116 protein-coding genes and 2 tRNA genes (2 of these 118 cut by a window edge) are annotated in these 115,343 nt (G+C 44.0%); 69 read left to right on the forward strand and 49 right to left on the reverse strand.

All coding sequences use genetic code 11. From position 1 onward, the window contains the following. The 5 genes from G457_RS0108550 to G457_RS0108570 form a co-directional block, all read right to left on the reverse strand. Positions 1 to 12, reverse strand: the beginning of a protein-coding gene (locus tag G457_RS0108550; protein ID WP_035483545.1) for a DUF4221 family protein. Its footprint begins 1,146 nt before the window's first position; only the first 12 of its 1,158 coding nucleotides appear in the window; the start codon lies at positions 10 to 12; its stop codon lies off the left edge, out of view. An 11-nt stretch (positions 13 to 23) separates the two neighbouring features. Beyond that, complete coding sequence (locus G457_RS0108555) at positions 24 to 1,184, reverse strand: DUF4221 family protein (protein WP_026946111.1); 1,161 nt, start codon at positions 1,182 to 1,184, stop codon at positions 24 to 26. Positions 1,185 to 1,187: 3 nt separating this feature from the next. Next, positions 1,188 to 2,321, reverse strand: coding sequence for a DUF4221 family protein (locus tag G457_RS0108560; protein WP_026946112.1), 1,134 nt, complete (start codon positions 2,319 to 2,321; stop codon positions 1,188 to 1,190). A gap of 284 nt (positions 2,322 to 2,605) precedes the next feature. Then, a complete protein-coding gene (locus G457_RS0108565; protein ID WP_026946113.1) occupies positions 2,606 to 3,070 on the reverse strand; it encodes a TspO/MBR family protein in 465 nt (154 codons plus the stop codon). A gap of 2 nt (positions 3,071 to 3,072) precedes the next feature. Beyond that, positions 3,073 to 3,375: a DUF4286 family protein gene (locus G457_RS0108570; protein ID WP_024284161.1), complete on the reverse strand. Its 303-nt coding sequence runs from the start codon at positions 3,373 to 3,375 to the stop codon at positions 3,073 to 3,075. A gap of 91 nt (positions 3,376 to 3,466) precedes the next feature. Here G457_RS0108570 and G457_RS0108575 point away from each other — a divergent pair, with 91 nt between their 5' ends. From G457_RS0108575 to G457_RS0108620, 10 genes are all read left to right on the forward strand, one after another. Further along, entirely contained in the window at positions 3,467 to 4,129 is a 663-nt protein-coding gene (locus G457_RS0108575) for a carotenoid biosynthesis protein (protein WP_026946114.1), read from the forward strand. 99 nt (positions 4,130 to 4,228) lie between these two features. Continuing rightward, positions 4,229 to 4,675 (forward strand): sterol desaturase family protein, encoded by a 447-nt coding sequence (locus G457_RS0108580; RefSeq protein ID WP_026946115.1) that lies wholly within the window; start codon positions 4,229 to 4,231, stop codon positions 4,673 to 4,675. Next, positions 4,672 to 5,568: a MerR family transcriptional regulator gene (locus G457_RS0108585; protein WP_026946116.1), complete on the forward strand. Its 897-nt coding sequence runs from the start codon at positions 4,672 to 4,674 to the stop codon at positions 5,566 to 5,568. Before G457_RS0108580 ends, G457_RS0108585 begins: the two co-directional genes overlap by 4 nt. 213 nt (positions 5,569 to 5,781) lie before the next feature. Then, a complete protein-coding gene (locus G457_RS0108590; RefSeq protein WP_024284165.1) occupies positions 5,782 to 6,294 on the forward strand; it encodes an RNA polymerase sigma factor in 513 nt (170 codons plus the stop codon). A 4-nt stretch (positions 6,295 to 6,298) separates the two neighbouring features. After that, positions 6,299 to 7,783 (forward strand): phytoene desaturase family protein, encoded by a 1,485-nt coding sequence (locus G457_RS0108595; RefSeq protein WP_026946117.1) that lies wholly within the window; start codon positions 6,299 to 6,301, stop codon positions 7,781 to 7,783. 21 nt (positions 7,784 to 7,804) lie between these two features. Further along, the gene (locus G457_RS0108600; RefSeq protein WP_026946118.1) at positions 7,805 to 8,647 is read left to right on the forward strand and encodes a phytoene/squalene synthase family protein; all 843 of its coding nucleotides are present in this window, start codon (positions 7,805 to 7,807) and stop codon (positions 8,645 to 8,647) included. Continuing rightward, positions 8,647 to 9,354 carry a lycopene cyclase domain-containing protein gene (locus G457_RS0108605; RefSeq protein WP_026946119.1) on the forward strand — a complete coding sequence of 236 codons (708 nt, stop codon included), beginning with the start codon at positions 8,647 to 8,649 and terminating at the stop codon, positions 9,352 to 9,354. The genes G457_RS0108600 and G457_RS0108605 overlap by 1 nt, the downstream gene beginning before the upstream one ends. A gap of 121 nt (positions 9,355 to 9,475) precedes the next feature. Then, positions 9,476 to 10,321 carry a 4-hydroxy-3-methylbut-2-enyl diphosphate reductase gene (locus tag G457_RS0108610; RefSeq protein ID WP_026946120.1) on the forward strand — a complete coding sequence of 282 codons (846 nt, stop codon included), beginning with the start codon at positions 9,476 to 9,478 and terminating at the stop codon, positions 10,319 to 10,321. Between the two features lie 53 nt (positions 10,322 to 10,374). After that, on the forward strand, positions 10,375 to 11,091 hold the full coding sequence (locus G457_RS0108615; RefSeq protein ID WP_026946121.1) for a fatty acid desaturase: 717 nt from the start codon (positions 10,375 to 10,377) through the stop codon (positions 11,089 to 11,091). A gap of 75 nt (positions 11,092 to 11,166) precedes the next feature. Continuing rightward, complete coding sequence (locus G457_RS0108620) at positions 11,167 to 13,569, forward strand: TonB-dependent receptor (protein WP_026946122.1); 2,403 nt, start codon at positions 11,167 to 11,169, stop codon at positions 13,567 to 13,569. 43 nt (positions 13,570 to 13,612) lie between these two features. On the opposite strand, the gene G457_RS0108625 is transcribed toward G457_RS0108620, so the two are convergent. From G457_RS0108625 to G457_RS0108635, 3 genes are read right to left on the reverse strand one after another with little or no spacing between them, the layout of a single operon-like run. Continuing rightward, positions 13,613 to 14,059 (reverse strand): hypothetical protein, encoded by a 447-nt coding sequence (locus tag G457_RS0108625; RefSeq protein WP_026946123.1) that lies wholly within the window; start codon positions 14,057 to 14,059, stop codon positions 13,613 to 13,615. A gap of 33 nt (positions 14,060 to 14,092) precedes the next feature. Further along, positions 14,093 to 15,589, reverse strand: coding sequence for a pyridoxal phosphate-dependent decarboxylase family protein (locus tag G457_RS21245; RefSeq protein WP_051260765.1), 1,497 nt, complete (start codon positions 15,587 to 15,589; stop codon positions 14,093 to 14,095). Positions 15,590 to 15,623: 34 nt separating this feature from the next. Continuing rightward, positions 15,624 to 16,706 (reverse strand): lipid II:glycine glycyltransferase FemX, encoded by a 1,083-nt coding sequence (locus G457_RS0108635; RefSeq protein WP_026946124.1) that lies wholly within the window; start codon positions 16,704 to 16,706, stop codon positions 15,624 to 15,626. 158 nt (positions 16,707 to 16,864) lie between these two features. Here G457_RS0108635 and G457_RS0108640 point away from each other — a divergent pair, with 158 nt between their 5' ends. Both G457_RS0108640 and G457_RS0108645 read left to right on the forward strand, forming a co-directional pair. Further along, entirely contained in the window at positions 16,865 to 17,854 is a 990-nt protein-coding gene (locus G457_RS0108640; RefSeq protein WP_162142697.1) for a TlpA family protein disulfide reductase, read from the forward strand. A gap of 90 nt (positions 17,855 to 17,944) precedes the next feature. Next, on the forward strand, positions 17,945 to 18,505 hold the full coding sequence (locus tag G457_RS0108645) for a pentapeptide repeat-containing protein (protein WP_026946126.1): 561 nt from the start codon (positions 17,945 to 17,947) through the stop codon (positions 18,503 to 18,505). Between the two features lie 57 nt (positions 18,506 to 18,562). Here the strand turns inward: G457_RS0108645 and G457_RS0108650 are convergent, their stop codons facing one another. The 5 genes from G457_RS0108650 to G457_RS0108670 all read right to left on the reverse strand — a co-directional run bounded on the left by G457_RS0108650 (position 18,563) and on the right by G457_RS0108670 (position 23,134). Next, the gene (locus G457_RS0108650) at positions 18,563 to 20,773 is read right to left on the reverse strand and encodes a DUF5916 domain-containing protein (RefSeq protein ID WP_026946127.1); all 2,211 of its coding nucleotides are present in this window, start codon (positions 20,771 to 20,773) and stop codon (positions 18,563 to 18,565) included. 65 nt (positions 20,774 to 20,838) lie between these two features. Continuing rightward, on the reverse strand, positions 20,839 to 21,279 hold the full coding sequence (locus G457_RS0108655; RefSeq protein WP_026946128.1) for a secondary thiamine-phosphate synthase enzyme YjbQ: 441 nt from the start codon (positions 21,277 to 21,279) through the stop codon (positions 20,839 to 20,841). A gap of 71 nt (positions 21,280 to 21,350) precedes the next feature. After that, entirely contained in the window at positions 21,351 to 21,794 is a 444-nt protein-coding gene (locus tag G457_RS0108660) for a hypothetical protein (protein ID WP_155847118.1), read from the reverse strand. Between the two features lie 59 nt (positions 21,795 to 21,853). Beyond that, positions 21,854 to 22,696 (reverse strand): fumarylacetoacetate hydrolase family protein, encoded by an 843-nt coding sequence (locus G457_RS0108665; RefSeq protein WP_026946130.1) that lies wholly within the window; start codon positions 22,694 to 22,696, stop codon positions 21,854 to 21,856. 81 nt (positions 22,697 to 22,777) lie between these two features. After that, entirely contained in the window at positions 22,778 to 23,134 is a 357-nt protein-coding gene (locus tag G457_RS0108670) for a DUF1304 domain-containing protein (protein WP_026946131.1), read from the reverse strand. A gap of 77 nt (positions 23,135 to 23,211) precedes the next feature. Here G457_RS0108670 and G457_RS0108675 point away from each other — a divergent pair, with 77 nt between their 5' ends. Then, positions 23,212 to 24,588 (forward strand): methyltransferase RsmF C-terminal domain-like protein, encoded by a 1,377-nt coding sequence (locus G457_RS0108675; protein WP_026946132.1) that lies wholly within the window; start codon positions 23,212 to 23,214, stop codon positions 24,586 to 24,588. A gap of 8 nt (positions 24,589 to 24,596) precedes the next feature. Here the strand turns inward: G457_RS0108675 and G457_RS0108680 are convergent, their stop codons facing one another. The 8 genes from G457_RS0108680 to dapF all read right to left on the reverse strand — a co-directional run bounded on the left by G457_RS0108680 (position 24,597) and on the right by dapF (position 33,356). After that, a complete protein-coding gene (locus tag G457_RS0108680; RefSeq protein WP_248602840.1) occupies positions 24,597 to 25,046 on the reverse strand; it encodes an RES family NAD+ phosphorylase in 450 nt (149 codons plus the stop codon). A 17-nt stretch (positions 25,047 to 25,063) separates the two neighbouring features. Next, positions 25,064 to 25,564, reverse strand: coding sequence for a type II RES/Xre toxin-antitoxin system antitoxin (gene parS, locus G457_RS0108685; RefSeq protein ID WP_026946134.1), 501 nt, complete (start codon positions 25,562 to 25,564; stop codon positions 25,064 to 25,066). Between the two features lie 84 nt (positions 25,565 to 25,648). Continuing rightward, entirely contained in the window at positions 25,649 to 26,293 is a 645-nt protein-coding gene (locus G457_RS0108690) for a response regulator transcription factor (RefSeq protein WP_026946135.1), read from the reverse strand. 265 nt (positions 26,294 to 26,558) lie between these two features. Continuing rightward, positions 26,559 to 27,332, reverse strand: a complete 774-nt coding sequence (locus tag G457_RS0108695) for a S1/P1 nuclease (RefSeq protein ID WP_026946136.1) — start codon at positions 27,330 to 27,332, stop codon at positions 26,559 to 26,561. Between the two features lie 58 nt (positions 27,333 to 27,390). After that, on the reverse strand, positions 27,391 to 28,581 hold the full coding sequence (locus G457_RS0108700; protein ID WP_026946137.1) for a M20 metallopeptidase family protein: 1,191 nt from the start codon (positions 28,579 to 28,581) through the stop codon (positions 27,391 to 27,393). Then, positions 28,562 to 29,101 carry a hypothetical protein gene (locus G457_RS22220; protein WP_051260766.1) on the reverse strand — a complete coding sequence of 180 codons (540 nt, stop codon included), beginning with the start codon at positions 29,099 to 29,101 and terminating at the stop codon, positions 28,562 to 28,564. The genes G457_RS0108700 and G457_RS22220 overlap by 20 nt, the downstream gene beginning before the upstream one ends. 3 nt (positions 29,102 to 29,104) lie before the next feature. After that, positions 29,105 to 32,485 carry a preprotein translocase subunit SecA gene (gene secA, locus G457_RS0108710; RefSeq protein ID WP_026946138.1) on the reverse strand — a complete coding sequence of 1,127 codons (3,381 nt, stop codon included), beginning with the start codon at positions 32,483 to 32,485 and terminating at the stop codon, positions 29,105 to 29,107. 97 nt (positions 32,486 to 32,582) lie between these two features. After that, on the reverse strand, positions 32,583 to 33,356 hold the full coding sequence (gene dapF, locus G457_RS0108715; RefSeq protein WP_026946139.1) for a diaminopimelate epimerase: 774 nt from the start codon (positions 33,354 to 33,356) through the stop codon (positions 32,583 to 32,585). A gap of 171 nt (positions 33,357 to 33,527) precedes the next feature. Here dapF and G457_RS0108720 point away from each other — a divergent pair, with 171 nt between their 5' ends. After that, a complete protein-coding gene (locus G457_RS0108720; RefSeq protein ID WP_026946140.1) occupies positions 33,528 to 34,283 on the forward strand; it encodes a superoxide dismutase in 756 nt (251 codons plus the stop codon). Between the two features lie 77 nt (positions 34,284 to 34,360). Further along, complete coding sequence (locus G457_RS0108725) at positions 34,361 to 34,840, forward strand: pyrophosphohydrolase domain-containing protein (protein WP_026946141.1); 480 nt, start codon at positions 34,361 to 34,363, stop codon at positions 34,838 to 34,840. Positions 34,841 to 34,856: 16 nt separating this feature from the next. Here G457_RS0108725 and G457_RS0108730 read toward each other — a convergent pair whose 3' ends face one another. The 7 genes from G457_RS0108730 to G457_RS0108765 form a co-directional block, all read right to left on the reverse strand. After that, positions 34,857 to 36,065, reverse strand: a complete 1,209-nt coding sequence (locus tag G457_RS0108730; protein WP_026946142.1) for a PorV/PorQ family protein — start codon at positions 36,063 to 36,065, stop codon at positions 34,857 to 34,859. A 109-nt stretch (positions 36,066 to 36,174) separates the two neighbouring features. Next, positions 36,175 to 38,688: a hypothetical protein gene (locus G457_RS0108735; RefSeq protein ID WP_026946143.1), complete on the reverse strand. Its 2,514-nt coding sequence runs from the start codon at positions 38,686 to 38,688 to the stop codon at positions 36,175 to 36,177. 68 nt (positions 38,689 to 38,756) lie between these two features. Beyond that, the gene (locus tag G457_RS0108740; RefSeq protein WP_026946144.1) at positions 38,757 to 39,488 is read right to left on the reverse strand and encodes a tetratricopeptide repeat protein; all 732 of its coding nucleotides are present in this window, start codon (positions 39,486 to 39,488) and stop codon (positions 38,757 to 38,759) included. Beyond that, complete coding sequence (locus G457_RS0108745) at positions 39,488 to 40,045, reverse strand: RNA polymerase sigma factor (protein WP_026946145.1); 558 nt, start codon at positions 40,043 to 40,045, stop codon at positions 39,488 to 39,490. Before G457_RS0108745 ends, G457_RS0108740 begins: the two co-directional genes overlap by 1 nt. Positions 40,046 to 40,115: 70 nt before the next feature. Then, positions 40,116 to 41,306, reverse strand: coding sequence for a serine hydrolase domain-containing protein (locus G457_RS0108750; protein ID WP_248602841.1), 1,191 nt, complete (start codon positions 41,304 to 41,306; stop codon positions 40,116 to 40,118). Positions 41,307 to 41,370: 64 nt separating this feature from the next. Further along, complete coding sequence (locus tag G457_RS0108755; protein ID WP_026946147.1) at positions 41,371 to 44,568, reverse strand: CHAT domain-containing protein; 3,198 nt, start codon at positions 44,566 to 44,568, stop codon at positions 41,371 to 41,373. 223 nt (positions 44,569 to 44,791) lie between these two features. After that, positions 44,792 to 45,178, reverse strand: a complete 387-nt coding sequence (locus tag G457_RS0108765) for a hypothetical protein (protein ID WP_026946148.1) — start codon at positions 45,176 to 45,178, stop codon at positions 44,792 to 44,794. A gap of 64 nt (positions 45,179 to 45,242) precedes the next feature. Here G457_RS0108765 and G457_RS0108770 point away from each other — a divergent pair, with 64 nt between their 5' ends. The 11 genes from G457_RS0108770 (at position 45,243) to G457_RS0108820 (ending at position 51,450) form a co-directional block, all read left to right on the forward strand. Then, positions 45,243 to 45,533: a hypothetical protein gene (locus tag G457_RS0108770; protein ID WP_155847119.1), complete on the forward strand. Its 291-nt coding sequence runs from the start codon at positions 45,243 to 45,245 to the stop codon at positions 45,531 to 45,533. After that, complete coding sequence (locus G457_RS22225) at positions 45,523 to 46,116, forward strand: helix-turn-helix transcriptional regulator (protein WP_051260767.1); 594 nt, start codon at positions 45,523 to 45,525, stop codon at positions 46,114 to 46,116. The genes G457_RS0108770 and G457_RS22225 overlap by 11 nt, the downstream gene beginning before the upstream one ends. Continuing rightward, complete coding sequence (locus G457_RS0108780) at positions 46,113 to 46,457, forward strand: hypothetical protein (protein WP_026946150.1); 345 nt, start codon at positions 46,113 to 46,115, stop codon at positions 46,455 to 46,457. The genes G457_RS22225 and G457_RS0108780 overlap by 4 nt, the downstream gene beginning before the upstream one ends. Continuing rightward, positions 46,444 to 46,680 carry a hypothetical protein gene (locus G457_RS0108785; RefSeq protein WP_026946151.1) on the forward strand — a complete coding sequence of 79 codons (237 nt, stop codon included), beginning with the start codon at positions 46,444 to 46,446 and terminating at the stop codon, positions 46,678 to 46,680. The genes G457_RS0108780 and G457_RS0108785 overlap by 14 nt, the downstream gene beginning before the upstream one ends. Further along, on the forward strand, positions 46,670 to 46,909 hold the full coding sequence (locus G457_RS22780; RefSeq protein WP_155847120.1) for a hypothetical protein: 240 nt from the start codon (positions 46,670 to 46,672) through the stop codon (positions 46,907 to 46,909). The genes G457_RS0108785 and G457_RS22780 overlap by 11 nt, the downstream gene beginning before the upstream one ends. Before the next feature lie 190 nt (positions 46,910 to 47,099). Beyond that, positions 47,100 to 50,021, forward strand: a complete 2,922-nt coding sequence (locus tag G457_RS0108795) for a hypothetical protein (protein ID WP_026946153.1) — start codon at positions 47,100 to 47,102, stop codon at positions 50,019 to 50,021. A gap of 11 nt (positions 50,022 to 50,032) precedes the next feature. Next, positions 50,033 to 50,266 (forward strand): hypothetical protein, encoded by a 234-nt coding sequence (locus tag G457_RS0108800; RefSeq protein WP_026946154.1) that lies wholly within the window; start codon positions 50,033 to 50,035, stop codon positions 50,264 to 50,266. Then, positions 50,263 to 50,550, forward strand: a complete 288-nt coding sequence (locus tag G457_RS0108805; RefSeq protein ID WP_026946155.1) for a hypothetical protein — start codon at positions 50,263 to 50,265, stop codon at positions 50,548 to 50,550. The genes G457_RS0108800 and G457_RS0108805 overlap by 4 nt, the downstream gene beginning before the upstream one ends. Further along, positions 50,543 to 50,950, forward strand: a complete 408-nt coding sequence (locus tag G457_RS0108810; protein ID WP_026946156.1) for a hypothetical protein — start codon at positions 50,543 to 50,545, stop codon at positions 50,948 to 50,950. The genes G457_RS0108805 and G457_RS0108810 overlap by 8 nt, the downstream gene beginning before the upstream one ends. Beyond that, positions 50,943 to 51,269: a hypothetical protein gene (locus G457_RS0108815; RefSeq protein ID WP_026946157.1), complete on the forward strand. Its 327-nt coding sequence runs from the start codon at positions 50,943 to 50,945 to the stop codon at positions 51,267 to 51,269. Before G457_RS0108810 ends, G457_RS0108815 begins: the two co-directional genes overlap by 8 nt. Next, a complete protein-coding gene (locus G457_RS0108820; protein WP_026946158.1) occupies positions 51,262 to 51,450 on the forward strand; it encodes a hypothetical protein in 189 nt (62 codons plus the stop codon). The genes G457_RS0108815 and G457_RS0108820 overlap by 8 nt, the downstream gene beginning before the upstream one ends. Here the strand turns inward: G457_RS0108820 and G457_RS0108825 are convergent. From G457_RS0108825 to G457_RS0108835, 3 genes are read right to left on the reverse strand one after another with little or no spacing between them, the layout of a single operon-like run. Then, entirely contained in the window at positions 51,434 to 51,880 is a 447-nt protein-coding gene (locus G457_RS0108825; protein WP_026946159.1) for a hypothetical protein, read from the reverse strand. The genes G457_RS0108820 and G457_RS0108825 overlap by 17 nt on opposite strands. A 32-nt stretch (positions 51,881 to 51,912) precedes the next feature. Beyond that, on the reverse strand, positions 51,913 to 55,098 hold the full coding sequence (locus G457_RS0108830) for a type ISP restriction/modification enzyme (protein WP_211230224.1): 3,186 nt from the start codon (positions 55,096 to 55,098) through the stop codon (positions 51,913 to 51,915). 38 nt (positions 55,099 to 55,136) lie between these two features. Continuing rightward, positions 55,137 to 55,754, reverse strand: coding sequence for a hypothetical protein (locus tag G457_RS0108835; RefSeq protein WP_026946161.1), 618 nt, complete (start codon positions 55,752 to 55,754; stop codon positions 55,137 to 55,139). Positions 55,755 to 56,444: 690 nt separating this feature from the next. On the opposite strand from G457_RS0108835, the gene G457_RS0108840 reads away from it, so the two are divergent. The 10 genes from G457_RS0108840 (at position 56,445) to G457_RS23050 (ending at position 65,913) form a co-directional block, all read left to right on the forward strand. Continuing rightward, a complete protein-coding gene (locus tag G457_RS0108840; RefSeq protein WP_026946162.1) occupies positions 56,445 to 56,978 on the forward strand; it encodes a hypothetical protein in 534 nt (177 codons plus the stop codon). A 42-nt stretch (positions 56,979 to 57,020) separates the two neighbouring features. Beyond that, on the forward strand, positions 57,021 to 57,806 hold the full coding sequence (locus G457_RS0108845) for a hypothetical protein (RefSeq protein WP_026946163.1): 786 nt from the start codon (positions 57,021 to 57,023) through the stop codon (positions 57,804 to 57,806). Positions 57,807 to 57,902: 96 nt separating this feature from the next. After that, the gene (locus tag G457_RS0108850; RefSeq protein ID WP_026946164.1) at positions 57,903 to 58,859 is read left to right on the forward strand and encodes a S49 family peptidase; all 957 of its coding nucleotides are present in this window, start codon (positions 57,903 to 57,905) and stop codon (positions 58,857 to 58,859) included. A gap of 18 nt (positions 58,860 to 58,877) precedes the next feature. Further along, a complete protein-coding gene (locus tag G457_RS21260) occupies positions 58,878 to 60,458 on the forward strand; it encodes a hypothetical protein (RefSeq protein ID WP_051260768.1) in 1,581 nt (526 codons plus the stop codon). Between the two features lie 13 nt (positions 60,459 to 60,471). Continuing rightward, entirely contained in the window at positions 60,472 to 61,032 is a 561-nt protein-coding gene (locus G457_RS0108860; protein ID WP_026946165.1) for a hypothetical protein, read from the forward strand. Between the two features lie 13 nt (positions 61,033 to 61,045). Then, entirely contained in the window at positions 61,046 to 62,002 is a 957-nt protein-coding gene (locus G457_RS0108865; protein WP_026946166.1) for a hypothetical protein, read from the forward strand. Further along, a complete protein-coding gene (locus tag G457_RS22230; RefSeq protein ID WP_051260769.1) occupies positions 61,999 to 62,661 on the forward strand; it encodes a hypothetical protein in 663 nt (220 codons plus the stop codon). Before G457_RS0108865 ends, G457_RS22230 begins: the two co-directional genes overlap by 4 nt. Further along, positions 62,658 to 63,254 carry a phospholipase D-like domain-containing protein gene (locus G457_RS21265; RefSeq protein ID WP_051260770.1) on the forward strand — a complete coding sequence of 199 codons (597 nt, stop codon included), beginning with the start codon at positions 62,658 to 62,660 and terminating at the stop codon, positions 63,252 to 63,254. The genes G457_RS22230 and G457_RS21265 overlap by 4 nt, the downstream gene beginning before the upstream one ends. A 9-nt stretch (positions 63,255 to 63,263) precedes the next feature. Continuing rightward, positions 63,264 to 64,199 carry a hypothetical protein gene (locus G457_RS0108880; RefSeq protein WP_051260771.1) on the forward strand — a complete coding sequence of 312 codons (936 nt, stop codon included), beginning with the start codon at positions 63,264 to 63,266 and terminating at the stop codon, positions 64,197 to 64,199. Between the two features lie 652 nt (positions 64,200 to 64,851). Further along, on the forward strand, positions 64,852 to 65,913 hold the full coding sequence (locus G457_RS23050) for a hypothetical protein (RefSeq protein WP_248602842.1): 1,062 nt from the start codon (positions 64,852 to 64,854) through the stop codon (positions 65,911 to 65,913). Here G457_RS23050 and G457_RS0108890 read toward each other — a convergent pair. Continuing rightward, positions 65,906 to 66,370, reverse strand: coding sequence for a hypothetical protein (locus tag G457_RS0108890; RefSeq protein ID WP_026946170.1), 465 nt, complete (start codon positions 66,368 to 66,370; stop codon positions 65,906 to 65,908). The genes G457_RS23050 and G457_RS0108890 overlap by 8 nt on opposite strands. Before the next feature lie 86 nt (positions 66,371 to 66,456). On the opposite strand from G457_RS0108890, the gene G457_RS0108895 reads away from it, so the two are divergent. The 8 genes from G457_RS0108895 to G457_RS22790 all read left to right on the forward strand — a co-directional run bounded on the left by G457_RS0108895 (position 66,457) and on the right by G457_RS22790 (position 71,284). Beyond that, a complete protein-coding gene (locus tag G457_RS0108895; protein WP_026946171.1) occupies positions 66,457 to 66,738 on the forward strand; it encodes a hypothetical protein in 282 nt (93 codons plus the stop codon). Then, entirely contained in the window at positions 66,735 to 68,108 is a 1,374-nt protein-coding gene (locus tag G457_RS0108900; protein ID WP_026946172.1) for a hypothetical protein, read from the forward strand. The genes G457_RS0108895 and G457_RS0108900 overlap by 4 nt, the downstream gene beginning before the upstream one ends. A gap of 2 nt (positions 68,109 to 68,110) precedes the next feature. Next, positions 68,111 to 69,148: a DUF6712 family protein gene (locus G457_RS0108905; RefSeq protein ID WP_026946173.1), complete on the forward strand. Its 1,038-nt coding sequence runs from the start codon at positions 68,111 to 68,113 to the stop codon at positions 69,146 to 69,148. Next, entirely contained in the window at positions 69,145 to 70,077 is a 933-nt protein-coding gene (locus tag G457_RS0108910; RefSeq protein WP_026946174.1) for a hypothetical protein, read from the forward strand. The genes G457_RS0108905 and G457_RS0108910 overlap by 4 nt, the downstream gene beginning before the upstream one ends. Further along, positions 70,074 to 70,499, forward strand: a complete 426-nt coding sequence (locus G457_RS0108915; RefSeq protein WP_026946175.1) for a hypothetical protein — start codon at positions 70,074 to 70,076, stop codon at positions 70,497 to 70,499. Before G457_RS0108910 ends, G457_RS0108915 begins: the two co-directional genes overlap by 4 nt. Positions 70,500 to 70,532: 33 nt before the next feature. Then, positions 70,533 to 70,721: a hypothetical protein gene (locus G457_RS22785; RefSeq protein WP_155847121.1), complete on the forward strand. Its 189-nt coding sequence runs from the start codon at positions 70,533 to 70,535 to the stop codon at positions 70,719 to 70,721. Then, complete coding sequence (locus G457_RS0108925) at positions 70,705 to 71,040, forward strand: hypothetical protein (RefSeq protein ID WP_026946176.1); 336 nt, start codon at positions 70,705 to 70,707, stop codon at positions 71,038 to 71,040. The genes G457_RS22785 and G457_RS0108925 overlap by 17 nt, the downstream gene beginning before the upstream one ends. Positions 71,041 to 71,116: 76 nt before the next feature. Continuing rightward, complete coding sequence (locus G457_RS22790) at positions 71,117 to 71,284, forward strand: hypothetical protein (protein ID WP_155847122.1); 168 nt, start codon at positions 71,117 to 71,119, stop codon at positions 71,282 to 71,284. A 335-nt stretch (positions 71,285 to 71,619) separates the two neighbouring features. Here G457_RS22790 and G457_RS0108935 read toward each other — a convergent pair whose 3' ends face one another. Genes G457_RS0108935 through G457_RS0108945 form a run of 3 tightly spaced genes read right to left on the reverse strand, consistent with a single transcriptional unit; the run spans position 71,620 to position 72,797 of the window. Continuing rightward, positions 71,620 to 71,838: a hypothetical protein gene (locus tag G457_RS0108935; protein ID WP_026946177.1), complete on the reverse strand. Its 219-nt coding sequence runs from the start codon at positions 71,836 to 71,838 to the stop codon at positions 71,620 to 71,622. Continuing rightward, entirely contained in the window at positions 71,838 to 72,356 is a 519-nt protein-coding gene (locus tag G457_RS0108940; protein WP_155847123.1) for a zincin-like metallopeptidase domain-containing protein, read from the reverse strand. The genes G457_RS0108935 and G457_RS0108940 overlap by 1 nt, the downstream gene beginning before the upstream one ends. Positions 72,357 to 72,359: 3 nt before the next feature. After that, positions 72,360 to 72,797 carry a hypothetical protein gene (locus tag G457_RS0108945; protein ID WP_026946179.1) on the reverse strand — a complete coding sequence of 146 codons (438 nt, stop codon included), beginning with the start codon at positions 72,795 to 72,797 and terminating at the stop codon, positions 72,360 to 72,362. A 1,178-nt stretch (positions 72,798 to 73,975) separates the two neighbouring features. Between G457_RS0108945 and G457_RS0108960 the strand changes: the two genes are divergently transcribed. The 11 genes from G457_RS0108960 (at position 73,976) to G457_RS0109010 (ending at position 88,317) form a co-directional block, all read left to right on the forward strand. Continuing rightward, positions 73,976 to 74,353: a hypothetical protein gene (locus tag G457_RS0108960; RefSeq protein WP_026946180.1), complete on the forward strand. Its 378-nt coding sequence runs from the start codon at positions 73,976 to 73,978 to the stop codon at positions 74,351 to 74,353. Positions 74,354 to 74,355: 2 nt separating this feature from the next. Further along, positions 74,356 to 78,567 carry a phage tail tape measure protein gene (locus G457_RS0108965; RefSeq protein WP_026946181.1) on the forward strand — a complete coding sequence of 1,404 codons (4,212 nt, stop codon included), beginning with the start codon at positions 74,356 to 74,358 and terminating at the stop codon, positions 78,565 to 78,567. Beyond that, on the forward strand, positions 78,564 to 80,753 hold the full coding sequence (locus G457_RS0108970; RefSeq protein ID WP_026946182.1) for a hypothetical protein: 2,190 nt from the start codon (positions 78,564 to 78,566) through the stop codon (positions 80,751 to 80,753). The genes G457_RS0108965 and G457_RS0108970 overlap by 4 nt, the downstream gene beginning before the upstream one ends. Before the next feature lie 56 nt (positions 80,754 to 80,809). Then, entirely contained in the window at positions 80,810 to 81,433 is a 624-nt protein-coding gene (locus tag G457_RS0108975) for a phage holin family protein (RefSeq protein WP_211230225.1), read from the forward strand. Next, the gene (locus G457_RS0108980; protein ID WP_051260781.1) at positions 81,417 to 81,788 is read left to right on the forward strand and encodes a YcbK family protein; all 372 of its coding nucleotides are present in this window, start codon (positions 81,417 to 81,419) and stop codon (positions 81,786 to 81,788) included. Before G457_RS0108975 ends, G457_RS0108980 begins: the two co-directional genes overlap by 17 nt. Next, on the forward strand, positions 81,782 to 82,282 hold the full coding sequence (locus G457_RS0108985) for a hypothetical protein (protein ID WP_026946185.1): 501 nt from the start codon (positions 81,782 to 81,784) through the stop codon (positions 82,280 to 82,282). Before G457_RS0108980 ends, G457_RS0108985 begins: the two co-directional genes overlap by 7 nt. Positions 82,283 to 82,294: 12 nt before the next feature. Then, on the forward strand, positions 82,295 to 82,735 hold the full coding sequence (locus tag G457_RS0108990; protein ID WP_026946186.1) for a hypothetical protein: 441 nt from the start codon (positions 82,295 to 82,297) through the stop codon (positions 82,733 to 82,735). Between the two features lie 9 nt (positions 82,736 to 82,744). Further along, entirely contained in the window at positions 82,745 to 85,069 is a 2,325-nt protein-coding gene (locus G457_RS0108995) for a hypothetical protein (RefSeq protein WP_026946187.1), read from the forward strand. Continuing rightward, positions 85,066 to 85,656, forward strand: coding sequence for a hyaluronate lyase N-terminal domain-containing protein (locus G457_RS0109000; protein ID WP_026946188.1), 591 nt, complete (start codon positions 85,066 to 85,068; stop codon positions 85,654 to 85,656). Before G457_RS0108995 ends, G457_RS0109000 begins: the two co-directional genes overlap by 4 nt. Positions 85,657 to 85,663: 7 nt before the next feature. Next, positions 85,664 to 87,556, forward strand: coding sequence for a hyaluronate lyase N-terminal domain-containing protein (locus tag G457_RS0109005; RefSeq protein ID WP_026946189.1), 1,893 nt, complete (start codon positions 85,664 to 85,666; stop codon positions 87,554 to 87,556). 176 nt (positions 87,557 to 87,732) lie between these two features. Further along, the gene (locus G457_RS0109010; RefSeq protein WP_155847125.1) at positions 87,733 to 88,317 is read left to right on the forward strand and encodes a hypothetical protein; all 585 of its coding nucleotides are present in this window, start codon (positions 87,733 to 87,735) and stop codon (positions 88,315 to 88,317) included. Between the two features lie 21 nt (positions 88,318 to 88,338). Here G457_RS0109010 and G457_RS0109015 read toward each other — a convergent pair whose 3' ends face one another. The 6 genes from G457_RS0109015 to mutS all read right to left on the reverse strand — a co-directional run bounded on the left by G457_RS0109015 (position 88,339) and on the right by mutS (position 94,098). Beyond that, positions 88,339 to 88,590: a hypothetical protein gene (locus G457_RS0109015; protein WP_026946191.1), complete on the reverse strand. Its 252-nt coding sequence runs from the start codon at positions 88,588 to 88,590 to the stop codon at positions 88,339 to 88,341. 408 nt (positions 88,591 to 88,998) lie between these two features. After that, positions 88,999 to 90,153 (reverse strand): site-specific integrase, encoded by a 1,155-nt coding sequence (locus tag G457_RS0109030; protein WP_162142698.1) that lies wholly within the window; start codon positions 90,151 to 90,153, stop codon positions 88,999 to 89,001. A gap of 145 nt (positions 90,154 to 90,298) precedes the next feature. Then, a tRNA-Leu gene (locus G457_RS0109035) sits at positions 90,299 to 90,382 on the reverse strand. 69 nt (positions 90,383 to 90,451) lie between these two features. Then, positions 90,452 to 90,524: transfer RNA gene (locus G457_RS0109040), tRNA-Gly, on the reverse strand. A 124-nt stretch (positions 90,525 to 90,648) separates the two neighbouring features. Beyond that, entirely contained in the window at positions 90,649 to 91,446 is a 798-nt protein-coding gene (locus G457_RS0109050) for a LuxR C-terminal-related transcriptional regulator (protein ID WP_026946194.1), read from the reverse strand. A 48-nt stretch (positions 91,447 to 91,494) separates the two neighbouring features. Continuing rightward, positions 91,495 to 94,098: a DNA mismatch repair protein MutS gene (gene mutS / locus G457_RS0109055; protein ID WP_026946195.1), complete on the reverse strand. Its 2,604-nt coding sequence runs from the start codon at positions 94,096 to 94,098 to the stop codon at positions 91,495 to 91,497. Between the two features lie 78 nt (positions 94,099 to 94,176). Between mutS and G457_RS0109060 the strand changes: the two genes are divergently transcribed. Next, complete coding sequence (locus tag G457_RS0109060) at positions 94,177 to 94,716, forward strand: RNA methyltransferase (RefSeq protein ID WP_026946196.1); 540 nt, start codon at positions 94,177 to 94,179, stop codon at positions 94,714 to 94,716. Here G457_RS0109060 and G457_RS0109065 read toward each other — a convergent pair. From G457_RS0109065 to G457_RS23125, 7 genes are read right to left on the reverse strand one after another with little or no spacing between them, the layout of a single operon-like run. Continuing rightward, entirely contained in the window at positions 94,706 to 95,110 is a 405-nt protein-coding gene (locus G457_RS0109065; protein WP_026946197.1) for a hypothetical protein, read from the reverse strand. The two genes, G457_RS0109060 and G457_RS0109065, sit on opposite strands and share 11 nt — an antisense overlap. A 23-nt stretch (positions 95,111 to 95,133) precedes the next feature. Beyond that, entirely contained in the window at positions 95,134 to 95,586 is a 453-nt protein-coding gene (locus tag G457_RS0109070) for a PaaI family thioesterase (protein ID WP_035483554.1), read from the reverse strand. An 8-nt stretch (positions 95,587 to 95,594) separates the two neighbouring features. Continuing rightward, positions 95,595 to 96,173 (reverse strand): hypothetical protein, encoded by a 579-nt coding sequence (locus G457_RS0109075; protein WP_026946199.1) that lies wholly within the window; start codon positions 96,171 to 96,173, stop codon positions 95,595 to 95,597. Between the two features lie 3 nt (positions 96,174 to 96,176). Beyond that, on the reverse strand, positions 96,177 to 97,601 hold the full coding sequence (locus G457_RS0109080) for a pyridoxal phosphate-dependent decarboxylase family protein (protein ID WP_026946200.1): 1,425 nt from the start codon (positions 97,599 to 97,601) through the stop codon (positions 96,177 to 96,179). Between the two features lie 8 nt (positions 97,602 to 97,609). After that, positions 97,610 to 98,368 (reverse strand): SDR family NAD(P)-dependent oxidoreductase, encoded by a 759-nt coding sequence (locus tag G457_RS0109085; RefSeq protein WP_026946201.1) that lies wholly within the window; start codon positions 98,366 to 98,368, stop codon positions 97,610 to 97,612. A 12-nt stretch (positions 98,369 to 98,380) separates the two neighbouring features. Further along, positions 98,381 to 98,905, reverse strand: a complete 525-nt coding sequence (locus tag G457_RS0109090) for a YfiT family bacillithiol transferase (protein WP_026946202.1) — start codon at positions 98,903 to 98,905, stop codon at positions 98,381 to 98,383. A 3-nt stretch (positions 98,906 to 98,908) separates the two neighbouring features. Further along, positions 98,909 to 99,376 carry a ComF family protein gene (locus tag G457_RS23125; RefSeq protein ID WP_322786336.1) on the reverse strand — a complete coding sequence of 156 codons (468 nt, stop codon included), beginning with the start codon at positions 99,374 to 99,376 and terminating at the stop codon, positions 98,909 to 98,911. A 310-nt stretch (positions 99,377 to 99,686) separates the two neighbouring features. Between G457_RS23125 and G457_RS0109100 the strand changes: the two genes are divergently transcribed. The 13 genes from G457_RS0109100 to G457_RS0109160 all read left to right on the forward strand — a co-directional run bounded on the left by G457_RS0109100 (position 99,687) and on the right by G457_RS0109160 (position 115,126). Further along, complete coding sequence (locus G457_RS0109100) at positions 99,687 to 100,028, forward strand: carboxymuconolactone decarboxylase family protein (protein ID WP_026946204.1); 342 nt, start codon at positions 99,687 to 99,689, stop codon at positions 100,026 to 100,028. 6 nt (positions 100,029 to 100,034) lie between these two features. Further along, entirely contained in the window at positions 100,035 to 100,397 is a 363-nt protein-coding gene (locus G457_RS0109105) for a hypothetical protein (RefSeq protein ID WP_024284208.1), read from the forward strand. 1 nt (position 100,398) lies between these two features. Beyond that, positions 100,399 to 101,166 carry an exodeoxyribonuclease III gene (locus G457_RS0109110; protein ID WP_026946205.1) on the forward strand — a complete coding sequence of 256 codons (768 nt, stop codon included), beginning with the start codon at positions 100,399 to 100,401 and terminating at the stop codon, positions 101,164 to 101,166. A 31-nt stretch (positions 101,167 to 101,197) separates the two neighbouring features. Further along, on the forward strand, positions 101,198 to 101,599 hold the full coding sequence (locus tag G457_RS0109115; protein ID WP_024284210.1) for an ATP-binding protein: 402 nt from the start codon (positions 101,198 to 101,200) through the stop codon (positions 101,597 to 101,599). 1 nt (position 101,600) lies between these two features. Beyond that, on the forward strand, positions 101,601 to 102,050 hold the full coding sequence (gene ybeY / locus G457_RS21270; protein ID WP_035483557.1) for an rRNA maturation RNase YbeY: 450 nt from the start codon (positions 101,601 to 101,603) through the stop codon (positions 102,048 to 102,050). A 39-nt stretch (positions 102,051 to 102,089) separates the two neighbouring features. Continuing rightward, entirely contained in the window at positions 102,090 to 103,955 is a 1,866-nt protein-coding gene (mnmG, locus tag G457_RS0109125) for a tRNA uridine-5-carboxymethylaminomethyl(34) synthesis enzyme MnmG (protein ID WP_026946206.1), read from the forward strand. A 1-nt stretch (position 103,956) separates the two neighbouring features. Beyond that, entirely contained in the window at positions 103,957 to 104,850 is an 894-nt protein-coding gene (locus G457_RS0109130) for a class I SAM-dependent methyltransferase (protein WP_026946207.1), read from the forward strand. Then, the gene (locus G457_RS21275) at positions 104,847 to 106,505 is read left to right on the forward strand and encodes an Ig-like domain-containing domain (RefSeq protein WP_051260773.1); all 1,659 of its coding nucleotides are present in this window, start codon (positions 104,847 to 104,849) and stop codon (positions 106,503 to 106,505) included. Before G457_RS0109130 ends, G457_RS21275 begins: the two co-directional genes overlap by 4 nt. 474 nt (positions 106,506 to 106,979) lie before the next feature. Then, entirely contained in the window at positions 106,980 to 108,725 is a 1,746-nt protein-coding gene (locus G457_RS0109140; protein WP_026946208.1) for an AMP-dependent synthetase/ligase, read from the forward strand. 272 nt (positions 108,726 to 108,997) lie between these two features. Next, positions 108,998 to 109,459 (forward strand): MarR family winged helix-turn-helix transcriptional regulator, encoded by a 462-nt coding sequence (locus G457_RS0109145; protein ID WP_024284217.1) that lies wholly within the window; start codon positions 108,998 to 109,000, stop codon positions 109,457 to 109,459. A 27-nt stretch (positions 109,460 to 109,486) separates the two neighbouring features. Continuing rightward, positions 109,487 to 111,892 (forward strand): 3-hydroxyacyl-CoA dehydrogenase/enoyl-CoA hydratase family protein, encoded by a 2,406-nt coding sequence (locus G457_RS0109150; protein ID WP_026946209.1) that lies wholly within the window; start codon positions 109,487 to 109,489, stop codon positions 111,890 to 111,892. A 160-nt stretch (positions 111,893 to 112,052) separates the two neighbouring features. Continuing rightward, positions 112,053 to 113,228 carry a thiolase family protein gene (locus tag G457_RS0109155; RefSeq protein WP_026946210.1) on the forward strand — a complete coding sequence of 392 codons (1,176 nt, stop codon included), beginning with the start codon at positions 112,053 to 112,055 and terminating at the stop codon, positions 113,226 to 113,228. A 104-nt stretch (positions 113,229 to 113,332) separates the two neighbouring features. Continuing rightward, positions 113,333 to 115,126, forward strand: coding sequence for an acyl-CoA dehydrogenase family protein (locus G457_RS0109160; RefSeq protein WP_026946211.1), 1,794 nt, complete (start codon positions 113,333 to 113,335; stop codon positions 115,124 to 115,126). 54 nt (positions 115,127 to 115,180) lie between these two features. On the opposite strand, the gene G457_RS0109165 is transcribed toward G457_RS0109160, so the two are convergent. Then, positions 115,181 to 115,343: the end of a DmpA family aminopeptidase gene (locus G457_RS0109165; RefSeq protein ID WP_026946212.1), read on the reverse strand. The gene runs 962 nt beyond the window's last position; the window shows 163 of its 1,125 coding nt (coding positions 963-1,125); its start codon lies beyond the right edge, outside the window; its stop codon occupies positions 115,181 to 115,183.

Genomic DNA, 115,343 nt, shown 5'->3' on the forward strand with positions numbered 1-115,343 from the left:
GAATTTTTTCATAAAAGGTTTTTTCAAAATTCTAAAGTCATTACTACAAAGCCCGGGTCTTCATCCACGGGTCTGTAATTGTATATCTTTCCGTCAAAGAAGAAGCCGTTGAAAAAAACATTGGAAAGCTCTTCGATTTTCTTTTCTCCCAATAGATTGAAATCCGGATCATAGCTGAAGAGATACACATCGTCAGGCAATGGTTCTCCGGTTTCGCGAAGACCATTTTTCTTGACCCCAAAGCGGAAATACTGCTGTCTGCTTTCATCCCAAATGAATCCATAAAAGCTAATTTGCTTTTGAATCTGTGCCGAAATTTCTATTCGCTCTTCCTGTGATCCGGCTTGCGTTTTGAATGTTCCTGTTTTGTTGTTTTCGGCCAGACGATGATTGAACTGTATATGCTTTAAGGAATCACTCTGCATATCATATAGGTAGATGTCGGAGGTACTCCCAGAATATATGACAAGTTGATCTTTAATTTTTTCCATGCGAATCATATCGCCAGAAGTAGTCATGCCTCCATTTTGAGAAAAAGTGACCCGGAAATTTTGGGTCAGATCCAATGCTGGAAGTTTGATTAATTTTCCAGTCCGGTTCTCCAAGTTCAAAACAGCGAGGCCCTCGGTAAATTCCCCAAAAGGAGCAGGAAGGGAAAAAGCCTTTTTCTTATCCGGGCTCACTGCCAAGGAAGAATAAAGTCCTCCGAGAGATTCATCGATCCCGTCGTATTCCTCGGCTTGGAGTTTGAGATCAAAGATTTTTTCAGCCTCTTCGTTGAAAATCGCCTGAACGGCATAGTTGGCAAGTAAAAACTCATTATTGGGCAGCACGTCAAAGCTTTCTACAAAATCAGGAGCGCGATTCGGTCCATCCTTTTCAAAAGGTATTCGGCGCAAGAGTTTCAACTCAGCCAGATCGATCTCATGAATTTCAGAACTTTGGCTTTCGGAGAAAAAGATAGACTTGCCATCCTCGCTAAGTCCAAAACCATAGTAGGCGCTAGAAATCACCAATTCCTCTCCCACATCGACTTTGAGGGTATCTATAGTGATTTGGAGGTTTTCGAGTTGGTTTTCGGTGTAGGTTTGAGTTTGGATGGCTCCTTGTTCATTTTTCTCCGATACCTTTTCCGAACAGGAAAAAAGTAGAAAAAGCAACGTGATTAAGTTGAATCTATTCATCGATTAGAAATTAAATTGAAATCTGACAAAGCCGGCCTCATCTCCCATGGGCCAATAGCTGTAAAAATCACCATTCATGAAATAACCGAAATAAGGGACTCTGGTCAAGTCTGGTAAAAATTTCTCGCCGACTAACTGAAATTCTTCATCATAGGCAAAGAGGTAGCAATCCGCTTTCCGTTCTTTGCCATCAGGAGAAACTTGGTAGTTTTTGGTACCAAAGCGGAAGTAGAGATTTCGGCTATCATCCCAATAAATCTTTTCGAAGCTGATTTGCTGACGGATTTGGTTGGCCACTTCTTGTTGTCTTTCGCGGGAATCGACTTCCGTGGGAAAAGTCCCGGTTTTTTGATTTTCGACGAGTTGATGTTCGAAAGCAATGAGCTCTAAAGAATCCTGCTTAGAATCATAGCGATAAATTTGGGCCGTAGAGTTACAAAAGATTAGTACCTGGTCATTGATCAGTTGTAAGCGAACGCCATCTCCGAAAAAGGAGGCCATATTTCCCTGCTGAAAAATCACCTGAAAACCAGAAACTAAATCAAAAGCTGGAAGCTTGTAGACTTTTCCAGTTTCCTTTTGGACATCAAATACCGCCAAACCTAAAATGGGTTTCCCAAATTCGGCAGGAAGAGAAAAAAAGTAATTCAGATCCTTGCTAATTTGCATATTGTTGGGAAGAGAAAAGGGGCTATCTGGCTCGAAATCAATCATTTTTGCGAAGTCAAGTTCATAGGTTTTGACCTTGGTCCCATCCAGGCTAAAAATGTTAGGACTGACCTGATCGTAAATCATGATTTGATTTTCCGGTAGGGCTTGAAAAATACTGACCCAACCTTTGATTCCATCTGGACCCTCTCGCTGGAAAGGATGACGCTGGATCAGCTTCATCTCCTTCAAAGAAATTTCAAAAACCTCAAAATCTGGCTCATAGAAGGCAAATACCCGCTCTCCATCAGGGCTCAGGTCTTGAAAAAATAACATATCTGGCACAAAGATTTCTTCACCGGAGTCGACAGCCAAACTGTCAATACTTAGGCTCAGATTTGTCAATAAATTGGTGGATTTGCTTTTTTCTTTGGATTCCGAGCAAGCAAAGAGAACCAAGAGGGGAAGCACCCGAAAAATTATTTTCATACAAAGGCCATTTATTCTAAACTCTAAAACTAAAATAAATAAGCTAAAATTCTAGTGAAAAAATGTTAATGCTATCTAAATAAGAAAATGGCATCTTTAAATTCGTTTTTTCCGCAGGATGGAAAGGTGATTGGCTATTAATAAATTTAAAATTCAAAGTCCGGAAGCTCCTCTCTCCCTACTTCCAGCACTTGCGCTGAGCGAAGTCGAAGTGTCCAGCTAGGTAATTGAAGAGAAACTGTCTACTCGTGCTTTGAAGATTATCACTTAAACTTATTCTCCCCTCAATTCAACCACCAAATCGAAAAGTTCAAAACAGTCGCAAAGCTTACCCAAGCCAAATAGGGAATCATCAGCCAGGAAGCCCAATGTGAAATGATCCTGAATTTTTTGACACAGACAGCGATCAAAGCCAGAAGCGGAATAATCACCACCAAACCCATAATCGGAGACTCCATCCCAAAGAAAGCCGGCGACCAAAGGGCATTGAGGCCGAGCTGCGTGAAGTAAAGAATGAGTAGCGGCTTTTTCTGCGGATGATCACTCTTCCAGATCAAGTAGCAAGCGATTCCCATCAAAAGATAGAGTGTGGTCCAGACCGGGCCGAAAAGCCAACCCGGAGGATTGAAGCTGGGTTTATTGATCGTCTGATACCAGCTTTCGATGGAGGTGATGGTGAAATAAGCACCTGTACCCCCAGCTACTTGGGGTAGGATTAGGCTGATGATTAGTTTGAGCCAATTGGGCATGCTTACAGGATCTCAAGTAAAGTGCGAAAGGCTAAGGCCTTATCTTTATAGCGCTCTTGAGTTTTTGCACGGAGTGCATTTGCATGCTTGGATTCGTATTCCTGCATTTTGGCCATGCTCTCGGTAAAGTATTGAATGGCATAATTGGTACTGCCGTCATCTGACTGATGGATCAGTCGGCAGAACTTGTGTTCGGTAAATATTCCTGTGGCCATCACTTCCGGAATATGGGTTTCACGCATCCACTGAAGGAAGTCTTCTTCGATGTCCGGGGACACATTAATGGTCACATTATATAATATCATCCTGTTTTTGATTTAATTTTTGTTTTTTTGCCAACAAATTTGAAGACTCAAAGTTACGAATCCCAAGTTAAAAACCTTTCCCCAGCTAGCTATGCATCAAGTAGTACCTGAGCGAGGCTCCGGCTATACCCTTCGATTGACTATTGCCCGAATCGTCATTTTGGTGCTTCATGGTGTGGGAATCCTGGGATTATCACTTCCGGAATACCAAGATTGGTTTTTGGCTCTCACGCCGGTACAGCTATTGAGTAGCTTATTGATCATTTTACTTTTTCACCGAGGGTGGAATGATTCCTTTCCCATTTTTGCGGCAGCAGCCTTCTGGATTGGATTTGGCGCTGAGCTGATTGGGATTCATACCGGCTATTTATTTGGAGACTATGTTTATGGACCTACTTTAGGGCCCAAGCTTTGGGATGTCCCGATTATCATTGGGGTCAATTGGTTTATTCTCGCCTACTTGACGGGGTCAGTATTCCGTAAGGTTCCCAATGACTATTACGCGGCCTTTCTTGGGGCATTGGCAATGACCGCGTTGGATTACATCATTGAGCCGGTAGCCGTTGCTTTGGATTTCTGGTATTGGAAGTTTGATGTGATTCCGGTAGAAAATTATTTAGGATGGTTTGGGGTGTCTTTTGTGGTTCATTTGATATTCCGGAAGGCCAATTTTGAAAAATTCAACCCGATTGCACTCCTTTTATTATTGACATTAATCGTATTTTTCACAGTTTTGAATTTTACTGTAGTCTGAATTCTGATTTAAATCATAAAATTAAAACACTGATTCTCAAAACACATTGGTCTCAAATCAGCTTATACTATAAGCAAAAACCTGTCAGTTGAAAGCATTATGATAGAAGCAATAGGTTTTACTATACTGGGTTTCCTCCTCATGGAGCTGTCTGGGTGGTTTATCCACAAGTATTTGATGCATGGCCCACTCTGGATGATTCACAAGACCCATCATCAGCCTTCTAACTCGTTTTTCGAACTCAATGATCTATTTTCCTTGCTGTTCGGAAGTATCGCGGTGGTTTTGATTTTGCTTGGATTGGAAAATCTTGATTACCGATTTTGGATAGGAATGGGAATCAGTCTCTACGGCGTTCTCTATTTTGTCCTTCACGATGTATTGGTTCATCGGCGATTGAAATGGTTTGAACGTCCGAAAAATTCTTTTTTGCTGGGAATTTTTCGAGCACATCAAGCTCATCATCGCACCAACAAAAAGGATGATGCCATATCATTTGGTTTATTTATAGTACCCAAGGAGTTCTTTAAAAAAGAAGAAAAGTGAGCACGTATTCAATCAAAGATCTCGAACAACTATCCGGCATAAAAGCCCATACGCTTCGTATATGGGAACAGCGATACAATTTGCTGAGCCCCAAGCGTACCGATACAAATATCCGCTACTATGATGATGCGGATTTGAAGCTGATTCTTAACGTGGCCTTGCTTAATGACAATGGCTTCAAAATTAGTAAAATAGCGTCCATGGAGCATCAAGAGCTCCGAGATGAGGTGATGAAGCTGACTGAGCGATCACTTACACACGATGATCAGATACATGCCCTGACGATCAGTATGATCGAAATGGATGAAGAGCGATTCGACAAGATTCTTTCTTCGAACATCCTAAAATTGGGCTTTGAGCAGACCATGCTCAATATTATCTATCCATTTATGTCCAAGATCGGAGTGCTATGGCAGACGGGAGCAATCAATCCTGCGCAGGAGCACTTTATCTCCAACCTTGTTCGTCAAAAACTCATCGTAGCAATAGACGGTCAAGTGACAAATGGAGGTGGCAAGAAGTTTCTACTTTATTTACCGGCAGGCGAACTTCATGAGATTTCGCTACTATTTGCCTGCTACCTGATCAAAAGCAAAGGGCATAAGGTCATCTACCTTGGTCAAAATACTCCGAACGAAGACTTAAACTCCGTCTATGCTATGCATCAGCCGGACTACTTGATGACAGTGGTCACGACTTCTCCAAGTGCAGAGCAGATTCAGGAATACCTAGACAACTTATCCGAAAGGTTCAGCGAAGCTACGATTTTGGTATCTGGATATCAGGTCATCGGACAAGATTTGAGACTTCCTTCTAATGTAGAGCAACTAAATTACATACGGGATATTAAGGAAAGACTTGAGGAAATAGAGCGCGTTCCACAGGAAAAATAATTAAGTATAACATTTTCTGAAAAAGCTTAAACAAGGGCAATCTTCACAGGTTGCCATTTTTTTGCCTTTTATCCCCATTATTGGCCATATAGCCCAAGAATAGTCTTCAGAATTTTATTTTGTTTAATATATTTTTAAAAAAATTAGACAAAATGTTTGGATACTGTTTAATCCTTGCTACATTTGATTAAACAAAAACACAAACCGACAACCATGACGACTCTAGAATTCAGTTACTCGCTAAACAAATTGTCCAGTACCTTGAAGCCTTTTGCGCTCAAGTTGACTCGGGACATGGATGATGCTAATGATCTACTGCAAGATACAATGGTCAAAGCTTTTACCAACCGGGATAAATTCACGGAAGGAACCAACCTGAAGGCCTGGTTATATACCATTATGAAAAACACCTTTATCACCAATTATCAGCGAATGGTGAGAAGAGGAACATTCGTCGATACCACTGACAACCTACATTATATCAACTCCAGTGATTCTCAAATTGAGAATGGAGCCTACGGAAATTTCGCTATGGACGATATCCAGTATGCAATCCAGAAATTGGACGATGTGTATAAGACTCCATTCATGATGCACTTCCGAGGTTTCAAATACCATGAAATCGCAGATAAGCTTCAAATTCCGATTGGAACTGTCAAAAATCGGATCCATATTGCCAGAAAGCTACTAAAAGAGGATTTGGTAGTATATAGACACAAAAATTGATCAAATGAACCAAAAGCATGTGGTGGTTATCGGTTCGGGATTTGCCGGACTGTCAGCAGCTACCCACTTAGCAGTCAATAAAAGTTGTAGAGTCACCCTTTTAGAAAAGAACAGTACCCCCGGTGGGCGAGCACGTAAGTTCGAACATCAGGGGTTTGTTTTTGATATGGGGCCAAGTTGGTATTGGATGCCAGATGTATTCGAGGACTATTTTGCCAAGTTTGGGAAAAAACCTTCTGATTACTACGATTTACAAAGGCTTGACCCTTCCTATGCCGTGATATATGGTAAGGACAAGGTTTTGGATATCCCGGCCAACTTAGAGGAATTCAAAAAAATGCTTGATGGAATCGAGCCTGGCGCAGGCAAGCAGCTCGATGAATTTTTGGCACAAGCCAAATACAAATATGAGGTCGGCATTCATGACTTGGTCAAAAGACCTAGCCGATCGCTCCTTGAATTTGCTTCTCCGGGGCTTCTCGTAGATATGGTACGGATGGATATTTTCCAATCCATGGCTAAGCACGTACGAAAATTCTTCAAGTCTGAAGAAATCATCCGACTGATGGAATTCCCTGTATTGTTTTTGGGCGAGACGGCTGAAAACATTCCTGCACTTTATTCCCTCATGAACTATGCAGACATAGCTTTGGGAACCTGGTATCCCAAAAAAGGAATGCATGAAATCATTAAGGGAATGGTCAGTCTAGCCGAAGAAAAAGGTGTAAGCATCCGATACGATGCGGAAGTCGAAGAAATCGAAATTGAAAATGGGGTAGCCAAAAGAATACGCCTGGTCAACGGGGAAAAAATCGAGGCTGATATCGTGGTAGCAGGTGCTGACTATCATCACGTAGACAAGCACCTAGTCAATCCAAAATATAGCAACTACTCCGAAGAATATTGGGATAAGCGTGTGATGGCTCCGTCGAGTTTGCTCTTTTATTTGGGAATTGATAAAAAGCTGGACAATCTGCGCCATCATAATTTATTCTTTGATGAGCCGCTTGGACCACATGCAGATGCTATTTACAAAAATCCAAGATGGCCCGAGCGACCGCTTTTCTATGCTTCGCTTCCTTCCATTACCGACCCGACAGTGGCTCCCGAAGGAAAGGAAAACATGTTTCTATTGATTCCTTTGGCTCCAGATTTGGAGGATAGTGAGGAGATGCGGGAGAAATACTACCATATCATCATGGACAGGCTGGAAACCATCACAGGTCAGGAAGTTCGATCTCATGTAATTTACAAGCGCTCCTATGGACATGCGGACTTCAAGGCTGACTACCATGCCTTCAAGGGAAATGCTTATGGACTTGCAAATACCTTGACCCAAACGGCGATTTTGAAGCCAGCCTTGAAAAACAAAAAAGTCGGAAATTTGTATTACACAGGTCAACTCACCGTCCCTGGACCAGGGGTACCACCTTCACTCATTTCGGGAGGAGTGGTAGCAAATGAGGTGATGAAAGAAAACAATCTGTAAATAAATGGGTATATTATAGCGATGGATGCTAAAGAACTTTTTGACCAAACTACCCTTGAGTGCAGTAGACTGATTACTCAGCGATACAGTACTAGCTTTACTTTAGGGATCAAAACACTGGACAAGAAATTCCACTTGCCCATCTATGCTATTTATGGGTTTGTACGCTATGCGGATGAAATCGTAGATACCTTTCACGATCAGGATAAAGCAAGTCTTCTAGAACGCTTCAAAGCTGACACCTATGAGGCTATCGAAAAAAAAATCTCGCTTAATCCAGTTCTACACGCATTTCAACTCATCGTCAATCAGTATAAGATTGATTTGGATCTGATCGAGGCTTTTCTCCACAGTATGGAAATGGACTTGGATTTCAAAAAATACAACGATTCCAAATACAAAGAATATATCTACGGTTCGGCCGAAGTAGTCGGGCTGATGTGTCTGAAAGTCTTTTGCGGTGAGGACACCGCCTATTACGATAGACTCAAAGATCCCGCCTGTAAGCTGGGAGCCGCATTTCAGAAAGTAAACTTCTTGCGAGATCTGAAAAGTGACTATGAAGAGCGAGGCCGGGTGTATTTTCCGGGGGTAGATTTTCAGCTTTTCGATCAATTGGTGAAAACAGAAATTGAAAAGGACATACAACAGGATTTTGATGAAGCACTAGTAGGGATTGAAGCCTTACCGGATGGTGCAAAACTTGGGGTAAAAGTCGCCTATTTGTACTATCAAAAGCTTTTTGATAAAATAAAGGGCCTATCCCCTGAGGTAATCACCCAGCGCCGTATTCGGATTCCAAATTCTCAAAAGCTTTCCCTCTTGGTTGGAACTTATTTCGGAACCAAACTTGGAATTAGTTAATGGAAAAGTACCTGTATTTCGGTGTTTTGCTATTTGCAATTTCCTACCCCTTAGCTCAGTCTTTTGAGCACAGGATCCGCTATGCGAGTAAATGGGGAATGATTCTACCGGGGATGCTCATTACTGCCGCCTTCTTTTTGATTTGGGATGTCTGGTTTACCAATATGGGCGTGTGGGAATTTAATCCCACCTACATTTCTGGACTTTATCTGATAAATTTACCCGTAGAAGAATGGCTATTCTTTCTGGTAATTCCCTTTGCCTGTATCTTCATTTATGAAGTGCTTATTTACTTTTTCCCTTCCGATCCTTTGCAGGATTTGGGCAAGCCCTTTGTCTACATTATGGTACCATTCCTGATTGGTTTTGGTCTTCTGCATTTGGACAAGTGGTATACCTCTGTAAACTTTCTTGTAGGAGGCCTTGCCTTATTGATTCATTTTCTGATATTTAATGATAAGTATTTAGGCAAATTTATATTTGCTTACTTCGTCCATTTAATTCCCTTTTTTCTTTGCAATGGTATTTTGACTGGGGGAGTAACTGAAGAGCCTGTAGTGATCTACAACAATGCAGAGAACTTAGGAATTCGCATCTGGACTGTGCCCATCGAGGACAGTATTTACTCGATGACCCTATTGCTGATGAATATTAGCTTCTTTGAGGGTATTCGTAGTCAAAAAACAATTCAACCGATCTCAAGTTAATTGCTTATGAAATCGAGCAGGTTAGGTTCAAAAAACACCAATATGGATGATAAATTTGCGAGATTCTCCCGAATTAGATTCGGGACCAGCTATGTAGCCAATAAAAGAAAATCATAAACACATGAAAAATCTCCATGTAGAAATCGACCAACACTCAGGCTTTTGTTTTGGAGTCGTCTACGCTATTGAAATGGCAGAGGAGATTTTGGACGAACAGGGCTATCTATACTGCCTCGGAGATATTGTCCACAATGATGAAGAAGTCAATCGACTGACCAGAAAAGGCCTCAAAATCATTGATCATGAAGAACTCAAAAATCTTCGCAACGAAAAGGTCCTGATTCGGGCACACGGAGAACCGCCATCCACTTACGAACTATCCATACAAAACAACCTCACCCTGATAGATGCTTCTTGTCCCGTAGTTTTGAAGTTGCAAAACCGTATCAAAAACTCTTTTGACAAGGATGAGACCATTTATATCTACGGAAAGCATGGGCATGCGGAGGTAATTGGACTACTAGGTCAGACAAATAACAAAGCGGTGGTATTTCAGGATATTTCTGAGCTTGACATTGCCACACTTCCGAAAAATATGACGCTCTACAGTCAGACGACCAAGAGTACAGATAAATTCTACGAAATCAATCAAATCCTTCGGGAAAACGGTATCACGGTCAACACCAATGATACTATTTGTCGTCAAGTATCGAATAGAGACAAGGAGCTCCGGGAATTTGCAGACAAATACAACAAAATTGTTTTTGTAAGCGGAACCAAGTCTTCCAATGGCAAGGTCTTGTACAATGTCTGCAAGGAAAAAAACCCAAACACGTATTTTGTCTCCAATCCAGACCAAATCGAACCTTCTTGGTTTGACACCAATGATACGGTCGGTATTTGCGGCGCTACCTCCACACCCATGTGGCTAATGGAGCAAGTTCGGGAACGAATTCTTACCTATTGATCGTTTTAGCGTAGATTCACTCTACCAATTCAATTGCTAATCAAGCCTTATTCATGGCTAGTACTCAATCAATTTCCAGAAAAATAGACCCCCTTGGACTGATCATCGCTTGGTCAATCATTATTCTTTGGGCTATTAGCTTGGTCTTTTGGATGAATTTTGAGTTAAGCTGGACAAGCCCCTGGACCTACCTCGGAATCCTACTACAGACACATCTTTACACAGGACTATTTATCACAGCCCATGATGCCATGCACGGGATCGTCTCTTCTGACAAGCGCTGGAACCATTTGACAGGTTGGGTTTCTGCCCTTTTATTCTCTTACAACTTCTATTGGAAGCTTTTCCCAAAGCATCACGAGCATCATCGCTATGTGGCCACTGACAAGGATCCGGACTACCACGCTTCCGGCAACTTCTTTCTTTGGTACTTATCCTTCATCCGGCAATACGTGACTATTTGGCAAATACTCCTGATGGCAGTGACTTTCAATATTCTGAAGCTTTTTCTCCCAACCGAAAATCTGATTGTTTTCTGGATGTTGCCGGCGATTCTTTCCACCTTACAGCTTTTTTATTTTGGAACCTATCTCCCACATCGGGGTGAAAGTACCAATGAGCATCACTCACATTCCCAGTCCAAAAACCATCTTTGGGCCTTCCTGAGCTGTTACTTTTTTGGATATCATTACGAGCATCATGACTCACCGGGCACGCCTTGGTGGAGGCTTTGGCAGGTAAAAGAAAAACAAACTGCTGATTTTCGATGATTTTTGTCAAAATCTGAATGATTTCTGAAACCATCTTTGATAAAATTGATTTTCATAGTAGTCATAAAACCAACTATGAAAACAAAACTACTTTCACTGCTTTTTATTTTTCTATCCGGCACTATCCTAGCCCAAGGCGTGGTCAAAGGAAGAATTTTCAATCCTGTAAACAATGAGCCAGTAGCTTTTGCCAACGTTCTCATCTTGGAAACGGAATTAGGAGCCATTTCAGATGTGGATGGAAACTACGAAATCCAAAATGTACCTCCGGGACTTTACAACATCCGTGCAAGCTTTGTAGGTTATAAAACTGTCACCAAGTATGAAATCCAGGTCAGTCAGGCCAAAGCCATACAGCTGGATTTTGAACTACAGGAAGATGCTTCCGAGTTGAGTGAAGTGGTGGTAAGTTCAGAGTTTACCCGATCAGAAGAAACTCCGCTTTCCGTCAGAAGACTTAATACCAATGAGATTGAGCGCTATCCGGGAGGAAACCGGGACATCTCTCGAGTTATTCAATCTTTGCCGGGTGTAGCCAGCACAGCGAGTTTCCGAAATGATATTTTGATCCGGGGAGGAGCGCCAAACGAGAATAAGTTTTTCATCGATGAAATAGAGGTTCCTGTTATCAACCACTTTGCTACCCAAGGTTCCTCCGGCGGGCCAGTCGGAATTCTCAATGTCAACCTGATCAAAAATGTAGATGTCATCACGGGAGGTTTTCCAGCCAATCGAATGAACTCTTTGAGCTCCTTCTTCGAATTTGAGTTGAAGGAAGGAAGAAGAGACGAGATGTTTACCCAATTGACCGTGGGAGCATCCGAGCTAACTCTTTCCAACGAAGGGCCCATAGGGGATAAAACCACCTACCTTTTCTCTGCCAGAAGATCCTATTTGCAGGGGTTATTTCGGCTTTTGGGTCTGCCTTTTCTACCGACATTCAATGATTTTCAGGTAAAAACCACAACCAAACTGAATGATAAGACGGAGTTGACATTTTTGGGGGTAGGAGCCATCGATAATTTTGTGCTCAATCAGGATATCCCAGATGATGAAACTGAAGAAGAACGGGAAAACCGATTGTATCTCCTTGGAGTATTGCCTATTCAAGAACAGTGGAATTACACAACTGGACTAAAGCTTAAGCGCTTTAGAGAGAATGGTTTTTGGACTTTTGTACTTAGCCGAAATATGCTAAACAACCGCTCTTTCAAATATGCCAACAATGATGAAAGCTCAGAGGACAATTTGATTTTTGACTACCTCTCTCAAGAGTCAGAGAATAAATTCAGGGCGGAAAACTCCATTTTTGGAACTGGATACACGCTGAAATACGGTGTAAATTATGAGTACTCGAGATACCTAATCGAAAACTTTGATCGGGCTACACTTTCCAGCACGGGTCAGGTCATTGACATCAGCTCCATTAATAATTTCAATTCCTACGGTGCCTTTGTATCAGGAAGCAAGACATTTGACGGAGAGCGCCTGCTATTGACAGGCGGAATTCGGATGGATGGTTCCGATTTTGGTCGGACTGCCCAAAATCCACTGAATCAAATAAGCCCACGAATCTCTGTTTCCTATCAGCTCAAACCAAATTTATTTGCAACTGCCAATGCAGGAATCTATTACCAACGCCCACCATATACAGTCCTAGGATTCCGAAATAATGAAGGGGAATTGATCAATCAGCAAAATGATGTTCGTTTTATTCGCAACAATCAACTGATTGCAGGAATCGAATTATTACAGCCTGAGAAAAACCGAAGATTCACTGCCGAGGCATTTTACAAGCGCTATTCGAATTATCCTTCCTCTGTACTCAATGGAATTTCCCTCGCCAATTTGGGGGCTGACTTTGGTGTAATTGGTAATGAAGCAGTGATATCTAACTCAGATGGACGTGCTTACGGAATTGAATTTTTGGCTCAGCAGCGTTTATTTAATGACTTTTATGGAATTGCGGCTTTGACTTTGGTACGAAGTGAATTTACCAATCCAAATACCGAGGGTTTCATTCCTTCCTCTTGGGACAATCGGATCATTCTAAGTCTTACCGCTGGAAAACGATTTAAGAAAAACTGGGAAATCGGTGCGAGATGGAGATTTTTAGGAGGAACGCCTTATACACCATTTGATGTAGAAGAGTCTGCACTGATCAGTAATTGGGATCTACGGAATCAAGGAATTTTGGACTTTACTCAAATCAACGGCGAGCGTCTTCCGGCTTTCCATCAGCTCGATCTGCGGGTAGACAAAAAGTATTATTTCAAAAACTGGAACCTTAACTGGTATTTTGATATTCAAAATGCCTACAACTTCGAGGCACAACAGGCTCCACTGCTAGTTCCGGAGCGAGATGATGCGGGAGACTTGATCGTCAATCCAAATGACCCAAGTCGATATCAATTGAAATTGATTGAAAATACGGCAGGGAATATTCTTCCTACCATTGGCTTGATCATTGAATTTTAAAAATAAAGCCAGATCGTAAAATTCCGATCTGGCTTCATTTAAATTATTTCAGTCGCCAACGTACGTTTAATCCAAAGCCACCGGCGTCAAAATTGGTGTTTTCTACCAAAATAAAGTAGGGCCTCCAATCCAATCCAATCACTAGCGGAACGTCCGCAAAAGCATATTCAGCTCCGATTTCACCTGCTGCTCCAAGTCTAAAGGGATCGCCGAGAAATAAGGAAGGACCAAAGCCCAAATAATAATTAAACTCTGAATCTGCTATTGGACGATAGATTGGATTCCAGAGCAGGTCAATTCCGACTCCACCGCCTCCAAAGCTAAGGTCACCGTGCAGTCTACTAAAGTCTCCTAAGGAAAAGACCGCATCCAATGCTACATTATTTCCATTGACATTTCCGAATCGGAGACCCAATTCCTGACCGTGAGATTCTACTATTGCAAAGGTTCCTATGAAGAACATTGCGAGCATGAGTTTTTTGAAATTCATATGCTGAAAATTTAGGTTTAGATAAAAGTTACTTTAATTACATCGAAAATCAGACCAATTTTGATCTTTTCCCTTTTTTGATAGAATTTCATTTCCGATTCGAAGGACCTCATCTACTAGTAAATCCATGTCTTCAAATCTTGTACGTTGATTGACATTGGCAACTCGAAGCGTATATTTTCCATTCAAAATAGTAGAACTCGGAGAGGCAATCCCTTCCTCCTGAATCCGGACAAGAATCTCCCTATTTAAGTCTCGAATTTCTTCCTCGCTCATTCCTTGTTGAACCATTCGAAAGCAGGTGATACTCATGGAAACTGGCGCCATTAATTCCAGCTGTGCATGTGAATCAACCAATCGGCCCAAGTATTCAGCCTGCCGATTATTCTGAGCAATCATTTGGGCATACTTTTTCCAGCCATGCTCCTTCAAAGACATCCAGATTTTAAGTGCTTTAAATCCTCTTGAAAGCTCAAAACCATAATGACTGATCGGATCGGGACCACCTGAAAGCCCCCGCATCTCCTGTAGTAGGTAATTTGGAGTCATAGCAAACGCATCTCTATGCTTCTTGGCATCCCGAATTAAAGTGCATCCCACTTCATAAGGAACATAAAGCCACTTATGCAAATCGAATGCTACCGAATCTGCCTCTTCCAAAGCCACAAGCCGACTTGCATATATCGGATCTAGCCTGGCCAAAGCACCGTATGCTCCATCCACATGAAACCAAAGATTGTACTTCTTAGCTAATTCCAGTAACTCATCCAAGGGATCAATCGCTCCAGTATTGACAGTCCCGGCCGTACCCACTATAGCGAAGGGACTCAGTCCTGCAGCCAAATCGGCTTGAATTTGCTCTTTCAGTAGATCTGCCTTCATTTCAAAATTGGCATTCACAGGAATTTTTCGGACTGAATCAGTTCCTAAGCCCAAAATCTCGGCTGCTTTTTGAATACAGGAATGCGTTTCGGTGGAGCAATAAAGAACTAGATTTTCTCCATTCCCAACAAGACCTTTTTCACGGATATTTCCCTCACCATGAGAATTGCGAGCTACAGCCAAGGCGGTGATATTGGCCATTGATCCTCCACTGACCAAAATTCCGGAGGCATCCACTGGAAAGCCCATCAACTCTTTGCACCAATTCACGACTTGGCGATCTACATACATGGCCGAATGCTCTCCGATAGTCGTATTGGGGTTCATCCCGGAAGCCAACAAATCGGCAAATGTACCTAGGGGTGTACCGGTTCCCTGAATCCAGGCAAAAAATCGGGGATGTACGTTCCCTTTGTTATAGGGGAAAACATTCTGCTTAAAATCCTCATAGACCTTTTTTGGGTCCTCGCCATTTTCGGGAATAGAAGTCTCGAGCGCTTTCTTGACCTCTTGGGGAATGGGTTTCCAGATCTTTTCATCTCGGATGCCTTTCCAATAGTCGATGAGGTCATCGATCATCTGATGGCCCAATTGACGCATAGATTCCCAATCCTGTGGATCTAGGCTTTGATCAGTTTCGTTTTTCATGAAGCAAATGGCTTAAAGGAATATAGAAAGGCTCTTACTTGAATTTTTTTACAATCTTGGAAACAAAGGTTTTGTTTTTTTGAACCCATGGGAGGAGTTTTTGATAGGCAAAAAACTGTGCAGGCTTTAGGACCCAATACTGAGGTTCAGGCAAGGGCAAAACTTCCCCTCCAAAACCTTCCTTAAAACGGACTACTCCTGGGCTTCCACCCATAGAAATATCGTAAAAATCATATCCCTTTGATATAGCAAGCTGAATCACCTGATCCTGGAGAAAGTGACCCACCAAAAGGTCTTTCTTTTCCCGAAGTGTCGCTCCCATGATGTAGTGCAGCTTTTGTCCAGCTTCAAAAATGATCAAAGCTCCTTTCAAGGAACCCTCATTTTGACAGCAAGGGATCATGCAGTGACCACAATTCACCAAGGATATCAAAGTAGGTCCGAAGTCATCCCAAGATCGCACCGAATAGCCTTGATTTTCAGCATTAAGCTCTATCAGATCGTAAGCTTTTTGGATTTCCTCCACACTTTCTGCAAACACCAATTCATTTCCCATACGATTGGATTTATTGACATCCCGACGAGTATTGGCTTTGTAATTTGACCGCACTTTCTCATAGGCATCTTTTTCTCCGGCAAAAAGCTTCACCGCACGGAAGGCAGACAGACCAGTGACATATTTAAAAAGCAGACCTTTTCCAGTCGGTGCAATTGGATATGCCGGCTGGGAAGTCATAAAATGATCCTGAAAGTCAGAAATCGTGGTAATAGGTGCAGATAGCTGCGCTAGAAAGGCCCCACTTTTTTTGGCAAAAGCATAAAACTCACTGACAAATGCAGGAAACAGATCTTCCTTTCCCTCATCCAAGACTGGTCCGTAGGGTGCCACCAAAATCTTGAGCGGGCCAGCTTTAGCCAAAACTAGTCCCATCCCTCCTTGAATCTGACCAGAAGGATCTTTAGAAAGGATCAAATGACCTTCAAAACCATAGGCGCGATAGCTTTTTAACCAATCACTGAGTTGGAGGTAAATGCCACGTTTGGATTTAGCAAGAAATTGATCCCAATCTTTCCAGTCGTCTGTATTATTTGTGATGTGAAGCCTTATCTCTTTCAATGTCTCCAAGTTTGATCGCTAATTTGGTGGAAAGGGATGTAAGGGGCAAGAAAAGGGATTGGATTGATGTATCTTCTGATGATTTTTTTGACCCACCATATGTAACTATTTCGTTGTTTTTCAGTAAAACTAAGAGTCAAAAAGCAAATAACCAGCCCATGAATTTACGCATACTTATTTTTACCCTTATTTTAAGTTTTGGAGCTCAAGCTCAAACGAAGCTAATCAGCAAACTGGAAGGGAACTTTTCGGGAAATCAAATGATCGGCATTCAACTGGGTGAAAACATGGGAAACCTTTACTATGGTGAAATTTACGAGTTTGTCGAAACAGACTCCTCGCCGAGTCCAAAAACACTTTCTATCTATTATATTTTGACATCAGGAAAAATACGAGCCAGCAAAACCTTTTGGATGGAATCGGGCGAATACACACTTAGCGGAAATGTCAACCAACCTGAAAGTTGGCAACTAAGTCCTGCTCATCCATTTACTCAAATCCAATCTGATATAGAGCTTGCTGATGATCAAAATAAAAAGAGCCTAATTTCCAGTCATCTAGATAAGCTGGTAGGTCTTCGAATGTTGAATTCAAATAAATCTCTTTTTGACGATGAAGAATTGATGATTTTACTTAGCCAAGTTCCGAGTCATTTAGCCGATACCTGGGAAGTAGATGAAATCAAGACCTATTTGAGTCTGAATACCATGGCTCGGGCTAAAGTAGGGCAATTAGCTCCAGATTTTGTATTGGAAAGTAAAAGTGGTGAGGACTTTAGGCTTAAAGAAAAAAGAGGGAAATACGTTCTTTTGGACTTTTCCTTCACAGGCTGCGGGGGCTGTATTAAAGCCCTTCCCGAATTGATCGAGGTATATCAAAAACATGGAAATGAGGTGGAGTTTGTGACGATATGGAATGATAAAAGCCGGAATATTTGGGAAGAAAAGTGGAAGGACCACAAGGCGCTGATGACTTGGACCAACCTTTGGGACCGGACCAGTTTGGCCACCAGACTTTTTGAAATAGAAATTTTTCCTTCTTTTGTTTTAATTAATCCTTCCGGAGAAGTTCAGAGCATTTGGAATGGTTACAGCAAAGGCAAGTTGAAAAGGAAATTAGAGAAAGAGCTAAAGGGTTTTTCCGAATAATTATCAATAAAGCATTTAGTTTTTTTAAACCTCATTTATTCCAAATAGGCTAATTAACTTGGTGGGAATTCAAATATCAGTAGTTAAACTATGGCTTTTCACTCCGACCAGACATTTCAAAACCTCAGTCCTTCTGACTTTCAAATTGGTGAATACGATTCGTGTGACTTTTCAAACTGCAACTTTGCCAATTTGAATCTGCATGGGTCTAGCTTCGAAAATTGCACTTTCAAGGGTTGTGATTTAAGCAATACCAAGGTTTCCGGTGTTTCTTTTCAGAAAGTCCGATTCGAGCGCTGCAAAATCCTCGGAGTGCATTTCAATACAGCCAATCCCTTTTTGATGGAGTTTATGTTTGACCACTGTCATCTGGATTACTGCAACTTCTTTAATCTCAAACTGAAAAGATCCCGATTTATCCACAGCCGCCTTCTCGAGGTGGACTTTTCCCAAGCCGAACTGCAGGAAGCGAGTTTTCAGGGTTCAGACCTTAGCGGAGCCGTCTTCGATCGAAGCAATCTCGAAAAAGCCGATTTCCGAGAAGCTATCCACTACCAAATTGATCCTGAAATCAATAAGGTGAAAGGAACAAGATTTGACTTGGAAGGCTTGCCGGGGCTGTTGGGGAAGTGGGGGATTAGAGTGGGATGAGGAATTTTACTAATCAACAATACCATTTAACCTCCATTTACTGAAGTAATCTCCAAATCAAATATTCAACCAATAATTCAGCTTCAGCACCAAACTTCGCTGCTTGGAGGCAAAGGTATCCGGGAAATAATTGTCAGTGTAAACCAAGAAGAAATCCGAAACCGGTGCAAATCGCCATTGCAATCGGGTATTGATATTGATATTTTGAATTTGGTTGTTGTACTGGATGAAAGTTGTCCAGAAGAGCGACTTGGTAAAGGTCAAATCAATCCGCGGTCCCACAAGTAGCAAATCTGCGTCATTTTGTGGCTCAGGGAGACGGATCCGATTATAACTGAAGTTCATCCCGATATTAGCCGTATAGCCAATTCTCCAGGCAAGTTCACTTCGTAAAGTGGCTATATCTCCGGTAAAATACTCTCCCGCTTCACCTTCTAATCTAACGTTAAATGCCTGTCGAGGATTGGAGCGAAATTCGAAACCAAATCGATCAGTAGTATAATCCGTTCCAGCAGCCAATCGCTCCCCTCCTGTACGAGTTGGGTCAAAGTCATCAAACAAATAGATATAGCTGCTCGTATAGCCGACTGCAAACTGTGCCAATGACTGAAAACGAACTTCATACTGAAGACCAATATCCCGGTCTGTGGTCCCTAGAGTTTCATTCCATCGGAGCTCATACTCCAGTTGAGGTCCATGACTGTTGATGAAATTGGATTTGGGGAAAAACCGATAGCCCAAGTCTGGGTTAAAGCGCTTGTAATCCACCCGAGGGACAAAACCAACTTCAGGATTATAGCCAGCTCCAATATCCAAGTAGCTAATACTCCAACGCCAGTGCAGGTCGCTGTACAATATATAAGCATTGAGCGTTCGGGGAGCTTCTTTCTCGGTGCTTTCAAAAGTTCGATGGTAAAGGGCCTTTCCCGTCCAGCGATTATCCTCTGAAGCCAAATTATACTCCACCCCAAGCATGCGATTGTATTCATTGGGGTTGAAAATACTTTGATACTCATCCAAGGCTAAAGACTCCCGATCAACGAAAATAAAACCAACATTGGATCTAGAGAAAACCTTCTTTTGAACTGCGAAAACACTAAAATTCTTTCCTGCTATACCTCGATCCTCGTCGGTAGCGGTTTGCATATTCATCAGTCCTACACGCCAGTCATCTGTGACTTTTCCAGAAAGTCTGGCACCGTAGATGATTTTATTCTGCACATTTTGACCCGTTGCGCTATCACGGTCTACCCCGATTCGACGAGAGAAAAAGGGTCTTGCCAGTGGATGACCAAAACTTGCAAAAAGATCACCGTTTTCAAGAAAGAACTGTCTTCGCTCAGGAAAAAAGATCTCAAAACGATCCAAATTGGTGACTTGCTGATCTACCTCCACCTGAGAGAAATCCGGATTGAATGTTAAGTCCAAATTCAAGGCAGGTCCAATTCCGACTTTGGCATCCCCTCCAAATGCAGGAGTAAAGGACTCGGAAGTTCCTTCCAGGAAATTTTGGGACGTTCGGCCTGCGATGTACGGAATCACAGAAATATTCGCTGAATTTTTGCGTAGCGGCTCTTCAAAAATCAAGGTCCTGCTGAATGCTGTCGAAATGATGGAGAAATTTCGAGGAATAGGTGCCCAAGTACTACGTTCCCCATTATGACTATCGATTCGGTAAAAATTTACATTCCAATTTTGAGCACCATCCTTGTATCGCAGCGTAGAAAGAGGAATGACGGCCTCTACCTGCCAATGATTTTCATGAATAGTTGCACGGGCATACCATTTATTATCCCAAGCCAAATTTAGATCCTCAGATCGGGAACCTCCATTAGCTAAAAGTGCCTCTCGCTGTACACCATAAGGGTTGATGCCAAACTGAAAGGCATTGGTCTTATCGTTGAAGGTATCAAAAACGAAACTGATCCCGTCATTCTGTTCCCCTCGATAATCCCGACGGAGAGAAGTAGATACATACTCGCGCGGGCCAGTATTTTCCATGACAGCCGCTAGGTATAAGTTGTCATCATCAAAGGCGATTTTTACCCGACTTTGCGCGACAGCTGCTGAAGTGTCGTAAGGAAAATATTGAGTGAAGTTATCATTCCATCCTTCCTCTCCCCAAATCTCCTCATCCAGAATGCCGTCTAGCACAATAGGTTCATTAAGCTTAAAAGCAAAAGCATTTACTGATTGCGCAAAGCTTTCCAATTGGGTACACATGAAAAGCAGCTTTGCGAGGAGCAAGGTGGTGATGGAAACTCTCATAGCCTAGTTGATTTTACAAAACTAAGCCTACTCCCCGCTTGGAATTATACAATTTTATGAATGGTCTATTTATCTGACCGGGGAGTGCCAAAGGCTGTTAGAATCAGGTTCCTAGAACTAGCATTCCTCCTAAATTCACAGAGATATATTCCTTGCCAAATTCCAAGATTAAGTTTTCCACCGCTGATGGGTATTTGCAGGCTAGAATCAAAAAAACTGGCTTTGATGTGCGCAGGCATATCATCCAGCCCTTCATAAGTGTGGATAAAGCGTGGATAAGATTCCGGAATCAATTCATTTACAAAGGTTTGGAAGTCTTTTCTTACGGTCGGATCAGCATTTTCATTGATTGTCAGTGCGGCGGAAGTATGCTGGATAAAAACCTGTAAAAAGCCGATCTGAATTTGAGCAATTTCGGGAAGAGCTGCTTCAATAAGATCAGTAATTAAATGATATCCTTGTGAATACTTTGGAAGGCAAAGGGATTTTTGAAAAAACTTGTTCATCTCTACAAAATAGCAAAAGGCTGTCTTAAAAAAGAAAACAGCCTTGAGATTGAATAGGATTATGATGATTCTTATCGCCTTTCAAAATATAAATTTGGCCCGTCACAAGCGCCCCAAGATCCCTTGATAGTGTTGGAGTCTACAAAGGAAAATGGTTCATAGTCTTGTCCACAATAATGAATCAAGCCAAACCCATCTCTTTCTCGATCTTCTAAATAGGTTTCTTGATCGTACCTGAAAACCAAATATTCTGGATTATTGTCTGCGTCAGCGACGGTTTCATAGTTACCATGCAATTCAAATTCCCCGATAAATTTAGTAAAAGTCCCATTTTCGTTCAATTCATAATAATAAAGGGAATCCGCTATTGGATTGATCACCGGATTGGCCTCCCAAGAGGATGAAATCCCGGAAAAACCCCACTTTTGAGGGAATTCTGCCAACGTAAGATTTTCATCCTCCTTACAAGCGCCTAGAAAAACAATTACCAGAAAATACAGTGAAAAGCGTCTCATTTTTTACTCTTTTATTTGATTATGGATACGGATATTTTATTCAAAACGCTACAAAGCGATTAGATTAATCCAACCTGATTGGAAAGTGTCCCTATCCCATCGATGCTGATTTCAACCCGGTCACCCTTTTGCAAGGTGAAATTATCCGGAACGATTCCTGTACCAGTCATCAAGAAACAGCCAGCCGGGAATGTATTGGCCCGAAACAACCATTCGGCTAATTCCTGTGGTTTCCGTTTTAATTGTGTCAAATCAGTTTTCCCTTCAAAAACCAACTTTCCTGCCCTAAAAATTTCCAGTTTTATTTCCGTGTTTACTTCTATTTCATCTTGGATAAGAATACAAGGACCAATCGAAGCACATCCTTGATAAACTTTCGCCTGCGGCAAATAGAGTGGGTTTTCGCCTTCTATACTTCGGCTACTCATATCATTACCGATGGTAAAACCCTGAATTTTCCCAGTTGATGACAGCAAAAGTGTTAACTCCGGTTCTGGAACATCCCAAGTAGAATCCTTTCGAATCATGACTTGGCCTCCCGGAGCCGAAACACGCGATGCTGTAGCTTTGAAAAACAATTCGGGTCGATCCGCCTCATACACTTTGTCATAAAAATCCGCACCACCAGCATCTTGTGATTCTTCCATTCTAGCCGTCCTGCTTCGATAGTAGGTTACACCAGCAGCCCAGACTTCTTGATTGCCAATTGGAGCATCAAGTTGATCCTTAATCAGTTCTTCCGCATCTGATGGGTTAAGATTCTCCCAAGATTTTCGAGATTCTGACAAATAGTCTTTCAAATTGTCTTGCGCCAATAAAGCATCCCAGTCGAGCTGTGGTCCAAGGAAAAACTGCTTATCAATTTCGAGAAGCGTTCCTTGTTGTAGTTTATATAGTTTCATCTGTTTATAATTTTTTTTTTAGAGGTCAGGTAGCCGGTACTTGCCGGTTGACTGGCTCGATCTTATAATTAATAGGTTTGATTAGATAGCTAAGAATAATAATCCAAGAAGGGCAGGAAGACTTTGAATCCAAAATATCTTTTTACTGACGGTAATTGCTCCAACTATTCCTGCTATCACCACACAAGCAAAAAAGAAAACTTGAAGCATGGCTTCAAACTCTAAGTTACCCACAAAAAGAGACCAGATAAGGCCCGCCGAGAGAAAAGCATTGTAGACTCCTTGATTAGCTGCCAATGACTTGGTCTGCTCAAAATATTCCCGCTTGCCACCAAATGTCTTTCTTCCAAAGGAAGTCCAAGCAAAAGTTTCCATCCAAAAGAAAAACAAGTGCTGCATGGCAACCAGAATGACAAGTACTTTTAAAACAATTTCCATGATGGAATTTAGGGAATTCTGAACCATCTTGGAATTCCATTAAGAAAAATGACCCAACTTTAAGCTTTCAAATCAAAATGAGCTTATCCAAACTACATCCTGCCTTTAAGTCCCAAATGCTTGAAGAATTAGGTACTGTTGACTATCAACTGTTCGAAGAGTCATTGGAGCAGGAGTCAATTAGTAGTATACGATTAAATAGAGAAAAATTATTATCCTCTCCATTTGCTTCCAAGTCCATTCCCTGGAGCCAGGAGGGTTTTTGGCTAGAAAAAAGACCTCAATTTACCTTAGACCCACTTTTTCATGCAGGAGGCTACTATGTGCAGGAGGCTTCCTCTATGTTTATCCAACATATTTTGGAAAGCTTATCCATACCAAAAGGTCTTTATTTGGATCTAGCGGCAGCTCCAGGAGGTAAATCCACACTTCTGAGCAGCTACTTGGGAAATGAAGGTGTCCTGGTTGCCAATGAAGTAATCCAAAGCCGAACTCAGATTCTCAAGGAAAATCTTATCAAATGGGGATTGGGTAACAGCATCGTTACGAACAATGATCCTGCACATTTTGAGAGTTTGGAAGGGCTATTCGATTTAGTTCTAATTGACGCCCCCTGCTCAGGAGAGGGAATGTTTCGAAAGGATCCAACTGCCACAAAAGAATGGAGTCCAGACCATGTGAAGCTTTGCTCCTCACGACAACAAAGAATCTTGGACCAGGCTGGAGCCTTGGTCCAAGGTGGAGGATATTTGCTTTATAGCACCTGTACCTTCAATAAGGAAGAAAATGAAGAAATGATCCGCTTTTTGACTTCTGAATTCGCCTATGAGCCAGTTCGGGTTTCATTAGAACCGAGCTGGAATATTGAAGAGTCAACTTTATCAACTGAAGAAGGTGATTTTTATGGCTATAGATTTTATCCACATCGGGTTCAGGGAGAAGGCTTTTTTGTCTCTGTTTTGAAAAGACCTGAGGATGCATATTCCAATGAACCGAAAAAACCAAAAGATTTCAAACATCCTTTTTTGAAGGAAATTGCTGAACGGGAATCTAATCAGCTAGCGGAAGAACTTGGCTTTGAGAACAAGACCTTTTATCAGCTAAATGACTCTTTCTTTTGCTTTCCAGAAATTTGGAAAACTCATTTCGATTACATTTCCCAAAATCTGAACATCCGATACTTTGGAACAGAAATAGGGAAGAAGCAAGGTAAAAACTGGATTCCATCTCATGATTGGGCCGTTTCGATTTTACCAAAACCGAGTTATCCACAATTGGAGCTTACAAAAGAGCAAGCTTTGAATTTCTTCAGAAAAAAAGATCTGGAGCTAGAATATGAATCAGAAGGGTGGATTTTGCTGACTTATCAACAGCTTCCAATCGGTTGGATAAAAAACCTTGGAAACCGAATCAATAATTACTATCCGAAAGACTGGCGGATCCGGAATCTTTGAAGTAGTTCTCAAATATTTTTTCCAAAAAGTCTAAGGTCAAAAGGGAAATCATAATGGTCAACTATTTTGATCAATGAAAAATCCTGATGTGCAGGATTAATTAAATAATTATAATCTCCCGGAACCACTGCAGAAGGCACTTTAAGCACAAAGATTCTCCGGTTTTGAACAAATTGATCACCAATAAATTGTGTGCTATTAATATGAGGGAAGCTGTTCCAGCGATCAGGTAAATCTTCCATAGAAATAGACTTAATACTTACTTCACCAGGGATGTCAATTTCGACCATCACATAGTCCTTGGGTAAAATCGATAGGGAAAGATGAACAGCCTCTTCTGCCATGGCCAAGGCTCGACTATCCGCACAGTAGATTAGTTCAGTTCCCTTAGAGTTCCAGCGGTTTCCAGTAAGTGCTGCACCTTTGCCGGACAGCACTATACCAAACTTCTTCCGCATAAGCCGAAAAACTCGCATCAGACAAAAATGCCTTGGTCTATTCTGTGAAGCTCATGTAATACTAACTCTTTCCCGTAGGAATTTTTGAGGAGCTCTAAGGGTTTTCGATTACCGAGAGAATGGCTGCTGGTGTAGAGCCAAGACTCAAAATCAGCAGTAGAATCAAAAACCTCCAAACCTAAATAAACAACCTCAAGAAGCTCTATTATTTTTTCGGAGTGAATAGATCGAAAAACGTAATCCGATTCCTTTTTATAACGCTGAAGCGACTTTAGGGAGATATCTAGAAAATCTGACCACTCTTGATCAGAGAATGGCGCTAAGTCCTTGATGGACAGGAAAAGCGAGGTCGGAATCCCCATTCGAATCATATCAACTACAAGCATTCTGTTCGAAAAAAAGCCACTCAAAGGGATACCACGCATCGAAGGATAGCGGGAATATCCAGGAACACTAGTCATATACGTAGCCATCTCCTCAGCTACTATCCCTAACTTTTGTTGATCTGAATTGCTCATCTTTTAGAAATTTGTCTTTAATTTAACGACATTTTTCCAAAATTGATTCGGTTCTAAGATTTTTTTTAGTGGATATTCAATTTTTTAAATAAGCCGATTCTTCACCGCTTTCTGTACGGCTTCCATTTTATTATGGACTTGGAGTTTATTGTAAATATTTTCAATATGTTTTCGAACTGTCTTGGGAGAAATAAATAGATTTTCACCTATTTGATTGTAGCTGAGCCCTTTAGCTGTTTGTTCTAAAATTTCTATTTCCCGTTTGGTAAGCGATATGTCTTCTTTTGGCTTATCAAAATTCGGTGGATTTCTTAGAAGCTTAAGCGTTTTCAAAGCTATACTCGGTGTCATCGCAGCTCCACCCTCCAAAGTATCCAAAATACCTTGATACAGATCAGGTGGACTAACCTCTTTTAAAAAATATCCATGTGCACCGGCCTGAATCGCTCGGAAAATATGCTCGTCATTATCAAAAACAGTGAGCATGATGGTTTTGATCTGTGGATATCGCTTGCTCACTTCCTCCACTGCCTTAATCCCATCCATTTTAGGCATTTCAATGTCCATGAGTATTAATCCCACATTGGAATCTTCCTCCAGCTTTTCTAAAAGATCCAATCCGTTCGTGGCATGGAACTTCACTTCAAGATCCGGGAAAAATGCAAGCTTCTCCAAAATTGCTTTTAGCAAAAATGAATTGTCCTCAGCAATGGCCAATTTGATTTTCATCTCTTCGTTTTTTTAATAACCTAGTTAGGCGCGCTCCTCTTTATTAATCTAAGAGTTACAGCAAAATTCTTGAGTGTCTTGAGTAATTTGGATATTCAAAAATTTGCTCTAAAAGATTCTCCCATTTCTTTTCCAAACTAATTAAGGCATCTCTTGGTAAAAAACTCTTTGATACACGAGTTTACTCAACACTAATTCTAAATATAAAAAAATGACCTTGAGCGACAAATCACTCAAGGTCATGGACTTAAATTTTTTTTGACGACTAGCCGTAAATTTCATCTAAAATCTGAGCGAGCCTGACACTTGCAGCAATCATTCGCTCCTCAGCGATGTGATAATTTTGATACATATATAAATAGCTAAGTCTGCGATCTTCGGGCAAATCATATACAGCAGGCCGAAGACTGACTGCTTCCTTGAGCCAATCCTCCATAGTCGCCTCACGATAACTATCCTGCAGTTCAGGGGTAATTCTTCTAAAAAGTTCATCTCCAATTTCAGAGTAACTCATCCCCTGACGTTCAATCATTCCACTGTCCCAAAGCGCATGTAGATTGGTTGGCCTTCCGAAAAACTCGATCTTCACATCATTTCCTCCACGGTCTTCCCCTGTGCCTACATGTAGTGGCTGATGAATATCTTCCACCATGTGGATCAACATTTTAAGCTTTTCTGACTCTTCTTTTGGGCTCAATCCCCCAGCAATCAATTCGGCCTTCAAGCGCTGAATTGCCTCAAAAGCATCTCCGGTACTTTCTTGAATTTCTGGATTGTATTCACCTTCCTTACTTGTCAGGTAGTGCCAAGTCGTAGCATAATCATAGTTTCTATCCGAACGAACTTCATCCATCCAGGTACCACTTCGCCCCAAAGACATGGGGTAAAGCACCTTTTCAACTTTTTTGAGGGTGGACTTTTTCATCTGTCGCTCAGCCATATAGCCGATCAAATAGTGTCCTAATTGTCCCCAGGCAAATGCCTGAGAAGTCGCTAGCATCATAAGGCCTGCTAGAAACAGAGTTTTATAAACCTTCATGTCTTTAAATTAAAGCTCGAAATTACGGTAGAGAATAGAATAATTAATTAAGCTAGGATTAAGCTTTTTCGAGTTCTGATACGGCTAGCCAAGCCATTAGCCCCGCACCTATTTCCAAGGCATCCTCTTCGATATCAAAAGTCGGGGTATGAACTCCCGAAACAATTCCTTTAGCCTCATTCCGAGTGCCTAGGCGGTAAAAGCAGCCATCGATCTCCTGTGAATAGTAAGCAAAATCTTCCGCCGCCATCCAAATATCCAAGTCCACGACATTTTCCTCACCCAAATACTCTTTTGCAGCATCAGTGGCTCGCGCGGTGAGCTCGGGGTCATTTTGTAGAAAGGGATAGCCTTTTCGAATTTCAAAGTCTAGCTCTCCACCCATACTTTCTACTAAGCCGTGTGCCAATTGAAGCATCTTTTTGTGAGCTGCTGCTCTCCATTCTTCATTGAGAGTTCGGAAAGTACCTTGAATTTTCACTTCATTCGGAATCACATTGGTAGCTCCAAGGGCTTCTACTCTTCCAAAAGACAGCACAGAAGGTACTTTAGGGCTTGAAGCCCGACTGATCACCTGCTGCATGGCCACAATCAAATGAGAAGCAATCAGGACAGGATCAATTAAGGTCTCTGGCATGGCTCCGTGTCCTCCCTTACCTTTCACGGTCAGGTAAAGTTCATCTGCACTTGCCATATAAATGCCCTGGCGAAAACCCACTTTTCCCGCAGGAATAAATGGCATCACATGTTGCCCGATGATTCCGGCTGGCTTGGGGTTTTCTAAAGCCCCATCTTTAATCATAAAAGAGGCACCACCCGGAGCAACTTCCTCCCCAGGCTGAAAAAGTAATTTTATTGTTCCTTCAAACTGATCTCGAACCTGATGCAAAATTTTGGCTGCTCCCAGCAAAGATGCAGTATGTGCATCATGACCACAAGCATGCATAACTCCCTCTTTTTGAGACTTATAAGAGACCTCATTAGCCTCCACGATTGGCAGAGCATCCATATCGGCTCGTAGCGCTATAACCTTCTTGGTAGGGTTTTTTCCTTCAATCAATGCCGTCCAACCGGTAGTTGCTTTCGATTCGATTTTATGAATGCCAATTTCTTCAAGTTTTTGCTTTACAAAATTAGCTGTCTCAAACTCTTGGTAACTCAGTTCAGGATTAGCATGAAGGTGTCTCCTGTTAGAAATCACTTCCTCTTTCAGTTCCTGAGCTAGGCTTTTAATTTTCTCCTTCAGCATTATTGGTTTGACTTGGTAGGGTAAAATCTTTTCGTTGAATACGGTCTCTAACTATACGAGCTGTCGGAAATACAGATTTAATATCATACAAAAGCTTGAGAGCTTCAATCTTATGACCATATCGCCCCACTTTCACCAAATATCGGGGCTGCTCATATTGAATCTCAGGATTGATATCTGGCATTGCCTCTCTTAATTCTTCCTGCGTTTTGAAAGCAAGGTCTCGATCAAGGCCAGAATAAATCAAAATCCTGTATCCATTGAAATAAGGCTCAGAGGTATTTCTCTCATATTTCTGACGTGCAAGCTCTTTAAGCTGATCATCAATAGCCTGAGGTGACTCCGGAGCAGGTAGTGCCGGGAGTTGAGCCATTTCGGATTTGTAATCTGGATATTGGGGCAGTGTAGCACTTAAGTCTTCGCTGTAGTTTTCGAAATCACTCGGTGAAGTCGTCAGATTCGAACCGGACTTACAGGCACCTGCCACTACTATCAATACAATTACCCAGAGTTTCCGCATGGCTTAATTATCTATGATTACACACTTACCTTCTTGGATATCCTGCTCTACACTCTTGAACTTCACATCTTTCTTGGTAGAACCGTCATTGTATTGAACAGTAATCCGGTCGTTTCTTCCGTAAGTTTTCTCTGACTTTCTCGGAGCAACCACCTGTGGGGCAGGTCTTCCTGCCGTGGCGGCTGCAGCAGCTGCACGATTAGCTTCCGGGTTCAAAGTACTTCCTGCTTCAGCTTTTGAGGCCTGAACGGCAGGTTCGGCAGCTCGTTGTGCTTGTGCCTGCTGTACTTGGGCAGGATCTTGCTTCGGAAGCTCCGCACGGGTCAAGAATGAAATCATATCTTCATTCAGCTTACCTATGAAACGCTTAAACATCTCAAAAGCCTCAAACTTATAGATCAATAGCGGGTCCTTTTGCTCGTAGACAGCATTTTGTACAGATTGCTTCAAATCATCCATGTCTCGAAGGTGCTCTTTCCAGTTTTGATCGATAATCGCCAAAGTCACATTTTTCTCCAGAGATCGAATGAGATCCTGACCCTCTGTGGCGAGCATCTTTTCTAGATTGGCTACCACGCCAATTTGCTTGATGCCATCTGAAATGGGCACCATAATGTCCTTCACCGTTGCTCCTCGCTCCTCATGCACTCGACGGAGTACCGGAAGAGCAGCTTGGATGATGCGCTGATTTTTTTCCTGATAGTTTTTGAATGCCGCTTCGTAAAGCTCTTGTGTCAATACGCCAGCATCTTTGGACTTCAGATCACCCTCAGAGATTTGATAATCCAAACCTAGGGAGGTAAAGATATTCATGCGGAGGTTTTCGGCATCATCAGTGGATTTTGCCACATCGATGATGCTTTCGGCCACATCATACATGATATTCAGAATATCCAACTCTAGACGCTCACCTTTCAAAGCATTTCGACGGCGCTTATACACCACCTCACGTTGTGAGTTCATCACATCATCATACTCCAAAAGTCGCTTTCGTGTACCAAAGTTATTCTCCTCTACCTTTCGCTGAGCACGTTCGATAGACTTGGTAATCATGCTATGCTGAATCACTTCTCCCTCCTCTAGACCCATTCGGTCCATCAATTTGGCGATGCGGTCTGATCCAAAAAGTCGCATCAGTGAATCCTCCAAGGAGACAAAGAACTGGGAAGAACCCACATCTCCCTGACGTCCTGATCGACCTCTCAACTGACGGTCCACACGTCTAGACTCGTGGCGCTCGGTACCTATAATGGCCAAACCTCCCGCCTGACGTGATTCTGGAGTCAACTTGATATCTGTTCCTCGACCCGCCATGTTGGTTGCGATGGTCACAGTGCCAGGCTTACCCGCCTCAGCGACGACATCTGCTTCCTTAGCATGTTGCTTCGCATTAAGGACCTGGTGTGGGATTTTTTTCAAAGTCAGCATTCGGCTGAGCACCTCGGATATTTCTACCGAAGTCGTACCCACCAATACTGGGCGACCTTGCTTGACGAGTTCATTGATTTCTTCACCTACCGCATTGAATTTCTCTCGAACAGTCTTGTAAACCTTATCCTGACGGTCATCTCGCTGAATGGGCTTATTAGTAGGAATCACCACCACATCCAATTTATAAATCTCCCAAAACTCGCCCGCTTCTGTCTCAGCTGTACCAGTCATACCAGCAAGCTTGTGGTACATTCGGAAGTAGTTTTGAAGCGTAATGGTCGCATAGGTCTGCGTGGCGTCCTCTACTTTGACATTTTCCTTCGCCTCAATCGCTTGGTGAAGACCGTCTGAATAGCGTCGGCCCTCCATCACACGACCGGTTTGCTCATCGACGATTTTCACCTTTCCGTCGACAATAATGTATTCAGTATCACGCTCAAACATACAGTAAGCCTTCAAAAGCTGATTGACTGTATGAATTCGCTGTGCTTTCACACCATAGTCTTTAATGACCTCTTCTTTTCGAACGAGTTTCTCCTTCTCATCCAGACTTTCGTCTTTTTCCAGCTCTGCAATGACCACCCCGATATCCGGCATAATGAAGAAGTCGGCGTCTTCATTTTTAGTAGTCATCGTTTCGATACCACGGTCAGTCAGATCGACTACATTGCTTTTTTCATCAATGGTAAAAAGTAGTGGCTCATCCGCCTCAGGCATATTTCTCTTGTTGTCCTGCAGATAAAAGTTTTCGGTTTTCTGCAAAATCACACGAATTCCCGGCTCAGAAAGGTATTTGATCAAGGGCTTGTATTTAGGCATTCCTCGATAGGCTCTAAAAAGCGCCAAACCACCTTCTTTTTCATTTCCTTCAGCAATTTGCTTTTTGGCAGTGGTCAAGAAGCCCTGAACCAACTTACGCTGCTCATCCACCAAAGTAGAAACCCGAGGTTTCATCTGATCAAATTCATGCACATCTCCTCTTGGAACTGGACCTGAGATAATCAGCGGTGTTCTCGCATCATCAATTAATACGGAGTCAACCTCATCGACCATGGCAAAGTGATGCTTACCCTGTACCAAATCACCTGCTTCCCGAGCCATATTGTCCCGCAAGTAATCAAAGCCAAACTCATTATTCGTACCGTACACGATGTCGCATTGGTAAGCTTTTTTCCTTCCAAAAGAATTGGGCTGATACTTATCGATACAATCCACAGAAAGACCATGGAATTCAAAAAGTGGCGCATTCCACTCGGAATCACGCTTGGCTAGGTAATCATTGACTGTGACGATGTGGACACCTCGACCAGCTAGTGCATTTAGGTATGCGGGAAGTGTGGACACGAGGGTTTTACCTTCACCAGTCGCCATCTCGGCAATTTTTCCCTGATGCAAAACCATACCACCAATGAGCTGTACATCGTAGTGAACCATGTCCCACACGACCTCATTGCCCGCGGCCAGCCATTTATTATGCCAAATGGCTGTATCTCCATCGATCTCCACATTGGGTTTGGAAGCGGCAAGCTCCTTATCGCGATTAGTCGCTTCGACTACCAGCTTTCCATTTTCTTTAAATCTTCGCGCAGTTTCCTTCACCACGGCAAAAGCCTCAGGCATTACCTGATCCAGAATTTCCTCTAGGGCCTTATCGCGGTTTTTTTCAATTTCCTCGATTTGGGTAAAAAGCTGGTCTTTTTGATGAATAGCATCAGCAGGAAGACCTTCGATTTCTGATCGAAGCTTTTCGATTCTATCGTCAAAATCCTTCAAGTGGGCATCCACTTTAGATCTGATTTCACCAGTCTTTGCCCGGAGTTCCTGATCACTCAATCCACTCAATGCTGCGAATGCCTGATTGATCTCTTTGACTCTAGGAAGTAACTCTTTAATATCTCGATCGGACTTGGTGCCGAATACTTTTGCTATACCTTTTGCTATAATATCTAACATCTCTATCTGTCTTGTGCTAAATGCGGCCTAAAATTAAGCCCTTTTTATTAGAATTGATAATTGACTTTGGGAAGGGTTGATCATGGGTTTAAGTGATCTATAGTTTAATTTCTCCACTAAAAACCCGCTCTGCAGGACCGATTAACCAAATGTTTTGGTACCCAACACCGGGGGCTTTCTCAAATCGTACGGCCAATTCCCCTCCTAGGGTTTGAATCTGAATGGTAGCTGCCTCTCGATCTGCAGCAAAAGCCAAGGCAGCTGCAGTCACTCCTGTACCACAAGAAAGGGTTTCATTCTCTACCCCACGCTCATAAGTACGTACGAAAATTCGTTCCTCGGACTGTTTCTGGATAAAGTTTACATTCGTGCCGGCAGGCTGGTATTGCTCCGAGTATCGAACTTCTTTCCCTTGCTCGAAAACAGGATAAGAATCAATCTCCTCGACCATCCGAATGTGATGAGGCGAACCTGTATTCACAAAAAAATCTCCTTCCAAAACATCAATGGATGAGACATCTCCCATTTTTAGCTCCACAATGGAATCCGAAAGTAGCGCCTCGTGTGGCCCGTCAATAGCCAAGAACTTGGTTTTTTCAGATACTATCCCCAACTGTCCGGCAAAAGCTACTGCACAGCGCGCCCCATTGCCACACATACTTTGACTACCATCAGAATTGAAATAAACCATTTCAAAGTCATAGTCCTTGTGGTTTCGGATGGCAATCAATCCATCTGCACCAATTCCAAATTTGCGATCGCACAGGCGTTTCACCCAGGAAATGTCACTCAGATCTAAAACCTCATCCCGATCATCGATCATGACAAAGTCGTTTCCTGTCCCTTGATATTTATAGAAAGAAATATTCATAGAAATTCTAAAGAAAATTCCTGATTCAAAAACTTCTCCATAGCCTGTTCAGCTTAAAAACTTTAACATCTTGTCACTGTTTCAGACTATATGTCCGATTATGGTTCCAATTTCGTCAGATAATCCCTAATTTTAGTTATTCATTAGCAACTCTTAATCAAAAATATAACCATGGATAAGATGAACTTCAATCTCTCTAGAAGAGCTTTTTTAGCAAATACAAGTAAAACCGGGCTAGCCCTTTCATTGGGAGGCACAGCGATTCTCAGCGCCTGCTCCGGAGACGTGAAAGGAGATGCACAATCTGTATTGGCCACTAGCATGACCCAGACTCCGCTATCATTTGATTTTTCCGCTCTCGAACCACACATCGACGCGATGACCATGGAGATTCACTTTACCAAGCATGCTGCAGGCTACGCCAAAAACCTAAACGATGCCATGGGTGAAGAGCAAGTTGACTCCAGTCGCTCGTTGGAAGATATCTTGGGAAATATTTCCAAGTTTTCCACCAAAATGAGAAACAATGGAGGGGGACATTATAATCATGAGCTGTTTTGGAAAGTCATGACTCCTGATGCGGCAGAGCGACCTGAAGGCGACCTCGCTGAGGCAATCAATAGCTCTTTTGGAAGCTTTGAAGAATTTGCTTCTCAATTTGAAACTGCAGCAAAAACCCGCTTTGGCTCAGGCTGGGCTTGGCTCGTCGTAGGGGAAGACAAAAAACTCGCCGTGGGATCTACCCCAAATCAGGATAATCCTCTGATGGATATTTCTGATTTCAAAGGAACCCCTCTTTTGGGAATCGATGTATGGGAACATGCCTATTACCTCAACTATCAGAACAGAAGACCGGATTATGTAACAGCTTTCTGGAATGTAATCAACTGGAATACAGTGAGCGACCGGTATATGGCTGCTCTTTAAGCTGGAAAAAGCACCTAGGAAAAGGCCGGTTTTCCGGTCTTTTTCATTTATTTCAAAACTCAAATCAACCTTAAATCATGCAAGACCCTAAGTCCCTTACTTCAGTTGCCCTTTTTCATCAGACATTCAAGCACCCGGTGCTACCTGAGCCTACGATTCCCTCTGAGACTCGATGCAATCTCCGGGTTTCCCTTTTGTCCGAAGAGCTAAAAGAGCTGGAAGAGGCGATTGAAAACAAAGACTTGGTCGAAATCGCCGATGCGCTTTGTGATTTACAGTACGTACTCTCCGGAGCCATATTGGAATTTGGCTTGGGAGAAAAGTTCAAGTCCCTTTTCGATGAAGTACAGCGCTCCAACATGAGCAAAGCCTGCAAAACCGAAGAGGAAGCCAAAGCCACAGTGGCACACTATGAAGCAAAAGGCACCCCCTGCTTTTATGAAAAAGAGGGGGACCTATATCTGGTTTTTAGAGAAGGGGATCACAAGACCTTAAAGTCGGTAAACTATTCACCGGCGGATTTGAAGGGGATATTGGAGACTAATTCCGAAAGTTGAATAGTTCATAGGCACCTCATCTCCAAAGCAGATTGAGCCCAAAAGCAAACTGGAAGGTATCATCGGCGAAAATGGCCGGATGGGTGTATATTTCTTCATTCAGGGAGGTAATCTGCTTGCCGGTGACCAGATTGACTTCTATATCAAATGGCATTTTTCCATCCGTGAGCTGGTAGGTTGGAATCAGGGTACCATAGCCCCAAGAAAATCCAGCTCGATTACCGGTGACCCAGATATCCCCATCGGATTGAATACCCGAGGGACCTTTTTCGGTGAAATATCCAATCCTAAAGGCCAGTCTTTCGAAAAACCAAGCCTCGGCACCGACGCCAAAAGCGGTACTAAGCTCATGATCAGTATTATTTTCAGGGCCTCCCGGAAGGTAATCCTGAAATTGAAGATCGAGTCGAAGGTCTACTGCCTGAGCCCCTTCTCTAAAGTATGCCTTGCCAGAAGTAAGACCAGAACTAAGAGGAAGCTGGAAAGAGTACCCTGTACCCAGTCTGAGGATAATGGGCAAATAACTGATGGACATCCAGTCCTGATATTCCTGATTGGTCTCACCATTGAAGAGGAAATTAGAGAGTGATAAGGCCCCAAAAAACTGCTGATTTCGGATCTTTTCAGACTTGAAAAAATTTACCCCTTTTTGGTATTGAGCCCCAAGACTTGGGATAAAGTCGGAATTGGTCTTTTCTCCATTTACTGCATTTTCCTGCATCATATTGGCACTGAGGCCGACCTGAAGGCCCTCCATAAGCTCATATGCAGCCAAAATGGAAATAGCCCGCTGAGAGAAGAAATCGGTGTCAAATGTTCCACCACCGATAATAGTCGTCCAAACGGGATCGGGATTCTGATAGCTGAAATAGGAAAGACCGACGGAGATTTTTTCTTTCAGCCTTACCGCCCCTCCTACGAAATAATATCTGGAATTTGGTCGATAAGAATGGCCGTTGGCATAGTTAGCGTAGGCCTGAATGGGGGTCTTTGAACTCCCGATGGCTGCAGGATTATAAAAGGAATTTTCGATTCCGGCTCTGGTCAGCGTAGTGAAGCCCATCCCCTGGGCTCGGGCACTGGTGGATTGATTGTTGTACAACCCAAAATAACCGGGAGGATAATAGTAGGTGGTTTGTGAAAAAACAGGATAGGACAAATAAAGCCCAAAGAGTAGAAAGAATAGCTTTTTCATAGACAAGTAAGTAGTGGTTTGCTTACTCATCGTGGGGAATTGAAAAAAGTCATCAAAGAATTTTTATAAAAAAGTCATTGGTGGAGAAAGGACTTACTTTATCACCAATGACTTTTCTACGTTCTGTGGCTATGCATTCTTAGCCGGGATCTTTCAACCGGATGACGACTTGAGCTTTGCCCACAAATTTAGAATTCACCTCTGCCGCAATTGCCGCACAATTGGGAGGTCCTAAATTTACAGGTCGGCTTTGGGTTTTGAAGGCTACGATGAAAGCCCTGTACTTTCCGTCTTCCTCTGGAGTTTTATTGGCACTCCAACTAGCTGTTTGGCCCAGAAAATTACCTCCTGGAGTCAAGTCTATGATTTTGGCTGTGTAGGAAATTGCATTTGGTTCGGGCTCCACCAGAAACTGTAACCTTGACCCACAGGTATAGAATTTATCCGAGTTGTTTTGGAAACTGGTGAGCGAAAGGTCTACTGTAATGATTTTGATATTATCTGAATTGTCAATCTCGATATCCAAGGTCAATTCCTCGTAAAGAAAATACTCTCCATCTACTGCTGATTTCTCATAAATTCTCGCCTTGACCGTCTCCCTTCCTTTTTCTGTGTCCTCATCTGTCACTAAATAATTGATCCAGTTTTCATCGTAGGTGGTGATGACGGTCCCATTTTCTGCAAATTTCACTAAGCGCCCGTGTTTACCCTCGGTCGTCCACACCACCTTTTTACCTGTGAAATCTGCATCTCGTTGATTCACTGGCTCGATATAGAGTTTGGCTGTATTTATCTGATCTTCCTTGCCGGAAAGTACTAGACCTCCAGGTTTCAGGATATAGGTGCTCTTTTTCAGATTGAGGACAGTAGTGTCCCTACCTATGAGCTGATTTTTGTAATAAGCCTCCACATAGACGTATTCGAAGTTGTTTTCTTCAGGGAGATCTGAGGCGCTGGTCTCGGAGTAATAAGTGATTTCTTTGTCCGAACTGTCAAATGACTTGCCCTTGTTACCTTTTTTGTCCTGGATGTAGCCGTATTTTCCAGAAGTGCTCCATTTGAAATAGGGGAAATTATCGCCCCCTTCTTCTTCTAAATTTTTTATTTCGGCTTTGATCTCTTTGTTACCTCGGCTGGAAACCGTTGCCTCTGCGGGAAGCAGACTGACTTTGGCAGAGCGGGCTGTGACTGTCCATTCCTCAAACTGACGGGAATTTCTAAAATCCAGGCCAATTCGAAGAAAATCTCCTGCCAAAAGGGCCGAATTCAAAACTTTAAGGACTCTTCCTGCACTTTCAAAAACCTCATCATATTTACTGGCGTCTACTTTGGGAAAATCCTTCACGTAGTCTTTTCCAAATTCAGTCATGATGTCAAAGCCTGTGAAAGCCAACTCCTTAAAACTAGATTCAATTAGGCCTGTTTCCACTTTTTCGATTCCTTTTTTCAAGGCAGCAGCATATTGACCTTTTTTTATTTCCTCATAAACATCGGGGCTAGCCTTTAAAAACAATTCAGTCTTTTCGATAAAAGCCTCAACTCTCCCATTCTTAATATCAATCCCACCTTCTTTTAGATCTCCCTTGTACCCAAAAATCTCCATGATGAGCGGGAACATAAAATCAATGGCAAAAGTCTCCACTTCCAGCCGGGTCAATTTGAGGAACTCTGCTTCGGTTTTTGGATTGGTCGAGCTTATTCCTGGGCCTACGATATGCAGCTTATACTCAGCCTCACTTTCCTTATCTTCCAAAGGCAAGGATGCTGGACCACTTGTTTTCGCTGCTATTTCCGATTGTGTATTTTCCACCAGGCTGCCCAATATCCCTGTTAAAGAATTGGCAGCTGAGGCTGGGTCAATGGGAAAATCCTCCTTGGCTGGTGTACTGCCTCCTAAATTGGTTATAAGAGTTGTTTTCACCCCGGATTCATCCTTTGAAGATACTTTGTACAGGAAAGCATGCGCTCTTCTTCGATAGGAATTGGTAACGGAAATTTTTCCTAGGTCGCTTTCAAAAACCTGAATACCGCTTTTGATATCTGCCGCATCTACTTGAATATCGGATACTTTGGCTCGGATATCCAATTCATTGGGTTCGGGCATGATTTGCTTTAATACTTCCTTCAATGGCTCAACAAAAATCCCCTTGGAAAGTATGAGTGGATCTTGCTTCCATAATCCTTCAAATTCTTCTCTCCAGGAAACTGTGGGAGAAATTTCATCTATTTTGGCAAAGAAACTTGGGGCATTTTGTCCGGGAATTAACCATAAGCGGCTTCCTTGATACAATAACACATCCGCTGTGGTCTGAGGAGACAGTTTATTTTGATCACTCGAAAGGTACCCCATCAGAACTATTTCCCCATTTTTATCCAAAAGAAAGGTAACACTGCCTTCGCCGGGAGTTGCTATTGCTTTTACCTTTCCCTCACTTCCAACAGGGAATCTTTCTCCAAATGAAAGCAATTCCGCCCCAGTTAGGTCCAAAGAGCTTCCCTCGGGCAAGACAATCTGAACATCTTGAGTTTGATAATTTACGGGCGGGTTTTCTCCTACAGGGGGAGTGGTCGGATCGGTAGGATTTGCTGGCTCGGTGTCTTCCTGACAAGAAATAGTCAAGGTCACCAAAAAGAGGAAAAGTAACTTTTTCATAAGACAAGTAAGTAGTGGTTTGCTTACTCATCGGATGGTCTTCAAATAGTCATCAAAAATGCTAAAGATTATTCTTGAATTTTTTGCAATAGCTCCTGAGCCTCTGGTTTTGCCAAATTAGACAAGATGAGTTTTGCCTCTTCCATTTCTCCCTTCTTCAGATAAATCAAGGCAAGATACCAGCTGGCATCTTCCTTGAATTCAGAGGAATCTTCATCGGCTACCTGCTTCAAAAGTTCTTGAGACAAAGGGTAATTTTCCATTTCCAGATGAGCCATAGCCACAAAATACAGTAGCGTGTCATCGGCAGGGTTCTCTTTTAGCAGGAGCTCCCATTGGGCCAAGGCCTCCTGATATTTCCCTTCTTTGAAATCAACCATACCCCGATCAAATTCATAGGAATCTGTACCGGACATCGCTGTAATCAAACCAGGATCAGTCTCGTAATAAGCCTCAAAGAGTTTTTGATTCGAGTCTTGGAACCCACCCTGAAATCCCCACCAAGCCACAAGGATCAAAGCTACACTAGCTGCCACTGCCCAAATCCATCTTGAAAATGTTGCCGTCCTTGGGTTAGTTCCTGCAAATGCTTCTTCATGGATTTTTTCCAGTTCATTCTTGACCAAGAGGGATTCCAGGTCCTCGCGGAGTGCCTTTACTTCCTTCACTTTCAGCGACCAATCAGAATCTTCTTTTTTCAAGTCCTGAAATACCTTCTCCTGCTCAGAAGAAAGGGACTCATCTAGCCAAGCTTCGATCAACTCATATTCAAGTGGGGTGATATGTAGATCTTTTGACATCAGGGATTTATGATTTTTCGGAGTGACTCCATACAGCGATATTTATTGTTTTTGGCGGTCTTTGGGGTCCACCCGAAGCTTTGAGCTAATTTGTCCAAAGACATTTTTTTGAAATAGAAGAGTTTCAACAATTCCTGGCAACTCTCTCCCAACTGCTGAAAAGCCCGATCAAGCATGCTCAGCCTTTCGTCCAGCAGAAATTCTTCTTCAGCATCCGCCACTTCGATCGAAATGGCACCCAGTGAGCTTTCCTTTTTGAATCTGCTAGACCGAAGCCAATCCAACCATTTATTTTTAGAAACTTGAAAGAGAAATCCCTGCATCGCAGTGCTGTTTTGAGGGAGAAATTCCCCTTCTTTTACTTTTTGCCAAGCCACTAAAAAGGCCTCCTGAAAGATATCTTTTGCCTGATCCTCATCTCCATTATTTTGGATAATGTAGCTTTTCACCTTGGGAAAGACATCGATATAAAGTGAGCTCATCACTCTTCTTTCATTCTCCTTGATCCCTCGGATAAGCTCTTCTTGCGACAACTGATTGATCGAATCTTTTGGCATACTCAGCTAGTTGCCAAAAAGATACTAGTAAATCTATTTTATCCCAAGGAGTAGCTAGAAGTAAACTGCACTAGAATTGATCAATGTCCTGATAAACGTTTAAATTCTTGGAAATCAGATTAACCATCAGCTCATCATGCGCTCTTGCAAAGGTGCTGTTGTAATTGGACTGGGTGTAGTCTCCATTACCATTAAAGATCAAGGCTGCAGCCATTCCGTTAGAATGAAACATATAACCTGATCGCGTTCCGGGTAATGCACCATAGAAGTATTTAACTTGATTCGCTTGGGCTATACCATTTGCAAACCCGGGGTTTACAGAAGAGCCTTGGACAAATTGATTATAAATGGCAGATTCCAAAAGATCAGGTCTGGAGGGATTCCCATCAATAGCTGTGACAAACCGAAGAAGGTCGGGTGCTGTGGTCACAATTCCAGCATCTCCATCACGTCTTTCCAGGTTAAAATTGTACTCAAACCCTTGGGTGCCACCCTGGCCGTAATAAATCGCTTCATTCGGCAACTTACCTTGGGTTCCATTTTTTCCGAAGGCAGTTCCGGTCATTTTCAATGGATCAGTGATTCGCTCCTTGACAAATTGTGAAAAGCTTTTTCCGGAAACCTTCTCCACAATTCTAGCTGCCACAAAATAGTTGGTATTGATATACCAATACTGTGTTCCAGGATCAAAGTTCAGTGTCGCATTATCCATCATCCAGTCAAAAAAACCATCATTGGTCTGCTGCTGCTGAAAATCAATGGCATCTCTATTTCCATTCACTACCCAGCCTCCTGTCGTCATCTGCAGGAGATTTTTCACAGTAACCTGTTTTACTCGGTCCGAATACGCTTTAGTACCGTAGGTGGTTCCCAAAATTCCTCCTTCTCCAAAAACTTTGTCCTCAAGGCTGATTTCTCCATCCTGAACCAAAAGCATGATGGCCATTCCTGTGAAGGTTTTTGATACACTGGCCACTCTCATTTGGGTATTCAACTCCATGGCCTTGTTTTGGGCTTGATCTGCCACACCGTAGGCTTTTTGATAGACCAGTTTACCGTTTTTGGAAATTGCTAAACTGGCTCCCGGTACGTTGTATTGAGAAATGAAGCTTTCAATCTGACTATCCACTGCAGCTATATCCTGCTGCTGAGTAGGTGCCTGAGGACTTGGAGTAGGGTCTGTATCCTCTGAGCAGGCCACAATCCACATGGCCATAGAAATTAATAAAAGTCTGAATACTTGATGTTTGAAATTTTTCATGACAGAGAGTATTTATTTAATCCTTTCCCTATCATCGGATACTTCAGTAAAAAGTCATCAAAGACTAGGTGATTTTTTTTCGAAAAACCCAAAAGAGCACTAAAAACACCAACAAAATTCCTGTGAAAATAAGCCCTAAATAAGATTTGGTTTTCAGCTCCACTGGCCGAACATCTCCCAAAATAATCAAACTGGCCCAAAAAGAGGGGTCCAATTCTCTTCCTTTGGCCTGAGCCAGATAGTTGAGCTTAGCATTTCGTAAAGCCTCATCCTTACCCAGGCCATCCTCCAAAAAATCATAAAAATCTTCTGCAATACTCACACTGGCCTTTTCATCGATTTTTCCCAACCCGATCAAAAGGGACTTGGTCCCAGCGTAATTGAAGGCATGAGCCAATGAAATCATGCCCTCTCCTGGTGCATAGGCAGGTTTGCCCGACTCACAGGCTAGGAGCACTGCCAATTCGGATGTCAGATCCAACTCATAGATTTCACTTGCAAAAAGCTCATGTGGTTCGAGAGGATTATCAGAAGATTTGGCAAAGACCAAATGAGTATCATTGGGATTGACATTGCTGGAAAAGGCATGTGTCCCTAAATGAATAATGCGCGATTTCCCTGCTTCATTTTTAAAATTGCTCACCGTAGACCCACTCTCCAAAAAAGTTCTAGCATCAAATCGGGAGGCAATTTCCTCCACCAATCTTCTTGTAAAGGGCTGAGGAATAAGTTGCATGTAGCTTTTATCTAAAAACTGTCGGTCCAGAAAGGCCGCTTGATACCTTTGCTTCATTTGATCAAAAAAACCAGGAGCAAAGGCCACCAACTGATCCTCATAGGCTTGGTTAGCCTCGTCATCCATTAGAAGGAGTCCGTATTGGTAAGAAAAGCTATGGTCTTGAAGCAAGGAATAGTCTACCAGCTCTGACCAATTGTCTTTTCGCTCAGTGCTGAGTACCTCAAAACTTAGGTTAAACATCAATCCTTCTGGAATCACCGCAACTCTTTTTGTTTGGATGTGGTGTGCTGCGGGCTTCCAGATCAGTTGATACAGCTCATGAAAAAGAGCCGTTTGAAAGCTATTCTTGGATGATTGATCGGCAAGCTTATCCAGCGCTTTGGAAAGTGCTGAAGCATCGAGCGGAATGAGATTTTTCTCCGCTCCATGAATAGCCAAAACCCACCAATCTTTTCCCAAATGAAGGTAACGTAAATATGTTATATCTGGATTGAGTTGCGCGTAGACTCTTTGCAGGACATTTTGGCTTGTCTCAAAATGCAACTGAAAATAACTGGGGTATTGTATTCTCAGACTATCCAAGAAATCAGCCCATTCTTCCTTCGTCTGTGAATAGCGAGATAAATTTTTGGTCCCGGTTTGAAGGGACTCTTTCAGTTTTTCTTTCAGCTTTTGTTCCCTGTCCTGTACATCAAGGGGAATTCCGCCAAAACGAACCAATTGATTTTTTTGAAGCCGTGACCTGATTTGACGATAGCGGGCATGCTCATGATAGGCTAGAAGCCTGTCCAAGTGGCTTTCATTTCCACTGATTTGATAGAGCTCGAGTTCGATTTGTTCCAAAAACTCAAAATACTCGCGGTTGAGGTCAAGCTGAATACTGATATCCGAAGGTTCAAAAAGAAAATCCGACTGAGAATCAATGATCTGAAGTCCTTCTAGAAGCTCTTTTTCGATGGATTTCAAAAGCTCGGAATCCCGGTTTTCCAGATGATACCTACTTCGATTTCGAATCAGAATTAATTGTGGCTTTTGAAAGACTGCTTGAAGGGAATCATTGAGGCTAGTCCGCTGATCAAGCAATTGATCCCAAAGCCCAAAAGCCTCGGTAGCCGTTTTCAAAGCCTGAGTGTATTGATTTCCGAGTTCATAAATAGCAGCCTGATTGACGGCCTGGTTGTAGTCCAGATACAGATTGTCTGAACTGATCTCAGCAAGGTAGTTTCTTGCAGTCCGAGAGAGGGATACTGCCTCATTGATTCTCTGATTTTCTGCAAGGAAGAGACTGAAATTTTTCAAAAATTCTAAATTAATCACATCATACTCACCCTGAAATTCTTCCTCGAAAATTCCATTTGCCAATCGATAAAGAGAGTCCGCTTTGTCCTCATTCTGTAAAAAATCTTCCATTCGAGCCAAGGTATGAAGGCCATCACCGAGCCAATAGGCATTTTCCTGATCGCTCTGGCGGAGTCTTTCTAATCCATCCTCAAGGTACTTTCTAGCCAAATCAAGATCCTGGGTATCAAAATATACCTGACCCAAAAGAATTCTGGACTTGGTCGTATTGAGATCATCTTCGCCTAATTCTTCTGATTTTCTGCGGAAAGAAAACTCCAATAGCTGCTTTGCCCGGGAATAGAAGCCCATTTGTTTGTAAAGGCCCGCCAGATTATCTAAAGACCGAAGGTAGTCTTGTAGGATTTTTTGGTACTCCAGCGCCTCTAAGTCAGAAGCCATGTATTGTTCTCCAAAAGAAATAGCCAAACTCATGGATCGTTCTGCAGCCTCAAAGTCACTTTGGGCCATTTGAACACCCGCTAAGTTGTTTAAAATGATGCTTTTTCGATAGAATTGATTCCTTGGAGTAGGGACCAACTGATCGATAGCTTTCAGTGTCTCTTGATAGTAATAGGCAGCAGAATCTAGGTTGGCAGAGAAATAGGCGATATTTCCCAGATAACTATTGGCGAAATAGACATTTTCGGGATCAGATTCGGAAAGCTCTAAACGCAACACCTGTGCTAAATGCCTTTTCGCTGCAGGCAAGTCCATGTTTTTGACGGCAAGTCCACCTAAATTGAGGTAAAGGCTGGCTAAAACTTCTTGCTTTGGGTTGGGTTCCATTTCTGCCCAATCCAAAGCCAATAAAGTCTGCTCGTATGCAGCGGTATTGTTTCCGATATACTCATACCAATTAGCAAGGCTTTTTGCCAACTTGCGTTTGTAGGTGGGGTTTTGTGAGAGTTCCTCCCAATTCTGATGGATTGCAAGAAGCCTTTGCCTTGACTCGCTACCGTCAAAGTTCTTTTGTAGGATTCGGCCGTAAAGGTCTAAATATTGGGGAAGGCTGTCGTATTTCCCCTGCTCAATCAGACTTTGGGTGAAATCCTCAATTTGAATTAATGCTTCTTTCTCCTGTCCATTCTCGAGCATGCTTTCCAATTCAGCTTTAGTAGAAAGGTCTTGAGCTAAAAGTGAGAGAGAAAGGAAGAAAAAAAACAGAAACAAGAGTCTATTCATTCGATAAGATGGAGGATCATTCTATAAAGTCATCGAATAAGGTAAAAAAAAGTCATCGGAAATAAGCGGTATTCTTCTGGAAGAACAGAAAGAGTTTTCCTTGAAAACAAAAAAGCCCCGCTCGATAAATATCGAAGCGAGGCTTCTGTACCAGGAGCGGGAGTATTATTCCTTTTCGTTCCCATTGATTTTTAGTGTGTTAAGTTTTATGTGTGAAAAATTGTCATTTTTCTCTGTCTTGAAGCTTTTGCCTAAGGAGTTCGTTATGCTTCTCTAGGAGGTCATAATACTTCTCTTTCCAATTATCGCGCTGCTGGATGGCTTGCATCAAGCTAACCGGTTCAAAGTTGGTTGGGTCCTGAGCCATAGAATCCGGCCTGATGTAGTTCTCTTCCTCATCCATTTCCGGAAATTCTACCCGGAAGTCATGCCCCATCGCTTTCCCAAACTTTCGGATAATGTGATAGGGTAGATCTTCTTTTTCAAACTGCCGGTAGGTCGTCGATGGAGCCTGATCCATCTTTTTTGAAAGGGCTAGAATCGTAAATCCGTTTTTAGCGCACCAGTTCCGAACTGTTTTTTCCAATATCTCTCCCCTGTGTTTCAGCATGTTGCAAATTTTGTTGCAAAAAAATTGCGTTGGCGCAATGATTAATGTTGCATAATTGCAATAGATGGCGCATATTTACCGCATAGTTAGCGCATTAATGCAACACGCGCAATACCATTATTCTAGTATGCTGAGCAAAACCGATATAAAAAACCTGAAAAAACGACTACCGAGAGGATACTTCAAAAAAGTATCTGAAAAGAGTCAGCTGAGCCAAAGAAGTGTGTCTAACTTCTTTGAGAGCAAGATTTATAATGCTGAGATCCACCAGGTTGTACTGGATATAATCGAGGAGTTTGAAGCCGAAAAAGCTGAAATACTTGCACGTCAAAAATCACTGCTCCATGCCAAATAAGTCATTCATCGATGCAATGAAGCATTGCGTCAGCGGGAAATTACCCGCTGGAATCACTGATAAAAACGTAGAGTTTCTAGCTCAAGGTGAGGAAGTTTTCGCATTGATGCAATCGCAGCTGTTGCCTTTAGGCGATTGGCCGCAATGGCTCATTGATGCAATAGAGCGCGACATGGAAAAGCATCCAAAAGCCGTCGAGGCATTGGTAGAAGCGGACATCGTCGGACGCATGGAGATGATCGGGCAATATGTCAAGTGCCGGTATTCGGCCCTGGACAATGAAGCAGATGTGATCGATGGCCAGCTTCAGCGGCCAGAATTCACAGACTGCAACTTGAGAGGAAGCTGTCCTTATGAAGGACGGTTGTGCGAGTTGCTTAAGGCGCCCTTCGGGACGCTCACCCACAGGGAAATAGAAGTGCTCCGGCTGATTCCGGAAGGGCTGTTGGATAAGGAGATCGCGGATCAGCTGGGCATTTCTTCCCTTACTGTCGGGGTGTACATGAAAAACCTGAGAGAGAAAACAGGAGCTAAAAATAAGGCGGAGCTCGTGCGCTTTGCCTTTCAAAAGAATCTCCTATGAAAAAATTGCCGGGCAAGTTCTACCGCATAATCACAGATGGTTTTGGGAGGCTGCTTCGCTTCTGTGCCGGCAGGAAGCATGGCAGTCAACCCACTCACACAAATCAAAAACCTATGGAAATCCACCTTTTAGTAAGACAGTTTGACAGTGCCCTGCAGGGACTGGAGTACTGGCAGAACGAACGAAAGAAATTGGGGGATCTGCTAGTCGCTCCTCGGATGGATTGGGCGATTCACTCCCATACCAACATGGTCAAAAACTTTTATGGCCAGCTGGTCAACCGCATTGACGAGCTGATTCCAGACAAAAAACTTTACCGAGATCTCTATGAATCAGCCTGAGTCAGACATCCACGAAAAACTGGCCGAGTACCAGTCCATCCTCGCCTTTGTGCAGAGTGAGCTGATCGCTGACAGGGCCAAGCTGGCCAAAGCCAAAAAAGAAAATCAGCCGAGGAAGGTCATTGACCTGATCGAAAGCGATATCGAAAAGCTCGAGCAGGGAGTCGATCGCTATCAGGGCTGGATATCCATCCTCAAAAACAAACTGAAAAATGCGAGCTGATTATATCCAAGTCCACCGGAAAGTCAATAATGACACTTTCGGATGCGATCCTACCTACTTCGAGCAATTTATCAAAGGCAAGCCTTTGAAAGTCATTTACCAAAACCCCGAACACTATGTCCGTGTCCAAGACGAAAATCAGGAAGAATGGGGCCTATTCCCAGGCCAGTACACTCACCAATCTGCAGCGGGAGATTCTGAGGCTTCCCAAAAACAAGAAAGCGTCTAAACGCTACTATAATGCCAAAAGACTGGAAGAACATGGCTACCGTGTAGATCATAGGAACAGGACTTTCCTATTTCACTTTTCTTCCCTGGCTGAGATCCCGGTAGGTCCCCGCTATTATGTGCTGCAGTTGATCCGCCTCGGATACACCAAGCAGCTTTCTCTTTTCTCCTGATTCTTTGATTGATCATTCATGTACATTGAGTTACAAGACATCTTTGACGCCACTGATGGCGGTTTAAATATTATCTGCGATTACTTTCCAGAAGCTCGAAAAGCAGTGGAGCGGAAGGGCGCCAAGTTTTCTATCCGCCCGGAAAAGACTCCCAGCTGCACGCTCAAGCAGCTATCGGACGGCAACTGGGTTCTGACCGACTTTGGGGATGACTCCAAGCCTAAGAACGGCCTGATGATCTGTATGGAGCAGGAAGGCCTGAGTTATGGAGAAGCGATCCAATTCCTCGCTGAGAAATACGGCCTGAGTGCTACCAGCGAAAAATACCAAGCTCCGGAGGCGCTTATTGAAAGCAGGGATGCCGAAGCCAATGAGAATGACGGGGAGTGGTATTTCGAAGTGCGAGAAGGCTTCACGGAGTTTGAGGCTAAGACCGTGCTGAGCAAGAATGTCATGCCCTGGAAAAAAACAGAGGATGGCAAAAAGACCATCAATCTAGAGAAAGTTCAGGAGACTTTTCGCAAGTACAATTTCTATTCGCTGATCAATTACAAGGTGGTCAAAAACCGGAAGGTGACCATCATCCAATCGACTGAGGACTATCCCATCTTCATGTGGGATGAAGGTCCGAAAATGAAAAAGATCTATCAGCCGCTTTCCAAAGACAAGGGGCGTCGCTTCATGTATTATGGCAAGCTGGAGAAAGATTACCTATTTGGGCTCACCCAGGTAGCCCGAGAATATGCCAAGATCGAGGAGTCCTATGATGCTGATGAACTGGATGAAGAGGGCAATCCCATCGACAAAAAGAAGCCCAAGAAGCTGCCGCATGTGATCTACTGCACCGGTGGATCGGATGCGATGAACCTGGCTTTCCTCGGACATCAGGTATGCTGGGGCAATTCGGAGACGGCCAAGCTCACCTGGAGCCAGTGGCGGAGCCTTTCAGACAAGGCAGAGAAGGTCATGCAGTGCCCTGACCTGGACACTACCGGGATCCGCGAAGGCCATCGCCTGGCCATGGAATATATGGACCTCTTCACCATCAAGCTGCCCGAGGAGCTGAAAGGATTCAAAGACCGGCGCGGCAATCCCTGCAAGGATGTGCGTGACTACCTGAACCACTTCAACAGCTATCACTTTGATAAGCTGGTCAAGACAGCCCTTCCCTACCGATTCTGGGAAATGGAGGCGAAGTTTGACCGAAAGGGTGAATTCAAAGGCATGGGCTATGCGGCCGATCCAGTGCAGCTCTACAACTTCCTGCAGGCGAATGGCTTCTGCCAGTTTGAGGCGGAAGGCGAAAAGACCGGGACGATGTATGTGCACATTCAGGATAATATCGTCGAGGAAACCCGGCCGGGCCGGGTCAAAAACTGGATCCATAAATTTCTCCAGGATCACTACTACCCTAAGGAGCTCCGCAATATATTCTATCGCACTCCCCTGCTTTCGGATCAGTCCCTTTCCAACCTGCCGGTGGTGGAGCTGGACCTGAAAAGCTACGGCCCCGATCATCAGCTGTTCTTCTTTTCAAATAAAATCATTAAGGTTACTTCCAAGGAGATCCAGGAATTCAAGCTGGGACAGATCCAGCAATACGTCTGGAGGGATGAGGTAATCGATCATCACCTGAAGATCCAGACAGAGCACTTCAAAGTGACTGATAATCCCGAGCATGGCTATGAAATCGAGATCCTCAAAAAGGACAATAAATTTCTTAACTACTTAATCAACACCTCGCGCATCCACTGGCGAAAAGAGCTCGAAGACTCACTCGATGGCCTGCCGGCAGAAGAGGCCGCCGCCTATCGGGAGAAGCACAAATTCGATATCGCCGGGCCTAACCTCAATCTCGAGGAGAAGCGCGAACAGATGAAACACCTGGTCAATAAAATCTATGCCCTGGGCTACCTGCTGCACCGATATAAGGATGCTTCGCGTCCCTGGGCGGTATTTGCTATGGACAACCGTGTGGGCGATGAAGGTGAGTCCAACGGTGGTTCGGGCAAATCCATCTGCTTCAATTCCGTCAGCCGATTTATGAAATCGCACTACCTATCCGGACGGGATCCGAAGCTCACTGACAAGCCGCATATCTACGAGGGCATCACCAAGCACACCTTCTTTGTCCTCGTAGATGATGCGCACCAGTACTTGAATTTCCACTTCTTCTTCGATGTGATCACGGGCAAGATGGCCGTGAATCCGAAGAATACCCGGCAGTATGTCCTGGACTTTCCAGACGTGCCCAAGTTTGCCTTTACGTCCAACTTCGCCGTGCGCAACCTGGACGGATCAGCCCTCCGGCGGATTCTCTACACGGTATTCTCAGACTACTATCACCACTCCAAGGAAGGCTACTATCGGGAGCACAGGACACCAGAGGATGACTTTGGTAAAAAGCTCCTCGATGATGACTATACCCGCGAGGAGTGGAATGACTTCTACAACTTCATGATCCAGTGCTGCCACTTCTACCTGCAGCATGACAAGATCGAGCCGCCGATGTCCAATGTAGAGAAGCGCAATCTGCTGGGCGTGATGGGTGATGAATTCAAAGAGTGGGCAGACATCTATTTCTCACCCGAGTCAGGCCGACTCAATAATCTGGAGATCAAACAGGAAGCCTTCGACGAATTCAAATCACACACCAAGACACTCATGAAGATGCAGCGCTTTACCAAGGCCCTGCAGGCTTGGGTCCGCTACATGGGCTACAGGCTCAATCCCGATCACCTAGGGCTCAAAAATGCAGAAGGAAGGATCATCCAAAAAGGAGACTACAACGGTCAGCACAAGACACTGGAATACATCTGGATCCAGCCGGGCAATGATCCGGTACAGGCTCCGGGAAGTCCTCCGGAGGTACGGGCCTCCGAGGGGCCCAAGAGCATCCTCGACGAGCTCTCAGATTCCGATATCGAAGCATCATTCTAACCACTCATACCATGGACACAATCAAAATCGAAACTGAAGTCAAAGTGGCGAACTCCATCCGGGAGATGGTGGATCCCATGACCGGCAAGCGCAGAATAGGACTGGTGTATTACCAGCGCCTTTCTGATGGTGGCCTGATTGCCCGCTCGCTCAGCGAGGCAACGGACAAGGATATCCTGAAAAGAGGCATTACAGAGCGCAAAATCTATTTACCTGTCAAAATCATAACTGCTGAAACAACATGAACAACGACATGATTACCGTAGCCAAGGCCTATATCAAGGCCGTGGATGAGCTGCTCAATCTGCAGCAGCGCTACTTTGCCAAGTCGGCAGAGGCTAAGCGAAGCAAGGCTGGAGCCTTATTTCAGGAAGCGAAGGACATCCTTCGAGAATGCAAGGAGCTCGAGCACAAGCTCAAGGCTCAAACTAGTCACTACATGACTCAGATCTATGGTGCGATGACTCCGGAGGAGGCCATCCGCCAGATGAAAGAGAACCTGGACAGAAAGGAGGTGAGTCATGACTGAGCTCCGCTGGGCAATGGGGATCGGAACTGCAGCAGTGCTGATCCTCGGGCTGATGGTCTTCTGGTACGTGTACCGGCTGAAGGGGTCAGGCAAAAGCATTATCTATCTGGCTGTCTCCATCATGTGGCTGGCCTGGGGATCCTACGTGGCCGTTGTCTTTATGTTGATCCAGCGGCATAGTAAAGTAGAGCCCACTCCGGAAGTGATCACCGAGATCGGGATGACAGACTGGAATGAGTCAGAGCTTCAGGCCGGACTATTCGGCTGGGGTAAGCCGAAGTACAATCAGAATAGGATCCAGCGTCAGAACAGTCCAAAGCGGAAGAATCGACGGGCGAAGCGAATCCAAAGACGATATGGGCTGGCTATGGAAGATTGGAAGGAGGTAAATCGTGGCTAAGCTAGACATTACCTACCAAGAACTGATTGATATGGGATTCAAGCGATTTGACTACGAGGATCCCTTCTTCTTCGCTGAGTATGGCTATCAGCCCTTCGTACTTGAAATGAATCTTGCTAAAGGGTTTAAGATGGAAATAGATTCTGATCGGGATGGAGCCAGGCTCTATAAAGCCAATAAAAGGCCCTATTCTGAAAACTATTTCATCTATATGGAACTGAGTACCCGAAAGGATATTCAATTCACTCTAGCCGTCTTTGGTCGACCTGAAAAAGCAATGAAATTAAACCAGTTTAAAAAGGACGAGTGTCATGCCTAAGCTATCTAAACAATTCTATCTCGAAATCACCGTGGAGCAGTTTTTAAATAGCTGCTCCTATCTGGAACTCCAAGAGCTTGACTTGCTTTTGGAGGGATACTTAAGAAAAGCTAGACATACTGACTTGATAAATGAATACAAAAAGAAAAATAAAAGCTTGGAAGCTAAAGAAAAACAGTGAAAGTGAATTGATCCTCTGAATCATAGCTTAATAAAACTGGAGGAAAGAACTTTGTCCGATCAAGCCATAGCCTTCCTGACCAATATCCATTCCCTATTTCAGATAAATCATCCTGGGTAAAAAATTCTAAACCTATTTCGTCTTTGCCATATATTTCGACTATAGAGTTAACGAACTGTACAAGTTTATCTAACTTTTTACCTTTAATATCATTCGCTGAAAAAATAAAGTTTTTTGAATCATTAATTAAAAAAGTATTAATATCAAGTTTATTAAATATGGAAATAAGAGGTTGATCATATAGCTTTTGGAATGAAATCACTTCATCCCCCGCACTATTGTCTAAAGCTGACATAGGAGTAAAACTTGAATCCGGAAGATCATCGAAAGCAAGGTTAAGCAATACTTCAATTCTATTTTTATATTCCATTTTCTAAATATCCTCCTCCATTAATATTTCAATTACTGTTTAATAATAGATATCACATCAATCTCCTTCATCACCCGGTCAGTCTCCACCAAGGCCTTGATAATGCGCTGATAGTGCATAATATCCTCGAAATCTAGAACTCGGCCTTTTCGATCTTTAAGCCATTTCTGAGCGGGTTGATAGCCTCCGATATAGAAGTTCCAGGCGACTTCAGGAACTCCGTCAAAATACTGCTCCGAATTGATATAGACTCGGCCAGTTATGGGGAGATCGCTTCGCTCCGCTCGCGATGACGGTACAAACTTTGGCTTCTCTACCTCATTCTCTCCACCCACCGGATACTGTGTGATAAACTGGGAGAGTGTGGGGCTTTCCATTAGGTGAAGCTGCCGGAGTTCGCCGCCGAGGACGACGAGCTTCCAGAACTGGGCTGCATCCGTCGGATAGGGTACTCTCGGAAAGTCAATCTTCAAAAACTCCTTGTACGTCTCCCGATAGGTTGGTGAATGCAGCACGGCATAGATGTAATCTAAAAGATCAATCGGTGCGAAGTTATCAACAGTTCCAGTCTTTTCTGCTTCAAAAGTCAATCCCAAGCCCTTAGCTATCTGATCCACGATTTCCATATTCAGATTGGGCTTGCGGGTTTCGGTCGAACCCAAACTTAACTGACCGGAAGATTCAGGATAGAGGTAGAGGGGAAAGACTGTTCCTCCTCCTCTGTAAAAGACATTATAATCTGTAAGCGATTTGGTGTAAAAAACTAAGTTCCATTGTAAATGACCAATAACCTGGCCTTGTCTTCCTAAAATTATCGCAACGTTTTCCTTTCTATCAAGATGTTTCATTGCTTTTTGGCCTGGCCTACTAATCAATTTTTGATCGTAGTAAGTCCATTGGTTATCAAATGGTCGATAAACAGATTTTTGTATATATTCTTCATTAAAGTTTACAGTCTTAATAGCTTCTGTAATTTTATAACTTCCTGAATTCTTAACATTATATTTTTCAACGAATTCTTGATTAAAATTTTTAGATAGTAGAGTTCTGAATTTTTCCCTTATTGAATCTATTGATAAATCATAAAACAAAGAGTCTCTATCTGTTTTAACACCAGAATTATTATTTAAAAATAATTCTGTCAAAATGAATCCAGAATCGTTATCTAACTTATTTGAAAAATCTTTTTTTACAAAAAAGAAATGGGGGTCTTCAGGATTTAATTTTTCCCATTTTATTGTACTGACTTTGTTTTCATTGAGAAATTTATACTTTTCGTTTCTTTTTCCATAAAGCTCTTTGTAAAATAACTCTCTATTAGAATTTGTCTTTGTTTTAATAAATAAATTGATAGAAACGCCTTGCTGTATATCAAAAACATTTTCGTCATTTTCTGTAAATAATTCTACTCCTTTTAATTTTGCAAATCCATGTAAATCAAGAATATAAATTTTATCAAAGCTCTCCATTAAGCTCTTTCTCATCTGTCGATGAGTTATCCCATCTATAAAACTATTGTTTGTGATAAAAGCCAAGATTCCACTTCCATTTTTATCAATAAAATATTGACCGTATCGGATAAACTTTATGTAATCATCATCCAAATTGATCTTTTTCTCATTCAGATTCTTTTTGTAATCTGCAATCAGGTTTTGAATCCATTCTCCCTTATTCGTGCTACTTACCGAATAAGGCGGATTTCCTGCCACGATCATCACAGGTGCATCCCGTTTGATCTGATTGGCTTCGGAAGCTTCGGCAGATAGCCAGTTGGCGAAGAGGGTTCCGGTGTCTTTGTGGTACTCTTCCAGAGAATTCGTCAGATAGATGCGGAATCTTTGGTTTTTGGTTCCGGTGTAGCCGGTTTGCTTTAGTAGCAAATCCAGCTTGAGGTGTGCCATGGCATAGGAGGCCATCAGGAGCTCGAAGCCGTTGATGCGGGGTAGCAGGTGATTTTCCACATAGCTGTTCCAGAGACCCTGCTGCCCTTTCATCTTGTCATAGATCTGCCGGATCGCTTCGGCCACAAAGGTACCCGTGCCAGTAGCCGGATCGAGGAACTGCACCCGGTGCACTTCCTGCTCGACTTCCCGCATGCCTCCGGAGAATCGTTTATCATGGGTAGGAATGGGGACTTTGATCTTGGTTTTGGAGGTATCGGCCAAGCCCATGGGTAAGCCGAATTCGGTGATCAGAATCTCGTCCACAGCGCGGATGATAAAGTTCACCACGGGATGGGGAGTGTACCATACTCCCCGCTGCTTGCGAAGCTTGGGGTCGTATTGGGTCAGGAAGTCCTCGTAAAAGTGGATGATGGGATCCTCCATTTTGGTTGCTTTACCAAAGTTTTTCAGGATGGACTTGACATCCGCCGCCCGGAAAATATCTGCCAGTGCATCCACAATCCAGGTGATCCGATCATCGAGGTCATATCCAGCGATGTATTGGAAGAGCTTTCTTAGAAAAGGATTGGACTTGGGGATGAGTTCGGCCGCTTCCTGTCGGCTAAAGGTATCCAAGCTATCATCATAAAGTCGCGCGGCAAACATCCCATAGGCGATGGTTTGAGCATAGACATCTGAAAACTGCTTGTTGGTAATGTCATGAATCAGGATCTCCTTGAAGGCCGCCATTTGCTCACGAAGGGTGGAATTGTCCTCGTGTTCATCATCACTTTCCAGGGCATTGAAAATCACATTCGCCAAAAGGCGGGCTTTCCCTGCCATCATTTCTGCCAGCTTTTTAGGGCTCTTAATAGACTGGCCAATATGCGTGGTGAATTCCTTGATGAGAAGCTCGAAAGCCGGGAAATTATGTGGTAGCGGAAGGATTTTACCTTGATCGATGACACCGATCCGAACGGAGGTGGCCAACTCTCCTCCCCGGTAATAGTAGAAATCCAAATAGTCCGTGAAGATCAGATTATTCAAAGAACCTTTGTAGCGATCGAACTGCTCCTTATTACCATTCTTTTTGGATCCGGTCAGATCATTATCCCCGATGTCTTTGGCCTCGATATAGCCGACAGGAATTCCTTTTTTATTGGTCAAGATATAATCCGGAGCTCCGCAGGCTTGACGCTTGGGTTCGTTGGTGGCAGCTATATCTTGCACGAGAGATTCGATCAAATGCTGCAAATCTCCTCTGAAGGTGTGCTCCGTGGCGTGTCCAGTACGGAATCGGGAATTGATGGATTGGATGTATTCGGTGGTGGTCATTGGATTTATTAGCTCAGAAAAAATTTGGAAAATGATTATTACGAATCTTCAGAGATTAATTCATCGATATTTTCTCGAAGTTGTAATAAATCTTCATCATTTGAGTCTTCCGTATAAATGATTTCTTTCATCTCTGGATCAAAAATGTATACATAATCTGCGATGTCTGGATTGCCTCCTTTAGTTTTGCATCTAAACTTGTGTTTAGCTTCCCATCCAATAAATTCACTTTGAAAAAATTCAACCGCTTCTCTAATTGAGTCTCTGTATGCGGTTGTTATTTCTATAGTCTTCTCAGCAAGATTCAAATATTCATTGAACTCCTCATTTGCTTCTTGATATTTTCGCCTCCCATAAGAAGATGAATAGCTGGTGACCCATATTTCCATTATCTCTTTAGCGTTTTGGGTTTTTTGGAGATACTCATTAGTCAACTTAAAAGATGCACTAGCTTTAATCGCATAATTTAAAATAGTAGAGTCTCTATAGATAGTGGTAAATGCGCTGTCAATTATTGTCTCAATAGGTTGATAGCTTTCATAATCATATAGAGTTTTGAAGAGCTCTGCATTGATTAATTCATTTGCCTTCTCTTCTTTAGATTTACAGCCAATAGCTAGTAAAATTGCGATTAAGGGTAAAAATATTTTTCTCATACTTCATTATTTAAATCATCTATTTCAGTTTGTACGCCCTCACGTACAGAAATTTTTCAAATAATCGATTCTCAGGGCCTTCCCGTCATTGCGAGGGAGGCACGACCGAAGCAATCTCACTGATGAGACTGCCGCGCTCCCTTCGTCCGCTCGCAGTGACGAAGAGATCTCTCCTTCCCCATCGTATTCAGCCCGTGGCACACGGGGTTACAGATACCTGTCCCGGAGCTCTGCTCCAGGGACGCTGATGGCTATTCCTTTTTCCTCGGCCCCGATCTATCGGGGCTCCGGCTCTTTTCCTTTATATCCTTCAAACTTAATTTTACTCAAAAAAAATGTAACTTCTTAACAAAAGAATGAATACTATTATAATACCCCTGAAAATCAAAAAGATACAGCGTTAAGAACTGAGTTATTTTTCTGTGTCAAAAAAGGGCTGGTTACAAAAAGTTTGTAACCGCAAAACCAAAAGTTTCCGGTTACAACTTTACCGGGTTACGGTTAAGAAAGCGTTTTTCAGTTTCTTAACAGTTCAAAATATTGAAATTCAATTAGTTAACTATCCCGAATTAGGGAGTTACAAAAACACAACTTTTTGGGGTAAAACTCAGACTGAAAAGTTTTGCTGTTGCGTTGGCGCAATAGTTGCAATACTCATGCAACACGGTTATTTTTAAGAAAAAAGCCTGCATGAAGATAGCGTTCACGGTCAAAAAGCAGCACATCCGGCTGTTTCTCCACTACCTGTTTGAAGAGCTGCCCGACGGCAGTCTGAGAGTCACCCGCGAGACCGAAGCGGGCAAGTTGCTTACCTGTTTTGTGCGCTATGCCGACCGACCCATCCGGGAGGAGCCGACCGAGGGCACGATCATGCTTCGCCTGCCCCGCTGCAAGGGACTGGATACGGCACCCGGTCACTTTCTTCACTATACCGCCGAGGACATACACCGGCTCAATGATCTGCTAGAGGTCATCTACAATCTGGACATGGATCGCTACTACCTCAAGGGGCTACGCAAAGGCTATCAGCAGAAAGACATCATTGAGTCCTATATCGTGTCGCGGAAATTGACCAGCTTGTTTTCAGACAATGAGACTATCAAAAAGCGTCAGTACCGGGAGGAGCTCCGGGCCTTTGAGGAGCAGGTGAATCAGCTCTTTCAAAAAGCCTGGTCCCGCAATCAGCGGATCGAGTGCGAGCCCGAAAAATACCTTCAAAAATAACCCGGATTTCTTTCGCCGATATCACGAAAAACACTCGTAAAAATGACCGAACGCATCAGCAACATCTGCCGCCTGGAATACGCTCCCGTCTCCGCGATCAATACCTTTATCGAAGCATCGGAAGGTCACCTGCTCATCGATGCCTCCTGGACGGAGATTCCCATCATCCCCGGTGCCACCCTCAGCGTGCGAAAGTCACACACCAAAGCAGGGAGGCTCTACGAGTCCAGCTTCTCAGCCATGCTCCGGAGCAAACTGGACCTTCATCAGATCGTCATTATCCGAATCACACTGGACAAGGATGAGACACAGTATATAATAGGAGACCCTGACCTGCCCGTGCGACTGGATGAGACAGTCAGCATCCGGCAGAAGCCCATTTCCTTCAGCCATCAGTCCTGGCATTTCCCATGGATCTTTGCAGGAGAGCCTGAAGAAGTTGAATCTGAGCCTGATCCCGAGCCTGATCCAGAGCCCGAACCCGATCCAGTACCGGTGACAATTAATTGGGAATTGTCAGAGTGGGAATCTGAGCCTGACTTTATTGATGCAAATGTGAGGATATATGCCAATGAGGTACTAAAGCTGGAGCAGTTTGGCAATGGTACCGGTACTGTCAATGTATTTCAGGGTGACACGATTCGAATTCAATATTCCTATTTGGATATAGCAGAGGGTTCACCAGAATCTCCTTTCCTTCAGCTGCTGATTGATTCAGTATTGATTGATTCGCAGCCTGTAAGCATACCTGGTACTGGCACATTCAATCACTCATTTGAAATTGATTCTAATAAGGAGATTCTTGTCAGAGCAGTTGACTTAGGCTGATAATTAAGTTGAGATAAAGCCCCTTTCCCCGTCCTTTCTATGGCATCTGTGCCTAGGTATTCTTGTATTCCAGAATACTAGTCAGACCACAGAACAATGCACAGACTTGCCGCCAATTGGCCATTCTTACTGATTTCCCAGATCGCCAGGGGACATTTCTTTGTCCGTCCGGAGGAGCTTTCGGGCCTGATCGATCAGGCACGGGAGATCATCAGCCAGAAATCCGTCAAGCTCAGCAGCATGAGGCCTCGCCGCTCCATGCATCTGGTCGCAGTATCTGAGGATCAGCGCCGCTCTTCTGTCTTGCTCCGTGAGTGGGACGATGAGGAAGAGTACGAAGAAGAAGAGGAGCTCGACCCCTGGGGGAATGCCGCTCCTGGATCCACAGCCATCGTTCCCGTCAAAGGCACCATGCTCAAGTACGGTACCTGGTGCAGCTACGGCACCAAGGAGATCGCCGGTATGATCATGGAAGCTGCCAATCACAAAAACATCGGCTCAGTAGTCCTGGACATCGACACCGGTGGGGGAGCAGTTGACGCAGTTGCTCCCATCACCGAGGCCATCCGCTATGCCAAATCCAAGAAAAAACCCGTCGTGGCCTCTTTGGATCTGGCCTGCTCCGCAGGATACTGGACGGCATCCGAGACTGATTACATCGTCGCGGACAACAGCATCTCCTCTATGGTCGGCAGTATAGGAGTCATGCTCCAGCTGACAGACTATCGGGAGCTGCAGTCCAAGGCAGGTGTCAAAACCCACATTATCTATTCGACCTACAGCGAGCACAAAAACGAAGGCTATCAAGAAGCGCTGGATGGAGACTATGCCATCATCCAGCAAAACTTCCTCGATCCCATGGCCAAATCATTTCAGGATGCGGTGAAGCGCAACCGGAACGGAAAGCTGAAAACCGATGTGGAAGGGATCCTGACCGGGCGCACCTTCTTTGCCGATCAGGCGAAAGAATACGGACTGATCGACAAGATCGGCGACAGCATGACTGCAGTACAGGTCGCACAGACATTGACTCACGCAAAATCTATCATATAACCATTTAACCACAAGCAGATGGAAAAACTCTTGGCATCGATGCTGAAGTACTTTGGGATCAAAGAATTCAAAGTCGATGAAAAGCCTGGCCTCACCGAGGACCAGCGCGCAGAAATCGCCACGCTACTGGGGGAGGAAAAGGCCAAATCATTTGAGGCCTACATCCAATCCGGGAACAAGGCGTCGGAGAGCACCGACATCGGTGCCGATGTAGTCTTGGGCTTGGCAGACAAGCACAAGCAGGAGGTAGCGGACATGCAGGCAAAGCTGGCAACAGCCAATGCCGAAAAAGCGAAGCTACAGAAACTCGTCAGCACGCTCAGTGCCGAGGAGGAAGAGGACCTGAAGCCGGAAGTATCGGCTGAGGACTTGCCCAAAGGCAAAGCAAACGTGCCTCGTATCAAGGGCATTAAGGTGACCGCCGCGCACTATGCCGAAGTGAATCACTTCATCAAGACCGGCCGCATGAGAGACGTGGAAGCAGCAGCCAAAACGATCGATGTGGACAATCTGAAGGAGGAGTTCGGTACTTACCTGAGCCAAAACCAGAACAATCTGGAAGAGGTGAAAGCCCTGTTTCAGGGATTTACTTCAGCGAAGTATTTCACCTCGGGGATGGCCATCACCGAATGGAGAGCAACTCAGCCACTGATCACCTCCATTTCGCAGCAGTTCAAGCCTACCTGGACACCGTCCGGCAAAAGCAAGTTTGAGCCTTTGACGATCAAGAATTATCGTCATAAGATCAATATGCCTGTAGTGCCTTCTGATGTATTGGAATCCTACATGCTGCACATGTATGATGAAGGGCTATCTGTGGATCAGATGCCGATCACGAAGTACATCTGGGGTCAGTTGGTATTTCCGCAATTGATGCAGGACATCGAACTGCGGATGATCTTCAAGGGCAGATTTGTCGATGCCGGCGTGGTAAATGAAAATCAGGCAGGATCCGCTCCTGAAGACTCCATGGATGGATTGGAGACTCAGCTGGTGGACAACTTGACCGGTGGCAATGCGAAGAAGTTTAACTACTTCGACGGTGAAGGCTTTGACTACACCAACTGCACAGATCAGGAGATGCTGACCTTCATGAAGGACTTTACCGGATGGCTCGCGCCAGTATTCCGGTCTCAGAATATGGCAATTGCCTGCTCCTATGAGTTTTGGAGACGCTATAAGATCGCCTATAAGAATGTCTGGGGTGCCGGCAGCGGTACGACTGACCCGAACTACGGAGGCGACCGAATCGACTTCTCCAATCAGGTATTGGTGCCCATGGATGGGATGTATGGATCTCCGATCCTCTTTGCCACTCCTGGTGTCAATATGAAGAAGATCCGCCACAAGAATGATTTGCCGAATGTCATCAACGATGTACAGAAGCACAATTACGAGGCGAAGCTCTTCGGTGAATACTGGCTGGGTGCCGGATTTGCTTATGGTGAGGCAGTCTTTGCCTACGTGCCTGCGGATTACGATCCTAAGGCCCTGATCACTTCTGTCTATGGTGCTCACACCACCTATCAGCAGAACAAGGGAACTGATCCTAACAAGTCCATCACGGACTTTGGTAGCTCAGGAGGAGGAGGAATCTAAACGATAGCAGACTATGACTTACGTAAAAGTATCCTTACCAAAAATCAAGACGGGGGCGGGAGCTCCCGTCCCTAAGAAGCCGAACGTGAAGGTGTACCGGGCATCTGATGTCAATGTATTTCCTGAGCGAAACGGCGTGGAAGCGACAGGTAACTTCACCCTGAAGGAAGGTGCAAAAGGTATTGCCATCTACCTGGTCCCAAGATCGATCAACCGTGCTGACAGTACGGATGGAGATCCTCAGGACGAAATGGCCGGATGGATCGCTACTGTGGGCGGACAGCGCCCTGGAGATGACAAGCATGCCTCAGCCTGGCTGCAGGAAGACCTCAACGAGGGCCATATCCTCATCACTGAGGAATGCGGCGACAATGAAGGCACGCGCCTGCACGGTACCCCATGTAATCCATTGTACTTCACCGCTGAAGGACAGGACAACAATGAGGGGAAAATGACCACGCTTACCTGGACACAGGGACAGCGCACGCGCAATAAGACCCTTCACTGGACCGGAGAAGATCCGCCGGTAGCGGATGATCCTTCTGCAGGCAGCTCCGGAGGAGGAGGTATCTAAATCCTGATCGCTTATGACAGTAAAAAAATCAGCCCCGGCAAAGTCCGGGGCTTCTACTCGCAAAGCTCCGGCCAAAAGAACGGCCGCAAAGAAAGCACCAGCTCCGAAGAAAGAGGAGCTTGAGGTAGCGGAAGAACCTACAGAAGCAGTAAAGCCTGCCGAATCGGTGGAAGATCCGTCTCCAGAAGCAATATCTGATAACGATGTGGTATCGGGAATGCCTCAGGATCTGGGTATCCATGTGGTGATCCCCTATGTGGCTAAATTGGCCAAAGGAGATGAGCTGCTATATGCCGTCCGTGCTTGGCAGCAAAACTTCAAGGAACTTGGACGCATCATAATTGTGGGAGATGCAGCTCCATGGTTTGGAAAGGATATCATCCACATTCCCCATGCCCGGACCAATACCAATCCGCAGATCGATGTAGCCGACAAGCTGGCAACGGTGATCGCCTCCGATCTGGTCGACGAGATCTTTGTCTGGTCCAATGATGATATCTATCCGGTAGCTCAGGTCCACCCCGAGGATCTCCTGGTCAGAAAAGCCATGGGCCCCTTGAAGGAGAAAGGATCTGCAGGAGGTGTGTACAGGGACAATTCAGTCCGTACCCTGAAAGCTCTGGCAAAGCTCAAGCTGCCGAAAGCTTTCGACTATGCAGCCCATGTGCCCGTGGTATTCGAAAAGACCAAGCTCGCAGATACCCTGGCGACTTTCAAGTGCCAGAAAGAAGGGCATCTGATCAGTTCGCTCTATTTCAATACCCACTTTCCGGATGAGCGTCCCATCATTACCCGTAATGATGACAAAGGCTCCATCGTGGCATCGGTCTGGTCTTCCAGTCCGAATCCTGCGATCCTGCAGCGGGTATTTGAAGAGCGCAAATTCATCAATCACAACGACAAAGGATGGCCTCACGTGCTGCCGTATCTCAAGAAGCTATTTCCTGAGAAATCGCGGTGGGAGAAATGAGGCTCGAAGTAATAGGCTGGGTAAAGTCGGGCGCACCTCTGCATGAGGGTGTCCGGCTTTTTGCTTTGCTGGCCGGCAAAGACCATCCATTTCTAAAGCTTATCCAGGCAGACAGCCAGGCAAACTATCCAATCTTAATCCATGAGCTATGCCGTCGGTTTGGGCTGGATCCAAGGCAGATCACCCGGGGAGAGAAGTTCCGGGACAATTGGCCCTTTCTCAACGAGCCCAACTGCCCACCCGAGCTGAAGATCCTCGCTGCAGACAAGATTTCCGCCTATCACCGCTATACCCGTGCCCATGCCCTGCTCTTTGACTGCGTGACTCCTGAAGAGCAGCTGTCCACGGTCAAAGTCTTGGTGCGTAGCTATCTGGAAAACCGGGCCATCATCGCCGAATTTGTCCACTATAAAGAGCACGGCCATGTCCTGGGCAAGCATCCCATATTCAAGCAGCTGAGGGAGCTGCAAAGCCTGCGCTCGTTGAATCCTGTGGAGCTGGTCCAGCTTAAAGGCAAGCTCGAGCATAACATCTGGCGTATCGAGAAGGAGCTGAGCTTTGGCACCAAGCCTCATCTGGAGGCTGAGCGCACCGAGCGCCTGAGATGGAAGCGCTTGCAACTGGAGGAAGTCACCAAACTCCTGACGAAATACCAATGAAGCTATTCAGTCTCTCGGAATTGAATCCTCCCGAGCCTGTCCAGGCAGGGGACCGGTCGGAAGTACTCCGTGCCAAATTCATCAGAAAGCATGAAGCGAAGATCGAATCCCTCAAGCAGCTCACGGGCAAAACACCTGAGCCAGGCGAGGCGGTCTTTCTCTTCACCCTCAAAAGCTTCAATGCCTTCACCTTCATCGTCTACGTGATCAAGCATGTGGGCGAGATCCAGGAGCTTTGTCTATCTACCTACTCGCTCAATGAGCGTATCCTGACCAGCATGCTCAAGTGGTATGACAAAGGGCAGATCAAGCGGATCCGGCTGAGTATCTCAGACAGTATCCGGCACCGCATGCCCAAGGTCTATGACCTGATCGAGCTGCAGCGGCAGAGCCGGGACTTCACGGTCAACTATTGCTGGAATCACAGCAAGATCACCCTGATGCAGGCAGGTGGGCATCACTTTGTCGTCGAGGGATCGGGCAATTTCTCCGAGAATGCTCTGCACGAGCAATACATTTGGATGAATGATCCGGAGGTCTATCAATTCCGCAAATCCTGCATCTGTCCTTCTGAGCCGTATTCTGAAGATTAATTTCAAGCTATGAACCTAGGTCTTTCACTCACCGAAGAAGTTGCCAAAGAACTCGAAAACCTTGCTGCACTGGGCTATTCCCTGGAGCAGATGGCCATGTATTTCGATGTGGATAAAGTCTTCTTTGTCCAGGCTGCCGAAGATCCAGAGAGCAAGGTGAGCTATTATATCCGGCGGGGTAAGCTCATGGCTGCTGCCAAAGAGCAACTGGCCCTCCTGCAGGCGACCGAAGGAGGCAACGTCACCGCCTCCGAGCACCTGGCCAAGATCCGGAGAAACAAATCCTGGGAAATATCCAAGCTGGATATCTTCGGGGGATTTGACGAAAAGAGACTGCTGGCAAATCTGCGAGACTACATCGAATCGGGATCTTTGAATGACCTTAAGAATGAAGAGGCTATCTACCTGGATGCCCTTCTGATCTTTGCCGGGATGGGCCGAAAGATAGGCCGTAGGAATACGGTGGCTTTCTTTACCAAGCCGCCATTCGGGCTCAAATACGCCCGTGCCTCGGAGATGTACGATGAGGCGATCAATCTCTTCTATGCCGACCGGCAGATCGAGCGGAAAGCTCTACGGCACAAATTTGCCGAGCAGCTACAGGAAGCAGCCATGATCGTCCGGGACAATGCCGCCAGCTCCAAAGACTGGGAGGTCTATGGCAACCTGATCACCCAGGCCTCACGCATGCTGGGGCTGGACAAAGACGACCCGGAGAAGCCGCCAGCAGAGCAGTTTGCCAAGCCTATCCGCTTCTACTCCCTCAATCCGGGAGATGTGGGACTACATAGCATCGACCGACAGGAAGTGGCCCGTCAGATCGAATCCCTGGAGATCCCCGAGCGGGACAAAATCCGCGCCCGACAGGACGCACGAATCGAGCATATCAACCTAGAAGAACGCCTGCATGAGCTGGAGGAAGACAGTCAACCCGAAGAGTCCTAACGTCGCCGTGGCCTTTGCCAACTGGCTCTCGCAGCTCTGCCTGATGATATTGCCGCGATTCCTGTACATGATCGCCGGCCGTGGATCCTCCAAGACGACAGATATCCAAGTGGAGCGATTGGTAGAGATGATCTATGACATGCCTGGGGCGCCGGTAGCCTGGGTAGCTGATACCTATGCCAACCTTCAAAAGAACGTACTCCGGACGGTCAAAGAAGGTCTGCAGCTGAAAGGGATCTATGAGGGTACCCACTATGTGATCGGTAAGCGTCCGCCCGAATTCAGCCCTGTAGAAGTCCCCGACCTACCTCCCAATATCAAGGAGCACTTCTGGAAACCCTACAATCAGATCGGGACCTATAACAATACCATGATCTTCTTTACCGGGCTGAACGTGACCTTCGGTTCACTCGACCGCCCCGCCTCCCTTGCCGGTGGTAACTACGTCCACCTATTCGGAGATGAGGTGAAGTACTTCCGCAAGGATCGCATTTCCAATATGCAGAAAGCCATCCGGGGGATGCGTGTGAAATACGGTCACAGTCCCTTCTATCGGGGTCATACCTTCACGACCGATATGCCGGACACTGATAAGATCGGGCAGTATGACTGGATCCTGGAGCGCGGCAAGCGGATGAAGACCCAAGCGCTCATGCTGGTGCTGAAAGTGGCCTTTGTGCTCAATGAAGCTCTCGGGGAATATGCCGCAGCTGTAGAAAGCAAAGACCGGGAAGAAATCCTGAAGAAGAAACGTGTCTGGAAGCGATGGGAGGAGCGATGGACAGCGGCACGGATGCACAAGGACGCTCACACGATGTTCTATGTCGCCAGTTCCTATGTCAATGTCGATATCCTGACGCCCGAATGGTTTGACGATGCTTTCTCAGATGACTTCCTGGACTCCAAGACTACGGTCCTATCCATGAAGCCCAAGCCTGAGAAAGGCGAGCTCTTCTATGCCAACCTGCAGGACCGGCACTTCTACATGGACGGAACAGATCCGGATTGGGCAGCTCGCTTTGGGCTGAATGATGAGGAAGACTGCCGCATCCTGAAGTATCACAACCGAAAGAAAGCCATTGATTGTGGGCTGGACTTTGGTAATATGATCAGCATGACGATGGCACAGGATGACGGCAAGTATTATCGCTGCACCAAGTTTCTATTTACACTGTCTCCAGAGTGGATAAGAGAGCTAGCCGATAAGTTTCTCGCCTACTACAAGCCTCACCGGGAAAAGACGCTAAACATGTGGTATGACCGTGCTGCGAATAACTACGCCAAAGCCAAACAGGATCTGGCTACCCAAATGAAGCGCGCGATAGAAGTGGATGGTGAGGGCAATAAGACCGGCTGGAAAGTGATCCTGATGAGCGAAGGACAGGGCAACATCTATCAGAATGAAGAATATAACTTTATGATGGAATGCCTGGCCGAGCAGAATCCGAGACTGCCCAAGGTTCGGATCGACTTCTATCACTGCAAGCCCCTGCGCTGCAGCTTGGAAGATGCGAGGATGAAGAAAAAGGCCAATGCCAAAGGAAACTTTGTCGTGGTGAAGGACAAAAGCACTGAGAAGCTGCCCATCCATCGCCTTCCCCTGGAGAGCACCAACCCAAGTGACAGCTTCAAATACCTGATGATGAAGCGGGATCTACGCCGAAAAGTAGGCGGAGCCAGGAAAGTCAATGTGGGAGATGCGAGTGTTAGGTGATTTTAATTTTTGATGAATCATGATATTGATCTTCGTGATCAATAAGACGCACAAATACAAATTGATTTTTTTGAACTGATTTTAAAGAGGGGAATTCTTCTGTAAACGTTTCTATATTTTCTGGTCCAGGAAAAATTGTTTTTGGTCTCTCACAGTTGATCACCTCTAATTCCCGATATTCTTGAGATAAAAGTTTCAAAGTATGTATTCTAACTTCGTAGTCTTTCGGGTTAGTTAACTTGAATCTGATTGAAGTCGGTGGAGGTAAGGTTTCATCATCGGTGTAGATAACAATATTGCGTATTGATGCTTCAACTATCAGTTTTTTCTTTTTCTTTTCAGTTGAGGCTATTTTTTTTTCTTTTCTCTTTAACCACAATTTTATTATACCTAGTAACGTTCCGCCTGAGAATAGTACTCCCATAATTTTTTCCCAATTCATATTTTCCCAATTCATTTCACAAGATACTTGAGATAAATCCACTTGTCAAATGACTAGCTTCTGTCCTTTCCACTCCCCTAGTCTCCTCCGATATTCGGAGTATGAGCCAGAAAACCGTATATCAGGCGCTGAATGAGATGCAGGAACTGTCCAAAGAGGAGCAGCCCTTTAGCTTCTCTTTTATGTCCTACTCGGAGACCAAGCAGTCCACGCAAGGGGTCTGCTTCGTCAGCCGTGCTAGGCTAAAGCTGACTGATAAGCGGGAGCAATACCTGAATGCAGATGCACTGATCGAATACATCGACCTGGACACACTGGAGCATCGCCGATTCTACATCCCTGCGCTCATGACTTTCAACGGACAAAGACTCATCCTGACATGACGCAAGAAGTGAAGAAAATCGGGGAGACCCGTGTAGTGCATACCAGCGCCGGGGCTTTCGCCTTTGGGACGACACCCGAGGGGACATTTGACCAGCTCATGGCCCTCTCGAAGGGGACAGACTGGGAGTCGGATCCTTATCTGCTGAATGGAGCTAGGCTCGTACCCTACGGGGCAAACAATGACCTGCCCGTCCAGATCCGCAAGATCATGGACAAAAACAATCTTGCGCCCGGCATCATCGAGCGGGAGATTGGTCTGCTTTACGGGCAGGGTCCGGCACTCTACCGGCTAGTCTATCAGGATGGCTATATGATGCGCGAGTACTTGGAAGATGCGGAGATCCAAGACTGGCTCGACAGCTGGGACTATCGGCGATTCATTGACATGGCCATGGTGGAGTTCAAATATCTGAAAGGGGTATTTGTGAAGCATATCCGCAATCGAGGTCCACGTATCGGCGGTCAGGGCATGATCCGCCGCCTGCAGGTGATCCCCGGCACGGATGCCCGGCTTGAGTGGCCAGAAAATCCCCTACCCAAGCGGCTCGAAAACGTGAGGAGGATCTATACCGGCGACTTCGAAAATCACTGCCTGCACTCAGGGATGACTCCCTATCCGGTATATAATCCCGCGGATCCCTTCCGCCATCGGGTTTCGATCAGCTATCACAATAAGTATTCTTTTGGCCGCAACTTCTACAGCACACCGAGCTATTTCGGTTCGCTCAGTTGGATGATGCGGTCTTCGGATATCCCCGAGGTCCTGGCCTACCTGAGCGAAAACGGGATCACTTCAGCCTTTCACATCCATGTGCCGGAAAAGTATTGGACTGATAAGCGGGAGAAGCTCGAGAAAAACAATCCTACGCTCGATGATGCCAAGATCGACGCCATGCTGGAGGAGGCAAAAACTGAGCTTTTCAACAAGATGGCCTCTGTACTGACCGGCAAAAAAAACGCAGGCAAATTCATCGAGACCACGGACTTCTATGACGAGGATGGCAATCTCTGCGAGTGGAAAATTAATGCGATCGATCAGAACGTGAAGACCTTCATCGAGGCGCAGCTGAAGATCAGTGAAAAGGCCGACTCGGCCATCACCTCCGGGATGGGACTGCATCCATCACTTTCTAATATCATCGTGAATGGTAAGATGAGCTCCGGGTCCGAGATGCTTTACGCTCTGAAGCTCTACATGGCCAGCGACACGACTATCCCAGAGGAGGTCGTATTCGAAGCAATCAATCAGGACATTCAGGCAAATTTCCCCGAAAAAAAAGGCATCCGCATGGGCTTCTACCATCACACGGTGATGCGTGAGGAGAATGTGGCTCCCGAAAAACGAGTAGTCAACACAGTAACTGAATAGCTATGATGCTGATCAACAAATCCGGAAACGGAGCCGAGGAACTGCAGCAGCTCACCAGCTCCTTTTATTCCAACAATGACTTTGAGCGGGCTCGCACGCTTTGGATCCTGGAAGAAAACCAGATGATCAAGCTTGTCGGTGGGGACCTGATGGCCCGTGCTCTGAATCACTACAAAAGTGAGGCATTCCAGAAAGAAAACCCATCGGCCGAGGAAGCAAAGAATGACAAGCTCGTCCAGCTCCTGCAGATCCCGATTGCCTATCGGACTACCCTGCGATATTATCAGCTGAACACCGTCAGTCACGAAACCAGCGGGCGTAAGGTCAAGATCGACCGTACAAATGAATCCATGGCTTGGGAGTGGATGATCGACAAAGACGATGATGCCCAGCGCCGCATGGCTCATGAGACCACAGACATGCTGATCGACTGGCTGGAGTCCAACAAAATAGCTGAGTGGATGGGCTCCGAAAATCGGAAAGCCAGCCGTGAGCTATTTGTCAACTCCATCGCCATCTTCCAGAAGGCCTATCCCATGGTCGATCACAGTCAGAGTTTCTTCTATACCGTGGTGCCATTCCTCCGGGAGATTCAAAACCATGTGCTGAAGAAAGCCCTGGGAACCCATTATACCCCCTTGCTGCAGCGCTGGACCAGCGGAGAGACCGAAAGCGGCAGCGGATCAGCAGGAGGGGGTATCCCATCCCTGGATGAGGAGCAGGAGGAGTTTTACGACAGCCTGCTCCGCTACGTGCAGACCGTCCAGCCCTTGCTGGCAATGGTCATCGCAGTCAAGCGCCTGAGCGTGCAGGTCATGCCAGAGGGCGTAGTCCAGCACTTCCGCTCCATGGTGCAGTCCCGTAATGCCTCCCAGATTCCCCTCAAAGATATCCTCGACCTGCATATCAAAAACCTCAATGACGATGCTCGAGAACTTCTCGATGATATCAAGGTATTCATCCGCTCAGCTGATCCGGATGCGGGCGTGTATACGGTACTGCCCGAGAATAAGGAAGAAAACAAATTCTTCCGTACATGAACCAGATCGAGATCCCCGAGCGAAACCTGCAGCTGGAGATCCCGGCGCATTGGGATGAGATGAGTTCTGTCCAGGCAAAATATTGTCTGAGACAAGCTGTCTTGGCTGCCTCCGGAATCATAGATCCTGATGAAGCCAAGGTGCGCTGTCTCTACTATCTCCTGGACATCGAGCGGGATGCCGAGTCCGTGCGAAAAGAACGGCTACTCACCGACCGGCAGCGGGAGGAAAAGTATTCTAGGATCGCGATCCTGTGTGAAGAGCTGATCACATTCGTCTTTGCGGTCAATAGGAAAGGCCAGCTAGAAATCAACTACACTCCCGTACTGAATCACTTTCCCCAGGTCAAAGCCGGGAAAGTGGTTTTGTACGGACCATCCCACTTGCTAGCGGATCTCACCTTTGGGGAGTTGCGCGCAGCAGTGGAAGAAATGCAGGCCTACTTTGACAGCAGGGAGGAAGATCAGCTCAGCCGGATGATTGCCTGTCTGTACCGCCCGGAGCGGAAAGATTGGGAATCCTGGAAGCGGGCAGAAGACTTTGACGGACGCAGACGGGAACCATTCAACAGGGCCAGACTCGACGAGTTGTCCCTGATCACCGCACGGCTCGGGCAGGTGGAGCGCACGGGGATCCTGCTGTGGTTTAGTCACGCCCTCCATTACATCCAGACCGAGGATCTGATGATCAGCGGACGGGAGATCAATCTTTCTCCGCTCTTTCCGCAAGCTATCCGGGAAGATTCCGAGCCGATCCGCCCCGATCAGCGAGGTGCCGGCTGGACAGGGGTACTCTTCCAGCTGGCCGAGCAGAAGGTATTCGGCGAAGTGGATAAAGCCGACAAGACAGGGTTCTTCGACATCTTGGTCTACATGTATGAGAAGCACCTGGAGAATCAAAAAGCAAAAGCCAAACAGAAAAAACGATGAACGTCCTGACCTTCGATACCAAACTGCAGGAGCTCCTGGAAGAGATCCCCGCCATCAAAGGCTATGTCCGGGCCGTGGATGACAATCAGGCTACCGGTAAGCTGAATGACAAGCGAGGCATACAGCTCGTGGCCGTCCTGCCCAGCTACAGCGCCGAGGGTATATCCGGACGGAAGACCGACAGCTGGACCACGCTCTTCTGGGTGATCGAAAAGGGAGATCCCAGTCAGTCCGAAGCCAAAGAGCTGGCTCAATACCGCCGATGTGAGGAAGCCATCCATCAGCTAAAAGACCTGATCATCGAAAGCCAGGAAGACGGCTGCAGTCTTTTCTGGCGGCTGGAGATCGGCAGCATAGTCATCGAGCCCGAGTACAACGCCTTCGGCGGATGGAACGGTTACTTTATGACCGTCACTTTTTAGACTGACTTTATATATAAATCTGTATATTTATCCATGAGCTTAATACATGTCATCATCATAGAGAAAGACGGGATCCGAGAGCTTTACAGCAGTATGCCAAAAGTCTGTGAAGCTCATCCAGAATTCTCTCACAGTTATGCCAGGCTTCAGAAATTTCCCTTCGAATACAAAGGCTGGAAGTTTACCAAAGAAAAAATCAATCCCCATGAACAGAGCCAATAGAAGATCCGAGAAAAAATCTGGGAAGCAGCTGCAAAAGAACATTGTCCAAGCCGGCAAAAAAGTAGAGCGCATAGAGCGTGTGGTATTGGGATTTAATTACCTGGTGGATAAAAAAGCGGTGGAAATCGATCTGCCCAGCTTGAGCCTTTACCGGGAGCTGATCGGGACTGAGCCTAAGGAAATGGAATCCTGGATGAAGAATGCGTATCTCTACTGCCGGATGAAAAAGGGTATGGCACCTGGAGCCGTACTCTTTTTCAAGGACATTGAAAGCGGGGTGGTGATTGGTCAATATGATGGAAAAAGAGCTATTTTTTAATGAAAAATACCCTGTTTATGGTATTTACTTTTTTCGATTGATAGGCTAGTTTGCAAGCTCACTAAAATTTTTCATAATGAGCAATCGACCAAAACCATTATCTGAGCTCAGCGAAAGAGAGCTGGCAGAGACGCAAATCAAGCTTTTAAGTGCCATTCGAAAGAATTCTGCTAACATTTTGGTGATCCTAGGGATCTTTTTAGCAGTGGCTGTATTAGGAGGGATCATTTTGGCCACCTCATAATACATTCGGGGCGGTAACATTTTCCGGCGATTGTTAGGGGTAGAGCAGAGAAGAGACGGAAAAAGTAGATAAACAACCTGGTGCCTCTCATCCACGGCAATACATCGTATTGAAAAACAACGTGATCGGCGCGCAGCGCCGCCGTGGATGAGAGGCACGCCGCTTGGAGCGCACGGGAACCCCTCAAAAAAGAGTGGTTCACCGCTTCGGGCTATAAGCTCCCGAGAGCTACCCGTTTCGCTCGGGTCTGCGGATTCGCTTTCAGATTTATGGCTCGAAGTCCAAAGGCTATTTCTCAAAGGAAGTGCAAACGAAAACTAAGCCCTGCGCATTTTTTACTCTAGTTGCTTTCTCATGTCTTTGAGAAAGTTAATCTCCCGAAATACGGGTTTATCAAAGGATAAAGTAGAATAGATCTCAATCGTGATTTCTATCTCTTTTTTCATTTCCTCGGTGGTCATGCCCTTTTCTATCCAATGAAGGGCTTGCCATGCGATAAACCCGAAAACCCGGTTTTTTTCATGGAGAATTAAAAAGGCTTTTAGCTTCTCCATCACAAAATAGAATCTAAATCGACCGTCTGGAGGTCTTGGATAGCTTGGGAAATTTGCTCCCGCTTCTCCTTGGCCTCCTGTCGCTTGGTCTTTTCGGCTTCCACCTGCTCCGGGGTTAGGACTTGATCTGCTCGGAACAAAAAGCACATCGGGAAATATTCTCCGCTGTCGTCCTCCTCTGGGGCTTCCTCTCCTTTGGCTTGGGCTTTCTCGGCTCGCTGTGCGCTTAGGGGTTGCCCCCATATGATCAGGGCTTTTTCACCTTTTTTGATCATGCATCCTTTAGCCTTCCACTGGTGGAAAGTGCCTAATTCCATGCCTTCGGGGACCCTATAGAAGTATTTCAAAAGGATAGAATTAAGCGTTTGAGCGGTCCACCAAAAGGCCTCTTCTGCGGTTTCGGCTTCTTGGATCATTCGATCTTTTAGGCTCCTTGCATCTGCTGACATCTGCAAAAGCTTTTCCCTATTGGGGTTGGGCTTTCGCTCTCTCTTGGGTGTGTTCTCGGTCTGTGTCATTGCTTAGGCTTCGATTTCGGTTTTTAGTTTGTTTCGCTTTGCGTTGATTCGCTCTAAAGCATAGCCCAAGACTTCCACGACTAGCACGGGGTTTTGAATCTTTAAAACGTCGTCATAATCTTCTCGGTAGCTGTTTGATCTTTTGCTCACCCTTACGGCGAATTTTTCAGAAAAGAATTCGTCTTGCTCGCTTGCCTCTTGGGCATCTTGGCCAATTGTCACTAAAGCCTCGGCGAATCCGTCAAGCTTCGCCAGCTGTGAAATTTTGCGCTGCTTCTCCTGGAAGTAGTTGATTTTTTCCTCAAGGCTTAGCGGTTCGGCTTTGACTTTCGCCCGCAATTCTTCAAGCTCTTTTTTCATCGCTTGGATCTCTGGGCTATCAATTGCACCTACCTTTGATTTGTTAGGCTGATTTGCGGGGGTTTTGGACTGTTTTTCCATGGTGTTTTTTGTTTAAGTGTTATTGATTTGACATATATAAATATACATATATGTATATATAAATGCAAATATAAATTCCTGCTTATCAGTTACTTATGATTAACCCCAAGTAAATTTTGCCTTTAAAAAAGTGCTCCCGAAAGCCCTATTTAATCGAGATATTTTTTAGACTTTTTGACTCAAAAAAGGCTGAAAAGTGTCTAGAAACGGCTGAAAATCAGCCTCTTATTTAGAATATTTTTAAATTAATCAGCTGAAAATCAGGCTTTTCCAAACAAAATTTGGAAAACCTGCCCGTTTCGCTGAAGATTGACCCCGACTCCGCCCTCTCCTTGAATTGCAATTGCAAGCCCTTTGACCCCCTGACGAAATATGAGAAACAAAAAAATCCCACCATATTCTAGTGAGCCTGGGCGAACTCCTATGAATAGCACAGACGAGCACTGGTGCGATGTCCCGCAGGACCGCAGGTTTTAATTGGCGTCAGCCTCAGCTCAAGCCACTGGTGGCTCTGGCGGAACAAGCGGCATTCAGCCGCCCGCCTTTTAAAAAGATGCCTGGGCATCACCTATTTTTAGCTCGCGCAGCGCCGTGGGAATAGCAACCTACACTTGCCCCACCCTTATTGCACAGACGAGCAATGGTGCGACGTCTCGCAGGGCCGTAGGCATTTGTTAGGGTTAAGGATAGCAGGGGTATTTCTGATGCGAAGCAAGGACCGAAGCCCCGAATAGCCTGGCCGAATGGCAACCCCCTAAACATTCATTTATTATTATTTAAAAAAAGACCAGATCCTTGTATCTTTCAAACGCTAAAACATCAAACACTAATAGTATGAACCTTAAAAATATGGATCGGAGTCGGGTACCCGTAAGGGCCTGGGGCTTATATCAACGTTGTTTGGTGTGCCTAGCAGCTCCGGTCCACCACATATCATTATGGCTAAAACATCAAAAACGTTCACCATCCAGTACAAACTGGCAAACATGGATCTTTCCAGTCTAAAGAGATTGATCCAAGAAATCAAATCAATTACCGGTCTAAAACCTGATAAGATCTTGGATTCGGAAAACAATCCGGTTCACCCTTAAACCTTGCCCTGCCATTTGGTAGGGCTTTTTTCTGTCCTTTCTGGAAATGACCCACCGAAATACTTTAGCCTAACTAATAGGCAATAGGTGGATACGATTGTTAAAAAAGAGTTTGTCAGAAGAATTTTGGAAGACGAGGCAAGCAGGTTTGAGAAAAACCAGGGCTTGGCCATGCGTAAAATTTTAACTTTTCACACTGGCCAGACTGAATCATCTAGGATTTTTAAAGTAGAGACAGCTGATAATTTCGACGGCAAACTGACTATGAAGCATCTGGCTCGTCAGCGCTTTTTGGACATCAAAAGAAAAAAACGAAGCCGAAAGTCCAGACGGCTAAGGACCACTCAATACCCCATCCACAATCGATTTGTTTTTGGTCACTTCTACTCCATAGCCAACCGACTAATGGTGGACTTTACTAATGAGGTAGCTGAAGGGATCAAACGTGACCTTAAACTACCGTAACCATGGGTAAAAAACTGAGAGATGAAGACCTAGTACTGAACATCATTGTCAATGGTGATCAGGGGAAAAAGGAAATCGGAGAACTCGAACGATCGATCAAAGACACAAATTCTGAACTCCGTGCTTTGGAGCGCCAGCAAAAAGCTCTTGCTCAACAAAATAAAAAAGACACAAAGGAATATAAGGCCGTCACTGCAGCGATCAAGCAGAAAAACCATGCTATTTCCCTTGCAGAATCCAGGTTAAAGCAACTCCGCTCTGAAATGGATATCAATACCATGTCAGCTGCAGATCTGAGGCGAGAGATGAACAGGATCCGAAGACTTCGGGATATTGCCCCTCCTCTGACCGAAGAATGGAAAAAGCATGATGAAAGACTTACTCAAGTTACTACTCGGTACAATGAGCTTACAGGAAGAGCACAGCGTACCGGTATGAGTATTCAGAATCTAGCTGGAAAATTCAACCACTACATCGGCGTGATTACTGCAGGCCTTGCAACTTTTTATGGAGCTATCTCAGGAGTAAGAGCTGCCATTACTGCTTATGCAGAATTTGATGACAAGGTAGCTGATGTCATGAAAACCACCGGTATGCTTAAAGGTGAAGTCCTCGAAATGAATGAAAGCCTGAAATCTCTCGATACCCGTACTGCACAAGAGGACCTTCTTGGTCTTGGTAGAGTAGCTGGTAAGCTTGGTATAGAAGGCCGGGAAAATGTGGAAGGCTTTATCCGATCTGCAGATAAAATTGTGGTCGCTCTGAAAGAAGATCTGGGTGGAGATGTCGAGGACTCTATCAATGCTGTCGGTAAGCTAGTTGATATTTTCAAAATTGATGAAGAGGTTCCTTTGGAATCTGCATTGCTCAAAGTTGGTTCCGCGATCAACGAATTGGGAGCTGCATCGACGGCTAATGAGGGTTTCCTGGTTGAGTTTACCAAGCGCACTGCAGGTATGGCTCCATCTGCAAGAATCAGCATTACCGAGATCTTGGGATTAGCTGCTACCTTGGATCAATTGGGACAAACTTCTGAAGTCTCATCTACGACATTCAATAACCTTATTCCCAAGATGTTTACCAATACCGAAGCTTTTGCAAAGCTCGCCGGTATGACGATTGAAGACTTCACCAGGTTATTGAATGAAGATGCCAATGAGGCATTTATCCGGTTCCTGGAAGGAGTTCGGGGAAATAATTCAGGCTTATCTGAGATGATCAACAACATGGGTGACCTTGAGATAGATGGAGCTAGAGCTACTTCCGTGATTGCTGTTTTGGCAAACAATACCGAAACACTCAGACAGCAACAGGATTTGGCGAATGTTTCATTTGCAGAGGGGACCTCGTTGACCGATGAATTCAACGTCAAGAATGAAACTGCAGCTGCCAAGCTGGAGAAAGCTAGAAAAGGGCTTCAGGCCATGGTTGTGGAGCTGGGAGAAAAGCTCATGCCGGTGATGACCATGTCCACCTCAGGATTCTCTTATTTCGTCCGGATTCTAACCAGCGCATTAGACTTTTTTATGCAAAACAAGACGGCAATTCTTAGCCTGGTGTCTGCGGTCGTAGCCTACAATGCAGTGGTGTTCATTCAGAATAAGCAAACTCAGGCCAGTATTCTACTGGCAAAGGCTAAGATTTTTTGGGACAATGCTCAGCTGATCGCTACTCAACTGCTGGCAGCTGCTCAGATGCTTTTAACTGGTAACCTCAAAGGGGCTGCCCAAGCCATGCGAATTGTCAATAGTGTAGCCGCAGCGAATCCTTATGCAGCAGTTGCTGCTTTGGTGATTGCTCTTGGAGTAGCTGTATATAACTGGTCCAAATCTCTTACTGCAGCCGAGAAAGCCCAGCGAGCGGTAAATGATATTTCGAGAGATGCTGAAAAATCAGTCATCAGAGAACGTCTTGAGATTGAAAAACTCATTGCTATTGCCCAGGATAAAACTCGCTCTGATGAGGAAAGGCTCATTGCACTTCAGAAACTCAATGATATTTCTCCCAAGTATTTTTCAAACCTTGATCTGGAAACTGTCGGTACTGAAGCTGCCAAAAAAGCTACTGATGAATATATCGAATCATTAATTAGAAAAGCCAGGGTACAGGCGGCTGAGGAAAAGCTTGTAGAGCTCGAGAAAAAGAAACTGGACCTTGCCAAAGACTCTACTGATTTGAGCTTTTGGGAAAACCTTCAGGCCTTTGTTGTTGGTAAATCAAACGTGATATCCTCCAAATTAACTGAAGGTGCAAATGAAATCCGAGAGCAAGAAAAGCTTTTGACTGCCTTCATCAAAGAAAACACCGATCGCCCTGATTTAAACCTGAATACTAATTCGAGCAGTAGCGGAGAATCAGCCGAGCAAATCACCACCATACAAAGTCTGAATGAGCAGCTTAAGAAGCTCCAGGAAGCACGTGAAAAAATCAATGTAGCAGACACTGAATCACTCCGCAAAAATGCGGAAGAGCAAAAGCGCATCCAGGATGAGTTGGCCAAGTATCAGATTCAGACTACATCGAAGGTTTCCAAAACTAAAGCAGATCAAACTTCCAAGGAGGAAAAAGAGGCAGAGGCATTATTTCAGAAGCAGCAAGAATACCAGCAGCAGGTTTTGGAATCGCAGCTTTCCTTTATCGATCAGGAAAACATAGCCCATCAGCGACGCCTCGAGCAGGCAGGTTTGGCTAGTAAGAACCGAGAAGAAATGACTGCTCAGGAACTCGAGGTTTTGAAAGCCCTTCAGCTGCAGTATTACGATAATCTCAGTCATATTGACGCCCAAGCCATGCAAAAGGCTTTGGATAAGAAGCAATATGCTTTCGAGCGAGAGCTGGAAGCACTGCGGATTTCCCACAATGAGCAATTCAAGGAAATTAAAACCATGGCTCAGGCTAGAGCCATTCTGGAAGACGAGCTTTCGGCAGATGCTTTGGCAGGTCTGCGTAATATGCGTGATGCCCAGAGGGAAATCGATAAGAAGTTCCAGAGAGAGGAAGAAGAGCTGATGCGTCAGCACTTGGAAGGTCTTCAGGCCGAGCTCGAGCAATCTATAGCAACAGGCACCTTTCAGGGAATTGATCTAGCTGATCAGGTGCTTTCGGATGAGGAAGTGCAGCTCTTAGAGGAGAAACTTGCACAGGTTAAGCTACTTCTTTCTGAAATCGGATTGGGTTCCGGTACTGAAATCGCCGAAGACCGTGGCCTGAGAGCCCGTAATGTAGACATCCTTGGTTTTGCCCCTGAAGAATGGGACATCTTCTTTGAGCGCTTAGAATCAGGTAAGACCGGTATCAATGAGCTGGTCATGGGGGCACAAGCCATGATCTCCGCCTATGCCCAATACGCTTCTTTTGTGAATGCCGGGGAGCGGCGTGAGCTCGCGGAGTTTGAGAAGTCCAATGAGAAGAAGAAACAGGCCCTGAAGTCCCGTCTGGATCAGGGTTATATCTCACAAAACCAATATACCCAGCAGGTGGCCGCACTCGATGCGGACCTGGAAAGAAAGAAGGCGGAGCATGACCGCAACGCGGCAAAGCGTGAGCGCAACGTTGCCTTAATGTCCGCCATCGTCAATACGGCTTCGGCGATCGCTGCTGCCTTACCCAATGTTGCCCTCTCGATCATAGTCGGTGCTATGGGGGCTATGCAAATCGGTACTATCATGCGGACTCCACTTCCGGAGATTCCCGGAGCAGAAGACGGAGGATTCTTGGATGTGGTCCGATCTCAGGATGGTCGGCGCTACCGTGCCCGAAAAAAGCCCAATCACCGGGGCTATGTGGATAGCCCGACAGTTATCACCGGGGAGTCGGGACGGGAGTTTGTCGCATCCAATGAGGCGGTCAATAATCCCACCGTGGCACCCGTACTCGATGCGATTGACACGGCGCAGCGCCTGGGACAGATCTCATCGCTTAATCTGTTCCGTGTCCTGGAAGAAAACCGGGAGCTCCGCAGATCCATACCCGGAAGGCAGAAAGGAGGTCGGCTCTCTTCCGATCTTCCGGAGGCCTCCCCTTCGGGATCGGGTCTCGGCATGGGACTATATCCGGAGATGATGGCCCTGATCAAGTCGAACACGAAGGCGATCAATCAGCTCAATGAGCGGCTTCGAAGACCGATCGCCGCGGATGTGAGCATCACCGGCAAGCGAGGACTCGAGGAGCGGCAGAAGGAATTGGAGGTTATTCGTAAAAACGCCTCACTATGAGTGTATATATCAAAGTAAACGGACGAAAGCTGGATCTTCCGCTGGACTTCAATGTGGAGCTGGTCATAGAGAACCCGATTCTTATTCAAAACAGGACACCTTTTCCCTATACCACCAGCTTTGATTTCCCGCTGACTGAGAATAACCGCAAAGTCTTTGAGCACCCGGACCGGGTCAACCTGGCCAATCGATCCTGGGAATATTCCGGATCAGTGATGGGAATGAGTGCCTTGGTACTATACTATGGCTCGCTGATCATTCAAGAAATTGGTGGAAAACTCAAAGCTAATTTTCAGGCGGTAGACAATCTGGCTAAAGCCCGTCAGCCGATGAATGAGCTGGATCTAGGCCGATACGAATTCGGTGAAGCGGACTTTGAGCATCGGACGGAGGACTTTCCCGGAGTCGGACAGCCTCGGTACAATTACGGCTTGCTATTCTTTGAAGCACATCAGAATCAGCATGTCTTTACTGCCGCTCCGATCCGGCAGAGCGGTAGTAGAGAAACCCGCTCCTTTGACGGCACAGAGCTCTTTGTCAACATACTTTTCGGACAAAATAATTTCTTCAATGCCTGGGCATTTATCGGGGGAAATGATACCCGACTCAAGGAGAATATCGTTCCCGGTGAGCTGGCGATTCCCACCCATACGGTGATGTATCCGCAGATCCGGCTTTCGGAGCTCTTCAAGATCGTGCTGGATCTGCCTGATGAAGAGAATCCTTTCCTTGATGAAGAGCTGTCCAAGCTGGTCTTGACAGCGCACTATCATCCCAACTTCCGCGATGATATTGTGATCAAGTGGAAGGGGATTTTGGTGGACAATGACTATACAAACCCTTCCTCTCCGGCTGAGGAGTTGTATTTCAATCTTGGGACCTTTCAATCGACTGTCACCGCGGCAGATGTACTGCACTCGGCCATGAATATGTTTTGCATGACGCTGTTCCGCATCCAAGACGGACCGACTACCCGCTTTCAGATCAAATACAACCGGGATCTGATCAATGATGAAAGCTTTCAGGATTGGAATTCCCAATTGGCCTCTAGGTTGGTGCTTTCGCGAGAACCAGCACAAAACTATGTCTATGGCTATCAGGAATTCTCAGAGAAGCGACCTGAGATCGATCCGGAGTTTGTTCTTGGGACGATACAGGAGCTCCTCGATGCGCCAGTGGATCCGGACACGCTGGAGCAGGTGTATTATATCCAGACCACCCGGCAGCTGATTCTGAAGAAGCAAAGCCTCTATTGGGATGCGGATCCTCAGCTCAATAAGTACAGCTATGAGGTGAAGAATCACGGCCTCTTTGGCTCGGTGGCCAAGGACGGCTTTGATATTTCCGTTCCTATGGGCCCCTTGCAGATGGTGCCTTCAGACAATCTCCAGGACTTTCGGAATTCAGATTCACCAGTGGATCTCTTTCCACTCTATCAGCCCCTTTTCTCGGGATCCAAAGATCCTAGCTACAAGCCTTCGATCATGCTCTATCAGGGCCTGACACCTAATGGTAGCTTTGGCAACGAACTCGTGGATTATCCCTATCTGTCTTATCACAACTATGCTCCCACCGGTATTCGGATGGGAGAGCTTTCCCTGGCATGGGAAGGGGCTGATGGATTGATTTTCAACTTTCACAAGCAGTTCAAGGAATGGGTGGAGCGGGATCGGCTTCGGGCCTTTGGCAATCTCATCTTTACGGCCAGTCAGATCAAGCGGATCGACGCGCGAAAGAAAGTACTGCTCCGGGGTAAGCTCTGGTGGATCGAGAAGCTGACGATTCCCATCGGCAAGGATGAAGTCTTTCTTGCACAATGCGAACTCATCGAGGCTCCGATACCAGGTGAGGGTCAGCCTAGCTACTCCGACGGATCAGTCTGGGAGCCAGGATCCAGTGCGCCCGTACCGCCTACCGGCACTTGCTACACCATCACGATTGACACGCTGACTTTTGATCCGATCACAGACGACTTTGATATACAGATCAGGCGACCTGCCGGAAGCCTGCTCACGCAAAACTACCTACTCTATGACCAGTTTCAGGACGGAGATGACACGCTCATTGTGGTCTGCTCCGAAATCACACCGGTACTGATCCAGGGAGGAGAAGGTGTCGAGTCCGTCAATGGAGTCTCCATTTCGGTAGGAGGATCCTGCTCTGATGATGGAGATTGCATGCTATGATTTCTGTCCTTTCTGCAATTACCCACCTGAAGTACTTTGGAATCAAGTTTTCATACATGATCAGAGATTTCGTGCTTCATTCTATCCTACAAAAATCCGCAGAGCTAGCCCATGAGGTGGCCGACAAATCCCGATGGGGGATTTTCTTTGCCCCCATTCTTATTTTCATCGAGCGCTATATTTTTTCAGACTGGCCATTCCTGATTTGGCTTTTGGTTCTCATTGTTTTGGACACACTTCTAGGTTTTGGTTTTGCCGTTTCCAGAAGACAAGTATCTCCAGGAAAGCTTGCAGGTATTTTTATCAAGTTTGTCGTCTATGGATCACTGATGATACTCGGGCATGTGCTGGAAAACTTTAAAGTTTCGGATGAAGCTATGCCAGGAGGTTATTACTTCAAAATGGTGATCTATGCCGGAGTCATTATTGTCGAGGCGATCAGTATCATGCGAAACCTCGGAAAAATCAACAAAAAACTGGTGCCCAAATTTATCCTGAAGCGATTTGAGGGATTCAACGAATCCGGAGATTTCAATGAGCTGACCGGCAAGCCTGTGCCCAAGAATACCGACTTTCAATCTCCCCATGGAGATGATTTTTTAGAGCACATCGATCCGGAATACCGGAGAAAAGACGATCCCCGAAGACCTAATGACCAAGATCATGCAGCTGACTACTAATTTCAATTTATCCGAATTCCAGTGCAGATCAGGCGCTCCCATGCCTGACCAGGTATTGAACCACCTTCATTCATTGGCGATGGCACTTCAGATCATTAGGAATGAGTTGAAGGCTCCAATTACCATCACATCAGGATACCGATCTCCAGAGCATAATTCTAGAATCGGAGGAGCCCAAAACTCCATGCACATACAAGGCAAAGCAGCCGATTTTAAAGTCTATGGAAAAGACCCTAGAGCGGTAGCCGCGATTATTGAGCGATTGATTTCTGAGGGAAAGATTCCTCAAGGTGGGCTAAAGGCTTACAGATCATGGGTTCATTATGACATCAGGGGGGTCAGAGCACGATGGTGATCAGGGCGAGAAATCTATTCCTGCTCTGCATTCCCCTGTTCTTTTGGGCCTGCGGAGCAAAGCAGACTATCACCGGCGTGGAGCGTGTCTATCGGGACACGACTATCATCGTGGAGAAGCTCGTGCCGATTGAGGTACCGGGATCTACGATCCAGTCACCGACTATCAATATCGATTCGCTGGTCACCTTACTTCGGAGCGGAGTAGATCCCAAAGTGATCGAGCGAACGCTCATCCGGGAAGATCCCGAAACCAAACTGAAGGTCGGGATACTCATCGATGAGATGGGCAACCTGACCGCATTGTGTGAGCAGCAGGAGCGGATAATTGAGACGCTTCAGCGCGAAATCACACGCCTGCAGTCTGAATATGAGCGGGTGACGGTAGAGGTCTCTAAAACCTGGATCCAACAGCTCTGGCATGACTTTAAGCAGCTGATCATCGGAGCATTGCTCCTGATAGCATTTCTGACTATTCGAAAATTTCTTACCTAAACTTCATACACCATGAAAAACCTGATTACCAAAATCGCTTTGACCCTGCTGATAGCTTTGGCAGTGTCACCCATCCTGACCGGATGCAAGTCATCCAGTCTCGTCTCGGTCACCAAGACCGTGCAGCCTGCTTACCCGCTTTTGACAGCTCCGCTGGAGGTCAATGGGGCATCCGTGATGATCGATATCGAAGATACCGGTCAGCGTAGTGATGCAGCCTACCAGGCAGGACCTGAGGCTATCTCCATCATTTACTTTGAGTATGTGAAAGGGGTCAAATTTAAGGTCTTAGAAGACTATTCGGCCATCCCGGAAGGGAAAGTGGCCACTTCGCTAGGACCAGAAGAGATCTCCGAGTCTAAGAAGGGGGAGAAAGTCATTATCAAATATCCGCTATACTATCCAGACGGATCGAAGACACTCAAATTCAAACCACTCTACACCAGCAACTGATCGGATTAGATGGCCTTGACGATTCTTCAGCAGCCGCAGTCGCTGACCTTTGTCGGTAATATCCCCGAGCTAATTGTCCAGACGGACGGGCTCGGGATGACTGTCAATATCAGCAAAGGCACGACCCTTATCCTTGCCGAATATTACACGGCAGATGATTTGGGGCGTAGCCGGGTACTGCTGCGTGAATTCTTGGACGAATACCTTCACTTGGATCTTCCTGGTGAAGTGGATCTCTATGAGCAGACCCGCTCATTTGACACCTTTACCGTGGAGATCATCTCCGGAGAATTCACCGAGGAAATTACCTTTACGGCCATCAAGGGCGGTTCCTCTACGCTGAATTTGGACTGTGCATCCTTCCTGAAGGAATCCTGGCTCACCTGGCAGCCCCAAATTAAGAAGGTCAAAGATGTGCAAGTCGAATGGCTGAGCTTCTTTACCCAGCAGGCAGCTTTGGTTAAGATCAAGGGGTATTTCCCTGGAGGGACCTCTGAGACCAAAACACTGCACAACCTAGCTACAGGTAAGCATTACACGATCAACATGATCTATTCCGATCTTCGGAATGAGTTTGTGGATCAACCCATCTACATCGACGTGTGGGTGGAAAATGACGGAGGAGAGGCCTTTTCGACTTATGTGCAGCGCTATGTGCTTACGGATGAGTTTTTTGAATGGGATGATTTCTTCCTGTTTAAAAACTCGGTCGGCGGTTTGGATACCATCCGTCTCACGGGTGAGCGTGAGTCTACCAATCCCATCGAAGTCGACGCAGCACTGTTCGATGATGAATATGAGCGGGACTATCAGGTCAATCCCCGATTAGCCTTTGAGAAAAACACAGGCTTTTTTCGCAGTCGGGCGGAGCTACTTTGGGCGATGGATTTCTTCCAGTCAAAGGAAAAGTATTTTCTCCTTGAAGAAGCCTTTACCGAGATCCGGCTGCTCAATCCTGAGTTCAACGCTCCAGAGAATACACTGACAAGTCTGGAATTCAAATTCAGCTATACCCGCCAGACGATTTACCTCAGTCTTTTTAAAAAAAAAAGTCCCCTCATTGATCCAGTGATCATCGGACCGGGGGATGATGATTTTTACCTGCCTCCGAATATTGGCGAATTCCCCCAGCAAAGCGATCCTTCTGGATTGCTTTTCCCAGTGCAAAAGCCCGGTACTCCGGGCTGGTTTTTCATAAACTGGGAAAACATTCTGGCGGATATTTTGGAGAATATCCCTTCCGGGAATCACAACGAGTTGGCCGGCCTACAGGGAGGAGATTCTCCAGAAGGAGAATACTTTCACCTAACCGCTGAGGAGCTGCAGAAGGTGAAGGATCTTCAAGATCCTGCTCCTGTGGATGGTGTTTCGCAGACCGGCACGGTCTCATTCAACAGTCCGACTGATGTGGATGTGGATGGATGGAAGTGGATTATCGGAGGTGTCGAGTATGTCGGCGGCGAAAAAAACCTGCCAAGCATCACCGGGACGCCTTCTGATTACAGCCGTATTGACTATGCGGTAGGCGATGTGAATGGCGATGTGATCTGGGTAACTGGCCCTGAAGATCCTGATCAGCTCATTGATCCTGCTATCCCGGCAGGTACTATCCTACTTGCTCGGGTGATTCGTACTCCGTCTGGTGACAACACTCCAGAAGTCACTCCGGAGGATCTCAGCGACTTCGTCTCCAAATCGGCCACCGGTACCGAGATCATGCAAGGGAGTCTGGCTATCGGATCCCTATCCGATCCAGACAATCCATCCAACCTGATTCAGGTAGATACCAATGGAAAGATCATCATCGTACGAGCGGACCGATACGGTTCCTTTGCAACACGAAACTTGGCTGTAGGATTCTCCCGTCTTGCCCGAATCAATACGGTAGTATCCGGAGGCCCTGCGATTCGTGACTATCAGTTCAAACTTGATGTGCTGGCCACCTTGGATGGGGATGTCACACAGCGAGGGGAGCTGTATTGTGCCTTGATTAATGACGGCACGGGCGCTTATGTAAGTAGTGTACTAGAAGTATCCGGATCTCTTGATCCGGCAGTTTTTACTTTAGTGAAAGTCTCTGCCACAGAATACGATCTGTTTTATCAGCATCTTGATTCAAAGGCTATTCTTATTTACAGACCATTTGCTCTAGGTCCAGCTGATAGATATTTATTCTATCGGAGAGAGGCAATTATTCCAAGCCTTCCTCCTGGAGACCAGTATTATTTTAGCCTCTTCATTTGTCCTTTCGATATCGATGGAGGATCTGCAAATTCGGTCTATCTAACAAGTCAAATCATTGATGGGGGCAATGCCCAATCCTTTCAGCCATGAGTCACAGAATAAAACTTAGAAGAGACCGGAAATCATTCTGGGAATCGGGAGATCCAATCTTGGCAGCTGGGGAAATAGCATATCTCCAAGCTAGTAAGGAGTTGAAAGTAGGAGATGGGATAACACCATTCAGTCAGTTGCCTAAGTACATCAATGAAGAAATCCACTACCTAGTCAAAGAGGCGGATCAGGAAATGATACTAAATGCAGTATTGACTCCGGATGCAGAATTGACTTCTCCTATTCTATCTGCCAATTCTATTTATCGAGTTGAAATACAGCTTATGACATCTGGAAGATCAACAGGCGGATTTCGATTCCAAGTACAGAGATCCGGGCTGAGCGATGCAGAATTTAACTATGCAGGGGATCTTGATAATAATGGTGCGATCACGCTGGATTTTGGATCAACAATAAGCATAAATATTTCATCCACAAGAAGGCTAGGATACTTTGTCGGGCTGCTCCATGTCAAATCAGATCCTGGATCTCTCATTTTGAGTTGGTCCCAAACAACAGCAAGCGACGTATCTCCTCTCACTACACTACACGCAGGTTCCAATATGATTTTAAGAAAAATAAACTAATACCATTATGTCACACAGAATCCAACTAAGAAGAGACAAAGCGGCCTTTTGGGCCCAAGCAGATCCGGTACTAGCACAAGGCGAACTAGCCTGGTCCACCGATACCGGAGAATTGAAAATTGGGGATGGAACTACTCCTTGGAGCGAGCTACCAAATATCTTAGCTGGCAATAATCAATCTCCATCTGATGGGATTGTTTTCAAAGACCCATTGGAGGATAACTGGGTTTTTGAACATCCTTATCCGGCAAGCACAGAAAGCTCCGGAGGTCCAGCCAGCGGAGGAATTTCCTTTGATGATTCAGATCCGGAGAATGTCACCGAAATTCAAATCTCAAAAGAATTCGCTGGCCAGATTGGATCTGATGCGACAGAGATTGTGACATATTTTTCAATTCACAATATCATTGCAGTCCACGACCTCACTAGAGGCGGAGTTGCTCTCTTTTTGGTAAACAGCGGGCTAGAAGATCGAGCAGGCCATCTGATGCTTTATGTGGACTTCATAGGGCATCAAGAAAACAATCCCTTGGGCACGCTTGACGGAACCACAGGAGCGATTGATATTACTCTGGGGATGGCTTACAGAGTTCAAAATGGAGTCCGAGTTTGGCAAAGAGCATTTGTAGATTTTCCATTTTGGGATAATATGTCTGAGTATGAGCCAAATACTTTCTACTATGTGAATCATGAGGCAGGTGACGACGATGAGTATGAATACAGACAGCTATTTTTCTCGGCAGATGGACTGGAGGCAACATCAATTACACCGCAAATTTCTCAAGATACGTTAATTATCAAAATGCGGGGTGATACTGAGAATGAGGAGCCAGAGGACGTATATTACAATGAAGATTCGGATAGAGCTGCTGCACTTAAAGCTATTATCAAAAGTTCCGATGGCTTTTATAAAACCGCTATTGATTTAGGAGGATCTCCTCAAAACAGCATCCTTTTCAAACATGGAGGAGCCATTGAAGAATCAAGAGTGATATTTGCATTCACAGGATCAGCAGCTGCTCAATCTGAGACTTTTCCTGAAATATTTGTCCACAACAGTACATCAACAAATAATAGACTGGATCGAGAATGGATGGACAACTTGGAATTTGCCTTTATAAACAAGTCAGACTCCACAGTTATTTTGGATCCGGCAAATGCCGGGATCGCTGATCTTCCTTCTGTAGCTTATGTATCTATCACATTTGACAAGGTTTACACCTTGCTGCCAGGGGAATTTGTTCTACTCAGATACGATCATGATTCTGAAATATTCAGACAAGAGAAGCAAGCTGGGGGAAATGGAATTTCACAAGCAGATCTCGATAACGCAGTAGCTCCACTAGCCGTGATCCCCAAGCCGCTTTCTGTCCCTATCGGGTTCCCTGCGGAGGTCACTCATACAGGGACAGGGTGGGAGCCTTTCTCCCAGCTGGGAGCGATCCCTGCAGATGTAGTGACTCAGATCAATGCAGGGACTTCCATGGTGCTTGAGATCAACTTGGATTACTATATTAAGCCTAACGGCACTCAGCCTTTGGTCAGGCTAAAAATGGGCAATATCGAGGTAAAACTTCCATCAGGAAATATTCCGGGAGTGGATTCGTTCCTGTACTTCCATGGCATGGTAACGCTCTTTATCAGCAAGCCTGGGGCTGATTTACAGATCAAAGCGATGACTCGATTCCGTTCCTATGAATCATTTGCCGGAGGAGCCCTGCAGGATGATTTGGTTTACTTCCCTGGAGACTACCTGGGCAATGACGATTATACTTCCACGGGAGGACTGGCTACTGATGGAGCTTGGAATGCGACTGATCCCTGGATCCAGTTCAATGCAGATCTTGGAATCAAGGCCGGCTTGGAAAAAGTATCCGGGCAGTATGCCTTGGCATTCTAAAAAGTGAAATCGGCTCTCGGGCCGATTTTTTCGTTTTGGAAAATAAGTATTAATTGATCTAAACGATAAATAATAGTTAAAATTTTCTCTTATTTTGTGCCATGAATTTATTAAAATACATCCTTCTATTTACAGTAATTATCTCTTTTTCATCTTGTGAGAAAAAACAGGAGACCTTGTCACCAACTTTCGAATATGAATTATCGAAAGAAAAATCTGACTCAATAAAAAAATTTGCAGAAGAAATAATTGAATTATCTAAGAAAAGAGCTGTTGATTATGCCATTCAATTTTCGGGCTCTAAAGAAATTTCGCCGAATATTTTTTTTAAACAAGCTGAAAATATCGAAATAACTAATTTGGATATAGTAAATCGATCTGTCTCTTCTCATTCAAGAAATATTCTTAGGGAGATATCAATAAGAAATTTGAATAAAGAAGATGTAAGGGAAGTCTTATTTGATTATGAAAAGTACGCAACAAACGGAAACCTAAAATCTTCTGGAAGCTTCATTGTTGATAAGTTCAGTGAAATAGGATTAGTTGACTTTGGGGTTTCACATTTCTATAGGCTAAAATCTGGTCGAACGGAAAGTATAAGTACTGATATAATCAAGGATTTTCCTGAATTTAGAGAAGGTGAAACTTTAATATTAAAAATCAATTCAATTAAGATAATAGACGAAGAGGCCTTAAAAAAACAACGTGAAGAGAGAGAAAGAAGGAGGTTAGATTATTTTAACGGTGACGAATTCTTTTGATTGGAATAGATTAAACTGCCGTTATATCTTTAGTTTTTTATTTTTAAGTTCCCTCAAGCATTCCTGAAGCTTGATTTCATTCCCCTTGTCAAGATAAGAAATTGCTGCCAGACATAGTTCTTTTAGTTGACGACCCTTAGCCAAGCGTTCATAAGGAAGCTTTTGATTCGTCAGTCCTATCTTTCGAATCTTCATCCTGATTCGCTCTTCAAGCTTCACTAGCTCCGCCCTTAGCTGCTCTTCTTCGATTGTCAATCTCCTTGTCAAAGTCATGGATACATAATAAACAATTCTTTTAATGTGAATAGCAAAAATCTATTAACTAACTGAAAACTACCCAGTTTATGGGATTTTTTACAGAGTTTTTTAGTCGAAATTTGGAGGTTCTTTTTTGTTAAACTAAACCATTTCATCCCCTATGAAAAATGATGAGCAACTGGTGAAGGCAGTTAAAAACTTCTTTGAACTTAACTCACATCTATGCCACGAAGCGATGATGCTAGAACTATCATGCATCCGTGACATGATTCCACAGATCGCATGTAAATGCCATCCACATGAGGATCTTCAGATCACTTATCATCTAGTGGACACTTTAATTCAATTTATACACGATTGCAAGGAAATACCAGCCTAGGAATCTAAGAGCCTGATCTTTTCTAATTTATTGGATCAGGTCTCTTATTTTAACTTTTTCATCTCCTCCCTTAATCTAGCTTCATCCACATGGGTATATTCCAGTGTAGTCTGTATCTTCTCATGCCCCATCAGCTCTTTTACCACCTCGACCCCTATTCCTTTTCGTAGCGATTCTGTCGCAAATGTATGTCTGGCGACGTGTGTAGTGAGGTTTTTCCGGATACCACAGATCTCAGCGATATCCTTCAGGGTCCGGTTGGTTACCTGCTCTGTGACAGTATTGAATAGCTTCCCCTTTTCATTATGAATTAGCCGAAAATGCTCCTCGATCAGCGGTATCTTAACGAGCTTTTCTCTTCTTCTGGTTTTGAAAGGGACAAATACCAGCATGTCGCCGAGAATATTTTTCCAAGATACGCGCTGCACATCTGAAAATCGCAGTCCTGTGATGCAGGAAAATAGGAAATGGCCTAGAATCCTGACGTGATGATCAGGCGTGCTGGATTTCCAATAGTACTTTTTCAATGCCTGCAGCTCTTCCGGTGCCAAATAGGTCTTTCGGTTTTCATATTTGGGCATGGTGTACTTGGAGATACTCTCCAGGTTGACCGAGATCCCAGCCTGATCAGCCCTCCTTGCATAGGTGGTCAGCGTTTTGATTACCCTCCAGGCTGATGATATCCTGATTCCCCCTTTGGTAGTGAGCCAGGCCTGCAGGCTTTCGAGAAAATCTTTGTTGATCAAGCTGAAGGGAATTTCAGACTTGAATTTTCGGATCTTGTTAAGCGAACTGAGATCATTTCTATAGGTCTGATTTGCGATTTTGAAGGCAGCATACCGATCCTTCACGTCCTGTTCAGCCCAAACGAGGAAATCTTTTTTAGCCCCATAGCGGCGATATTCTTTTTGAAACTGCTCAATGGTCAGATTCATATCCGAGTGTCGATAGAACATGAATATCTCATTGATCTTGGCCATTTCTTTATCGGCCTCCATGTTGAGGTCGTTTGCGAGCTGATCCCCACGATACCTGGGCAGGAACTTTCCCCTAGAATTATCAAAAAATCCAACCGGCCAGGAGACCTTCAAAGGCACAGTAGTTCGCTTGGATTCGATAATTACCTGAAGATAAACAGAGGCTTCCCCTGACTTATTTGCCCGATCAAAACGGATTCGGCATGAAACAGAAGCTCTCATGCCCGGGGCAAGTTTTGTGTGAAAAATTGGAGAAAAGCGGGGTTTTGAAACCCCGCTAATAGTTGATTTTGGCATGCTGGTGAAATTTTGTGTGAAACAAAAATCACCGCATACATCACAGATGGCCCGATTTCTCGGGTAATTGTACCAGGAGCGGGAATCGAACCCGCACGGCCTAAAGGCCACAAGATTTTAAGTCTTGCGTGTCTACCTATTCCACCATCCCGGCTTGCTCTATCTTGCAATAGAGAATTATCATGGTCTTGAAACAAGAAAGCCCTTGAATCAAGGGCTTTTGAGCGAGAGACGAGATTCGAACTCGCGACCCCGACCTTGGCAAGGTCGTGCTCTACCAACTGAGCTACTCTCGCTTTTTTGAATGCTAACCCTTTCGATTAGCCGATTGTGGATGCAAAGGTACGCCTACTTACGATTTTTGCAATATTCAAGAGTGGAATTTTTTTTGAAAAATCGAAAAATTCAATCTCCGATTCCTTAAAACTCGTAGGACCCAATAATTTTGAGCATTTCACCGACGTTTTTTGCCCCTAACTTTCTAAGGATATTCTTCCGATGGGTCGCTACAGTATTGACTGAAATATTCAATTTATCGGCTATTAGCTTAGAAGAAAGCCCATCCAATATAAATTGCACAACCTCCTTTTCCTTATTGCTAAGCTTAATTTTCTTTTTCTCGGGAGCACTTTTTGTCACCAATACCCGGGTGCCATCATCCTGTGTATAAGAATAGGTCCAATCATAACTATTTACCTTGGGCGGGGTATGAAGCTCAAAGATGATATGTAAATCCATCGCAAAGTTACCAGCCTTATCTATAAAGTACGGCCGAACCTTCGCCATCATCCACTTTATCTCCCTAGTGGTACGATGTACCCATCTGGTGGTGTAAGAAAACTCAAAGGTGTGCCTTTCTGCTAAAGACAATTGATGGAATTGGTCAAATACGATCTTCTGGAATTTAAACATCTCTTCCCTGTCTTCGGGATGAAGCATCGTGAAGGATACTTCCATTCCTTTCTTTCGGAAAATTGATTCAGGATAGCCTGTAATTCTTTCTACTTCACCCGTGAAAAAAGCAAGGTTTAAATTTCGATAATCAAAACAGGCAATAACCAAACCTTCTCGAATCCCAATATTTTTACTGAGGGCTTCAAGCTCTTCCATCAACCTTTTTTCATTCGGATGGGCTTTAAACTCCTGCTCAGCCCAATTCTGAAAAAATTTGGTATACTGATCCTGTTTCTTAAGGTCTTTTAGAAATACTTTATCCATACTTTTCATATGAATCGGCTTAATTAATGTAATTATAACTATTAAAAATCAATCGAGTTTTTTCTTGACCTCATGGAGTTTCAGTAAAGCTTCTATTGGGGAAATGGAATTAATATCCACTTGGTCCAAGAGTTCCTTTGCTTCCTTGAACTTAGGGTCCATTTCAAAAAGATTGAGTTGATAGTTGTTTTTCGGTACTGATTTAAGATTTTCCTTGCCTTTCTGAAGTGCTTTGTCTTTTTCCAAATGACCCATAATCTCAGAAGCTCTAAGGACAATGGGATTTGGCATTCCGGCCATTTGAGCCACATGGATACCAAAACTATGCTCACTTCCTCCTGGCTTCAATTTACGCATAAAAATCACTTTATTTCCTACCTCTTTCACCGACACGTTGAAGTTTTTTATTCTCGGAAAGTCTTCCGTTAGCTGATTGAGCTCATGATAATGCGTCGCAAACAGCGTCTTGGCCTTAAAAGTCGGGTGATTATGTAAATACTCGACAATAGACCAGGCAATGGAAATCCCATCGTATGTGGAAGTTCCCCTTCCAATTTCATCCATCAAGACCAGACTGCGTCCCGAAAGATTGTTCAAAATACTGGCTGTTTCGGTCATTTCAACCATAAAGGTCGATTCTCCCTTTGATAGATTATCAGAGGCGCCGACGCGGGTAAAAACCTTGTCTATGATTCCTATTCGCGCAAAAGAAGCCGGCACAAAACTTCCCATCTGAGCCATCAATACCACCAATGCTACCTGACGGAGCAAGGCCGACTTACCCGCCATATTTGGACCGGTAATGATCAAAATCTGCTGACTATCGTGATCAAGGTAAATATCGTTGGGGATATAATCCTCTCCAGGAGGAAGCTGTCTTTCGATTACTGGATGTCGACCATCCTTGATTTCCAGCGTATCCGTATCAGCAATTTTTGGCTTGACGTAATTATTGGTCAATGCCACCTGAGCAAATGAAAGCAAGGCATCCAGTGTCCCGATTACTCTTGCATTCTGCTGTATTTGCGTTACAAATTGAGCAGCCTCTTCCACAAGCAAAGTGAAGTACTTTTGCTCCAAAGCAATCATCCGCTCCTCAGCATTAAGGATTTTTTCTTCGTACTCTTTAAGTTCCGGAGTGATATAACGCTCCGCATTTACGAGGGTCTGCTTTCGGATCCACTCCTGAGGTACTTTATCCTTATGAGCATGAGTAACTTCAAGATAATATCCAAAAACCTTATTGAAAGCGATTTTCAGCGAAGTGATCCCAGTATTCTGAATTTCACGCTGCTGGATTTGGACCAGAAAATCCTTTCCCTTGGTGGCTAGATTTCGATATTCGTCCAATTCATTATCTACGCCGTCTTTGATGACTCCTCCTTGATGAATGAGCATAGGGGCATCTTCCTGAAGTTCCTTGTCGATTTTTTCCAAGAGGTAATCGCAAGGATAAATCTGATCTGCCAAACGCTTGAGCGTCGCATTTTTTTGGGATTTCAAAAGCTCCTTTACGGGTAAAGTTGCTTTGAGTGCCCGTTTGATTTGATTCATTTCCCGAGGGTTCGCTCGACCAACTACCACCTTGGAAATCAATCGCTCCAAGTCCCCGATCATTTTAAGTTGACCGATGATCTCTTCAATCAAATGGGGGTTTTGGACAAAAAAATCGACCACATTTTGGCGTTCTTCGATAGGAGCCTTTTCTTTCAAAGGCAGAACCATCCACTTCTTCATCATGCGTGAACCCATCGGAGTGACTGTCTGATCCAAAACCTGAATCAAAGGAACGCCTCCCTCATGCTGTGGAAAAACCAATTCAAGGTTACGGATGGTAAACTTGTCCAGCCAAACGTATTTTTCCTCCGCAATTCTTGAAATAGCAGAGATGTGTTGGATTTCCTTATGCTCAGTTTCCTCGAGGTAATGCAAAACAGCTCCTGCGGCCACTGTTCCCATTTCAAGCTCTTCGATACCAAAGCCTTTCAGGTTTGCTGTACCAAAATGATTTTTCAGCTTTTCATATGCAAAGTCATATTGGAAAACCCAGTCCTCACAGTGAAAGGTGATAAAATCGTTTTTGAAAAGATCAGAAGCTTGATTTCTTGCCGTTTTAGAAAAAATAATCTCCGAAGGAGCAAAGCTTTGGAGGAGTTTTTCCACATAGGAACTACTTCCTTCTGCGCACATAAATTCACCGGTAGAAACATCCAAGAAAGCCAGCCCATGCTTTTCCTTTCCAAAATGAATAGAGGCCAAATAATTATTCTTCCGCGTGTCAAGAACTTGGTCATTATAGGAAAGCCCTGGAGTTACCAGTTCGGTGACCCCTCTTTTCACAATGCCCTTGACTGACTTGGGGTCTTCAAGCTGATCACAAATGGCAACGCGATTTCCTGCTCGCACCAGCTTTGGGAGGTAGTTATCCAAAGAATGATGGGGGAAGCCAGCAAGCTCTATATGTGAAGCCGCCCCATTGGCACGCTTGGTCAGGACTATATCCAGTACCTTGCTAGCCGTAACCGCATCTTCACCAAAGGTTTCATAAAAGTCCCCCACCCGAAAAAGCAGCAAGGCTCCGGGATGCTTTGCTTTGATCGCATTATACTGCTTCATCAAGGGTGTTTCCTTACCATCTTTGGACTTACTCATACCTGCTGGTGAATTCTGTTAAATTTGGGGATTGAAATAAAGCTGAAAATAATCCATAAGCAAGGTAGATCAAAAAAGATGAAGAAATTAAGTATGGAAGAACTCGATCGGCTGTCGGTTGAGGAATACAAAGAGACGAAGAAATCACCAATCTGTCTGGTATTGGATAATATTCGAAGCCTCAATAATGTGGGTTCGGCATTCCGAACCGGAGATGCTTTTAGAGTTGAGAAAATCTACCTTTGCGGAATTACCGGAAAGCCACCTCATCGGGATATTCAAAAAACTGCGCTCGGAGCCACAGAATCCGTTGAGTGGGAATATTGCCTCAATACCCTTCAAGCCATACACAAAGTCAAAGCTGAAGGATATCAAATCTTTGCTTTTGAGCAGGTTGATCAGTCCACATACCTCAATGAATTTGAGCCTGACCGAAATGGAAAATATGCCCTGATTTTCGGAAATGAAGTCTTTGGAGTGGAAGACGATGTACTAAAAGAATGTGATCAAGTACTTGAAATACCCCAACTTGGCACCAAGCACTCCTTGAATATCTCAGTCACACTTGGAATAGCACTTTGGGATTTGATGGTTAAACTCAGGCAATTCAATCAATAAATCGATAGCGGATTCCAAAAGTGCCTCTCAAATAATCAAAATCACCGACGATGGGAGCTAATTCAAAATGAAAGCCGAAATCCTTTCGCGCAAAAGGAAAGGCATTTACACCAATAGGAATAACTAGTCCATCAATATCACCAACTCTTCCTCCAAAGCCACCATAAACTTCTACATTCTCTTCTTTCATAATCAGGAGGTTCGCGACTAGCTCCACGTCAAAATCGGTCAAAAAATCATTGGTGCCTAATCGAAATTCCGGTACAAATCGCTCTCCAAATTGATTATTGATCCCAATAAAAGGCAAGGTTCCATGATGATAAGAAACTGTAACTTGAGAAAAGACTAGACTAGAAAATAGGCTAAAAACGAGAATTAAAAAAGTTTTTTTCATTGTGTAAAATTAAATTGTGTAGATTATTTGTTTAGGATTTCTTTAATTTTGATATGAGTTTTGATCATGTTGGAGCTCGCTTTAGCTACCACCTTACCGGACTCTTTTCGAATTACGGATTCCCAATGATTTAGGTTTGATCCTGAGCGAACTAATTTTGCGGAAACCTCAACTTTTTCTCCAAGCTTGGCCGAGGACAAAAAGTCAACATTCAAATTGATGCTTGTCATCAGGACTTCGGATTCGGAGACAAAGTTTGCCATCCCGATGACATCATCCATCATCAAGGAAGCGATCCCGCCATGAAGGATTTTGGCTGGATTGCACATGTCAGGTCGGATGGTATAAGATACTTTGACGAAACCCGGCTCGATTTCCAATAATGTGCCCGACAACCAATTACCAGCTGCAGAGGGAGTTTGGTCGAGGGTTTTACCAATTTGTGATTTAAAAAACTCAAGTTGTGGTGAGGTCATAATTTGATTTAGTTTTCGATAATCCGAAAATAGTCTTCAAAAGTAGATTTGACAGCGTCTTTTTCAGATTCGGAGCCCCAAAGGGGTATTTTTTGATCTTCGTCTAGTAAAAACAGTTTTACCTCCTCTTCTAAGAGTTTTTGGAGCTGAGTAACCTGCTCCAAGTGATCAAACTTATTTCCATTTTCAAAATTCAACAGCTTTATTTGCCCATTGTCCTCAAAAGACAATCGAATAGGCCAATCTATGTTCTTTGGCTCTAAATAGAGATAACTTTCATCCTTCTGACTGTTTAAAATGAGGACCAATATCAAGGTAGCCTCTTCACTATCTAATCCAAATCCATTATGCCTATATAGCACCATTCCCGCATCACTTCGATTCTCGCGATCATAATTGATAGCTTTTAGATTGAGGAAATAAAGCCGAGAAGCTGAGGTCATCCGGAAAGTTCTGTCCTCTCCAGAGTTATTAGCACGATAAGAGTCAAAAAAAGAAAAAACCACCACCAAAAGGATAGAAGCCGCACCGAAGATTTTTATGATTTTTAGAAGCTCCGGAGTAAGAATGGGATCTTTGGAAGGCATGTTTTAGATTTCTTGAAGTAGCTTTTGGCGTGTTTCAAGTAATAAAACCCAGGCTGATTCGATATGTTTCTCCGTGACGTCGGTTTGCCCGATGACCCATCGAATTACATATTTTCCATTCAGTTTGGTGTGGGAAAAAAATGCCTTCCCTGTTTCATTTACAGCTCCCATCCATTTTTCATTAAATTGATTTTCAGCATTCTGATCAGCCGAATCCAGTTTTTGTCGAAAGCAAATAGTATTAAACTTTACGGGAGCAAGTATTTCCAAACCCTTGGTTTCTTCGATCCATTGTGACGCTTTTTGGGTAAGCATCAGGTGATGACGCAGCTTTTCTCGAATTCCATTTAGGCCATAGCTTCGGATCACAAACCACAGTTTCAAAGCACGAAACCTCCGACCCAACTGAATTCCCCAATCGCGGTAATTGTTGACTTCTTTGTCCAAATCGGTCTTTAGGTATTCAGGAGTGAGAGAAAATGTTTGGACAAGGTCCTTGGGATCCTTCAAGAATAAAACAGTGCAATCGAAATTGGTGAACATCCACTTATGTGGGTTGAAAACATAGGAATCCGCCGCTTCATGCCCTTTGATAAGACTTTGAAATTCGGGTAAAAGCAAAGCAGTGCCTGCAAAAGCAGCGTCGATGTGATGCCAAATGCCAAATTTTTGAGTGATTTCCGAGATTTTACCGATCGGGTCTACCGCTGTACTGGAAGTGGTGCCCAGAGCAGAAACTACACAGAGAGGGGTTTTTCCGGCATCAATATCCTTTTGGATGGCTGCTTCCAAAGCCTCAGGCATCATCGCAAATTCCTTATCTACTTCAATTCTGACGAGATTTTCCACACCCAAACCTGCGATTCGAATCGCCTTGTCAATAGATGAATGCACATGGGAAGAAGAATAGATTCGGTAATGTTCTTTACCTGAAAAACCCTTCTCATTGATTTCCCAATTTGACTTTCGCTCTCGAGCAGTCAAAATCGCACTCAATGTGGCCGTACTTGCGGTATCGTGAATGACGCCTTTCCATTTCGAATCAATTCCTTTTGCATCCCGAAGCCAGTCACAGACGCGCTCCTCGAGCTCTGTGGCGGCAGGAGAAGTGAGCCAAGACATGCATTGTGCACCCAAAGTGGACATAAGCATTTCTGCCAAAATGGAGGGCTCAGAATTATTCGCGGGGAAATATCCAAAAAAAGCCGGATGCTGCCAATGAGTCATTCCAGGAACAATGATTTCCTGAAAATCCCGAAAGATCTTCTCAAAATCTTCTCCTTTTTCAGGTGCGGTGGCAGGCAATTGATTATAAATCTCTTTAGGCTTAACCAAAGGAGTTACCGGATATTTTTCCTTTTCTTCCAGGTAGTCCGCCATCCAATCCACCAGTTGGTGGGCATATTTTCTAAATTCTTGTTTATCCATTTTTCAATCTATCTCACATAGGAGCCCGAATTGATGTCTATTGACGTGCCTGTTGCATGATCTGCAAGACCGGAGCAAAGCAAAGTCACCATCGGCGCCATGTCTTCAGGCCTGGCAAGTTCTTTAAGCGCAATATCTTTTAGAGCAAAGTCTTCCCCATACACTGATAAAATCTCATTTGCCATGTCTGTTTTGGTGAATCCGGGAGCTATCAAAAATGCCTTGATGCCTTGTTTGCCATAATGTCTAGCAATCGATCGGTTCAGGCTGACCAAGGCCCCTTTGGAGGCGGCATAGGCCAAATAATCCGTCGTGTCTCCCCGAAAGGCTGCCCGGGAAGAAATCATCACGATTCGACCATTTTCCTGTGCTTTTGCCTGATCGATAAACTCCTTACACAAAATGCCCACTGCAGTGGCATTGACCGCCATGGTTTTTTCCCAAACTTTCAGCCATTCATCCGTCTCCAAAGAATCGGGTGCTGAAGGGGATATCCCAGCATTATTGACCAAAGCGGAAATTGGGCCATATTTTTCTACCAATTTGGGGATAAAACCCATTACCTGATTAGTATCTGCTAAATCACAAGGCTCCAAATGAGAAGGGTTTTTCAATTCAGCCTGTAAACTTTCTGCTTCTTTTCTGTTGGAATTAAAATGAATAATCACTTCTGCTCCTGAGTCGGAAAGTTGTTTTGCGATAGCACGACCTATACCGCGTGAAGCTCCGGTGACAAGGATTCTTTGATTTTCAAGGGAAACGTACATGATTTTTAAATTTTACCAGTTTTCTCGAAGGGCCAAATGCTGAATTTGAGCTAAATGATGTAATCCATGCCAAGCATAAAGATGAGTGGCTTCCGATAGAGGAACCTTTTTTTGAGATTCGGGATGGAAATAGCAGCGATCAAAATCCTCAGCACTCATGGTTTCAAGCAAAACAGCCCATTTAAAATGGATTTGTTTGAGCAAAATGATGGAGGATTCAATATCAAGATAGCTATCTGCCAAATTTGCCCATGACGCTTCCAAATAGGGTTTGATGGTAGGTGTGTCCTCTGTCAAAGTGAGTTTAAAGCGGATAAAAGCATTCATATGGCTGTCAGCCAAATGGTGCACCACTTGCCTCACGGACCATCCGCCCGGTCGGTAAGGGCTATCTAACTGAGCCTTTGAAAGTTTGGCAGTCGCAGCTTCAATCAATTCTGGGAATTGGGTGATTTCTGAAATAGCCGTTTCCAAATCCGGCTTTTCAGGCATAGAAAACCTGCCAATGGGATATTTGAGTGATTCGATGTCTATCATTTTTCAGTACCCTCCGCCTGCAGCGATGGTAGCCAAATCTACTGTTTTTGCTCCATTCTCCCACAAAATAGTTGCTGAAGCAGCAAGCGTAGCGCCCGTGGTAATCACATCATCCACCAAAAGGAGGTTTTTGCCTAGTATCTGAGCGGTATTTTTTATCTCAAATACTCCAGAAACGTTCTCTATTCGTTCTATTCTCGACTTATTGGTTTGAGTTTCTGTCCATTTGCGTCTTTCCAGACAATTTTCGACAGAAATAGCCAAAACTTCCGCGATTCCTTTCGCAAACTCTTCACTTTGATTATATCCTCTTCGCTTGAGTTTTTGAGGGTGCAAAGGAACAGGCACGATAGCATCCCAAGTGCCGGCGAAGTCGGTTTCGATCAAAATTTTACCAAAAAGATTTCCCAAAACCCTGCCTAATTCCGGCTTATTTCGGTATTTGAGCGTATGAAGTAGCTTTTGGCTCATACCCTTTCGGGAAAACTTCAAGAAAGAGATACAACGCGAGACAGGACAAAGACCTTGAAGTTTTTGTGTTAAGTCATTATCTATCGGTCGAAGGTGGTAACTAGATACAGGTAGTTTGTTTTTACAAATACCACAAAGACTCAATTCCCAATCAAAAAGGTTCCTTCCGCAAGACACACAATTTTGCGGAAAAATCAGATCCAAAAAATCTTTGAAGAAGAATAAACGCTTTGGATTAAAAGGCTGTTGTTCATGGGTCATACAGATATCTGTATATTTGCAGATTATTCAACACTAATGCATTAATTTAATGGGTTTATTGGAAGAATTCAACGATTACCGCGCTAAAATGAACGAGCGGATTCTCGCTGAGGACAATAAGGTGATCAAAAGGTTCTTCAACCTCGACACCAATGCTTATGCAGCCGGAGCTTTAGATATCAAAACCAAAGAAATGATTGGTTTGGCTTGTTCCATGGTGATGCGATGTGACGACTGCGTCAAGTACCATTTGGGATCTTGCTTTGAATCCGGAGTCACGAGAAAAGAAGTATTTGAGGTCTTTTCTATTGCTGTTTTGATCGGTGGGTCTATCGTCATTCCGCATTTAAGAAGAGCCGTAGAGTATTGGGAAACACTTGAAAATCAATAGTTTATAATGTTTAAAAGAGATCTTGATTTAGAAAGAAAGTGGGGAAAGTTGCTGCTAGAATTGGAAGAAACTATCGGTAAGAAACCCAAGGATCTCAATGGAGTCTTGTTTTTAATTGGGGTACAGGAACTTGGTAAGGGATCCAAGCATTTCTCTAAAGAAGAAAAGCAGGACTTGATGCACATTGCCATTTGTAAAGTTCTCAGCTATGCCGGTTATTACGAACTTGAATATGTAGACCAAGATGGATGGCCTCATTGGAATTTAAAACAAGAGTTACCACACTTCGACTTGTTGGAGCAGGAGAAGTTGTTGAAAATCCAAGTATTAGAATACTTTGAAAAAGAATACGAACTGCAAATAGATTAAGATGAAAATTCTCTCCTATAATGTCAATGGAATCCGAGCAGCCATGAACAAAGGCTTTGCTGATTGGCTTGCGAAAGAAAATCCGGATATCATTGGTATACAGGAACTTAAGGCCCATGAAAAACAAGTAGAAACCCAGGTTTTCAAAGACTTAGGCTATAATTTGTATTGGTTTCCAGCTGAGAAAAAAGGCTATTCTGGTGTGGCTATATTTTCCAAATCCACTCCAAAAAATGTGAAGTATGGAATGGGTCTGGAAAAGTACGATCAAGAAGGCAGAATAATACAGGCAGATTTTGAGGACTTCTCATTCCTATCTGCCTACTTTCCATCTGGTACCACCGGTGATATTCGTCAGGACTTCAAATACGAATTCCTAGACGATATCTTTGGCTACATGCAAGACCTAAGAGAAGAGAATCCAAATTTGATCTTGAGCGGCGATTATAACATCTGCCATAAGCCTATAGATATTCACAACCCTGTGTCTAATAAAAACTCCAGTGGATTCCTTCCAGAAGAAAGAGCTTGGATGGATAAATTCACTGAATCAGGATTTATCGATACATTCCGTCATTTCAATCAGGATCCACATCAATATTCGTGGTGGAGCTATCGAGCAAATGCCAGAAACAAAAACTTAGGATGGCGAATAGATTATCATATGGCAACTCAAGCCATGGAAAGTCGTTTGAAAAGTGCTAATATTCTCCAAGATGTGATCCACTCAGATCATTGTCCTATCGCTTTGGAAATAAAGGAATTATAAAATTATTTGTTGCTATAGTCAAAATTTTATCATGAACTCCATAAAAATTTCAATCCCCTCATTAATCGATAATATCAAGATAATTGAAAGCTTCATCGATAATGCAAGGGAAAAGTTTGATATCAATGATGACATCTATGGCAACATCATGATTTCTGTAACAGAATGTATCAGCAACGCCATTCTACACGGAAATCAAAGTGATAAGGAAAAACTGGTTCATTTAGAATTAATGGCAGAGGATGACAAATTAAGTTTTGTCATCGAAGATGAAGGAAATGGGTTTGAAATTGATAATCTTCCGGATCCAACTGCACCTGAAAATATTGAAAAACCAGGGGGAAGAGGAATCTTCTTGATCAAGCATCTAAGCGATGAAGTAAAATTTGAAAACCAAGGAAAGAAAACCATTCTTTCTTTTTATATGGATTGAAATGGCGATTCATTTCTTTACTGAAGACACAAGCTTCAATTTACCTCAAAAAAGAGTGCGTAAAAGTTGGCTTAATTCACTTGCCACTTCAGAGGGTTTTCAAATCGTAGAACTCAATTACATCTTCTGCTCAGATGAATACCTTCATAAAATCAATTTAGAATATCTAAATCATGACACCTTAACTGATATCATCACATTTGATAATTCAGAAGAGGAAAGTGTTATTGAAGGAGACATCTTTATTAGCATAGACAGAGTTAGAGAAAATGCCAAGACTCATAAATCGGAGTTGCAACAAGAACTTAGCCGAGTCATAGGTCACGGATTATTCCACCTCATGGGTTATAAAGACAAGGAAGAAGAGGAGGTAAAAGCCATGAGAAGAAAGGAATCAGAAGGAATTAAATTATTCGAAGAATTAAGTGTTCCACGTGAAACAGGAAAATAACCCTTCCATGTTCCACGTGAAACAGTAAAGAAAATACACATGTTCGATCAATACGATGTTATTGTAGTAGGGGCAGGCCATGCAGGCTGTGAAGCAGCACACGCTGCCGCAAAGATGGGTTCCAAGGTGCTTTTATGCACTATGAATATGAACACCATTGCTCAGATGTCATGTAATCCTGCAATGGGTGGAGTAGCAAAAGGACAGATAGTCCGGGAAATTGATGCACTAGGAGGTATGTCTGGTATAATTTCAGACAAATCAATGATACAATTTCGGATGCTAAATCGATCCAAAGGACCTGCTATGTGGTCTCCTAGATCCCAAAATGACCGAATGCGCTTTGCTGAAGAGTGGAGATTAGCCTTAGAAAGAAACCCAAATGTAGATTTCTGGCAGGAAATGGTAACCGGTATTGTGGTGAAAGGTGGACGAGTAGTTGGCGTACGAACCGGTATGGGCATAGTAATAGCTGGCAAATCTGTCGTTCTTACAAATGGAACATTCCTGAATGGAATCATACATATAGGCGAAAAGCAATTTGGAGGAGGAAGAACAGGTGAATCAACATCAAAAGGAATCACCGAGCAATTGGTTGAATTGGGATTCGAATCCGGAAGAATGAAGACAGGGACACCGCCTAGAGTAGATGGTCGAAGTCTTGATTACTCTAAAATGGAAGTGCAATTCGGAGATGAGAATCCAGAAAAATTCAGCTATTCTGATGAAACAAGCCCTTTAAAAGAACAAAGAACTTGCTGGATTACTTATACCAATAAAGATGTTCATCAGACCCTAGAGACCGGTTTTGATCGTTCTCCCATGTTTAATGGACGAATTCAAGGCCTTGGACCTAGATATTGCCCATCCATTGAGGACAAAATCAATCGATTTGCAGAGCGCGAAAGACATCAAATTTTCGTGGAACCTGAAGGCTGGAATACTGTTGAAATCTATGTGAATGGCTTTTCAACCTCATTACCTGAGGACGTACAATATAAAGCCATGAGGCAGATTCCTGGATTTGAAAATGCAAAGATGTTCCGTCCAGGATATGCCATTGAATATGACTTTTTCCCTCCAACCCAATTGAGTCTAACCCTTGAGACAAAGCTAGTAGAAAATCTATTCTTTGCCGGTCAGATCAATGGCACCACGGGATATGAAGAAGCTGGATCGCAAGGATTAATCGCAGGAATTAATGCTAGCTTAAAAGTTCAAGAAAAAGACCCTTTTGTCCTTCAAAGATCAGAAGCATACATCGGAGTACTAATCGATGATTTGATCAATAAAGGTACAGAGGAACCTTACCGGATGTTTACTTCAAGAGCTGAGTTCCGATTACTTCTAAGGCAAGATAATGCAGACATTAGACTTACGGAGAGAGGATATCAGATTGGACTAGCAGAACACGAACGCTTCGATAAAGTACAGAGCAAAAAAGAAGAAACTGCTCGGTTGATAAACGATCTAAAACAGAAGAAACTGGAACCTGCTATTTCCAATGAAATTCTTGAAGAAATAGGAACGGCAACAATTAGGGAGAAGATTTCAATAGAAAAGCTTTTGAAAAGACCGCAGATAGGTGTTAATGAATTGAAAATGCTGGATAAGGACTTAGAAAGCTATCTTTCAGGTTTCGCCCAAGATGTACTGGAGCAAGCAGAAATCCAGATCAAGTACGATAGCTACATCGAAAAAGAACGGCAAATGGTTGAGAAGCTATCGAATATGGAAGATTTCAAAATACCTCAAAAATTCGATTATTTGCAGGTTCCTGCTTTATCCGCAGAAGGTAGACAGAAGCTCAATAAAATTAGGCCAATTACCTTAGGACAAGCTTCAAGAATAAGCGGAGTATCACCCGCAGACCTTTCTATTCTTACTGTATACTTAGGAAGATAAAATGCTAAAGAGACTAAATAAATGCCCACTCTGCAAAAGTGGGCATTTTCTTAATTACCAAACCATCAAAGATTTTGCGGTAAGTCAGGAAGATTTTATCCTCTGTCACTGCAAGGAATGCAACCTTATATTTACGAATCCAAGACCAGGGAAAAATTCAATAGCTAAATACTATGAGTTCGATGAGTACTATTCCCATTCAGATGATTCAAATTCTTTTATCTCAAAAATTTACAATCAGGTACGCCAAATAAATATCAAGAAAAAATATAAGCTAATCAGCTCTCTTGGTACAGATAAAAGTATACTCGACATAGGATGTGGTACCGGGGAACTCCTTAAGTTTTTTCAGAGTAAAAATTGGAAGGTATCCGGAATAGAACCAAGTAAAACTGCTAGAAAGCTAGCTGAAGAGAAATTAAAGGTTCAGATAGCCGAAGAACTAGAAAATATACCCTCAACGAAAAAATTTGATATCATCACATTATTCCATGTCTTAGAACACATTCACGGACTAAGAAAAGCAGTAAAAAATGTTATAAATATCTTAAAATCAGATGGTTATATATTAATAGCACTACCTAATCACCAATCTCCAGAAGCATTGAAATACAAAGAATATTGGGCAGGTTGGGATGTACCAAGACACCTTTATCATTTTGATACCAAAAGCTTTGATAATTTGGCGAACAAATTTAATCTCCAAATAGTCGAGAGATATCCCATGACTTTCGACAGCTATTATGTCTCCTTGTTATCTGAAAAATATTTAAATCCTGAGAATCAAAACTTAACCTCTTTGGCAAAGTCGTTTATTTCAGGACTGGATTCAAATATGAAAGCAAAGGAATCAGGAAATTACTCTAGCATTCTCTACATACTTAAGAAGAAGTGAAAAAATTAAGAATTGTCATACTTTTTTTAGCTGCCATCAGTCTTAGCAGATGCGCAAAACAGTCTTCACCTCAAGGAGGACCAAGAGATGTAGAACCACCTAAACTGCTTCAATCTTATCCTGAAACTCAAGAACTAAACACGAGACCTGAGGAAATTGTACTGCAATTTGATGAATATATCAAACTGGACAATCCTTCCAAAAACATCATCATAACTCCAAGACTCAAAAAGGATGAAATCGTAACTACAGCTCTCAAAGATCAAGTAGTAATCGAGTTGAATCAGGAATTAGAAGATAGCACTACTTACGTATTCAATTTCCAAAATTCAATCCAAGATTTATCAGAAGGCAACCCAGCTGAAAATCTAAAGATTGTGTTTTCTACAGGTCCATTTATTGACAGCCTAACCGTTTCCGGTTCTGTAAACCATTATTGGCCAAAGAGACAGTTTGACTACCGGGATGTAATCATTGGTCTATATTTAGAAAATGATACAACAGATTTATTCACAGCGGCACCCTATTACTTGACACGAGCAGATAGCTTAGGAAACTTTGTCATTGAGAATATACGAGCTAACAGGTACAGAGCTTACGCTTGGCATGACGCAAACAATTCCACCAAAGCTGAATCTAAATCAGAAGCCTACGATTTTTTGCAGGATACAATCACAATAGAAACAAATCTTGAAGGCCTTCAATTTAATTTGTCACAAGCTGACTTAGGTGAATTAAGATTTTCGAGATCAAGCTTCACCAATGGTAGCTATGATATAATTCTCAATAAATCGACGTTAGAGGATAACATTGGAGTCGAAGGACTAGGGGAATCCATATTCTATTCAAAGGAAGAAAGCACCTTAAAACTTTTCTCAACAGAAGAAATACCAGACAGTATCCAGGTCAATCTCTTATTAAAAGACTCTGTAGAAAATAAAATTGATACGGCTATTTGGGCCAAATTTACCAAAAATGAGCGAAGACCAGATGACTTAACAATATCAGCCAATTCAGGATTAAATTTCACAGATACACTAAAGGCCATCCTAAGATTCAATAAGCCTATCTTGGAGATTAAAACTGACTCTTTATTTATACCCGTCGATTCCACAAATCAAATACAGATAGACAAGGAAATGTTCTTCTTTACAGATAGTTTAAAAAGAACCGAGTTGGCCATTAACATACCAGTATTAGATAGTTTACCTATACAGATATTCACCCTCACTGCAATGGACTCTACCTTTCTAGATATCACAGGCACCTACAATGGAGAGGCATTAAAAGCTAATTACAGGCAGATCAAACCAGAGACTTTAGCAGATGTATTGTCAGGAAGTATTGAAGGGAGTAATGGTCCATTTATACTCCAATTGCTAGACTCCAAAGGAGAAAAAGTACGTGAGGAAATTATTAAAGACGGAAATGAATTCACTCTTCAAAATCTACAACCAGGAAACTATCAATTAAGAGTAATCGAAGATAGCAATGGAAATAAACGATGGGATCCTGCTAATTTTTATAAAAATAGATTAGCCGAAAGAGTCTTCTATTTCAAGAATGATACAGGAAAAATTGGAGAAGTAATTCTCAAAAGCGGATGGACAAATGAGGGAATAATTATAAAAGCTAGCAAACCAACCGGATACTAGGAAGAGAAAACGCTGTGGATAAGTGGCAAAATGGAAGTGGAAAACATGCTTCCATTAACTGGAAAAATACTACTTATCCATACAAGCATTCACGAAAAAAGATTGGATCCCAAGATCGGTGCAAAACTGCTCATCTTTCCACTTTAAGAAATCATCTTATCAACAGCAGGATTAATAACATGCTTTCAACATCCAAGTATCAACAAGTAAAAGCAATATAAAACAAAGAACTGATTTTTAGAGATTTACATGTTAACAACATGGGGAAAAGCTATTTATAAATCAAGAAGAAATAGGAAAACAAGTGGAAAAATCAGTAAACAGTAATTATCCACTTATTAACACCCTTAATAACATTAATAAGAAATTTTTTAAATCTTTTTCTTTTTTACAATTAGTATAAGAGGCGGTGGATAAACCTCTTCTGATGGAATATTTTTTTGCCTATATTGGTTCAGACAAAACAATAACCCAATGGACCTAAAACGCTTATTCGATCTCATTCCTTACCAGATTTCCAAATACAATAAAGAGGTAGCTCTTTCCCGAAAACAGGATGGTCAATGGATTACCTATTCCTCCAGAGATTTAAAATCCATAGTAGATAGCCTGAGTTTGGGATTTCTTGCCAAGGGAATCAAGTCTGAGGATAAGGTTGCCATCATTTCAGATAATAGACCCGAGTGGAATTTTATTGATTTGGCGCTACAGCAAATTGGTGCAATTTCAGTCCCCATGTATCCGACTATTTCTAGCGAAGATTACGCTTATATTTTCGGGCATGCATCAGTGAAAATGATTTTTGCTGGGGACCAGACCATCTTTGAAAAGGCCAAAGAAGCAGCAAAAGGGCAAGAGATTTTTACCTTCGACAAGTTGGATGGAGCTGCTCATTGGGAAGAAGTGATGAAGCTGGGAGAGGATGGTGATTTGGCGCAACTGGAGTCAGAAAAGGATAAAATCAAATCAGAGGATCTATTCACCATTATCTATACCTCAGGTACTACAGGCAGACCAAAAGGAGTCATGCTTACCCATCACAATGTACTTTCAAATCTGCTATCGGTCTCAAACATTATGAGCCCCGTTCCAGGAGAGGGTAAAGTTCTCAGTTTTCTACCACTCTGTCATATTTTTGAAAGGACTGCCTCTTTCTGTTTTATGTATATGGGCTTCTCCATTTATTATGCTGAAAATCTCGAGAAAATTGGTGATAACCTAAAAGAAGTACAGCCACATCTATTCAATACGGTTCCAAGATTATTGGAAAAAGTCTATGATAAAATCGTGGCGAAGGGTTATGAGCTAACAGGAATAAAAAAGCAGCTGTTTTTCTGGGCACTTAATCTTGGTCTTAAATATGATCCGGCAAAAGACATGGGTGGCTGGTATAATACCCAATTAAAGTTGGCCAATAAGCTGATTTTCTCGAAATGGAGAGAAGCCCTTGGTGGTAATATTATGCAAATCAATTCTGGCGCCTCTGCTTTACAACCACGACTGGCTAGAGTGTTTTGGGCTGCCGGGATCAAAGTATGTGAAGGATATGGTCTGACAGAAACATCTCCAGTAGTGACAGCGACACTTACTGATCCAGAAAAAGTACGAATAGGCTGGGTCGGAAAGATTGTAAAAGATGTGGAAGTAAAAATCGCTCAGGATGGAGAAATCTTGGTTAAGGGACCCAATGTCATGCAAGGTTATTACCGCGAACCTGAGATGACCGCAGATGTACTAAAAGACGGTTGGTTTCATACAGGAGACATCGGTGAACTTGACGGAGATTTCCTACGGATTACTGACCGCAAGAAGGAGATGTTCAAAACATCGGGTGGAAAATATATTGCTCCTCAACCGATGGAAAATAAATTTAAAGAGTCTACTTTAATCGAGCAGTTAATTGTAGTCGGAGATGGTCAAAAATTCCCCGCAGCTTTGATCGTCCCTAGTTATGACGGACTTCGGGAATACTGCAAGCATAAAGAAATCCCGTACACGACTGATGAAGAAATGATTGCCCGACAGGACATCATCGAAAAGTATCAGCGTGAAGTTGATAGCTTCAATAAATATTATGGTAAATGGGAGCAAATCAAAAAATTCAAACTGCTTTCACAGCCTTGGGGCGTGGATAGTGGGGAGCTAACGCCAACCATGAAATTGAAGCGGAAAGTCATCCATGAAAAATTCCAAAATGAGATTGCGGAAATATATGCTTAGTAAAAGCATTTGATTCAAATCAAAAATTCGATTTTTCATCAAAATTTAACCTTAGGCTTCATCTCAGAATTAAATTCTGAAATTGAAGCCTTTTTTATAGAATATTTTGTTTAATACTTTATTAATGAATTTTTAATAAATAATATTTTACTAATACCCCGTTTATCAATTAAAAATTTGTGATGCATGCATAACTTTTTTATCAAAATAGTATGCATGCATACAAAATATTTCTAAATTGAGCTTCTCTAAATTCAGGCGAATACTTGTAAATGAAGCGAGAAGAAACAGTAGACTATCACATTAAGAGTGCTTGGCATGCCATATCAAGGATGTACAATCAGCAGGCAGCTGCCGAAGGATTCACTACGGCAATAGGATTTGTGCTGATCAACATTAATTCCAAGGAAGGAACTCCTGCTACCAAGATTGCTCCCATGATAGGATTGGAGACCAGAAGTCTCACCCGAATGCTTAAAACCATGGAGGAGAAGGGATTGATTTTTAAGAAGCAGGACCCTTCTGATAAGCGTTCCGTTCGGATTTTTCTTACTGAAGAAGGAAGAAGAAAAAAGGAAATTTCGGTACAGACGATCAAAGAATTTAATGAACAAGTCCGGGAGGTAATTCCCGAGGAAGATTTGCAAAACTTCTTTCAGGTTTTTGAAAAGCTCCAACTTGTCATTGATCAATTCAGTGGATCGGCTGTCAACAAACCCATATTTGAATTATAAACCTCAGACTACCAAAAACCCAAAAAAATGAACAAAACCATTAAAAAAGTTGCCGTTTTAGGTTCCGGAGTGATGGGTTCCAGGATAGCATGCCATTTCGCCAATATTGGCGTTGAAGTGCTTTTGTTGGATATCGTACCATTTGAACTCACAGAAGAGGAACAGAAAAAAGGGCTAACGAAAGAGCATCCGGCAGTTCGTAACCGAATTGTGAATACAGCTCTTCAAAATACTATGAAATCCAAGCCTTCACCTATTTATAAAAAGAGCTTGGTAAGCAGGATTTCTACAGGAAACTTTGATGATGATCTTCCTAAAATCAAAGATGTAGATTGGATAATCGAAGTAGTGGTAGAGCGATTGGATATCAAGCAGCAATTGTTTGAAAAGGTCGAAAAGTATCGAAAGCCAGGTACCTTGATTACGTCCAATACTTCAGGGATTCCTATGCACATGATGTGTGAAGGAAGATCAGAAGATTTCCAAGTAAACTTTGCAGGTACACACTTTTTTAACCCACCTCGATACCTTAAGCTTCTTGAAATCATTCCCGGTCCTAAGACAAAACCCGAAATCATTGATTTTCTGATGGATTATGGAGATCGCTTCTTGGGTAAAGAAACGGTTCTTTGTAAGGATACTCCAGCATTTATTGCCAATCGTGTCGGTGTATACGCTATCATTTCAGGCATGCATGCTATCGAAAAAATGGGATTAGGCGTATCTGAAGTTGATAAACTGACCGGCACCGTCATTGGTAGAGCAAAATCTGCCACCTTCCGAACCATGGATGTGGTTGGTCTGGATACTACAGTCAATGTTGCCAACAATCTTTATAAGGCTTTACCTCATGATGAATCCCGGGAGAAATTCAAACTGCCAAAAATTGTTGAGGTTCTTTATGAAAACAAATGGTTTGGTGATAAAACCGGGCAAGGCTATTTCAAAATGATCCGTCACAAAGACGGTAGAAAAGAGCTCAAAGAACTTGATTTCAACACTTTTGAATACAAAGATGTAGAAAAGCCAAAATTCAAAGCACTTGAAGCATCCAAAGAGATAGATGATCTCAAGAAGCGAATCAAGTTCTTGGTCAACTTTGATGACAAGGCCGGAGAATTCTATCGGGTTTCTTTTTATGACCTATTCAAATATGTCTCCCATCGTATTCCGGAAATCGCCGATGAATTGTATCGCATCGATCAGGCCGTTTGTGCAGGCTTCGGTTGGGAGCTGGGACCATTTGAGACCTGGGATATTTTAGGAGTAATAGAGACAGTAGAAAAAATGGAAGCGGCAGGTGAAAAAGCTGCAGCTTGGGTTCATGAAATGCTCGAAGCGGGTCATGAGTCATTCTACAAAGTAGAGGGAGGTAAAAAGAAATACTACGATATCCCATCCAAGTCCTATGTAGAAATACCAGGAATGGATGATTTCATCATTCTAGATACACTCAAAGCAGCAGACAAGAAAGTCTGGGGCAATGCAGGAGCTTCTATTTACGATATGGGAGATGATGTCATTGGTTTGGAATTCCATACCAAGATGAACTCCATGGGAGCAGAAGTCATAGAAGGTATCAACACAGCCATTTCCATGGCAGAAAAGTCTTACAAAGGCCTAGTCATAGGAAATGAAGGAGCAAACTTCTCAGCAGGAGCAAATTTGGCTATGCTATTCATGTTTGCTGGAGATCAAGATTACGATGAGATTAACTTGATGATTGCACAGTTTCAGAAAACGATGATGCGAGCAAGATATTCATCAGTTCCGGTAGTCGTAGCTCCACATAATATGGCATTGGGAGGCGGTTGTGAACTGTCCTTACACGCAGATCATATTCAAGCGCATGCAGAGTTGTACATGGGTCTTGTGGAAGTTGGTGTTGGATTGATTCCAGCCGGCGGCGGTACCAAGGAAATGACCCGTCGATTTGCAAATGGTGTGGTAGCTGGTGATGTGGAGCTTAATCAGCTACAGGAATACTTCATGAATATCGCCATGGCCAAAGTTTCGACTTCTGCCGAAGAGGCAAGAGGCCTAGGCTATTTGCGTCCGCAAGATGGAATCACCTTAAACCGAAAGCGACAGTTAGCTGAAGCAAAAGAGAAGGTACTGGCACTTTCTGATGCAGGATATACTCAACCGCTTGAGCAGACGAACATCAAGGTCTTAGGAAAAACTTCCTTAGCGCTATTTGAAGCGGGAATCACAGGAATGATTTACGGAAAATATATTTCTGAGCACGATGCAAAAATCGCCAGAAAGCTAGCTTGGGTCATGTCTGGTGGAGACCTATCCTCTCCCACAGAGGTTTCTGAGCAATACTTATTGGATTTGGAGCGTGAGGCATTCTTGAGTCTAACAGCCGAACCGAAGACGCTGGAAAGGATACATAGTATTCTATTTAAGGGAAAACCACTTAGAAATTAATGAAGTATCAAGTTAGTAGTATCAAGACATTGGAAACTGATCATTTATAACTTCAAAGAATGATCATTTGGCTTAAAAACTCATTGGAGTCTAAATTTTGATACTTGATTCTAACCTCTTGACTCTTCAATATCAATAAACCAAAAAATAAAATTATACGATGGATGCATATATAATTAATGGATATAGATCGGCGGTAGGCAAGGCCAAAAAAGGTGGTTTTCGTTTTTACCGTCCTGATGACCTGGCTGCTGACGTCATCAAACACCTCGTTGCAAATACACCGGGTCTGGAAGCTAAAATGGTTGATGACCTGATTGTCGGAAATGCGATACCGGAAGCCGAACAAGGAATGCAAATGGGTAGAATGATTTCACTTTTGGCCCTAGGAATTGATAATCCCGGTTTTGTTATGAATCGCTACTGTGGATCAGGTTTGGAAGCTATCGCATTGGCTGTAGGAAAAATCAAAGCTGGGATGGCCGATTGTATCATCGCAGGAGGTACAGAGTCTATGTCATTGGTTCCTATGATGGGATATAAAACAGCCCTCAACTGGAAAATTGCTTCTGAGACACCTTCCTATTACCTCAGTATGGGATTGACAGCAGAAGAATTAGCAAAAGATTATGATATCACTCGAGAAGCTGCTGATGCTTTTTCGGTAAGATCCCATGAGCGTGCTTTAGCAGCTATTCAAGAAGGCAGATTCAAAGATGAAATAGTTCCTGTCGAAGTGGAAGAGACTTACCTAGATGAAAAAGGAAAGCGCAAAACCAGAAAATATATAGTAGATACGGATGAAGGTCCACGTGCTGGAACAAGCATGGAAGTGCTTTCCAATTTGAAGCCTGCCTTCAAAAATGGTGGTCAGGTAACTGCCGGAAACTCATCCCAGACTTCAGATGGGGCGGCTTTTGTGGTTGTCATGTCTGAGCGATTGATGAAATCGCTTAATCTGGATCCGATGGCCCGAATGATGTCCTATTCTGTGGCAGGAGTAGATCCGCGAATAATGGGTATCGGTCCGAAAGAAGCTGTTCCGAAAGCATTGAAGCAAGCCGGACTTTCTCTAAATGACATTGACTTGATCGAATTGAATGAAGCCTTTGCTGCCCAGGCTTTGGCAGTCGTGAAAGCACTCGATCTGAATGAGGATATTTTGAACGTAAATGGAGGAGCAGTAGCACTGGGTCACCCACTAGGTTGCACAGGAGCGAAGCTTTCGGTACAGCTTTTCAACGAACTCCGAAGAAGGAATAAAAAGCACGGCATGGTTACAGCCTGTGTCGGAGGAGGACAGGGAGTAGCTGGGATATTTGAACTGCTTAAATAACATTTATAGAACCAAGACACTAGGGATGAGATCTTTTGACTCAATATTTAAGCTTTAAGCTTGTCTTCTCATTGTCTGATTTCTAATCTCTAAAACTTTAAAACATGACTACTATTTCAAAATCAATTCAAGGAGGAGAGTTCCTCATCCGGGAGACAGAGGCACAGGATGTCTTTATTCCCGAGCAGTTTAGCGAAGAGCAAAAAATGATGGCTCAGGCCTGTCAGGATTTTATCGATACGGAAATCACACCAAATATCGAGGAGATTGACAGTATGAAAAACCCAGATCTCGTTCCATCCATTTTCAAGAAAGCTGGCGAATTGGGCCTTTTGGGTGTATCTGTTCCAGAGCAATATGGCGGTTTGGGAATGAGTTTCAACACTTCCATGCTGATCGCAGATATCATCGGTGCAGCAGGGTCTTTCTCCACTACTTATGGAGCCCATACAGGGATCGGAACACTGCCGATTCTTTACTACGGAAACGAGGAGCAAAAGCAGAAATACCTGCCAAAGCTGGCTACAGGAGAATGGGCTGCATGCTATTGCCTGACTGAGCCGGATGCAGGTTCTGATGCAAATAGTGGTAAGACTAAAGCAACACTATCTGAGGATGGAAAGCATTACCTCATCAATGGGCAGAAGATGTGGATTTCCAATGCCGGATTTGCAGATATTTTTATCGTTTTTGCCAAAATCGAGGATGATAAAAACCTGACAGCATTAATCGTAGAAAAGACCTTTGGAGGTATTACTATGAACGAGGAAGAAAAGAAGATGGGAATAAAAGGTTCTTCTACTCGTCAGGTATTCTTCAATGACTGTCCTGTTCCAGTTGAGAATATGCTTTCTGATCGTCAAAATGGATTCAAGATTGCTGTAAATATTCTCAACATTGGTCGAGTGAAACTCGGAGCCGGTGTTTTGGGCGGTGTTCGTACAGTTACCAGTTTGGCTGTTAAATATTCCACCGAGCGAAAGCAATTTGGCACTAGCATCAACTCATTCGGAGCTGTAAAACGAATGCTGGCAGAAATGGCTGTTCGTACCTACGTTTCTGAATCACTCTGCTACCGTGCCGGTCAGGATATCGAAGATAGAATGGATGCTCTCGAGGCAGAGGGTTTGTCCGATGCGGATGCAAAGTTGAAAGCATTGGAGCAGTTTGCTATTGAGGCGGCTATTGCCAAAGTACATGGATCGGAAGTACTTGACTTCGTAGTGGATCAAGGTGTTCAGGTCTATGGAGGAATGGGATATTCTGCAGATGCGCCGATGGAGCGTGCATATCGTGATGCTCGTATCGCTCGAATCTATGAAGGAACGAATGAGATCAACCGTATGCTCATGGTTGGAATGCTACTGAAGCGGGCGATGAAAGGCGAAATCAACCTTTTCGAACCAGCAATGGCAGTTGCAAATGAGTTGACGGCCGTCCCATCTTTTGAAACAGTAGATACTTCAGAGCTTTTCGCAGCGGAAAAAGAAGTACTCAAGAAGCTCAAAAAAGTCTTCTTGATGGTAGGCGGTAAAGCAGCAATGGCTCTACAAGATAGAATTGAGGACGAGCAGGAAGTAATGATGAATTTGGCAGATGTCATGATTGAAATTTATGCTGTCGAATCAGCTATTCTGCGAACTGAAAAACTGGTAGGAATCCAAGGTGAAGAGGCTTGCAAAAATCAGATTGCTATGTCTCAGGTCTACCTATCTGAAGCTGTGGATAAAATCAATGCTGCTGCTAAGGAGGCAATCGCTTCTTTTGCAAAAGGTGACGAGCAAAAAGTAATGTTGATGGGATTGAAGCGATTTACAAAAATCGACTTGATCAATACCAAGGAGCTCAGAAGACAAATAGCAGACTATATGATTGAGCAGGGGAAATACCCTTTCTAAAGGTCTGTTATTTCTGAAATAAAGAAGCTCAAAGTCGCATAGACTTTGGGCTTTTTATTTTTTGATCCATTCTAGGATTTTTTCCTTTGGAAGAGCATCCACTGTCCTTCCTTCTTTCCCGGTCATACTCTCAGCAGCGAAGAGTGAATTAATGATGGCTTCTTCAGTAGCTTCGATCACCGCCATAAAAAGGGAACTCATATCATCATTTCTGATC

It is taken from the genome of Algoriphagus marincola DSM 16067 (assembly GCF_000429405.1).
GTDB lineage: Bacteria > Bacteroidota > Bacteroidia > Cytophagales > Cyclobacteriaceae > Algoriphagus > Algoriphagus marincola.

Bases quoted from the DNA above. Each gene is read 5' to 3' on its own strand.
- G457_RS0108555 (WP_026946111.1), bottom strand. From the start codon at position 1,184: ATGAATAGATTCAACTTAATCACGTTGCTTTTTCTACTTTTTTCCTGT.
- G457_RS0108560 (WP_026946112.1), bottom strand. From the start codon at position 2,321: ATGAAAATAATTTTTCGGGTGCTTCCCCTCTTGGTTCTCTTTGCTTGC.
- G457_RS0108565 (WP_026946113.1), bottom strand. From the start codon at position 3,070: ATGCCCAATTGGCTCAAACTAATCATCAGCCTAATCCTACCCCAAGTA.
- G457_RS0108570 (WP_024284161.1), bottom strand. From the start codon at position 3,375: ATGATATTATATAATGTGACCATTAATGTGTCCCCGGACATCGAAGAA.
- G457_RS0108575 (WP_026946114.1), top strand. From the start codon at position 3,467: ATGCATCAAGTAGTACCTGAGCGAGGCTCCGGCTATACCCTTCGATTG.
- G457_RS0108580 (WP_026946115.1), top strand. From the start codon at position 4,229: ATGATAGAAGCAATAGGTTTTACTATACTGGGTTTCCTCCTCATGGAG.
- G457_RS0108590 (WP_024284165.1), top strand. From the start codon at position 5,782: ATGACGACTCTAGAATTCAGTTACTCGCTAAACAAATTGTCCAGTACC.
- G457_RS0108595 (WP_026946117.1), top strand. From the start codon at position 6,299: ATGAACCAAAAGCATGTGGTGGTTATCGGTTCGGGATTTGCCGGACTG.
- G457_RS0108600 (WP_026946118.1), top strand. From the start codon at position 7,805: ATGGATGCTAAAGAACTTTTTGACCAAACTACCCTTGAGTGCAGTAGA.
- G457_RS0108605 (WP_026946119.1), top strand. From the start codon at position 8,647: ATGGAAAAGTACCTGTATTTCGGTGTTTTGCTATTTGCAATTTCCTAC.
- G457_RS0108610 (WP_026946120.1), top strand. From the start codon at position 9,476: ATGAAAAATCTCCATGTAGAAATCGACCAACACTCAGGCTTTTGTTTT.
- G457_RS0108615 (WP_026946121.1), top strand. From the start codon at position 10,375: ATGGCTAGTACTCAATCAATTTCCAGAAAAATAGACCCCCTTGGACTG.
- G457_RS0108620 (WP_026946122.1), top strand. From the start codon at position 11,167: ATGAAAACAAAACTACTTTCACTGCTTTTTATTTTTCTATCCGGCACT.
- G457_RS0108625 (WP_026946123.1), bottom strand. From the start codon at position 14,059: ATGAATTTCAAAAAACTCATGCTCGCAATGTTCTTCATAGGAACCTTT.
- G457_RS21245 (WP_051260765.1), bottom strand. From the start codon at position 15,589: ATGAAAAACGAAACTGATCAAAGCCTAGATCCACAGGATTGGGAATCT.
- G457_RS0108640 (WP_162142697.1), top strand. From the start codon at position 16,865: ATGAATTTACGCATACTTATTTTTACCCTTATTTTAAGTTTTGGAGCT.
- G457_RS0108645 (WP_026946126.1), top strand. From the start codon at position 17,945: ATGGCTTTTCACTCCGACCAGACATTTCAAAACCTCAGTCCTTCTGAC.
- G457_RS0108650 (WP_026946127.1), bottom strand. From the start codon at position 20,773: ATGAGAGTTTCCATCACCACCTTGCTCCTCGCAAAGCTGCTTTTCATG.
- G457_RS0108655 (WP_026946128.1), bottom strand. From the start codon at position 21,279: ATGAACAAGTTTTTTCAAAAATCCCTTTGCCTTCCAAAGTATTCACAA.
- G457_RS0108660 (WP_155847118.1), bottom strand. From the start codon at position 21,794: ATGAGACGCTTTTCACTGTATTTTCTGGTAATTGTTTTTCTAGGCGCT.
- G457_RS0108665 (WP_026946130.1), bottom strand. From the start codon at position 22,696: ATGAAACTATATAAACTACAACAAGGAACGCTTCTCGAAATTGATAAG.
- G457_RS0108670 (WP_026946131.1), bottom strand. From the start codon at position 23,134: ATGGAAATTGTTTTAAAAGTACTTGTCATTCTGGTTGCCATGCAGCAC.
- G457_RS0108675 (WP_026946132.1), top strand. From the start codon at position 23,212: ATGAGCTTATCCAAACTACATCCTGCCTTTAAGTCCCAAATGCTTGAA.
- G457_RS0108680 (WP_248602840.1), bottom strand. From the start codon at position 25,046: ATGCGGAAGAAGTTTGGTATAGTGCTGTCCGGCAAAGGTGCAGCACTT.
- parS (WP_026946134.1), bottom strand. From the start codon at position 25,564: ATGAGCAATTCAGATCAACAAAAGTTAGGGATAGTAGCTGAGGAGATG.
- G457_RS0108690 (WP_026946135.1), bottom strand. From the start codon at position 26,293: ATGAAAATCAAATTGGCCATTGCTGAGGACAATTCATTTTTGCTAAAA.
- G457_RS0108695 (WP_026946136.1), bottom strand. From the start codon at position 27,332: ATGAAGGTTTATAAAACTCTGTTTCTAGCAGGCCTTATGATGCTAGCG.
- G457_RS0108700 (WP_026946137.1), bottom strand. From the start codon at position 28,581: ATGCTGAAGGAGAAAATTAAAAGCCTAGCTCAGGAACTGAAAGAGGAA.
- G457_RS22220 (WP_051260766.1), bottom strand. From the start codon at position 29,101: ATGCGGAAACTCTGGGTAATTGTATTGATAGTAGTGGCAGGTGCCTGT.
- secA (WP_026946138.1), bottom strand. From the start codon at position 32,485: ATGTTAGATATTATAGCAAAAGGTATAGCAAAAGTATTCGGCACCAAG.
- dapF (WP_026946139.1), bottom strand. From the start codon at position 33,356: ATGAATATTTCTTTCTATAAATATCAAGGGACAGGAAACGACTTTGTC.
- G457_RS0108720 (WP_026946140.1), top strand. From the start codon at position 33,528: ATGGATAAGATGAACTTCAATCTCTCTAGAAGAGCTTTTTTAGCAAAT.
- G457_RS0108725 (WP_026946141.1), top strand. From the start codon at position 34,361: ATGCAAGACCCTAAGTCCCTTACTTCAGTTGCCCTTTTTCATCAGACA.
- G457_RS0108730 (WP_026946142.1), bottom strand. From the start codon at position 36,065: ATGAGTAAGCAAACCACTACTTACTTGTCTATGAAAAAGCTATTCTTT.
- G457_RS0108735 (WP_026946143.1), bottom strand. From the start codon at position 38,688: ATGAAAAAGTTACTTTTCCTCTTTTTGGTGACCTTGACTATTTCTTGT.
- G457_RS0108740 (WP_026946144.1), bottom strand. From the start codon at position 39,488: ATGTCAAAAGATCTACATATCACCCCACTTGAATATGAGTTGATCGAA.
- G457_RS0108745 (WP_026946145.1), bottom strand. From the start codon at position 40,045: ATGCCAAAAGATTCGATCAATCAGTTGTCGCAAGAAGAGCTTATCCGA.
- G457_RS0108750 (WP_248602841.1), bottom strand. From the start codon at position 41,306: ATGAAAAATTTCAAACATCAAGTATTCAGACTTTTATTAATTTCTATG.
- G457_RS0108755 (WP_026946147.1), bottom strand. From the start codon at position 44,568: ATGAATAGACTCTTGTTTCTGTTTTTTTTCTTCCTTTCTCTCTCACTT.
- G457_RS0108765 (WP_026946148.1), bottom strand. From the start codon at position 45,178: ATGCTGAAACACAGGGGAGAGATATTGGAAAAAACAGTTCGGAACTGG.
- G457_RS0108770 (WP_155847119.1), top strand. From the start codon at position 45,243: ATGGCGCATATTTACCGCATAGTTAGCGCATTAATGCAACACGCGCAA.
- G457_RS22225 (WP_051260767.1), top strand. From the start codon at position 45,523: ATGCCAAATAAGTCATTCATCGATGCAATGAAGCATTGCGTCAGCGGG.
- G457_RS0108780 (WP_026946150.1), top strand. From the start codon at position 46,113: ATGAAAAAATTGCCGGGCAAGTTCTACCGCATAATCACAGATGGTTTT.
- G457_RS0108785 (WP_026946151.1), top strand. From the start codon at position 46,444: ATGAATCAGCCTGAGTCAGACATCCACGAAAAACTGGCCGAGTACCAG.
- G457_RS22780 (WP_155847120.1), top strand. From the start codon at position 46,670: ATGCGAGCTGATTATATCCAAGTCCACCGGAAAGTCAATAATGACACT.
- G457_RS0108795 (WP_026946153.1), top strand. From the start codon at position 47,100: ATGTACATTGAGTTACAAGACATCTTTGACGCCACTGATGGCGGTTTA.
- G457_RS0108800 (WP_026946154.1), top strand. From the start codon at position 50,033: ATGGACACAATCAAAATCGAAACTGAAGTCAAAGTGGCGAACTCCATC.
- G457_RS0108805 (WP_026946155.1), top strand. From the start codon at position 50,263: ATGAACAACGACATGATTACCGTAGCCAAGGCCTATATCAAGGCCGTG.
- G457_RS0108810 (WP_026946156.1), top strand. From the start codon at position 50,543: ATGACTGAGCTCCGCTGGGCAATGGGGATCGGAACTGCAGCAGTGCTG.
- G457_RS0108820 (WP_026946158.1), top strand. From the start codon at position 51,262: ATGCCTAAGCTATCTAAACAATTCTATCTCGAAATCACCGTGGAGCAG.
- G457_RS0108825 (WP_026946159.1), bottom strand. From the start codon at position 51,880: ATGGAATATAAAAATAGAATTGAAGTATTGCTTAACCTTGCTTTCGAT.
- G457_RS0108830 (WP_211230224.1), bottom strand. From the start codon at position 55,098: ATGACCACCACCGAATACATCCAATCCATCAATTCCCGATTCCGTACT.
- G457_RS0108835 (WP_026946161.1), bottom strand. From the start codon at position 55,754: ATGAGAAAAATATTTTTACCCTTAATCGCAATTTTACTAGCTATTGGC.
- G457_RS0108840 (WP_026946162.1), top strand. From the start codon at position 56,445: ATGAAGATAGCGTTCACGGTCAAAAAGCAGCACATCCGGCTGTTTCTC.
- G457_RS0108845 (WP_026946163.1), top strand. From the start codon at position 57,021: ATGACCGAACGCATCAGCAACATCTGCCGCCTGGAATACGCTCCCGTC.
- G457_RS0108850 (WP_026946164.1), top strand. From the start codon at position 57,903: ATGCACAGACTTGCCGCCAATTGGCCATTCTTACTGATTTCCCAGATC.
- G457_RS21260 (WP_051260768.1), top strand. From the start codon at position 58,878: ATGGAAAAACTCTTGGCATCGATGCTGAAGTACTTTGGGATCAAAGAA.
- G457_RS0108860 (WP_026946165.1), top strand. From the start codon at position 60,472: ATGACTTACGTAAAAGTATCCTTACCAAAAATCAAGACGGGGGCGGGA.
- G457_RS0108865 (WP_026946166.1), top strand. From the start codon at position 61,046: ATGACAGTAAAAAAATCAGCCCCGGCAAAGTCCGGGGCTTCTACTCGC.
- G457_RS22230 (WP_051260769.1), top strand. From the start codon at position 61,999: ATGAGGCTCGAAGTAATAGGCTGGGTAAAGTCGGGCGCACCTCTGCAT.
- G457_RS21265 (WP_051260770.1), top strand. From the start codon at position 62,658: ATGAAGCTATTCAGTCTCTCGGAATTGAATCCTCCCGAGCCTGTCCAG.
- G457_RS0108880 (WP_051260771.1), top strand. From the start codon at position 63,264: ATGAACCTAGGTCTTTCACTCACCGAAGAAGTTGCCAAAGAACTCGAA.
- G457_RS23050 (WP_248602842.1), top strand. From the start codon at position 64,852: ATGCTGGTGCTGAAAGTGGCCTTTGTGCTCAATGAAGCTCTCGGGGAA.
- G457_RS0108890 (WP_026946170.1), bottom strand. From the start codon at position 66,370: ATGAATTGGGAAAATATGAATTGGGAAAAAATTATGGGAGTACTATTC.
- G457_RS0108895 (WP_026946171.1), top strand. From the start codon at position 66,457: ATGAGCCAGAAAACCGTATATCAGGCGCTGAATGAGATGCAGGAACTG.
- G457_RS0108900 (WP_026946172.1), top strand. From the start codon at position 66,735: ATGACGCAAGAAGTGAAGAAAATCGGGGAGACCCGTGTAGTGCATACC.
- G457_RS0108905 (WP_026946173.1), top strand. From the start codon at position 68,111: ATGATGCTGATCAACAAATCCGGAAACGGAGCCGAGGAACTGCAGCAG.
- G457_RS0108910 (WP_026946174.1), top strand. From the start codon at position 69,145: ATGAACCAGATCGAGATCCCCGAGCGAAACCTGCAGCTGGAGATCCCG.
- G457_RS0108915 (WP_026946175.1), top strand. From the start codon at position 70,074: ATGAACGTCCTGACCTTCGATACCAAACTGCAGGAGCTCCTGGAAGAG.
- G457_RS22785 (WP_155847121.1), top strand. From the start codon at position 70,533: ATGAGCTTAATACATGTCATCATCATAGAGAAAGACGGGATCCGAGAG.
- G457_RS0108925 (WP_026946176.1), top strand. From the start codon at position 70,705: ATGAACAGAGCCAATAGAAGATCCGAGAAAAAATCTGGGAAGCAGCTG.
- G457_RS22790 (WP_155847122.1), top strand. From the start codon at position 71,117: ATGAGCAATCGACCAAAACCATTATCTGAGCTCAGCGAAAGAGAGCTG.
- G457_RS0108935 (WP_026946177.1), bottom strand. From the start codon at position 71,838: ATGGAGAAGCTAAAAGCCTTTTTAATTCTCCATGAAAAAAACCGGGTT.
- G457_RS0108940 (WP_155847123.1), bottom strand. From the start codon at position 72,356: ATGACACAGACCGAGAACACACCCAAGAGAGAGCGAAAGCCCAACCCC.
- G457_RS0108945 (WP_026946179.1), bottom strand. From the start codon at position 72,797: ATGGAAAAACAGTCCAAAACCCCCGCAAATCAGCCTAACAAATCAAAG.
- G457_RS0108965 (WP_026946181.1), top strand. From the start codon at position 74,356: ATGGGTAAAAAACTGAGAGATGAAGACCTAGTACTGAACATCATTGTC.
- G457_RS0108970 (WP_026946182.1), top strand. From the start codon at position 78,564: ATGAGTGTATATATCAAAGTAAACGGACGAAAGCTGGATCTTCCGCTG.
- G457_RS0108975 (WP_211230225.1), top strand. From the start codon at position 80,810: ATGATCAGAGATTTCGTGCTTCATTCTATCCTACAAAAATCCGCAGAG.
- G457_RS0108980 (WP_051260781.1), top strand. From the start codon at position 81,417: ATGCAGCTGACTACTAATTTCAATTTATCCGAATTCCAGTGCAGATCA.
- G457_RS0108985 (WP_026946185.1), top strand. From the start codon at position 81,782: ATGGTGATCAGGGCGAGAAATCTATTCCTGCTCTGCATTCCCCTGTTC.
- G457_RS0108990 (WP_026946186.1), top strand. From the start codon at position 82,295: ATGAAAAACCTGATTACCAAAATCGCTTTGACCCTGCTGATAGCTTTG.
- G457_RS0108995 (WP_026946187.1), top strand. From the start codon at position 82,745: ATGGCCTTGACGATTCTTCAGCAGCCGCAGTCGCTGACCTTTGTCGGT.
- G457_RS0109000 (WP_026946188.1), top strand. From the start codon at position 85,066: ATGAGTCACAGAATAAAACTTAGAAGAGACCGGAAATCATTCTGGGAA.
- G457_RS0109005 (WP_026946189.1), top strand. From the start codon at position 85,664: ATGTCACACAGAATCCAACTAAGAAGAGACAAAGCGGCCTTTTGGGCC.
- G457_RS0109015 (WP_026946191.1), bottom strand. From the start codon at position 88,590: ATGACTTTGACAAGGAGATTGACAATCGAAGAAGAGCAGCTAAGGGCG.
- G457_RS0109030 (WP_162142698.1), bottom strand. From the start codon at position 90,153: ATGAGAGCTTCTGTTTCATGCCGAATCCGTTTTGATCGGGCAAATAAG.
- G457_RS0109050 (WP_026946194.1), bottom strand. From the start codon at position 91,446: ATGGATAAAGTATTTCTAAAAGACCTTAAGAAACAGGATCAGTATACC.
- mutS (WP_026946195.1), bottom strand. From the start codon at position 94,098: ATGAGTAAGTCCAAAGATGGTAAGGAAACACCCTTGATGAAGCAGTAT.
- G457_RS0109060 (WP_026946196.1), top strand. From the start codon at position 94,177: ATGAAGAAATTAAGTATGGAAGAACTCGATCGGCTGTCGGTTGAGGAA.
- G457_RS0109065 (WP_026946197.1), bottom strand. From the start codon at position 95,110: ATGAAAAAAACTTTTTTAATTCTCGTTTTTAGCCTATTTTCTAGTCTA.
- G457_RS0109070 (WP_035483554.1), bottom strand. From the start codon at position 95,586: ATGACCTCACCACAACTTGAGTTTTTTAAATCACAAATTGGTAAAACC.
- G457_RS0109075 (WP_026946199.1), bottom strand. From the start codon at position 96,173: ATGCCTTCCAAAGATCCCATTCTTACTCCGGAGCTTCTAAAAATCATA.
- G457_RS0109080 (WP_026946200.1), bottom strand. From the start codon at position 97,601: ATGGATAAACAAGAATTTAGAAAATATGCCCACCAACTGGTGGATTGG.
- G457_RS0109085 (WP_026946201.1), bottom strand. From the start codon at position 98,368: ATGTACGTTTCCCTTGAAAATCAAAGAATCCTTGTCACCGGAGCTTCA.
- G457_RS0109090 (WP_026946202.1), bottom strand. From the start codon at position 98,905: ATGATAGACATCGAATCACTCAAATATCCCATTGGCAGGTTTTCTATG.
- G457_RS23125 (WP_322786336.1), bottom strand. From the start codon at position 99,376: ATGAGCCAAAAGCTACTTCATACGCTCAAATACCGAAATAAGCCGGAA.
- G457_RS0109100 (WP_026946204.1), top strand. From the start codon at position 99,687: ATGGGTTTATTGGAAGAATTCAACGATTACCGCGCTAAAATGAACGAG.
- G457_RS0109105 (WP_024284208.1), top strand. From the start codon at position 100,035: ATGTTTAAAAGAGATCTTGATTTAGAAAGAAAGTGGGGAAAGTTGCTG.
- G457_RS0109110 (WP_026946205.1), top strand. From the start codon at position 100,399: ATGAAAATTCTCTCCTATAATGTCAATGGAATCCGAGCAGCCATGAAC.
- G457_RS0109115 (WP_024284210.1), top strand. From the start codon at position 101,198: ATGAACTCCATAAAAATTTCAATCCCCTCATTAATCGATAATATCAAG.
- ybeY (WP_035483557.1), top strand. From the start codon at position 101,601: ATGGCGATTCATTTCTTTACTGAAGACACAAGCTTCAATTTACCTCAA.
- mnmG (WP_026946206.1), top strand. From the start codon at position 102,090: ATGTTCGATCAATACGATGTTATTGTAGTAGGGGCAGGCCATGCAGGC.
- G457_RS0109130 (WP_026946207.1), top strand. From the start codon at position 103,957: ATGCTAAAGAGACTAAATAAATGCCCACTCTGCAAAAGTGGGCATTTT.
- G457_RS0109140 (WP_026946208.1), top strand. From the start codon at position 106,980: ATGGACCTAAAACGCTTATTCGATCTCATTCCTTACCAGATTTCCAAA.
- G457_RS0109145 (WP_024284217.1), top strand. From the start codon at position 108,998: ATGAAGCGAGAAGAAACAGTAGACTATCACATTAAGAGTGCTTGGCAT.
- G457_RS0109150 (WP_026946209.1), top strand. From the start codon at position 109,487: ATGAACAAAACCATTAAAAAAGTTGCCGTTTTAGGTTCCGGAGTGATG.
- G457_RS0109155 (WP_026946210.1), top strand. From the start codon at position 112,053: ATGGATGCATATATAATTAATGGATATAGATCGGCGGTAGGCAAGGCC.
- G457_RS0109160 (WP_026946211.1), top strand. From the start codon at position 113,333: ATGACTACTATTTCAAAATCAATTCAAGGAGGAGAGTTCCTCATCCGG.